Below are 112,395 nucleotides of genomic sequence, written 5' to 3' on the forward strand. Positions count from 1 at the left end.
GGAACGGGGCAGCGGTCATCGGCGAATCTCCGGGTTCGGCCGCGGGCCCGGGGTGGTGCGCGGCATCTTCAAGAAAGGCTATTGTTTGCCGATTGATGGCGTGCTGAAAAACGAGTAGTTTTGGAACGGTCATCAAATTATCTTTGAAGATCGATGGAACGCATGTGGCCCGGTACGCGCGCGCTGAGAACGTTCGATGCGGCGGCGCGGCACCTGAATTTCTCGCGGGCGGCCGACGAGGTCGGGCTGACGCCGGCGGCGGTCAGTCACCAGATCAAGGAAATCGAGGCGCAGCTCGGCATGGCGCTGTTCATCCGTACGAGCCGCAGCATCCGGCTGACGCCGGCGGGCGTCGTGCTGGCCGGTGCGGCCGCTGACGCGCTGGCGGGCCTGCAGCGCGCGACCGCACGGGCGCGGCGCGCCGCGCGGGAGCAGACGGAGCTGCGCGTGTCGGTCGGCGCGCGCTTTGCGACGCACTGGCTGCTGCCGCGCCTGCCGCGTTTCAGGGCCGCGCATCCGTCGTTCGAACTGACGTTCGACATCACCGACCGGTTGCGCGATTTCGATGACGACGACGTGGATGTCGCGATCCGCTTCGGCACCGGGCATTACCGCGACGCGTGCGCGCAGCGCCTGTTCGGTACGTCGGTCGTCGCGGTCTGCAGCCCGGCGCTGCTGTCGGCCGGGCCGCTGCTGCGCAAGCCGCGCGATTTGCTGCGCCACACGCTTTGCCACGTAGACTGCGAAGTCGATGGCGTGATCTGGCCGCGCTGGTCGGCATGGATGGCAGCGGCCGGCGTCGACGGTTTCGACGACAGCCGGTGTGTCGCGTTTCCGGATTCGAGCCACGTCGTACAGGCCGTGACGGACGGTGCGGCCGTTGGTCTCGCGGAGCCGCACATGATCGCGCGCGATCTCGCGGACGGGCGTCTCGTGCGGCTGTTCGACGTGAGCGTCGCGGTGTCGCCCGACGTCGCGTATACACTTCGTGTATCCGGAACGCACGCAGGACGATCCGCGCATCGTCGCGTTACGCGACTGGCTCGCGGACGAAGTGGCCATGGTGTGTGCGTAGCGCCATCATCGCGCGTGCTATCGTGCCCGCATCGCCACCGCACGACGTCCTGTTCCGGACGTGTTCCTCCGATGAGCCAACCTGAAAACGATCTCGCAATCCTGCTGCGCACGATGCAACCCGAACTGCATCCCGGCGCATTCGCGTTCGTATCGCTGTCGACCGATGCAAACGTATCGTTATCCGAAACGATTGCGACGTTCCGCGAAGCGGAAGGATTGACGGTCGTGGTCGGCGAGGAGGCAGCCGCGCGTCACGGCTGGCCCGTGCTGTTCCGCGCCGCGTGGATCACGCTGACCGTGCATTCCGACCTTGCGGCCGTTGGCCTCACGGCGGCGTTCGCGCGGGCGCTTGGCGCGGCCGGCATCAGTTGCAACGTGATGGCCGCTGCGTATCATGACCACATCTTCGTGCCGTTCGATGACGGCCCGCGCGCGCTCGATGCACTCGTCGCGCTGCAGCGCGACGCGATGCACGGCTAGCGCACGGCGCATTCGGAACAGGCAAAAAAACGGGCCCGTCACCGGGCCCGCGAACGGAGAGGATTGCGCCGGCAACCGGCGCACGGCGGCTTACTTGACCGCGCCACCCTCGAACCAGGCGGCGAGCTTCGTGCGCTCGTCGTCGGTCATGTGCGTGACGTTGCCGATCGGCATCGCCTTCAGGCGCACGGCCTGTTCGTAGATGCGCTGCGCGTTCTTCGACACTTCGTCCGGCGTGTCGAACATCACGCCCGCGGGTGCGCTGCCCATCAGCGTCGGCTTCGACGAGTGGCACTCGACGCAGCGCTGCTGCAGGATCGGCATGATGTCGTTGATCACGATCTTCGGCGCGTTCGCGGCTTGCGCTTCCGGTGCCACCGGCTTCGGCATCGTCCACACCAGCGCGCCCGACAGCAGCGCGACGCCGCCGATCGGCAGGTACCACAGTTGCTTGCCGCGGTGACGCATCACGAAGAACTGGCGAATCAGCGCGCCGGCCAGCATGATCAGCACGAGCACGACCCAGTTGAACTTGTTCGTGTACGTCATCGCATAGTGGTTCGACAGCATCGCGAACACGACGGGCAGCGTGAAATACGTGTTGTGCACCGAGCGCTGCTTGCCGCGCTTGCCGTAGATCGGGTTCGGCTCTTCGCCCTTGAGCATCTTGTCGACCATCTTGCGCTGGCCGGGGATGATCACGAAGAACACGTTCGCCGACATGATCGTCGCGAGCATCGCGCCGACGATCAGGTAGGCGGCACGGCCCGCGAAGATGTGGCACGCGAGGTACGCTGCGACGACGACGTAGAGGCCGACGCAAATGCCGAGCACGCGGTCGTTGGTGCCGAGGATGCGGCACAGCGAGTCGTAGACGATCCAGCCCGCTGCGAGGAAGCCGAGCGCGGACGCGACGGCGACCACCGGGCCCATGTCGAGCACGCTCTTGTCGATCAGGTACGTGTTCGGCGCGAGCAGGTACAGCACGAAGAACAGCGAGAAACCCGACAGCCAGGTCGTGTACGACGGCCACTTCGACCAGTGCAGGTCATCCGGCATTTCCGGCGGGGCGACCGTGTACTTCTGCATGTTGTAGAAACCGCCGCCGTGGACGTGCCATAGTTCGCCGAACACACCGCGCTTGCGCTGGTTCGGGTCGGTCGGCGGTTTCAGGCTGTTGTCGAGCGCGACGAAATAGAACGACTCGCCGATCCACGCAATGGCGACGATGACGTGCAGCCATCGCAGCGCGAGGTTCAGCCAGTCGGTGATGAAGCCTTCCATGAAACTCCTCCGGACTCAGATCGTTTGTCTTTGATACAGGCGCTGATGCGTCGGGCGCCGGTGCGATGTCAGCTGCCGCGATAGGTGCTGTACGACCACGGCGACACGAGCAGCGGCACGTGGTAGTGCGAGCCGGTGTCGGCGATGCCGAAGCGCAGCACGACGCGGTCGACGAAACGGGGTTCGGGCACCTTCACGCCGAGCGACGCGAAGTAGTCGCCGGCATGGAACACGAGTTCGTATTCGCCGGCGGCGAGCGCGGCCCCTTCGAGCAGGGGTTCGTCGCAGCGACCGTCGCTATTGGTCAGTACGGTCTTGATCGCGCGGCGCGATTCGCCGTCCAGCGCGTAGAGGTCCACCTTGAGTGCAGCGCCGGGACGACCGTGCGCCGTATCGAGTACGTGGGTAGTGAGCTTTCCCATTCGTGTGTCCTTGAGTGAATGCGAGGTTCGGCGGCGACTCGATCCATTGACTGTGCGGCGGATCGAGGCTCCACGTCACGTGGCTACATACCCGTCGGCGAGGTGAAGCGAGCGCCGTGCAGGCATTGTAAAAAGGTTCCCCGAGCAAATACGGGCGCGATATCAAAGATAATGCGCCGCGCATGAGCGGCTGTCGACGGCACGCCGGATACGGCTTTCAGCCTGCATTTCGGGCGTCCGGCGGAGCCCCGCGCCGCGTACCATATCGAAACCGTGAAGTGCGGTATTCCGGATCGCGCATTGTGTGCCGCGCGCACTTGGGCGATCCTCCCGCCGTGCGCGTCGGCCTGTGGCCGGCGCGTACCCCGAAGACGGCGAGCACGCCGGGTAACCGGGCCAGGGCGTTCGAACGGACGCAGGCACCGGGGCGTGCCGCGATCAGCGTTCGAACGGCTTTGTGACCGTCCCCAGGACAGCCCCTGGGGGCAGACCGACGCGGAGAACGCATGAACCTCGAGCAGCACGCCGGCGCACGCGCGCCGAACACCTCCCCATCCCGCCCGAAAACCCTGCTGGTCAAGCACGCCGACGTGCTCGTGACCATGGACGACACGCGCCGCGAGCTGCGCGACGCGGGGCTCTACATCGAAGACAACCGGATCGTCGCGGTCGGCCCGACCGCCGAGCTGCCCGACACGGCCGACGAAGTGCTCGACCTGCGCGGCCACCTCGTGATCCCGGGGCTCGTGAACACGCACCACCACATGTACCAGAGCCTCACGCGCGCGGTACCGGCCGCGCAGAACGCCGAACTGTTCGGCTGGCTCACGAACCTGTACCGGATCTGGGCGCACCTGACGCCCGAGATGATCGAGGTGTCGACGCTCACCGCGATGGCCGAGCTGCTGCAGTCGGGCTGCACGACGTCGAGCGACCACCTGTACATCTACCCCAACGGCAGCCGGCTCGACGACAGCATCGGCGCGGCGCAGCGGATCGGCATGCGCTTTCACGCGAGCCGCGGCGCGATGAGCGTCGGCCAGCGCGACGGCGGACTGCCGCCCGATTCCGTCGTCGAGCGCGAACCCGACATCCTGCGCGACACGCAGCGCCTGATCGAGTGCTATCACGACGAAGGCCGCTACGCGATGTTGCGCGTGGTGGTCGCGCCGTGCTCGCCGTTCTCGGTCAGCCGCGAGCTGATGCGCGACGCCGCCGTGCTCGCGCGCGAGTACGGCGTGTCGCTGCATACGCACCTGGCGGAGAACGTCAACGACATCGCGTACAGCCGCGAGAAGTTCGGGATGACGCCCGCCGAATATGCGGAAGATCTCGGCTGGGTCGGCCACGACGTATGGCATGCGCACTGCGTGCAGCTCGACGATGCGGGCATCGGCCTGTTCGCGCGTACCGGCACGGGCGTTGCGCACTGTCCGTGTTCGAACATGCGGCTCGCGTCGGGTATCGCGCCGGTGAAGAAGATGCGTCTCGCGGGCGTGCCGGTCGGCCTCGGCGTCGACGGCTCCGCGTCGAACGACGGCGCGCAGATGGTCGCGGAAGTGCGGCAGGCGCTGCTGCTGCAGCGGGTCGGTTTCGGGCCCGATGCGATGACCGCGCGCGAAGCGCTCGAGATCGCGACGCTCGGCGGCGCGAAGGTGCTGAACCGCGACGATATCGGCGCGCTGAAGCCCGGCATGGCCGCGGACTTCGCCGCGTTCGACCTGCGTCAGCCGCTGTTCGCGGGCGCGCTGCACGATCCGGTTGCGGCGCTCGTGTTCTGCGCGCCGTCGCAGACGGCATACACGGTGGTGAACGGGAAGGTGGTGGTGCGGGAAGGGCGGCTGGCGACGCTCGATCTGCCGCCCGTCATCGAGCGCCATAACACGCTCGCGCAGGCGCTCGTCGAGGCATCGCGCTGAACGAAGGCTGAAGCGATGCGGCGGCCGCCTTGCCGGGCGTGCTGCCGGCCCGCCGTCGCGCCGCGCCGCGACGGCGCGGGCGGCGTGTGCCGTTACGCCTCGATCAGCGTGCGGGTCGCTTCGGCGACGAGGCTGCGCAGCCAGCGCACTTCGTCGGAGTAGTGGCAGCGCTCGTGCCACAACTGGTAGTACTGCATCGGCGGGAAGTCGAGCGGTGCCGGCACGACCGACAGCGGCAGGAATTTCGCGTAATGATCGGCGAACAGGCGCGTAGTCGTGAAGATCAGGTCGGACTTCACGAGCACGTACGGTGCGAGGTTGAAGTACGGCAGCGTGACGACCACGTGGCGCTTGAGCCGTTCGCGCGCGAGATGCACGTCGATCGCGCCGCGCTGGCCGACCGAGTACGGCGTCGGCGCGAGATGCGGCGCGTTCAGGTACTGGTCGAGCGTGAGCCCGCCGCGCTTCGCGAACGGGTGCGTGTTGCTCATCAGGCAGACGATTTCGTCGACGAACAGGTTCGACAGGTGCAGTTGCTCGGGCGGTTCGGGCCAGTTGCCGACGACGATGTCGAGCTTGCCGTCTTCCAGTGCGAGTTCGTAGTCGAACGCGGGGCCGAGCGAGTGGAACTCGAGCGTCGCGTTCGGCGCGGCCTGGCGGAAGCGCTCGACGACGGTCGGCACGAACAGCACGTTCAGGTAGTCGGGGCAACCGATCCGGTAGCAGCGGATCGACGTGGCCGGGTCGAAGTTGTGCTGCTGGAACTTGATGCGCTCGATTTCACGCAGTGCGTTCTGCACGGGCTCGAGCAGGCGCAGCCCGTATTCGGTCGGCACCATGCCGGATTTGCCGCGCACCAGCAGCGGGTCGCCGGTGATGTCGCGCAGGCGCCGCAGCGCGGCGCTGATCGCCGGTTGCGACTGGTTCAGTTTGACGGCCGCGCGCGTGACGCTGCGCTCCATCAACAAGGTGTGCAAGACGCGCAAGAGGTACGTGTCGATCGCCTCGCGTTGCTGACTCATGATTTCTCCGGGTTATATGTCTGGGCTGATCGAGGGGTACTGTGGGTATATCGTTTTTAATATGAACGAAAGTCAGCGTCAAGAGATGGATACCCGCAGGCACCCGCCGGCCGGGCGTGGACAAGGGGCCTGAACGGGGCGGAATGCGGGGCGCGCGGCGCCGCACGGATGCGCATGGCGCGTATCCGGATCGCGGCGCGGCGTGTGATGCGGCGTGCGCGTCAGTCGTCGATGCGCATGCCGACCTTCAGCGTGACCTGCCAGTGAACGACCTGGTCGCCTTCGATGTGGCCGCGCGTTTCGGTCACCTGGAACCAGTGGAGGTTGTGCAGCGTTTTGCCTGCCTTCGAGATCGCGTTGCGGATGGCGTCGTCGCTCGATTGCCGCGACGAACCGGTCAGCTCGATCATCTTGTACACGTGGTCGCTCATGATGCGCTCCCTGGGATATCGATCTATATCGCCGGCGCAAGCCGCGGTCCCGAAGCGGTGCCGCGCGTGCCCGGCTTCTTGAGTGATAGGTATGATGGGCGGCAAGTGCAACCCATATCGGAGACGAGGAACATCGTGGAAGTCGGATTTTGCGGACCGGGATTGATGGGCGCGCCGATGATTCGGCATTTGCTGGCGGCCGGGCACCGGGTCAGCGTGTGGAATCGCTCGCGCGACAAGGCCGAGGCGCTCGTGAAGGACGGCGCGCAGGTGGTCGGCACGCCGCGCGAACTCGCTGAACGCGTCGATACGGTATTCGTGTGCGTGCTCGACGGGCGTGCGGTCGGCGACGTCGTGTTCGGCGAGCACCGGCTGCTTTCCGGCGACGCGGCTTCGCGCCGCCTGCAGCGCATCGTCGATCATTCGAGCATTCCGCCTGCCGCGACGCGCGACTACGCGGCGCGTGCGGCCGCGCTCGGTGTCGGCTGGGTCGATGCGCCGGTGTCGGGCGGCGTGCCGGGCGCGCAGGCCGGCACGCTCGCGGTGATGGCGGGCGGCCGCATGGCCGATCTCGAGGCGGTGCGGCCGCTGATCGGCACGTACGCGTCGCGCATCACGCACATGGGCGACGCGGGTGCGGGCCAGACGGCGAAGCTGTGCAACCAGGCGATCGTCACCGCGACGGTGACCGCGATCGCCGAGGCGGTCGGTCTGGCGCAGGCGAGCGGCATCGACGCCGCGCGGCTGGCCGAGGCGCTGGCCGGCGGCTGGGCCGATTCGGTGCTGCTGCAGACGTTCGTGCCGCGCATGACGTCGAGCGGTCACGCGCCGATCGGCGCGCTGAGCACGTTCCAGAAGGACGTGGATGCGATCGCCGACGCGGCGCGCGACACGGGCGCGGTGATGCCCGTGTCGGCCACCGTGCAGCAGGTGCTGCGGCTCGGCGCCGCGCAGGGGCTCGCCGGCGCCGATTTCGCCGCGTTCATCGACATCGTGCGGCCCGGCAACGGGCGCCAGCAGGCGGTGTGACGAGCAAGCGGGGCGCGTGAATGGCAGATGGGCCGCCCGGAGGCGGCCCATCGAATGACTGGCGGTTCAGCCGAGGGAGCGTGGTGTCGTGTCGCCGGCGTTCTGGCGACCGAGCCCGCCGCGCAGGCTCGCTTTCGTGCCTGCACCAAACTCGGGCAGGATGCGCGCGCGCGCCCGGCTCGCGAATACCAGGAAGCCGAAGCCGTTCGCTTCGTACCAGTACCCGCCGTTTTCGAGGCCGTCCAGCGGCTGCTCGAGCGCGTTGGCGATCGATTCGATGCAGCGCTTGCGCAGCTCGGCGATTGCCGGATAGGGCGGCTGTGCGCCGCGCACGCTGCACAGGAGCACGTCGAGACCGGGCAGCACATGCGCGTACAGGACGGGTTCGTCCTGCGCACGGGCGCGGGCAATCTTGGTGTCGAGCTGGGCGAAAGGTTTCGAGTGGCGCAAGACCGCAAGGAATGACTCCTGGCCATCCTGTTGGGCACGCCGACGTTTTTTCGGGAAGGACATAAACACTCGCCTCAAAAACAATTGCAAGAAATGCGGCACTTTCATGCGACCCACTCCCGGCTATGTACGCCGCATGTCGATCCTTTATAGCACACGAAAATGCTGCATTCGTGCAGTACGACGATCAATGTCTCCCGTCGACCTGCTCGCCTTGATCGACACAGCCAGCGTCTTGGCGCCCGTACTGTCGTTTAGTCTCCATCATAGACCTGCTTTCCCCGCGCGTGCATTCGCGCGTCACAAAAAAGTGAGACAGGCCGCATGCGGCGGTGCACGGTGCGCGCAATAAAAAGGCCCGCACGGGGCGGGCCTGGCAAGCGGGGCGCTCGGCGCTCAGCGCTGCTTGAGCGAATCGCGGATCTCGCGCAGCAGCACGGTGTCTTCCGGCGTCACGGCCGGCGCGGCTTCGTCCGGCTTGCGCAGCTTGTTGATGAATTTCACCATCAGGAAAATGATGAACGCGAGGATAACGAAATTGATCGCCACGGTGATGAACGAGCCGTAGCCGAACGCGGCGACACCGGCGGCCTGCAGGTCCTTGAACGAATCGGGATTACCCTTGAACGTCGGGGGGATGGTGCCGAGCAGAACGAACTTGTTCGAGAAATCCAGACCGCCCGTCAGCACGCCGATGACCGGCATGATGAGGTCTTTCACGACCGAGTCGACGATCTTCGAGAACGCGCCGCCGATGATCACGCCGACGGCGAGATCCATCACGTTGCCCTTGACGGCGAACTCCTTGAATTCCTTGATGATGCTCATGAGCGGCTTTCTCCTTCCTGATTGGGGCGAGGGGGGCGTGCCGCGACGCGCAGGATTGCAATGCGTCGAATGAGGGTCGGTGGCACGCCGATGGCCGCATGATAGCGAACGCTCCCCATTGCCGGTAGTCCATCTTGAAATGATTGACAAATCCGCGCGTCGGCGCGGCCGGTCATGCAGGGGAGCGTGGCGTTGCGGCGCGTCGACGGGAACGTCGACGCGCCGCGCAAGGTCAGGTGTTGTCGTCCGTCCAGCCGTCGTCGTTGCTGCCGAGATCGACGTTGCCGCTGCCGCCGTCGCTCCAGTTCGACGCGTCGCCGCGGCCGAGGTCGAAGCCCGGGTCGGCATCCTGCCGGCGGCGCTCGCCGTCGACGATCACGTCGCGTTCGACCACGCGCTCGCGGCCGCCCGACATCGCCTCGCCGAGCAGCACGCCGGTCAGCAGCCCGCCCATCCCGCCGCCGAAACCGCCGCCGCCTTGCTGGATCACGACAGGCGGCTGCTGTTGCGGGTAGGGCTGCTGCGGATACGGCTGGCCCTGCGCGCCCGTCATGCGATCGGCTTCCTGCGCGTACACGGAGCCGCTGCCGTTCGCCGGTGCCGCGGGTTGCGCGGCCGGATCGGGGCGGCCTTCGACGCGTGCCTTCACGCTCGCATGACGCTGTTCGAGTTCGTCGACCTGATACGGCGGCACCGGATTCTTGCCGTTCGACAGTGTCTCGACGAGCGTGCGCGCGTCGGTCTCGATTGCGTCGAGTTCGCCCGTGAGCGCCGCGGCGCCGGGCGCCGTCGACAGCTTCGCGTCGAGTTTCAGCGGACGGATGTCGTTCAGCACGTCGGTCGTCCGCTTGAGCTGCGTGCGGCGCTCGTCGTCGGCGCGGCTGTTGTCGGCCGTGCGCGCACGCCGCAGCGTCCAGCGCAGCACCAGTGCGATTACCGCGACGATCAGCCCGAGGCCGATCCACATGCCGGTCGACGGGCCGTGTTTTTCGGCCGGCGCGACGGCGGGCGCGAGCGACGACTGCAGCGTGCCGGCCTGCGTGGCCGACGGCGCGTTGCCGCTCACGCGCGTGGCGTCGGCGCGAATGCGCGACTCCGTCTGCGCGAAGCGCGACGCGTCGGTGAAGCGCAGTTGCGGATCGAGCGATTTCGCTCGCTGCAGTTGCGCGAGCGCGTCGGACGCGCGGCCCTCGCGGTCCAGCACCTGCGCATACAGGTAGTGCGCGTGCGCGTTGTTCGGATGGGCGTCGATGACTTGCGACAACTGCGTGTCGGCACGTTGCCAGTCGCGCTGGGCGATCGACTGCTCGACCTGCTGCAGCGACGGTACCGCAAACGCGGCGGACGACAGCAACATCAGCGAGAGGCCGAGTGCGGCGAGAGATTTCTTCATGGTCGAACCGGGCGCAGGCGCCCGTCTCCTGACGATCGGTTCGCGCCGCGGGCCCGGGTGGGCCGCGGCGCGGTTGCCCGCGTTTGCCGTTACTGCGCGGGCGTGTCGAGCTGCTTCTTCAGCGCGGCGAGGCGATCCTCGACCGACGGGCCCTTGTTCAGTGCGGCGAGCTTGTCGTCGAGCGCCTTGCCGCTCGACGTGTCGGCCGAATTGAGGCGCGCGTCCGAGCGTGCGTTCTGCAGCGCGACCTTGTCCTCGAGCTTCTGGAAATCCTCGGACAGGTTCTTGCCGCCGATGCCGCCCAGCGCGCTGGCCGCGACATCCTTCGCCTGCGCGATTTCCTGCTTGGCCTGCAGGATGTTCGAGCGCGCGTTCAGGTCGTTGCGGCGCTGGCGCATGTCGGCGATCTGCCCCTTCAGTTTGTCGACCGACGGTTCGAGCGTCGTCAGCTCGGCCGCGAGCGCGTCGCGCTCGGCTTCCGCGTTCGACTGCGCGGCCAGTGCCTCGCGTGCGAGCGCTTCGTCGCCGGACTGCAGCGCGCGCTTCGCGCCGTCTTCGTACTTCTTCACCTTGTCGTCGGCCGCATCGCGCTTGCTGCGCTGGGTCGCGACCTGTGCCTCGATCTCGATCAGCGAATTCTCGGCACGGCCGATGCTGTCGTCGAGCTCCCGCACGATCTGCCGTGCGTCGCGCGACGGATCCTGTACCGAATCGGCCGCATCGTTCAGCAGGCCTTTGATCGTGCGCGAAACAGAGTCGAAAAGCGACATGAAATCCTCCGTGGTTGAAAGGCGCCGCGTGACCGCGGCAGTGCCCGCCGCGGGCCGGTTGCGACCCGCGTGAGCCGGCGGATATTACACCACCGGTTCACTTAAATACGGCTTAAACGCGCGAGTTCAAGCGGCTTGCGTATCAGGATGCCAAACCTTTCGCGATTGAAAGAAAATCGGCCGCGCGCACCATATTGCGTGTCCATGATAGGCCGACGATGCCGACAATACGTTTCGCAAATCACGGGATTGCGGGAATTTTTACAAAAAATCGCGAAGGCACCCGGTCGATTTCATTAAAATGCGCTGTCACGTCGCGGGAACGGATTGCCGCGCGACGGGGTCTGTCGACGTGACAGTCGCATCTCGATGCGCCCGCTCTGATTCATCCGCCTGCATTTCCGCATGCGTCCGAGGGTGCCACGTACGCCCGCCATTCCGACATGCCAATTATCAAACGACCGCCTTCTCCTTCCGACAGGAACGAACCCCACTACACGCTGCGCCGTTCGCCGTCCGGAGCCTATTACCCCGATGACGACGATCGCGACCATCGCAACGACGACCGCCGCGCACAGCGCAGCGGCGGCGGGGGCCGCCGCTCGTTCGGCTCGCGCGTCGCGCTGTGGTTCGCCGGCCTGTTCGTCACGCTGGCGATCGTCGGCGCGCTGATCGTCGGCTACGCGCTGGTCGTGATGGCGCCACAACTGCCGTCGCTCGATGCGCTGACCAACTACCAGCCGAAGGTGCCGCTGCGCGTGTTCACGGCCGATCACGTGCTGATCGGCGAGTTCGGCGAGGAGCGCCGCAGCCTCGTGCGCTTCCAGGACATTCCCGACGTGATGAAGAAGGCCGTGCTCGCGATCGAGGACTACCGCTTCTACGAGCACGGCGGCGTCGACTTCGTCGGCATCCTGCGGGCGGGCGTCGCCGACCTGATGCACGGCGGCGCGCGCCAGGGCGCGAGCACGATCACGATGCAGGTCGCGCGCAACTTCTTCCTGTCGAGCGAGAAGACCTACACGCGCAAGATCTACGAGATGCTGCTCGCGTACAAGATCGAGAAGGCCCTGACGAAGGACCAGATCCTCGAGCTGTACATGAACCAGATCTATCTCGGCCAGCGCTCGTACGGCTTCGCGGCCGCCGCGCGCGTGTACTTCGGCAAGGACCTGAAGGACATCACGCTCGCGGAAGCGGCGATGCTCGCGGGGCTGCCGAAGGCGCCGTCCGCGTATAACCCGGTCGTGAATCCGAAGCGCGCGAAGGTGCGCCAGGAATACATCCTGAAGCGGATGCTCGAGGTCGGCTACATCACGCAGCCGCAGTACGACGCAGCCGTGAAGGAAGAGCTCCACGTGCGCACGCCGGGCAACCAGTACGCGGTGCACGGCGAATACGTCGCCGAGATGGTGCGGCAGATGATGTACCAGCAGTACAAGGACGAAACCTACACGCGCGGGCTGACCGTCACGACGACGATCAACTCGGCCGACCAGGAGGCCGCGTACCAGGCCGTGCGTCGCGGCATTCTCGACTACGAGCGCCGCCACGGCTATCGCGGGCCGGAAGCGTCGATCAAGCTGCCCGCGGCCGGCGACGACCGCGACGAGGCGATCGACGACGCGCTCGCCGATCACCCGGACAACGGAGACCTGCAGTCGGCGGTCGTGCTGTCGGCCGCGCCGAGCGCGGTCGAGGTGCAGTTCGTCGGCGGCGCGACGACGACGATCGGCCCGGCCGGGCTGCGCTTCGTGTCGGCCGCGCTCGGGCCCCGTGCGAACGACGCGCTGCGCATCAAGCCGGGCTCGATCGTGCGCGTGCTGAAGGACGGCAAGACGGGCTGGCAGGTCGTGCAACTGCCGCAGGTCGAAGGCGCGCTCGTCGCGATCGCACCGCAGGACGGCGCGATCCGCTCGCTGGTCGGCGGCTTCGACTTCAACAAGAGCAAGTTCAACCACGTGACGCAGGCATGGCGGCAGCCGGGCTCGTCGTTCAAGCCGTTCATCTACTCGGCCTCGCTCGACAAGGGCATGGGGCCGGCGACGATGATCAACGACGCGCCGCTGTACTTCCCGCCGAGCGTGCCGGGCGGCACCGCGTGGGAGCCGAAGGACGACGACCAGCCGGACGGTCCGATGACGATGCGCACCGGCCTGCAGCGTTCGAAGAACCTCGTGTCGATCCGGATCCTCGCATCGATCGGCACGCAGTATGCGCAGCAGTACGTGACGCAGCGCTTCGGCTTCGATCCCGCGAAGACGCCGCCGTACCTGCCGATGGCGCTCGGCGCGGGTCTCGTGACGCCGCTGCAGCTCGCGACCGGCTATGCGGTATTCGCGAACGGCGGCTACAAGGTCGATCCGTACCTGATCGCCGAAGTCGACGACGCGCGCGGCCAGCCGCTGCAGAAGTCGCAGGCCGTGATCGCGGGCAGCACGGCGCCGCGCACGATCGAAGGCCGCAACGCGTACGTGATGAACAGCCTGCTGCATTCGGTCGCGACGGCCGGCACGGGCGCGGGCACCAACGCGCTGGGCCGCAGCGACCTGCAGGGCAAGACGGGTACGACGAACGACGCGAAGGACGGCTGGTTCGCCGGCTACCAGCAGTCGCTCGTCGCGGTCGCGTGGATGGGCTTCGACCAGCCGAAGAGCCTCGGCAGCCGCGAATTCGGCGCGCAGCTCGCATTGCCGATCTGGGTGAACTACATGCGCACCGCGCTGAACGGCGTGCCCGAGCAACAGATGCCGATGCCGGACGGCCTGACCTCGATCGACGGCGAGCTGTTCTACGCCGATCGCACGCCGGGCAACGGCTTCGTCGCGAACGTCGACATCAACCCGGCCGAGAATGCGATCAGCGCGAACGACGCACTCGGTTCGGCCGGTGCGGCAGGGCTCGCGCCGCCGCCCGTCACGGCGCAGGAGAAGCAGCAGATCATGGACATGTTCGAGAACAAGTAAGCGGTACGCCGCTGTTCCGGCATGCGACGGGCGCCTTCGGGCGCCCGTTTTGTTTGCGCGCGGCCGGCAACGGGAGAAGCGGAATCAGAACGACGCGCAGGCCGGCACGAGCGTGATGCCGACCGACTCCTGATGGAATCGCTTCGCGTACGTTTGCCGGATCGCGGCGAGCCGCGCGCGCGTGTCGGGTGTATCGTCGGCGATGATCCGGATGACGAAGCTGTTTTCGTGTGTGATCCCGCCGGTTGCGCGGTCGCGCCACTGGCCGTGCGTGTCCCAGTACGTGAGGCCGTCGGGGAACGGTGGCGTGACCGTGTCGGCGAGGAACGCGGCGCGTTCCGCGTCGGTGACGGGGCCGCGCCCCGCGATGTCGCGCCCGAACAGCAGGTCGGCCTGCAGCATGCGGCTTTCTCCCGGCTGCGTACAGGCCGGCTGCGCGTCGACGACGGGCGAGGGCGACACCGCGCAACCGGCCAGCAGCGCGATTGCCACGGCGGCGATCACCGGCCGCGCGCGGTGCCGCCACGTCTCGGCCGGTGCCGGCAGCGGCCGCATCTGCCCAATTCGCGTCGATCGACCTTCGCGCGCGCAAAACGCTGCGCGCTCAACCACTTGCGTGCTTGTCCGGCGGGTTATCAACAGGGCTGTCAACATAATCTGGGGATAACCCTAGGTTGGTTCGCCGGCGGCCGGCGCGCGGTCAGTGCTGCAGTTTCGCGTGCGCGAGATGCATGCCGAGCGTGCCGGGGTCGGTGTTCGTGCCCGACAGCAGCACGCCGACGCGCTTGCCCTGCAGCGTTTCGCGCAGCGGGCCGAGCAGCGCGGCGAGTGCGGCCGCGCATGCCGGTTCGACCGACAGCTTCAGGTGCGAGAACAGGAACAGCATCGCGGCGCGCAGCGCGCCGTCGGACACGGTGACGATGCGGTCGACGTGGCGCCGGCACAGCTGGTAGCTGTATTCCTCGGTATGCGGCGCCATCAGCGAATCGGCGATCGTCTGCATCGCGCTCATCTTGATCGTGTGATTCGCCGCGAAGCTGCGGCTCATCGCGTCGGCGCCTTCCGGCTCGACGCCGTACACGTGCACGCGCGGATTCGCGAGCCGCAGCGCGGTTGCCATGCCTGCCGCGAGCCCGCCGCCGCCGATCGGCACGATCACCGCGTCGAGGTCGGGCGTCTGCGTCGCCCATTCGTAGCCGAGCGTCGCGGTGCCGAGGATCGTGTGATAGCCGTTGAACGGATGGATAAAGAAGCGGCCTTCCTCGGCCTCGATCCGCCGCACGAGGTCGAACGCCTGCGATGGGCTGCCCGCGAGCACGACTTCCGCGCGGTACTGCTTGCATTGCGCGATGCGTGTCGGGCTCGCGGTATGGAACATCACGACCTTCGCACTGCTGCCGAGCCGCATCGCCGCATACGCGACGGCCGCCGCATGATTGCCGGCCGATACGCAGGTGACGCCGGCGTTCTTGCGCGCCTCGTCGAGCGCGAGCAGGTGCGTGAATGCGCCACGCGCCTTGAAGCTGCCGCTCACCTGCAGCAGTTCGAACTTGAAGTTGACGTGCGTGCCTTCGAGGGACGGCAGGTCGACGCGTTCGAACACGGGCGTGCGCGCGACCCAGGGCGACAGCGCGAAATGCTGCGCGGCGATTTCGTCGAGCGTCGGAATCGGCTCGCCGTCGATCGTCGTATGGGTATTGCCCTGTTGTTCGGTCGGCATGACGTGGCGGGTGGCGGAGTGGGCCGGCCCGCACACGCGGGCCGGCGTGGCGGGGGGCAGTCAGTGCGCGTCGACCGACATGCTGCGGATAAACTTGCGCAGGAATTGCTCGCAGCCGGCGAGCTGCGCAAGCTCGACATATTCGTTCGGCTTGTGCGCCTGCTCGATGTTGCCGGGCCCGCACACGACGCTCGGGATGCCCGCGCGTTCGAACAGGCCGGCTTCGGTGCCGTACGCGACCTTGCGCTTGTCCTGGTCGGCCGTCAGCGCACGCACGAGCTGCGTGATCGCGGCCTGTTCGGTTGCGTCGAGCCCGGGCGCCGCGGCGATCTTCGAGAACTCGATCGCGGCATTCGGATGCTCGCGAAGCATCTGCGGCAGTAGCGTTTCCTGCGCATACGCTTCGATGCGCGTGAAAATCTGCTCGGGATCGAGCGTCGGCAGGTTGCGGAACTCGAAGTCGAAGCGGCATTCGGCCGGCACCGTGTTGATCGCGTTGCCGCCCTGGATCGTGCTCGTCTGCGCGGTCGTGAACGGCACGTCGTACAGTTCGTCGAACGGGCCTTCGGCGCGGAAGCGGTCGGCGATGTCGCGGATATGGCAGATGAGGCGCGCCGCGTACTCGATCGCGTTGAGCCCCTTCGGCGTCAGCGACGAATGCGCCGCGTGGCCGCGCACGCAGCAGCGGTACGCGTTGATGCCCTTGTGCGCGATGATCGGCCGCATGCTGGTCGGCTCGCCGACGATGCAGCCGGACGGTTGCACGCCGCGCTTGACGAGGTCGGCGATCATCAGCGGCGCGCCCGCGCAGCCGATCTCCTCGTCGTACGACAGCGCGAAATGGATCGGCTTCGCGAGCTTCGTCGCCTGCATCTCGGGCAACAGCGCGAGCGCCGTGCCGATGAAGCCCTTCATGTCGCAGGTGCCGCGGCCGTACAGGCGGCCGTCGCGGATCTCGGGTGCGAACGGGTTGCTGTCCCATTGCTGGCCGTCGACCGGCACGACGTCGGTATGCCCGGACAGCACGATGCCGCCGTTCGTCGAGCCGTCGTGCGCGGGCACGGTCGCGAACAGGTTCGCCCAGCCTTCGCGCGGATCGTGCGTGATCGTCGATGCAATGCCTTTCGCGGCGAGCGCGTCGCGTACCGTTTCGATCAGGCCGAGATTCGGCACGCGGCTCGTCGTGTCCATCGACACCAGTTGCTTGACCCAGGGCAGGCCGACGAGCGAGGCGTCGCCTTGGGTTGCGGCGGACGGCGCCGTCGCGTCGAGAGTGGACATGGCAAAACTCCGTCTGATGAATGGGAAAATCATACTCAAAAACGCGTCGGCCCGCCTGCGCCGGGCGCGATGCAGTGCAGCATCGCCGCGCCCGTCAGCGCGCCGCGGCCGCCGCTCCCTGCTTCGGGCCGAGCGCGCGCAGCGTTTCCTTGATCGTCGACACGCGTATCGCGAGATCGGGCGAGCGCGTTTCGATGCGCAGCTTGTCCTGGCCCGCGAGCCTGATGTGCCGGTGTTTCTGCACCATCTCGATGATCCGCATCGGATCGATCGGCGGATTCGGCTCGAACTGCAGCCCGATCGCGACCTCGCTCGCATCGATCTTCACGATGCCGAGCGGCTTCGCGGCGATGCGCAGCCGGTGCGTCTCGACGAGCGCGTGCGCCTGCGGCGGCAGCTTGCCAAAACGATCGATCAGTTCCTCCTGGATGCCGTCGATCGCGTCGCCGTGCTCGCAGTTCGCGAGCCGCTTGTACAGCGACAGCCGTTCCTGCACGTCCACGCAGTAGTCGGCCGGCAGGATCGCGGGCGCGTGCAGGTTGATTTCCGTCGTCGCGGCGAGCGGCGCGGTGAGGTCGGGCTCCTTGCCGTTCTTCAGCGCCTTCACCGCGTCGTTCAGCATGTCCGTATAAAGCTGGAAGCCGATCTCGTGGATCTCGCCCGACTGCTTGTCGCCGAGCACTTCGCCGGTGCCGCGGATCTCGAGGTCGTGCATCGCGAGATAGAAGCCCGAGCCGAGCTCCTCCATCTGCTGGATCGCTTCCAGCCGGCGCTGTGCCTGCTTGGTCAGCGCCTGCGGATCGTGGACCAGCAGGTACGCGTAGGCCTGGTGATGCGAGCGGCCGACGCGGCCGCGCAACTGGTGGAGCTGCGCGAGGCCGAACTTGTCCGAGCGGTGCATGATGATCGTGTTCGCGCTCGGCACGTCGATGCCGGTCTCGATGATGGTCGTACACAGCAGCACGTTCGCGCGCTGCGCGACGAAATCGCGCATCACGCGTTCGAGCTCGCGCTCGTGCATCTGGCCGTGCGCGATCACGATGCGCGCCTCGGGCACGAGTTCCTCGAGCATCGCCTTGCGGTTCTCGATCGTCTCGACCTCGTTGTGCAGGAAATACACCTGGCCGCCGCGCTTCAGCTCGCGCAGCATCGCCTCGCGAATCACGCTTTCTTCCTCGCGGCGCACGAAGGTCTTGATCGCGAGCCGCTTCTGCGGCGCGGTCGCGATCACCGAGAAATCGCGCAGCCCTTCGAGCGCCATCCCGAGCGTACGCGGGATCGGCGTCGCGGTGAGCGTCAGCACGTCGACTTCCGCGCGCAGCGCCTTCAGCGCCTCCTTCTGGCGCACGCCGAAGCGGTGTTCCTCGTCGATGATCACGAGGCCGAGGCGCTTGAACTGCACGTCTGACGACAGCAGCTTGTGCGTGCCGATCACGATGTCGACGGTGCCTTCGTTGATCTGCGCGATCGCCGCATTCACTTCCTTCGCGGTCTTGAAGCGCGACAGCTCGACGATCCGCACCGGCCAGTCCGCGAAGCGGTCGGCGAAGGTCTGCGTGTGCTGCTCCGCGAGCAGCGTGGTCGGCGACAGCAGCGCGACCTGCTTGCCGCCCAGCACCGCGATGAACGCGGCGCGCAGCGCGACCTCGGTCTTGCCGAATCCGACGTCGCCGCACACGAGGCGGTCCATCGGCTTGCCGCTCGTCATGTCGCCGATCACGGCCGCGATCGCCGCGGCCTGGTCGGGGGTTTCCTCGAAGCCGAAGCTTTCCGCGAATTTCACGTAGTCGCGCGGGTCGAGCGCGAACGCGTGGCCTTCGCGGGCCGCGCGGCGCGCGTACAGGTTCAGCAGCTCGGCGGCCGTGTCGCGGATCTGCTGCGCCGCCTTGCGCTTCGCGCGCTCCCACTGGCCGGAGCCGAGCGCGTGCAGCGGCGCGCTGTCGGGATCGGCGCCGCTGTAGCGCGAGATCACGTGCAATTGCGCGACGGGCACGTAGAGCTTGCTGTCGCCCGAGTACTCGAGATGCAGGAATTCGGTCTCGCCTTCGCCGAGATCCATCGACACGAGGCCCATGTAGCGGCCGATGCCGTGCTGCGCGTGAACGACCGGGTCGCCGACCTTCAGCTCCGACAGGTCGCGCACCATCGCGTCGACGTTGCTGGCCTGTTCCTGCCGGCGGCGGCCCGCGCGGCGGCCGAGCGCGCCGTACAGCTCGGTCTCGGTGACGATCGCATAGCCTTCGCCCGGCACCGCGAAGCCGCTCGACAGCGGCGCGACGCCGAGCGCGAAGCGTTCGTCGCTCGCGAGCCAGCCCGCGAAGTGGTCGTTCGACGCGGGGCGCAGGTGATGCTCGGCGAGCAGTTGCAGGATCGTCTCGCGGCGGCCGGCCGATTCGACGGTCAGCAGCACGCGCTTGCCCGACGATTCGACGAACGTACGCAGCGATACGAGCGGATCGTCGGAATGGCGGTCGACGGTGAGTTCGGGCAGCGCCGTCGCCCAGCCGCCGGCCGGTTGCGCGGGCAGCACGACGCGTGCGAACGGCTTCGCGAACGCGAAGAAATCCTCGTCGGTCAGGAACAGGCGCTGCGGCTCGAGGATCGGCCGCTCGCGATCGTGCGACAGGAACGCGTGGCGCTGCTTCGTATCGGCCGTGAAGCGGCGGATCGATGCTTCGAGATCGCCCGTGAACACGAGGTGCGCGTCCTGCGGCAGGTAGTGGAACAGCGTGGCCGTCTCGTCGAAGAACAGCGGCAGGTAATACTCGATGCCGGCCGACGGCACGCCGTTGCCGATGTCCTTGTAGATCGGCGCGCGGCTCGGGTCGCCTTCGAAGGTCTCGCGCCAGCGGCTGCGGAAAGCCGTGCGCGCGGCTTCGTCGAACGGAAACTCGCGGCCGGGCAGCAGCCGCACGTCGCGCACCGGGTAGAGGCTGCGCTGCGTGTCGGGGTCGAACGCGCGGATCGAGTCGACCTGGTCGTCGAACAAGTCGATCCGGTACGGCAGCGGCGAGCCCATCGGGTACAGGTCGATCAGCGAGCCGCGCACGCAGTATTCGCCGGGGCGCACGACCTGGCTCACATGCTCGTAGCCGGCCAGCGTGAGCTGCGCCTTCAGCTTCGCCTCGTCGAGCCGTTCGCCCTGCGCGAACGCGAACGTGTACGCGGCCATGAACGACGCGGGCGGCATCCGGTACAGCGCGGTGGTCGCGGGCACGAGCAGGATGTCGCAGCGGCCTTCGCCGAGATCGTGCAGCGTCGCGAGCCGCTCGGACACGAGATCCTGGTGCGGCGAGAACGTGTCGTACGGCAGCGTTTCCCAGTCCGGCAGCAGGCGCGCGCGCGCGTCGGGCGAGAAATAGGGAATTTCCTGCGAGAGCCGCTGGGCGTCGACCGCGTTCGCACAGATCACCGCGAGGAGCGGCACGTCCTGGCGGTTGTCGGCAAGATAACGGGCGATGGCGAGCGCGTCGGCGGAACCGTGTGCGCCGTCGAAGGCGAAACGCTGGCCGCTTTTGACGCGGGCAACGGGCGAGGCGGACGGGGTGGAAGCGTTATCTGGCATTGGGGCGGCAGGGGTGGCGTGCACGGGCGCATCGCGGTGCGCCGGTCGAGACGAAAGACCTATTATAAAATCCGCTTCTCGATTTCATCTTTCCGGCGTTTCCTTTCGTGACTCCCCGACTTTTCGCCCTGATTCCCTGTGCCGGCACGGGCAGCCGTTCCGGCTCGGCCGTGCCGAAGCAATATCGCACGCTGGCCGGCCGCGCGCTCCTGCATTACACGCTCGCCGCGTTCGACGCGTGCAGCGAATTCGCGCAGACGCTCGTCGTCCTCGCGCCCGACGATTCCCATTTCGATGCGCGCCGCTTCGCGGGCCTGCGCTTCGCGGTGCGCCGCTGCGGCGGCGGCTCGCGGCAGGCGTCGGTGCTGAACGGGCTGCTCGAGCTGGCCGAATTCGGCGCGACCGACCACGACTGGGTGCTGGTGCACGACGCCGCGCGCCCGGGCATCACGCCGGAGCTGATCCGCACGCTGGTCGCGACGCTGAAGGACGACCCGGTCGGCGGCATCGTCGCGCTGCCGGTGGCCGATACGCTCAAGCGCGTGCCGGCCGGCGGCGATGCGATCGCGCGCACCGAGTCGCGCGACGCGCTGTGGCAGGCGCAGACGCCGCAGATGTTCCGCATCGGCATGCTGCGCGAGGCAATCCTGCGCGCGCAGCGCGAAGGGCACGACCTGACCGACGAAGCGAGCGCGATCGAATGGGCCGGCCATACGCCGCGCGTCGTGCAGGGCAGCCTGCGCAACTTCAAGGTCACGTACCCGGAAGATTTCGCGCTTGCGGAAGCGATCCTCGCGCGCCCCGCGAACGCTTCCTGACTTTCACCCCATCTCAATCGGAACACGCATGGATTTCAGAATCGGACAAGGCTACGACGTGCACCAGCTCGTCCCGGGGCGCCCCCTCATCATCGGCGGCGTGACGATTCCGTACGAACGCGGCCTGCTCGGCCACTCGGACGCGGACGTGCTGCTGCACGCGATCACCGACGCGCTGTTCGGCGCGGCGGCGCTCGGCGACATCGGCCGTCATTTCTCCGACACCGACGCGGCGTTCAAGGGCGCGGACAGCCGCGTGCTGCTGCGCGAGTGCGTTGCCCGCGTGCAGGCGGCCGGCTTCACGATCCAGAACGTCGACAGCACCGTGATCGCGCAGGCGCCGAAGCTCGCGCCGCATATCGACGGGATGCGCGCGAACATCGCGGCCGATCTCGGGCTGCCGCTCGATCGCGTGAACGTGAAGGCGAAGACCAACGAGAAGCTCGGCTATCTCGGCCGTGGCGAGGGCATCGAGGCGCAGGCCGCCGCGCTGCTGGTCAGGCAGGGCGGCTGACGCGCGGCGGTGGCGGCGCGCGGTTCGCTCCGCGCGCTGTGCTGCGGAAATGAAAAATGCCACGCATCAGCGTGGCATTTTCGTTTGAAGCGACGGCCGTTCCGGCATGGCTGCCGGTCGCGCGGCGCAACCGCCTGGCAGCCAGTTACTCGCCTTCGGCGGCGATCACCTGCGCGGCGGCATTGATCACCGACGCGATGCGGCCGACGTCGCGCAGTTGCGTGACGGTCATCCCTTGCTCGTCCTTCAGCAGCGCATAGTGCGACTTCACGCAGAAGTGGCACTTGCCGACGATCGACGCGGCGAGCGCGTACATCTCGAACTTGCGCTTGTCGACGCCGCCGTGCGTCGCATAGGCGCCCATCCGCAGTTCGGCGCGCTGCGTCTTCAGGTCGGCGTCGTCGGCCATCTCGACATACGGATACCAGGTGTTGTTCATCCCCATCAGCGCGGCCGCCGTCAGCACGGCGTTCGTTTCTTCGGGCGACAGCACGCCGGCTTCGCGGATCGTCTTCACGAGCACCGTGCTCTTTGCCGCGATTGCCGCCGCCAGCGCGACGCCGACCGCGTCGTTGCCTTCGAGCGACGAGCGCGAGATCGTGCCGTCGAGATTCAGGCGAATGTCCTTCGCGTAGTCGGGGATGCGCGCCTTAATCGAGTCGATGAATTCCATTGATATCTCCTATGGGTTGGCCGTTAAAAAAGCCCGCAGGCAGCAAGTGCGCTGCGGGCTTCGTGCATCGATGCGCTTACAGCGTTGCGCCGCCGACCGCACGGTTGCACGGGCACAGTTCGTCCGTTTGCAGGCCGTCCAGAATACGCAGGACTTCTGCCGGGCTGCGGCCGACGTTCAGGTTGTTCACCGAAACGTGCTGGATCGTGTTGTCCGGATCGACGATGAACGTTGCACGCAGGGCCACGCCGGCTTCCTTGTCGCGCACGCCGAGCTGGTCGATCAGCTCGCCTTTGACGTCGCCGAACGAGTAGTGGTTCAGCTTGTCCAGGTCCTTGTGCTCACGGCGCCATGCGAGCTTGACGAATTCGTTGTCCGAGCTGCCGCCCAGCAGGATGGCGTCGCGCTCTTCGAACTGCTTCGTGAGCTTCGCGAACTCGACGATTTCCGTCGGGCACACGAACGTGAAATCCTTCGGATAGAAGTAGATGATCTTCCACTTGCCCGGGAACGACGCTTCGGTGATGGTTTCGAACGCCGACTGGCCGTTTTCCTCGTGATTGTTGAAGCCCGGCTTCGCGGCTACGACGGTGAAAGCTTCGAGTTTATCGCCCACGGTTTTCATGCGGATACTCCTGTATGAGTTGGGAAGAAGACAGAGTCAAGCTACCTCGGTGCTGCAACGATGGTGTGACAGCATGGGGAAGACTGTAACACTATTAGTAAAGTACTTCAATAGATTTTGGCTAACGATCGCCATAGTTTTTTTCAACTGGATCGATAGTGTGAAGCGCAGGAAGCGTGCGCGAGCGCGTCACGCGGTCGCACGCGCCTTGCCGGCGCCGGGAAATTCGAGCGTGACTTCGAGACCCGCGTCGGGGATGCGGTTGCGCAGGCGCAGCGCGCCGCGATAGCGGCCGACGAGCCGCAGCACGATCGCCATCCCGAGGCCCGTGCCGTCCGCCTTGGTGCGCGCGGTGTCGACGCGATAGAACGGCCGCATCACGAGCGGCAACTGATCCTCGGGGATGCCGGGGCCTTCGTCGCTCACCGACAGCTCGACGCGCGCGTGCGACACGCGTGTCTCGAGCGTGATGCGCGAGATGCCGTCCTGCTTGCTCTGGCCGTACTTGCGCGCGTTCTCGACGAGGTTGCCGATCACGCGGCGCATGTCGGTCTCGTCGGCTTCGATGACCGCGCTCGGCGCGAGCCGCGTGCGGATCTCGACGCCGTCCTCGCTCGATACGCGCGCGGCGACTTCCTGCGCGATCGACGACAGGTCGACGGGTTCGGGCTTGCGTTGCGACGGGCGCGCGTAGTCGATGAAGGCTGCGATGATGCGGTCCATCTGCTCGATGTCGTCGACCATCGCATCCTTGGTCGCCTGGTCGGACGGGCTCATCTCGGTTTCGAGGCGCAGCCGCGCGAGCGGCGTGCGCAGGTCGTGCGAGATGCCCGCGAGCATCAGCGCGCGGTCGGCCTCGAGCTGTTCGAGGTCGCGCACCATCTGGTTGAAGCTGCGGTTGGTCTCGGCCGCGACGCCCATCCCGCGCTCGGGCAGCAACTCGGGTGTCTGGCCCGAGCCGATCTGGCGCGCGGCGAGCGCGAGCCGCGAGAACGGCCGGTTCACGAGGCTCGTGATGAACGCGGAGCCGAACAGCGACAGCGCGAGCGCGAACAGCCCCCAGCCGGCCCACTGCAGGCCGGTGACGTTGTCGAGCTGGTCGCGGTCGAGCGCGACCCAGTAATCGTCGTCGTCGATCTTGAAGCTGATCCACACGCCGGGAATGTCGTTGACCGACTGCGCGATCACGGTATCGTCGCCGAGGCGGCTGCGGATGTCGTGCTCGATCAGTCGGTTCAGCGATTCGTCGGGCTGCAGCTTGAACTTGTCGGTTTTCTCGCGCGGGTAAACGCGCACGCCCTCGTTGCTCTCGAGATCCTGCAGCAGCGCGCGCCGCAGATCGGGATCGGAATAGAGCAGGGCAGTGCGCGTGAGCTTCACGACCGCGACGAGCTGCAGCGCGACGCGCTGCGCACGCGGCTCGCGTTCGATCACGCGAAAGCTCTGGAACCACGCGGCGAGACTGACCGAGATCAGCAGCGCGATCAGCAGGAAGGTGCGCCAGAACAGCCCGCCGAACGCGAGCTGCAGGAGGCGCCGGTCGATACGCATGGGACGGGCCGTGGGCGGGCGAAACCGGAAAAGAAAAAGGTCAGGCGGCGCCGTCCGGGATGAACACGTAGCCGAGGCCCCAGACGGTCTGGATGAAACGCGGGCTGCCCGGATCCGGTTCGATCAGCTTGCGCAGGCGCGAGATCTGCACGTCGAGGCTGCGGTCGAACACTTCGTATTCACGGCCGCGCGCGAGCTCCATCAGCTTCTCGCGCGACAGCGGCTGGCGCGGATGGCGGGCGAACACCTTCAGCACCGAGAATTCGCCGGTCGTCAGCGGAATTTCCTGGCCGGACTTCGTCAGCGTGCGCGTCGCGAGGTTCAGCGAGAACTCGCCGAACTCGAACACCTCGGTGGTTTCCGACGGCGCGCCCGGCAGTTCGGCCGGCGCCTGACGACGCAGCACCGCATGAATGCGCGCGACGAGTTCGCGCGGGTTGAACGGCTTCGGCAGGTAATCGTCGGCGCCCATCTCGAGGCCGACGATGCGATCGACGTCCTCGCCCTTTGCGGTGAGCATGATGATCGGCGTGCGGTCGTTGCTGCCGCGCAGGCGGCGGCAGATCGACAGGCCGTCTTCGCCCGGCAGCATCAGGTCGAGCACGAGCAGGTCGAAACGCTCGCGTACCCAGAGCTTGTTCATCGCGGTCGCGTTTTCCGCGACATATACGTTGAAGCCCTGCTCGCCGAGATAGCGGCGCAGCAGATCGCGCAAGCGCGGGTCGTCGTCGACGACGAGAATCTTCGAGGGGTTTTTCGTTTCCATGATCGGCATCTTATCGCGAATGGGAATTGGCGCACGGCCGCGTATTTTCGTGCGTTACAGTCGGTTACAAAATTTACCCGTAGTGTCGCGCCGAGTAAAGGCAGGCTATAGAGATTCCTTTACTCGAAGCCGAAATTCGGTAGATACTCCCCTGCACTCCATCTTTCATCTTTGCACACCCGAATTCCGCAGGGTTTTTCAAGTACCAGAGGTAGCCGGTTGCCGCGTGACGAAGGGAACAAATCGACCAAAGAAGCGAGGACGGTCATGCGATCTGCCCGGATTGCACTGATGCTGACGATCGCGCTTGCCGGTCCATATGCGTCGAGCTTCTCGTATGCGCAGCGCCCCGAGCAGGGCGTACCGTCGCGCAAGCTGCCGCGCGGCAAAGCGCCGCAGCCCGACCGTGCCGCCGAGACGGTCCGTTCCGCCGTGCCTCCCGATCTCGAACAGCACCGCCGCGACGGGCACATGACGCCCGAGGAGCGCCACCTTCTGCGCCAGCACATCGAAGACGCCGTTCGCGAGTTGTACAAGCGCTGAAGCGCGCCGTCTTCACCCTGCGCGGAACACGCCGCGCGGAAAAAATTCGTAGCACTTTTTCCGTCAACTTTCGCCTGCCGATTGCCGTTGTACCGGCATCCGCACCGCCGGTGCGTTCCCGGAGTCCATGACGATGAAAGCGAACGCTGCCGCACCGGCGCCGTCGCCGGCCATGCAGTCGGCGCTCGACGCCGACGATGCGCAGTTTTTCCTGAGCCGCACCGGTTTCTCTCCCGCGCCCGCCGAAGTCGCGCGCGTCGTCGGCATGACGCGCGCGCAGGTCGTGGCCGACGCGCTCGGCAATGTTCGCCGCGAACCCGTTACGGCTTGGCCCGACTGGATCGCCGAATTGCCGCCGACGCGCGCGCAGCGCCAGGCGCTGACCGCCGACATGCGCCGCGACGAGCAGCGCGAGCGCAATAGCCGCTACGATGCGTTGCGCGCGGCGTGGGTCAACGAGATGGTCGTGACGCCGTCGCCGCTGACCGAGCGCATGACGCTGTTCTGGCACGGGCACTTCACGTCGGGACAGGACAAGGTGCCTTATCCGCAAACGATGGCCGCGCAGAACGCGCTGTTTCGCCGCGAGGCGCTCGGCAACTTCGGCACGCTGCTGCATGCGGTCGCGAAGGACCCGGCGATGCTGCAGTATCTCGACGGCGCGAGCAATCGCAAGGGGCGCCCGAACGAGAATTTCGCGCGCGAGGTGATGGAGCTGTTCACGCTCGGTGAAGGGCACTACACGCAGTACGACGTGACGGAAGCCGCGCGCGCGATGACGGGCTGGACGGTCGATCCCGATACGCTGCGCTTCGAGGTGCGGCCGGATTTGCACGATGCGGGCGACAAGACGATTCTCGGCGAAACGGGGCCGTTCGACGGCGACGGCTTTGCCGACATCCTGCTGAAGCGGCCCGGTACCGCGCGCTTCATCGTCGGCAAGCTGTGGCGCGAGTTCGTGTCCGATACACCCGACGCGGGCGCGCTCGATCTCGTGGCCGAGCGGTTTCGCGCGAGCGGCTACGACATCCGCGCGGCGCTCGCCGCGCTGTGGTCGACCGACGCGTTCTGGGATCCACGCAACCGCGGCGTGCTTGTCAAGTCGCCGGCCGAGTTCGTCGTCGGGTCGGTGCGGCTGTTCGACGTCGCGTACGGCGATCCGCAGATGCTCGCAAACACCGTGCGCACGCTCGGGCAGAACCTGTTCTATCCGCCGAACGTGAAGGGCTGGCCGGGCGGCGCGTTGTGGATCAACAGCACCACGCTGCTCGCGCGCAAGCAGTTCGTCGAGCAACTGTTCCGCGCGACGGAGACGGCCGGCATGCGGCCGCCGGCGCATCCGATGGCGCCGTCGCCGAATGCGCGGGCGCACGCGATGCCGGTGGCCGACACGGCGTCCGCCGCCGGCATGCGCGGCGCGCCGGCCAAGCCCGCGCGCGGCGGCCTGCGTTTCGACCTCGAGCGCTGGCTTGCGCAATATCGCGCGCGGCCGCAGGCGATCGCGGGATTGTCGACCGAGCTTCAGCTCCAGCACGCGGTGCTGCCCGTGTCGCCGGTCGCGGCGATCGACACGGATTCGACCGGTAGCGCGTATCTCGAGGCGCTGCTGATGGATCCGGCCTATCAATTGAAATGATGCAAACGACGACGAATCGGAGCGCCGCTGTGGCAAAGGTGCCGGGCGGCGGACCAAAGGATGCACGATGAACCGACGTGATTTTCTGACACTGACGGGTGCCGCGGCCGCGGCGGGCGTGTCGATGTGGCAGTCGCCCGCGCTGGCGGCATCGGTGACGCCGGCCGGCTATGCGAACGTGCTGATCCTCGTCGAGCTGAAGGGCGGCAATGACGGCCTCAATACGGTGGTGCCGTATGCGGACCCGCTGTACTACCAGTTCCGGCGCAGCATCGGCATCAAGCGCGAGCAGGTGCTGCAGCTCGACGCGCACACCGGGCTGCACCCGTCGCTCGCGCCGCTGATGCCGCTGTGGCGCGACGGGCAGGTCGCGGTCGTGCAGGGCGTCGGCTATCCGCAGCCGAACCTGTCGCATTTCCGCTCGATCGAGATCTGGGATACCGCGTCGCGCTCGGACCAGTACCTGCACGAAGGCTGGCTCACGCGCACGTTCGCGCAGGCACCGGTGCCGCCCGGTTTCGCGGCGGACGGCGTCGTGCTCGGCAGCGCCGAGATGGGGCCACTTGCGAACGGCGCGCGCGCGATTGCGCTCGTCAATCCCGCGCAGTTCATCCGTGCGGCCCGGCTCGCCGAGCCGTCGTCGCTGCGCGAGCAGAACCCGGCACTTGCGCACATCATCGATGTCGAGAACGATATCGTGAAGGCCGCCGACCGGCTGCGCCCGCGCGGCGGGATGCGCGAATTCAGGACGGCGTTTCCGGCCGGCGCGTTCGGCACGTCGGTCAAGACCGCGATGCAGGTGCTGGCCGCGTGCGAAGCGTCCGGGCCCGGTGCGCAGGATGGCGTCGCGGTGCTGCGCCTGACGCTCAACGGCTTCGACACGCACCAGAACCAGCCGGGGCAGCAGGCCGCGTTGCTCAAGCAGTTTGCGGAAGGGATGAGCGCGATGCGCGGTGCGCTGATCGAACTCGGGCGCTGGAACCAGACGCTCGTGATGACATATGCGGAATTCGGGCGGCGCGTGCGCGAGAACCAGAGCAACGGTACCGATCACGGTACGGCCGCGCCGCATTTCGTGATGGGCGGTCGCGTGGCCGGCGGGCTGTACGGCGCGCCGCCGGCGCTCGGGCGGCTCGACGGCAACGGCAACTTGCCGGTCGCGGTCGATTTCCGCCAGCTCTACGCGACCGTGCTCGGGCCGTGGTGGGGGCTCGATGCGACGCGCGTGCTGCAGCAGCGCTTCGACACGCTGCCGCTGTTGAAGGCGTGATGCGCCGGATTCAGCGCCGGCGTGCGGCGCGCCACGCGATCCACAGCTTGCGGATCGGCGTCAGCGCGATGCGCTGGTGCAGCACCTGGTAGCCGTCGCGCTCGATTTCGTCGAGCAGCGCGCCGCCCAATGCGATCTGAGCGCGCAGCGTGCGCTGCGCGCGGCGTTCGGATGCGGGGATCGCTGCATCGACGGCCGCGAGCGCTTCGCGCGCGCGCGCCGTCTGGAATTGCAGCAACTCGGTGAAGGCCGGGCTGTAGCGGCGGTTCAGCAGATCGGCCGCGGTCACGTTGTAGCGCTGCAGTTCGTCGATCGGCAGGTAGATGCGGCCGTGGCGCGCGTCGTTGCCGAGTTCCTGCACGAATTGTGCGAGCATCAGCGCGCGGCCGGCGTCCGCGGCCCACGGCTGCGGGTCGGCCGGGTTCGCGGCGCTGGCGCGTGCGACCAGCGACGCGAAGGTGCCGCCGACCTGCGCGATATAGCGCTGCAGGTTCGCGAAATCAAGGTAGCGCGCCTGTTCGAGGTCCATTCCGTAACCGTTGACGAGCGTGCGTAATGTGTCTGCCTCGGCGGCGATCTCCGGATGATGCTGCGCGAGCGCCTTCGTGACGGGGTGCGACGGCTGTCCGGCGGCCAGCGCCGCGAGCTCCTTGTGCCACCACGCGAGCTTCGTGTGTCCGACGGTCGGGTCGCTGGTTTCCTTGACGGTTTCCTCGAGTTCGCGGCGCAGCGCGAACAGCGCCGTCAGGCGCGGCTGCGTGGCGAGGGGCGCCTGACGCAACGCGTAGTAGACGCTGGAGCCCGCGGGGGCGGCCTTTTGCTGACAGTAGTCGTCGAAGTTCACGGGCGGAATCGGGTGGGGGCGGGTTCGGGGGACGCGCGGCGGCGCGGTGCCGAAACGTCGAGCGCGGCATTCTAGCACCGCTGCACGGCAGGTGCCGGCAGGGCGAGACAAGGCCGCACGGATCGGGTAGAATCTCGCGCTCGCCTGTTCGGGCGTGCCGGTTTTCAGGCCGGCTTGAAGTCCCGGGCGCGTGGAGAACGCATCTTGCGTGCCGCGCGGTCAGGCGACAGAAAATGCGCGTGAGTGGCGAAATTGGTAGACGCACCAGGTTTAGGTCCTGACGCCCGCAAGGGTGTGCCGGTTCGAGTCCGGCCTCACGCACCACATATACTCCCAAGCATTTCCATGTTTGGCCAAAAAGCCCCGTCAGTCAAGCACTTACGGGGCTTTTTGTTACCAGTGTTGCCCATCACTTCCCATTGACACCCACGGAATCGGGGGGCATCGTAGGGGGCAGTTTTCCTGTTCTGGGGCATCGAAATGCCCCCATGCTCAAATGCCCCTTACCGATGTCGCCATCCGTGCGGCCAAGCCTCGCGAAAAGTCCTACAAGCTGGCCGACGGCCAGGGCATGTACCTCGAGGTCATGCCGAGCGGGTCGAAGTACTGGCGATTGAAGTATCGCATCGACGGCAAGGAGAAGCGGATGGCCCTCGGGGTCTATCCGGCCGTGCCCCTGCTGGCAGCTCGGAAGGCTCGCGACGAGATCAAGGAACAGCTCCGCGGTGGTCTGGATCCTTCGCACGAAAAGAAGCGTGTGAAGCTGCAGCGCAGTCTCGATCGCGCGAACTCGTTCGAGCCCATTGCTCGGGAGTGGCACGAGCAGCGGAAGGGGGCGTGGAGCGAACGCCACGCGGACCGGATCATAAAGCTGCTCGAGCGCGAGTTATTTCCGGTGCTTGGTGCGCGACCGATCGCCGGTATCTCGGCGCCGGAACTGCTCGAAGTCATCCGCAAGATCGAGGCGCGTGACGCGATTGAGTTGGCGCACAAGGCGATCCGGACAACGAGTCACATCTTTCGATATGCCATTGCCACCGGCCGGGCGGAGCGTGACCCTGCACCCGATCTGCGCGGCGCGTTGAAGACCCGTACCGTCGTTCACATGAGGCGCGTCAGTGAGGCTGAGCTTCCGGAGCTCGTGCAGAAGATCAATGCATACGAAGGCGACTACCAGACGCGGCTGGCGCTGCAATTCATGGCACTGACGTTCGTCCGAACGAGCGAGCTTCGATTCGCAGAATGGACCGAGATCGACGAAAAGAAGAAAGAGTGGCGGATCCCGCCCGAGAAAATGAAGATGCGCTCGCCGCACATCGTGCCGTTGTCGAAGCAGGCGCTCGAGGTGGTGGCGAAGCTGCGCGAACTGAACGGCCATAGCCAGTTCCTGTTCCCGAGCCGATCGAGTTCCAAGAAGCCGATCAGCGAGAACACGATCCTGTACGCCTTGTACCGGATGGGCTACCACTCACGGATGACCGGGCACGGCTTCCGCGGCCTCGCGTCGACTATCCTGAACGAGCACAATTTCAACCGGGACTGGATAGAGCGCCAGCTTGCGCATAGCGAGCGGGACGGCGTCCGGGCGGCGTACAATCACGCCGAATACCTGCCCGAACGCCGGAAGATGATGCAATGGTGGGGCGACTATCTGCAGTCAAACCTGTGAGATTTGCGGCGCAGTGTCCAGAAAATTTACGGTCAGTGAGGGGAAGCGGGGCGGAGATGTAATAGGGTTTACACCTAGATATCGCACATTATGCCTCGTGTAACTTGACAAGTAATAAAAGACAAGAACTGACCAATGGTTACTGTGGATACCCTCCGGGGATGGCGAATCGTAATCTATTCAAACGACCATCGACCAGCGCATGTCCATGTCAACGGGCCTGGAAAGTCGGCCGTTTTTCTCCTGAACTGTCCGGGCGGACCCGTCAGCCTTAGGGAATGTAAAGGTTTTTCGTCCAAAGAACTTCAGGACATTGAGGATCATCTAAACAAGCATGTCGCTGAGTATTGCGCGAAATGGGGAGAAATCCATGACAATCACTGAAGACGATGTGCGCGCCGCGGAAGAGCGCATGGAGGCTCGGCTCAAGGATTCACCTGCAGCCACGGAAGCCCACTTCGACGGCAAAAACGTGATCGTCAAGCTGTCAAACGGCAAGGAATTTAACTTCAACCCTGCGAAAGTTCAGGGTCTAGAGCGGGCCAGCGCACGGGAACTGAAGTACATCGAATTGTCCCCATTCGGGGATGGGCTCTACTTTCCGGAGTTGGACGTGGATCTCTATGTTCCTGCACTTCTCAAAGGAATTTTCGGCTCAAAGGCATGGATGAAGGCCCATCACTGATCGTTCTATCGAGCTGCTCCGTTAAGCCCCGCCTCCGCGCGGGGCTTTTCACATCTGAAGGCCTGCGCGATGATGACGCTGTTTCGTGACCCGGAGCGTCCCATGCCTGCCATCAAACTGCGCATCCCCCGTGAAGACGTTTTCGACTTCCGCGACGATTTCACCGCCTGGTCGGCCTCGGTTGGTGCCGATCCACGTCTAGACCCAGGTTTCGAGCCATACGTGACGACCAACATGTCGTCTCCAACCCTGTACGTTGCCGAACTGGACGAATCGTTTTTCGAGCAATATCCGCAGTGGCGTCAGTTCGTGGAGCATTGACTGCGCGGCCGGCCCCCGAGCCACGGATGGTTAGGCGGATGACGTCGAATGTCGAAGCGGCGCGTGCGATGCTGCAGCTTTACCCCGCGGATGAGATGGCGGCCGTACTCGCGCCGAACTGATACAGTTTGTGGACCGTTTGATTGCGACGAGTTGAGGCAATGGAGAACGACGTTCGGTTGGCTGCAACGGCTATCTCAAGATGGGCAGTTACAAAGCCGATCATCCGGCGAGTGTTCATCTTTGGCAGCCGTGTACGCGACGATTTTCGCGAGGACAGCGACCTCGACGTCGCTATCGAGATCGACGGCGTAAATGGCAATGCATTGGCGACTTGGATGTTCGATACGAAGACGTGGCATGCCGAGATTTCGGGACTTGCGTCGTTCGAGATCGATCTGGAGTTTTTTGACGGCGACGAGACGCCAACTATCAAGGCCGCGATCGAGAGATCCAGCGTTCTTATCTACACGCGCGCGGACATAGCTTGATGCATTGACGAAGGGTCATGGGATAGACACCGATGGGTATCCTCACGAAAGAAGAACTGGTCGAATTGACGGGCGGGCTGAAGCAGGGTGCCGCCCAGATCCGCTGGATCGAGCGCGCCCTCGGCATCAAGGCGCCTCGGCGCATCGACGGAACGCCGATGATCACGTGGGAACAGATCAACAATGTGCTAAATCCCGATCGGCCAGAGCGTAGCCGTGGGATCAACTGGACGAAGTAGCTATAGATTTCTTCTACCTGCCACGAAGCAGGCATGCCCACGTGGAGGCAAAAGAACGATGTGCATAGAAGGATTGGTCGATGCAGACGCTTGAGCGCGGCGAGCTTTATGACCTTGTGTGGCAGATGCCGATGATCGAACTTGGCAAGAGATACGGAGTATCGCGCGACGCGATCCGATGGGCATGCATTCAGCTGAATGTGCCTTTGCCTCCCCAAGGGTACTGGGGCGCCCTGGCGGCCGGCAAGGTGATGGAGCGCACCGCGTTGCAGCCGCTGCAGCCCGATCAAGCAACATTTCTAAACGTCGCTGCACTGGTCGAGAGAGACGCGCCGCATCCCCGGCAGCATATACGTCGGTCGGCACCCAAGCCTCCGTTAGTGGAGAGAATATTTGGTGTTAAACCATCACAACCGGAAGTCCCTCCGGTGGTCGTCCCGGCCGGCTACAAGTGGCATCCATCGATTCAGCCGATAAAAAAGCAACTGGAGGCGAGAGCGTCAGGGGTGCGAGCTGCAAAGAGCCGCTACGATTGGGAGCAGGCGCATCCCGGCAAGAGCTATCCGTACCGAGACGACTCTCATACAAGCTGGGAATACTTTGTTGCGAGCGGGAAAATATTAGATACGTCTCACGGCAAGCAAGTGATGCGGGTTTCGCTGAACACATATGAGCGCGGACTGATGCTCCTGAACGACACTGTATTGGCAGCGATCGACGCAGGATTCTCCGTGAAGAAGGGCGATGGAAAGACTCCCATTTGTCTAGATCGAGGTGGGGCTTCCGTGAGCCTGAGATTGATCGAGCGAATCAAAGTCCGTACTCGAGATAGCAAAGATCGTTCGTTGAATAAAGTTGTTCAGGAACGCTACACGGTTCCTTCTGGTCGACTCGATCTCATTGTTGAGCAGGAAGGACTTGGCGAGACTGTCGTCCGAGAAGACGATTTCGCTGAATCTGCGACAGGCATGGCCAAGATCATGCAGGCGCTGGAGAAGCGGCATGCACGTTCTATAGCGCAGGTCGCTCAGTGGGCACAAGATAGGCAGCGCCGCAACGAGGAAGAACTGCTCCGTCTGCAGAAGGAGAAGCAAAGACTTGCTGAGCAAAAGCTAGCTGAAGCAGAAAGGGTAAGGAGAGACGAATTGGTGCGCGAGGCCCAATCATGGCAACAATCCGACGTGCTACGTCTGTATCTTGCTGAACTGGATCGCCGAATGTTGGCTGGTGGCGTGCCGGCGAAAGGCTATCAAGACTGGCGTCAATGGGCAGAAGAGATCGCACGTGATCTCGATGCGGCAGCGTTGCGCGTTAAGCTGCCACGGGGGTGAACGAACTTCGTGATGTGCACCTCAGGGGCCGGGCTGGTTTACAAATTTCTGCTTGACGACGAAACCAACGGGACATAATCTTCAACTGCGCTTGAGACAACAAGCGACGGGTTTGGCGACCTGATTTCACAAAGGCGGACGACGACCGCCAGATGGCGGTATTTTTTCGTCTGCACACTACACGTGCGTCCAGTTCAACGGGCGGGCAGTGGTGGGGATACCTTCGGGTATGCCGGGTTCCTTTGTGTCCGGTTCGCCAACCTTGCTATCTGCCTGCCCACCCTCATTTGGCGATGAGGGCGCAGGTTCTTTGATCACAAAGGACCCGCCATGTCTACCGTCAAGCCTGCTCAAACTCCCCAAGACAACAACAGGGGGCACGCTGTTATCGACGCATCGATCGATGAAGTCGAACTCAACAACCTGTCCGAGAAGTTCGACCTTTTCACTCCCGAAGGCGCGGAGTTGATCACCGGCGTCAGTGCATCGATTCACCTCAACCAGTGCTACAAGTCGTTCCAGGCGATCGACGCGATCACGCGTATCTTGATCGCCGACGGCGTGGCGCATGACTGCGATCGGCCGGTTCTAACCGGATATCTGAGCGGAGGTTTGCTCATTGCGGCGAGCATGCTTTCCGAAGTCGCCGTCAGCAATCTCGAGGAACTTGCGGGTTCGGTCAACAAGCGACTGAATGGGGTGAATCATGTCTAATCGAGTGGCGGCCGCCGCGGGCGTCATCGAGTTCTTCATGGGCCGGACAGACTTCAAAGCGCTCGACAAAGTTGACTTGCTCTTCCTCACATGTGCCGGCGAACAGGCAGTAACGGAGGCGACCAATCTAAGTCGCATTGTGACCGGCCTTGGCTGCCTCATCTCGGAGGACCAGACTCGTGACGGCGCTCAGTCCGGAGCGCTGTGGGACGACGACCTTCCCTCGGTGCTCTGGAATATTGCCAACCAGATCGATGCGATCGGGCAACTGACGTTCGTTGCCAGCGAGGCGGATTACGAACTGCGTCGCCGTGCCGAGGAAGGTGCGAAGGAGGTCGGTCATGGCTAAGCGCTACTTGCCTCCAGGGTACCGGGTAGGCGCTGAGACGTTAGTTGCCAAGCTTCGGGAGTGGAGGGCAGATCCGGAGCACAATTACCCACTTCAGACTGCCGCGAAGATTCGCGAGGCCGTCACGAGCCTGGATGGCGCCGAGCGGGCCGGATTCGAAGATTCTCTGGCACTGCTTTTCCACATGTACGCGTTTGAGGGATGCGGGCCGCTCTTCGAGAGCTGGGACCCGATCCCCGAACTGGAGGATCCGGATTACTTGCCGACGGATTGACGTTCTGCGTTGCAACATGCCGCGCCGAATCGGTGCGGCATAATCTAATTAACCGCGCCTAGCTCGACGGGGCGAAAGCAGGGATCCCTTACCCTGTTGGCACGGTCCCTTTTAAGGATTTGCGTGCGGGAACGCAATGGAAAAGAAATCCGAACTGCAATTGGCTCAATTGCCTAAATCGTTCCAGGTGGAAAAATACGATGAGTGCGCGAGTTTTAATGCGCAAGATTGGTACAGCAATCTTATGCATCGAGCGTTGCGCAAAAGCATGGCTTCGCATGGAGAATACTATGCCAATGAGTTGAAGGGAGGGGCCGATCGCGTGTTGGAGAGGCCAATTTTTCCTCGGATGAAAATTTCGGAAGGTGATGGGTTTTCGAAGAATGTATTTAAATCTCAGATTCTAGATCAGACCGCATACGATTACCTTACAGGTGAATGGATTTTAAGAATATATGATAGCGGGGATTCATCGTATCGAGATGCATTGACAACTATGGATGAAGAAGTTCATGGTGAATCTAATTTTGGTGAGAAAGCAAGTAAAGCATATGAAAAGCTGGACGTCCCCGCGTGGAAAATGCTCACAGATCTAGGCTTTGATATATCTGGTGAGGTTCTGGTTAGCGTTGATTTGTACGCTTCTGAAGAAAAGTTGATTGAAGATTTTAGAGCGTGGCTTCGTACTACCCGAGAGAAGCTCGGTGTTCCGAATATAAAGAGAAAGTTTACTGAGGCTGATTTTGAGCGGTGGCATCAAAATAAGATATTAGGCTATCTGGATCTGACGTTTTGGGCTCATATTAATGGTTATAGATTGACAAATGAGATGATCGGCTCGGCGTTATTCCCAGACGAGTACAGCGTCAGCCTGTCAGAGCGGGTGCGTAAGGTTGTGGCGCCACTTGCGCTTTCTGCATCTAGTTCAGCGTACATCGAAGCATTGCTGTCTCAAGCGCTGAACGAAGCGGAATGAAAACAGAGTGGATTTTGCACCGGAATGACATAATCAAAATTTTTGTTCCGGAAAGGATTTGAGGATTTTTCGTCCCTTTCTTACTGAGATTCACGAAACTAACATAGCTCATCGCCCAAATCTACCAACGGTGAGCGAAAGTGAAGAAGACAGCAGCGCCAGCCGAATCAGGCAAGCCGACCGAGCCGATCCTTCCGCGGGTCGGCCTCTCCAAGTGGGCGCAGATCGCGCCCTTTATTCCGATGTGCCGCGAGTCGTGGCGGAAGCTTGGGCTCGCCGGTAAGGCACCCCAGCCGATCCGGATGAGCCGCACGCACTCCTGCTACAGCAACGCCGAAGTACATCGCTGGCTGGCGGATCCGCTCAGCTACGTCGTGGCGCCGCAGGAAGATCGGGAGGCGGCGTGAAGTTAGCGACGAGCCATCGGGTTTTCGGTCCGGAGAGTCGTGATGGGCGGAAGATCCCCGGTCAGAAAACGTTCCTTGCAGACGCGACATTCATATCCGGTGAAGCTTCCCATGTACAAGTGGGGCTGCAGAGTGGATCGAAGTCCTTTCCCGTCGAAGCATGGCTGACAGAAGATGTTGAGCGGCTGAGATCGAGCTGGCGATCCTTCAGCACCAGGAACGCCGTCATCCTCGATTTGATACGCACGCAGTCCACGGCCGATGTCGACCAGAACGAGCTTTCCCCGATCCTCGATGAGCTTTTCCAGTTCGCGGACCTTCTTCTCAGCCTCGAAATATTTCTGCTGTTCCCGGAACAGCTCGCCCTGCAGCATGAAGAGACTGTCCTGAGCCTTAAGAATCTGATCGTTGAGTTGGGTGACGGTTGCCGCAAGCTCGTTGAAATCTCGCAGACCGATCGCCGCTTTGCCGAGTTCCTTCGCGGCTGTAATCGACATTACAGCTGCATTCAGAAGCGAAACGTCCATGGGAATCCCCCGGATAGTGGTCTATGTGGTTGTCGCGATCACGATTCTACTGCCGGTGCGGATTCCCACCTGAAAGACGGGGGATCGACGTGATGCTGCACACGAACATTGCCGACAAGTTCCTGATCGTAGCGGCAGTCTCCTTGATCGAAAAGTTCAAGAACACCACGCAGTTGATCGGTTTCTCAGGACGGGTTGAGGTGGTTTCCGGTACGACGACTACAAGGCTTTCGTCCACCTCCAGCAAAGTGTTGGCGGTCTTGGTTGGCGGGCTTGGAGCGGTGCAGTGGGGTCTCTTAAACCGACATCTCCGCTCGGGGTCGCCGGTCGAAGAGAAGATAATTGACCGTGGACAGTGGCTAGGCTTGATTCGGACCACTATCACTCACTGCGGCTGGCGATGCTCCCTTGCACCGAAAATGCAAGGGAAACCGAGTTAGCCTATATACATCGACCGCCAATCGATGGACAGAGAGGGAAGCCCCGCTTGGGGAGAGTTGAGGTAAGCCGAACCCTCCGGCAAACCGAACCGGCTTGGCCGCCGGCAGCTTTCCCCAAGCGGGGTTTTTGTTTTGTCTAATTCGCACTGCTTAGGAAGTGGTGGGAAAGGATGGCAGGTATGAGACGCGTTAAAGATGATCGGTCAGTTGTTGATGACGAGGCGCGAGAGAAGCGTATCGCCGAACTCGGGCGCTTGATCGAAGCGTCGTGTGATCCGGACACGCGTCGACAGCGCTGGCTCGAGATGCAGGCCGAGATCTCTGCAAGGAGTTCTGCCCAGATTGCTCGGATGGAGCGCGCGCGGGGGCTGAGCCAATGAAAACGCTTCTCAAGCGCACCTTGCTGTGGGCATACGGCGCGGGCCTCTTGTCGCTGCAAACCACGCAGCGCGTCTATGACTTCTTCCGTCTGTCGAGGCACTGATGGCTGCCACCGATTACCTGCTCGATCTCGGGCATCCCGTTGCGTACTACCCGGGCCTTGTGAAGCACCTCGGCAGCGTCAACGCCGTCCTTTTCTTCAGCCAGATTTTCTATTGGCAGGACAAGGCCGCGTCCGAGCTCGGCGTGTACAAGACCGTCGAGGAAATCGAGACTGAGACGGGCATGACTTATCGGGAGCAGGCCACGGCCCGGAAGCAACTGGTCGAGCGTGGCGTGCTGATCGAGACGAACAAGCGGCTCGAACATCGCGTCTACTACCGAATCGACTTGGTTCGTTTGAACGAGATGCTGGAATCCGCGAACTGCGGAAAGCGCATTTCGGGGGAGGCTGATTCCGCAGTCCGCGGGGCAGCGAAAGCGCAAGTCGTTAATAAGACAAAGACTACTACAGAGACTACATCAAAGAGTACGGCTGACACGTCAGCCAAGCGCGATGTCGTTGACGAAAAGTTCGATGAAGCATGGCGGCAGTATCCGAAGCGTGAAGGCTCGAATTCGAAGCAGGCTGCGCAGCGGGCATGGAATGCTCGGATCCGTGAAGGCATCGATCCGGATGTGCTGGCCGCTGCGGTTGTGGGCTACGCAGCGGCGATGAAGGCTGCAGGGAACATCGGCACGCCGTACGTCAAGCAGGCGTCGACGTTCTTCGGTCGTGATCGGCATTTCGAGGAGTACGCAAAGCCGAGTGCAAAGGGGGATCTCTTCGACGGCGGCGCGGTTCCGTGGTGGAAGGCCGCGGGCTTCACGTACCAGTGGCAGGCCACCAATGCCGGTTGCAGCGAGCGATCTGCGCACCTCTGGGCGAACGGCGTCCGGACGGGGGTGCCCGCATGAACGCGCGCGAACTCGCCGAGCTGCTGGCGGAGAACGCGCAAACGATCGCCGAGTACCTGCTGCCGAACGGCCGCAAGTCGGGCAAGGAATGGAAAACCGGTAGCACGGCCGGCGAGAAAGGCCAGAGCCTGTCGGTATGCCTTGGCGGCGCGAAGCGGGGCGTATGGAAGGATTTCGCCAGTGGCGAGGCAGGCGATCTGCTCGATCTCTGGTGCGCGTGCCGGTCGCTGTCCGTAGCAGACGCAATGCGCGAGGCAAAGCAGTTCCTCGGCGTGCGGGACGACATGCCGAAGCGGCTGGCTCCGACGTACCAACGTCCGGCACGGCCAAAGGCGACGAGGCCGACGAGCCTGCTGGACGAATGGTTCAACGGCCGCAGGATCACGCCTGAAACCGTAAAGGCGTTTCAGATCGCCGAGCAGACCAACGGGCCGAAGACGCACATCGTCTTCCCGTACCTCCGCGGCGGCGAACTGATCAACGCCAAGTACCGGAACATCGCGGACAAGAAGGACATGCGGCAGGAGGCCGGCGCCGAGCCGTGCCTGTTCGGCTGGAACCTGATCGACCCCGGCGTGCGCGTGATCGCGATCGCAGAAGGGGAGATCGACGCCATGACGCTGCACCAGGTCGGGATTCCCGCGCTGTCCGTGAACGCCGGTGCCGGCAATCACCAGTGGATCGACAGCGATTGGGAGCGCCTGGAGCGTTTCAGCGAAATCCTGCTCTGCTTCGACAACGACGAGGCCGGCCGCAAAGGGGCGCACGAGGTCGCGAACCGCCTCGGTATCGAGCGCTGCCGTGTCGTGTTCTTCGGCGAGTCGAATGACGCGAACGACTACCTGCTTGCCGGCGCTACGCCTGAAGATTTCCGCCGCTGCTGCGATCAGGCGTCGGGCTTCGATCCGGACGAGCTCAAGTCGATCGAGCGCTTCTGGTCGAACGTCAAGTCGATGTTCTATCCGGCGTACGAGGACGAGAACTGGCCTTATCTATCGTTCTGCGGTCGCAACGAACTCTGGTTCGAGTTCCGTCCCGGCGAGGTGACGGTCTGGACGGGTATCAACGGCCATGGCAAGTCATTGCTGCTCGGGCAGGTGCTGATCGGCTTGATGTGCCAGGGGGAGCGCTCGTGTGTGTTCTCTGGCGAGATGAAGCCGGAGATGCAGGGCAAGCGGATCGCAAAGCAACTGGGGGGCCTGGATCGACCGTCACCCGATTACCTCGATCATATGGGGACGTGGCTGCGCGACCGGATGTGGGTGTTCGATCTCGTTGGGGTCGCGGCAATCGAGCGTTTGGTGACGGTCTTCACGTACGGGTTCAAGCGCTACGGGATCCGCCACTTCGTGATCGACAGCCTGATGATGACCGATGTCCCGGAGGACGGTCACGGTGCGATGACGGCGCAGAAGGAGGCTATGCGGATGCTCGCCAACTTCGCGCGCCAATACAACGTCCACGTGCACCTGGTCGCTCACCCGCGCAAGGGGCAGGACGAAAGGCGTAGTCCCGGGAAGATGGATGTCGGCGGCAGCGGAAAGATCACGGATGCCGCGGACAACGTGTTTTCGGTGTGGTCGGCGCAGAAGGATCAGGATGACCAAAGTGTCGACGAACCGGACGCATTCCTCACGCTTCTGAAGGCACGAAACGGAGAAACGCAGCGCCGGTCGCTCGCGCTGTTCTTCAACCGCGACTGCATGCAGTTCGGGCCGAGCGAGAGTCGCCGGCCGTTCGTGTACCTGCCGTTCAGTCAGGCCGGGACGACGGAGGTCGCGTGAAGCAGATTGAACGTGACGGTTCCCCGCAGCGCCAGATCTGCGCTCTGCTCGAGCGCGTGGGCGCCATGACGATCAACGAGTTGGCCGAGGCCCGTGGGATTCATCCGCGCGCTACTGCGCGTCAACTCGACGCGTTATCCGAGTCGGGATTCGTTCGAGCGTCTGGAACACCGAAGCGATATACGCGTACCGCCAAGCCGATCCCTGCCGTCGTGCCTCTGACGCCGAAGGCCGCACGCATTGCTGAGCGCCGGCGGCGCGATGAGGTGGCAGTTTCGGCGCCGTTCCGGATCCCGGAGCCGACGGAACTCGACCGAGTGATGTTGTCCTGGACAGGAGCGCTCGCGTGATCTCGCTGCGCAACCTGTCCAATCCGGATCTGGTCGGACATCGCATCTGCGGCCTGCTGGAGCAGCAGGGGATGCTTACCCAGGCGAGTCTCGGTTTGCAGATCGGTGTGCCCCGCGGGACGATCTCGAAATACCTCACGGCGTTGACCGATGAAGGCTATACGTACATCGCCAACTCCATCTCCTACTCCAAATCGAGCGGACCAAAGGGTATCAGGCGCGGCGTAATCCTGCTCTACGCCAGGACGAACAAACCGCTGCCGACCATTCGCGAAAATCGCGACGAGGTTACTCCGGCCGAATTGCACCGGATCATGTGCGGGATCGTCCAGCGCGGGAAACAGCTTTAACGTGGTCGCGTCTCCTTCACTACGGTGATTCGCCCGGCACGTCCGGGCATTCTTTTCTGGAATGCGCCTCGAATCCTCCATCTGTCCGCAATGCAAGCGCCTCTGGCGACTGAACATCGTCGCCATGCTGCGTGAAGCCAAAGGGAAGAGATGGGTGTGCCGCGTCTGCCAGATCGCCAACGAAGCAGATGCCGCAAATAGGCAGCGCGGGATAGAAGAAACGCCAGACGGGGGCCCATTAGCCCAGGCCCGAACAACTGGTGTCGCGCCAGCTCGATAAACGTGGCTGAATGGCGGAGAAGCACCGCCAGGACCGACCGGAATGGCTGAACGCACCAAGGCGCAGCAGGTCGACCAAGCCGGATATACCCGCCGCGGCCTAGCAACGCTTCAAAAAAAGCGGGTGGGAGGTTGCGCCCTTTCCATCGGTCCGGAGCTGAACATGATCGCGTACGCCATCTTCACATCTGACGGCACACTGCTTGCCACAATCTCGACGCCGACTCCGCCGACGCTCGAGCAGATAGCGGACTACTGCGCGGAAATCAACGGATTCGCCGATCGCGACGAATGGATGTACGAGGCACGCATTGGTGAGATCACCTACGCGCCCGTCCATTGATTGGTGCTTCAGATCGACCAACCGAGCTTATCCGCGAGAGAACGGTATGCATTCGCGAGCGCTGCGGCGGCTTCACGATCTACGAACGGCTTCGGGTCACATAGCACCCCAGTCTGGAATCCACCCGATGCCCGCTGTTGCGATCGCTGAACTGCGGCGCGGTACTGCTCACCAATGAGGGCTTCAAGGTCATCGCGGATCGACGAGTTGCGCTTCGCCAGTTCAATGAAGATCGTCTCCAGCGCAGTCAGTCGCGCTTCGGTTTCATGGTCCACGGTCTGCTCCATGTGAGGACGACCCACTGATCGCCAAGCGCTACGGTAGCAGGTTTCGGATGTCGAGAGACTGAGCGAAGACATTCCCTCGCGTGCGCGCACATACGCGCGAGAAAAGGCTCAGGCAGGGATGACGGAAGAGGACGAAAGGTGGCGCAAGAAGGTGTCCTGCGAGCCTCAAAAATACCCGTTTCCTGCCTCGGCCCAATCCATTCATTTTCCTTTCTGTCACATTAGAAAGCTTTCATGCTGCATCGCATTCGTCGTGATCGTCGCATCGTCCGACCGATTTGATGGCCTAACTCATTGATTATATTGAATTGGTGCGATGCATCTAAACTTGACATAATGGGTGCTATCAGTCGAAACAGGGTATTATCATGGTCTAATGAGATCGATTCTCATCTATTCCTTACTAAATCCTAACTCTGGGACCACCCTGGGGCCTCCGGACCGGGGTGACGAAATTTTGCGGACCCTCTCCCCAATCCGCTCGCGGGAAAAACATTGATGATCGCCTCTGACCAAGGATTCGGAGGTGAGAGATGGGCAACGGTTACGTGAAGTCGGTCAGCACTGATCCGATAGCGATTAATTTTCCATTCGGGGCGACACTGGGTCGCGCGTCGGGTCATACGCGCGTCGCGATGTATGGATTCAACGGCGCTCCTGCGGCGGGGGCAGATGTCTGGGTAGGGCAAGGGGCATATCCGTTCCAGACGACGGCGCAAGCGCTGGAGATCATCTCGTCGTCTGCGAATGACGCTGCGGCCGGCACCGGTGCCCGCACGGTGACAGTGCAGGGGCTGGACGCGAACTTCAACGCGATCCAGGAAACGGTCACGCTCAACGGAACGAGCGCCGTCGCGCTCGTCAACAGCTACCTTCGCGTGAACAGCGTCCAGGTGGCGACGGCTGGAAGCGGCAATACGAACGCCGGCACGCTCACGCTTCGGCTGGCTGGCGCTGGCGTATCGCAAGCGGTGATGACCGCTGGTATCGGGTATGCGAAGCAGGCGATCTATACGGTTCCGACTGGCTTCACGCTGATCGTGACGGATCTGTTCTTCGCGGTCGGTGGGGTTGCAACGACGGTCAACGTGACGTTCAGTTTTACGCGCATCTCGCCGGCGGGGCTGATCACCACGACCAACGAATACCCGACGATCCCGTTCACCCCGACCCAACGCCAAGTTGCGACCGGCACGATGATCGCATCGCAAACGGCGCTCACCACGCGCATTACTGGCATCACCAGTACGCCGCCCTCCGCATATGCCGGGTTCGAAGGAATCCTCGTGGCGAACCAGTACCTGCAATGAGACTGACCAACGGTGCGTTGCTGAAGGCGATCTCGGATGATCGGGCGCTCGGCTCGGCAATGCTGTTCCCGCATCGTCATCCGCAGGCGTCGCCTGCGTTTCACGTAGAAGTCATGGACCTCTGGCGATGTGCGGACGAGTGGGTGCTGATCGAGGCGTTTCGGGAAGGGGCGAAGTCGACGCTGTCCGAGGAACACCTGCTGATCGAAGCGTGCTTCGGCAACTTCGGTTACTGCCTGATCATCGGTGAGACGTACACGAAGGCTTGCCAGCGTCTCGAGGCGATCAAGTTCGAGGCGACCCGCAATACGAAGCTACAGGGACTCTTCGGTCGTTTGAAGGAGTCGGGGCGCGTCTGGAACGAGCACCAGATGGAGCTTTCGAACGGCGTGCTGCTCGAGGCTCACGGATGGGAAGAAGAGTTCCGCGGCTTCAAGTGGCGTGACATCCGTCCCGACCGAGCGTATCTCGACGACATCGAGAACAAGGAGCGGGTCAAGGATAAGTCGGCGGTCGATGCTTCGATGCGGAAGTTGTACCTCGAGTTGATCCCGGCGATGGACAAGGTCAAGGGCAAGATCCGGGTCACCGGGACGCCGTTGGCCGAGGACTGCATGATCACCCGGCTTCGTGACAACCCGGACTGGATGAGCCGACGCTATCCGATCTGCAAAGGCGACATCGACGACCCCGCTGCGGAAGCGATGTGGCCGGAGCGCTATCCGATGGACTGGGTTCGTCGGAAGCGCGACGAGATGGAGCGGGCTGGGCAACTGCGCGGCTTCATGCAGGAATACATGCTCCTGGCGATCGGCAGCCAGGACAAGCCGTTCGAAAGTGATCACATCCGGGAGTGCGCGGTGGACCCGGCGCCGTGGCTGCCGAAAGTCGTGATCACCGATCCCGCACGGACCACCGACCTGAAGAAGAGCGACCGCACCGGTCGCGTGGTGCTCAGTCGCCTCGGCACGAAGATTTTCGTGCATGCCAGTTCGGGCGAGTTCTGGAAGCCCGACGAGGTGATCGCCGACGCGTTCACGAGCTCGGCGCGCTACGGCAATGCGACAGTGGCGATCGAGAAGAACTCGCTCGATGAATGGCTGCTGCAGCCGATGCGCGCCGAAATGCTTCGCCGCGGCGTGACGTTGGCGCTTCGCCCGCTGTCCGCGCCACAGGACCGAGACAAAACGCAGTTCATCATGGGCATGCAGCCCTTTTTCGAGGCTGGCGACATCGTGCTGGTCGGCGGCCAGGGCGCGCACCCGAAACTCGTCGCCGAGATCCTGAATTTCCCCAGCGGCAAGCGCGACATTCTGAACGCGCTCGCGTACTTCCAGCGCGTCTTTTCGGGGGTGCCCGTGTACGAAGACTTCGGGCAGTGGAACCTCGTCGCCGAGTACGAGCCGAGTCAGCAGCATCCGCTCGCGCTCACGTTCAACGCGACGGGCACGGAAACCACCGCGGCACTCGTCTGCATCGAAGGACAGCGCATCGTAGTCGTTGCGGACTGGATCTCCCCCGTTCCGCCGAAGGAGGCGGTGCCTGACATCGCGCAGCTCGTACGTGCCGCATTCCCGCGCGCACGCGTGACGGCATGGCTGCCGGCCGATGTGCTCGACCAGGCCGACCGCATGCCGATCGTGCCGGCGCTGCGCGCGGCGGGGCTATACCCGATGCGCGGCGCGTACGTGAATGTCGCGCGCGGTGCGCTGTCACCGCTGATCCGCACCGAGGCCAAGGGACGGCGTCTGTTCCAGGTCGATCAGGAGGGTGCGAAGCACTCGCTCAATGCGATGGCCGGTGGCTACAACTATCCGGTCGATCGCGCGGGAAACCGGAATACGCTCCCCGAAACCAGTCCGCACCGTACCCTCGTCGAGGGCCTCGAGGCGGCCGTGTACGTGATCTGCTCGCAGCAAGCGGACGTCCTGCCGGAAGGCGTGAACATGGGCGTTAATCCGCAAGGCGTGAGCTACCTGACCACCTTGCCGCGGAGATGACCATGGCAGTCGATCGCAAAATCACACCCAAGGCGCCGTCGCAGCGCCCGTCGGATTTCTACAAGGGCAAGCAGCAAGGCGGCGCGTACGGCAAGCCGGAGAAGGTCGGCGAGCGTATGCAGGGTGGCCCGATGCGCGAAAAGATGTCGAAGTCGGGGCTGTGATCGTGAAGAAGCCCCGCGAATACCAGGGCACGCGCTCCGAGTCGCGCCCGGTCGGAGATTTCTTCGGCAAGAGTGCGAAGAAGCCGAACGACGACGACCGCCCGAAGCGCACGCCGAAGGACCGCAACACGGGCAGCTCGGCCGCGCGGCGGCTCGCCGGCAAGGTCATCGGCTGATCTCTCCATGGTGCGCCCGAAAAAGCCGAAGAAGCAGGACGACAAGCCCGCGGTCGAAACACTGGACGCGCGGGCGCTTGACGCTGAAAAGACGGGCGAAGACATCGAGAACTGGGCCGACCAGCCTGACTCCGACGCCTACACCGAAGCCGCGAAGCTGTACCCGAAGATCGCGAAGTGCTACCAGAACAAGCAGGAGCAGATGGACCGCTGCGAAGAGTACTGGTCCATCTACAACGCTCAGCCGGACGAGAATCAGCAGTATTCCGGCAACTCCCAGTGCTACATCCCCGCAGTGCGCAACGCCGTCAACGCGCGTGTGAAGCGAACGATCGCGCAGCTCTTCCCCGTCAACCACAAGCACGTCGGCGCGACCGGCCCGGACGGGAATATCCCGTTCGCGCAGATCAGCCTGCTCGAGCATTACATCCGCTCCGCGATGGTCAAGGACGTTGTGCGCGCCGACTTGATAGCCGGCGATGTGACGGGGCAGTGGAACCTCTACGTCGACTGGTCGCGCACGCAACGTCGGATCACCGAGCTGATCAAGAAGCCGCCGATCCTCGAGGACCATGAACTCGGTGGGGAGGTCGAAGACCTCGCCGCGAATGACGACGACTGGGATTGGGAAAAGGAAGAGAAGGAGGTCACGACCGAAGGCCCGGACATCGTGCAGTTCGCGACCGAGGACCTGGCCGTCTATCCGCCGACCTGCAACGACATCGAGAAGGCTACCGCGACGGCGATCCGGCTGCGCCTGACGATCGACGCCGTGGAACGGTTCGTGGACGAGGGGGTTTTCGTCGGCGTCGAAGCGAAAGAGCTGATCGACAATCTAGCGAAGCCGGACGGCGGACGCGAGAAGTACGTACCGCCGAAGAAGCGCACCGGTGACGCCGGCATCCGCACGGAAGGCACGTTCAAGTACGCGCTGATTTACGAGGTCCACACCAACCTGGATCTGGGCAACGGCAAGGAGCCGTGCTTCGTGTATTTCGCCGGGCAGGACGTGATCCTCGGGATCATCCGGAACCCGTTCTGGTCGGGCAAGCGGCCGATCATCTCGGCGCCGATCGAGCGCATCACGGGTTCGTTCTTCGGCATCTCGAAGATCGAACCGGTCAAGTTCCTGCAGTGGAACCTGAACGACTACTGGAACATGGGGCAGGATTCGGCGCAGTACAGCCTGCTGCCGATCACCATGGTCGACCCGCTGTCCAATCCGAACTACCAATCGATGGTGGTGGGGCTTGCCGCGGTATGGCTGACGGACCCGAACAAAACGAAATTCGCGAACTTCCCGGCCATCTACAAGGACGCGATGATGCTCTGCCAGGGCATCAAGCAGGAAATCAACGAGTCGATGGACGTCAACGACGCCATGCTCGGGAAAGCGCCGGTGGGGCGCAAGAATCAGGCGCAGATGGCGGCGCAGATGCAGTCGCAGGAGTCGAACATCATCGACAACGCGAAGCGGTACGAGGAAGTGATCCTCAATCCGCTGCTCGAATGGATGTTCGAACTCGATCGTCAGTTCCGCACCGAAGAGCTCACTGTGGAAGTGCTCGGCGAAGTCGGCGCGCGCGCGAACCTGCAGACGATCCCGCCGCAGGCATTCGGCGAGCGCTATTTCTTCCGCTGGTGTGGCACATCGTACCAACAGAACCTGCAGCGCATGCAGCAGATGATCTCGTGGATGAACGTCCTGCGCGGCATCCCGCCGCAGCAGCTCGACGGCCGACGCCTGAATATCGGCCCGATCCTCGAGTACGGCACAGAGCAGATCTTCGGGCCCGAGGTCGCACCGCGCATCCTCATCGATGAGCGGAACCTGTTCCATCTCGAGCCCGAGGACGAGAACCTGATGATGCACAACGGTCTGCCGGCCGAGATTCACCAGGCGGACGACGATCGTGCGCACATCGCCTCGCACCTGCAGGCCGCGCAGCTCACGGGCGACGCGGCAGGCCTGTTCCGCGCGCACATTCAGCAGCATCAGCAGGCCATGCAGGCCAAGCTCCAGGCGCAGATGGCACCGAAGCAGCCGCAAGGGCAACCGGGCGTGCCCGGCGGCGCGGGGTCAGGTGTCGCGGGTACACCGCGTGCCGGCGCGCAGCCGGGGCAGCCACGGCCGCAGGGCCCGGCCGGGATGATTCACCCAGACCAACTCGCTTCTCCTACCTCCATGCCGAGAGGGTGATATGGCCGATCAATTTCAGATTGCGCAGTCGATCCTGCAAATTCTCGGTGGGATGGCGGATCCCGCATCGTTGAAGCAGGCGATCATCAGTGTCGCGAATCAGACGCAGAGTGCACTCAACACTCTGTCGACGCAGCCTCAGGCACCAGGTGGCCCCGCGGGCGGAGATTTATCGGGCAACTATCCGAATCCGACGATTGCGAAAATCTCCAATGCGCTGACGTCATACGGTGGCCTTTCGCTCGTTGCCGAGGGTGTCCCTGTCCAAATCGCATCTGCCGTTCAGTTGACGCAGGCGGCAAACATTTCGTCGACGACTCTTTACACGGTTCCCGCCAACGGCGCCGGATGGTACCGAGTGTCAGCTCAGGCCGTCGTAACGCAGGCGGCAACGACATCTTCGACGCTTCCCAACGTCGGCGTCACATGGACCGATAACGATTCGGGAGTGGCGCTGTCTGCTACCACGATGACGTCGACGAACACGGCCAATGCGCCGGGTGCGTTCGGACTTGGCTCACAGATGATGTACGTCAAGGCAGGTACGACCATTCAGTACCAGACGAGCAACTACGCATCGTCCGGCGCCACACCGATGCAATACGCCGCTCGCGTTCGTCTCGAGTATCTCGGGTGATATATGAAACGCTTCGTCGCCCGATGCACGCCGTGGGGAACCATTCAGACCGGCATCTTCTTTCGATCGCTGACGGAGATCGAGAAGGATGCCGTGATTGCACACGAGCGCGCACACCTGATTCGACATGATCCGTGGCGACGCCTCTGGTGGCTGATGACGCTGCAACTCGTTCTTCGCCCCGAGTGGGTCTTCGCACGCGTGCGTGAGCAAGAACTGGAGGCGGATCAGTACGTGAAAGAGCAGGGCCTAGCCGCAGGCATGCGTATGTTCTTGCGCCGGCACCCGCATCCCGGCAGCGCGCTGCATCCGAGCTCACAGGAAAGGCTGGAGGCGCTCCATGTCTGATGCATTTCACATCACCCCCTATCAGGTCAGGGCGGAAGGCAAGGACGTTCCCCCGAACGAGATCCAGGCCGCGATCAATTCGCTCGCGAATCAGACGACGGGCGCGCTGAACACACTTGGTAACGGAGCGGGTCCAGTCTTCTCCGCGCTCATGACTGCATGGTTCCTCAGCTTGCCGACGTCGCCGGGCCCGGTCGGAACTCTTTGGAATGACGGCGGAACTCTTGCATTGGTGTTGCCATGAAGAAACTGCTTTTCGCAATTTTCGTTCTGTTGTGGTTGGAAACTGCGGTGCTCGCTCAGAGCTACCCGTCGCCGACATACAAAAATGTGACGCTGCAAAATGCGCTGGCTGTTACATCGGGTGGAACGGGAACCACCACGGCTACCGGTACCGGGTCGGTCGTGCTTTCCACGTCCCCGACAATTTCCAGCGCGACATTGCCGAACGTTTCCATTACCAGTGGTAATAGCGTCTTCACAAACTCTTCGATCGGCGGAACATTCAGTATCACGAACGGATCAGATGTAATTAACGCGAATAACAATGCGAATAATGTTCTGGTATTTAGCGGCACTGGCTCGAGCACCGCGAAATTCATCTCGACGTTGTCGAAGGGCGGCTTTATCCCATCGTCTGATACGAACGTAAGTGACGGGATCGCATTTCGGTCTGATTTCATCAATACGGCAGTATTCCAAGGGATGAACCCAAGCGGGACCGCCGGATATGATACGAACCTCACGTTGTATCGGCCGGCCAGCACGAACAATGCATTCCTTGGCGTAACGATGTCTCCCACCCCGGGAGCGGAGCAACATCTGTGGATGGGCACGGATTATGTAAATAACCGATACACATTCACGGAAACGATCACCGGAACGGGCACGTATCTGCCGATCACGTTCCTCAACGGTCAGGCTCAGGCTTTCCAGATTGGCACCGGTACGACGCCGACCACAACCTTTTCCGGTGGTGGGGTCGTCCTGAATGGTACCGAAGGCAATCAGATTACGTGGACTCTCGGCGGCCAAACTTGGTCGTGGAATATGGCGTCGGGTGGGAATTTTTACATTCACGATGGCACGAACAATAAGTTTCCGCTGACGGTTGTTCCGAACTCGACGGCTTCCTTGCAAATCGGGCCTGGCACGTCGACATTCACAGGGAGCATTACCCCATCTTCTACCGCGGGCATCGTCGGCACCACGACGAACGACAACGCCAATGCTGGGAGCGTGGGTGAATACCAGAGCGTCACAGGAAGTTCCACGGGCCTGACGAGCGGCAGTTACGTTGACCTCGCGACTCTTTCCCTGACGGCCGGCGATTGGGATACGGAATGCACGGTTTCATTCGTGCCGAATGCCTCGACCACAGTGTCAGCGCTCGTGGCTGGCGTCAATACCGTTGCAAATACTAACCCGATGGCCGTGGGCAACGGCACCACTCTCGTCTCGATTTTCACCACTGGTTCAGGGCAGCTCATCGCGACGCCCGTTGTCCGAGAAAGCTTGTCGTCTACTACGACTATCCGTTGTGGTGGTCAATCAAACTTCGGCACAAGCACGATGAACGCTATTGGCTTTCTTAGGGCCCGGAGGATTCGATGATGTTTGAGAAGTCGGGAAACCGCTATACAAATCTCGGAACCCTGATCAGGAGATCATCGTGCGCAAAACCATCCTGGCCCGTCTGATTGGCCTCATCTTCCCGGCTATCGGCCCCGGTCAGAACCCGAACGTGCCGATGAATGGTGCGTTGCCCGATCAGATCGGTTTGAATGCCTCGATTCTCGGCATCAACCCGTTGCAGGAAGCGATCTATAACGCGGACGCGGCGACAGCATCGAAGACACTTTCGGCAACCGAAATCAGTGGCGCCGCGCAGTGCTTTCTCGCCTTCACCGGAACTTTCGGCGCCGGCGGTGCGATCACGCTGCCGACGGTCGCCAATCTGATTGCCGCGCTCCCCGCCGTAGTGCAAGCCAATCCGGTGGGTATGACCTGGCAACTGCGGATCATCAACGTTGCTACTACGCAGACATTGACTGTGACGACGAATACCGGGTGGACGCTGGCCGGCACGATGACCATCGCCACGACGGTCTTCCGTGACTTCGTGGTCACCATCACCAGCGCGACAACGGCCAGCATCCAGGCTGTTGGTGCGGGCAACGCATAAGGACGGGCATGAACAAGCTCCTGAAGCGACTTCTCGGTTTTCTGTTTCCCGGCGTTGATGATGGCGATCCGTCGGATCTTGGTTCTGACGCTGGGGGCGACGACGCTGGCGCTGGTGATGCTGGCGGCGGCGATCCTGGCGCTGACGCTTCCGCTGGTGATGCTCAGGATGACGATTTCGACTTCGATTTCGTCGAGCCGGCGACGCCCACGCGTCGCTCGACGTCCGATGCGGATCGTCTGGCCGCGCTCGAGGCGGAAGTAGAGCGGCGCGGCCGGCTGGTCGACGCTGCACGCACCTCCGCGCCGCCTGCTCCGGATCGAGATTTCGAAACCGAAGAAGCGCGTCTGCGCGATCCGAATACGACGGACATAGAGCGCTGGCAGATCCAGTCGAACCGCACGTTACGTCAAAGCCAACAGGCTGCGCAAGCGGCGCTGTTCCAGGCGCAGGATCTGCGCGATCAAACGCTGTTCGAAGCGAAGATCGCGGCCGACCCACATCGCGCGCGGTATCGCGAACGCGTCGAAGCTGCGGTGCTGGAAGAGCGCCGGCAAGGTCGCAACGCCTCGCGTGAGGCCGTCTACTACTACATGCTCGGCAAGGACATCGCGGACGGCAAGTTGAAGCCAAAGGCAAAAGCGAAATCGGCCGCCGCCGATGTACCGCGCGGCAAGACGCCGGGCGTGCGCTCGACGGTTCCGGCCGGCCGAGGGCAAACCGAACACCAGAAGCGCGCCGCGCGTCTGGCTGACGTGAACATCTGACCAGCACGAGGACACCATGCTGACGAAAATTCTGGCCCTCCTGACGGGCTTCATGTTCCCCGGGGTGACGAACCAGTCGTCGAGTTTTACGGCTGACGTTGAAGCGTACATCCAGGAAGAGGTCGAGCCGCTCGCGCGCCGCCAACTGGTTGCGTACCAGTTCGGCAAGCCGCTCAAGCTCGACACGAATCGCGGCACGACATACACCGCGTCGCGCTACCAGCGCTTGCCGCTGCCGTACGCGCCGCTGCAGGAAGGCGTCGCGCCTCCGGGTGAGGCGATGACGCTGCAACAGGTCAGTGCGACCGCGCAGCAGTGGGGCGACCGCGTCATCATCACCGACGTGGCGAACCTCACGATCAAGCATCCGCTGTTTCAGCAAGCTTGCGAGCTGGTGTCGCTGCAGATGCCGGAAACGCTTGAGCGCAACACGCTCAATACGCTGCTGTCCGCGCCGCAGGTGAACTACGCCGGAGGCGCCGCAAACCGCGCCGCCCTGACGGCGTCCAACGTGATGTCGCCGCACGAGTCGAACCGCCTGTTCGCGTCGATGGCCGCCTACGGCGTGCCGCGCTTCAACGGCGACGAGCGCGAAGACATGATGATCGAGGCGGGCTCATACCGCGATCCGTCTCAGACGCCGCGCGTCAAGCAGCACTACGTCGCGCTGATCAGCCCGTTCTCGGCGCAGGACATGCGCGAGAACTCGTCGGTTCAGCAAGCCTGGGCGTACAGCGACGTGAACCGGCTCTACAACAACGAGCTGGGCGATTTCGGCGGCATCCGTTTCTGCGAAACGAACATGATGCCGTACTGGACGGGCGCTGCCGCGATCAACGGCACCGCGTCGACGTCCGGCGGTCAGCTAGCGACCGGCACGTATTACGTGCAGGTCACCGCCGCGCCGGCGCTCACGTCGGTCGAGCAGACGATCTACCAGGTGTCGTCGTCGATTAGCGTGACGGGCCCGACCGGCTCGATCTCGGTGACGCTGCCGTCGTTCCCGAACTACGTGTTCAACGTCTACATCGGCACGACCGCGAACCCGGCGAACCTCGCCACCGCGATCGGCAACGGCGTGCCAGTGACCGGCGTGCTCGCTGGTCAGGCGACGCAGCTGCAGCCGAACCAGACGGTGACGCTGACGGGCATCGGCGTGACGCAGACGCCGCCGGCAGCGCCGGCGAACGGCGTGTCGGTGTTCCCGGTGCTCTTCATCGGCAACCACAGCTATGGCCAGGTGCTGCTCGAGAATCCCGAGTTCCACTACCTGACCGGGGCCGACAAGTCGGATCCGCTGAACCAAACCCGGGTCGTGTCGTGGAAGGTGTTCTACGGCTCGATTCTGCTCAACACGGCCTTCCTGGCTCGCGTCGAATGCGGCTCCGCATTCGCGCCGGGCTACCAGGGCGGTACCGTGACCACCCCGTAAGGAGTAACTGATGGCCGCACGTAACTCGCAGGAGCCGGCAAAACCGGCTCCCGAGTCGGCTGATGCCGACGAATTTCTTGGCGGCGCCGGTCCGGTGTCGAAAGCCGCAGCCGAAGCGCCGCTCGACGAAAGCCGCGAAGCGCTGCTGGAGCGCATCAAGGCGCTCGAAGCAGAAAACGCCAAGCTCGGCGCGGAGAAGGATATCGCCGAGGAAGAGTCGGCACGCCTGTCCGCGCAAGCGCAGTCGGCTCTGCTGACGTCGGGCGTCGTCGAGCGTTTCGCCGGCAAGGCCGAGGACGGCAAGACGGATCTCTGGTGGTATCGCATCGATCTCGCGCCGTGCGGCGGTGAGCACCTGAAGATCAACGGCACGCCGTACCTGCATGGTCACACGTACAAGTTCGACACGGACACCCTGCGCTCGATCAAGGAAATGGTTGCGCGCACCTGGGTGCACGAGAACGACATCAACGGGCACGCGTTCAACCCGTACCGGCAGGCGCAGAACAAGGTGCTCGGAGGCGGCCCCGTGCCGACCTGGGCACGATCGTAATCCCCCACCCCGAAAGGAAGACCATGTCGCAAGCCTCTCAGGAAGTTACGGCTGCAACGGTGATCGGCAACTTCACGATCACCCTCCCGGCGCCGAATCAGGCGCAGCTCTCGGCCAGCGGATATCTGGTCGAGGGCGAATCGAAGGATTCCCTCGACAGCCGCATGGACCTGGCGCGCGAAGCGCTTCAGCGTCAGCAACGCATGCTCGAGATTCCGGTCCTCGAAGCCCATATCGAGCAGTGGGAAAAGGCGCGTGACGACGTCGCGCGCGCATACGCGGATCTGCTCGAACGCCACAACGCGAAGACCGCCGGCAAGGCGGGTTCGAAAGCATTGTCGAGCCAAGAGCAGGCGAACCTGAAGAACGCACCGCAGCAACTGAAGGGCATCGAGGCCGAACTCTCGAAGGCGCGCCAGAAGATCGCGGACGCGCGCGCGGGAGCGTGAAATGGCCTACCTCCAGGCCCAACAGATCGTCGCGCGCGCATGCGCGATTGCGAAAGCGCCGGGATGGCTTTCGCAAGGCGGAATCTATCTGAACATGGTCCTGGAGGACCTTTGGCTGCATCGTGACCTGAAGATCAACCGGGTCGTTGAATTCGTGACAGTGCAGGCGAACAATTACGGCCCGTTCACGCTGCCGCTGAACTATCTGCGCACGTACGACCTGTTCTTCCAACAGAACAACCTGCCGTATTTCCTGCATCCGATTTCGCCGGAAGAGTGGGACCAGGAGTTCAAGGACCCCTCGATCGCGAACTACCCGTACGAGTTCATGACCCTGCTGTACGACGAAACCACAGCGCAGACTAACAACTCGGCGGGACAGCTTTTCATCTATCCGCAGTCGTCCGGGCAGATCGTCCTGACGCATCGATACATGGTGAAGCAGCCGGACATCACGACGCCCGAGTCGTCGGCTGTCATCCCGTGGTTTCCGGACCAGAACTACTTAATCAAGGCTACGGCCGCGGAGCTGATGAGCGAGACGGACGATGCCCGTCAGGACTCGTTCCGCGCGCAATGTGAAGCGATGCTGCGCACGCACCTCATCATGGAGGGCGACGAGCAGCAGGTCGTCAAGTCGGTGCGGCTCGATCCGCGGCGCTTCCACACGAATCGCACGCTGAAGCCGACGAAGATCACGGACTAGGGCCATGGCTATCCGCAACGCGAAGCCGGTCCGCTTCACGCCGAAGGGCCTCTGCGATGCATTCGACGCGACGGACGCCTTCGCCGGTGCATGCCAGCTTCTGACCAACCTCGTTTTCGACCAAGGCAATCCGGAGCTCATCGTCGCGCGTCCGGGCGTAGGCGCCGCGGCCACGACGTTCAGTGGTTTCACCACACCGACGTTCGTTTCTGTGCATACGGTCGTCGGGAACGTGGCATACGGCATGGTGTCGACGGCGCGCACCGCGGGATTCGACGAACCGTTCGCATTCAACCTGCTGACGAGCTCGTTCATCACGATCAGCGGGGTGACGTCGGCGAATGTACCGGCCTCGCCGGCTACGAGCGGGGCGTGGACACCCCCGACAATGGCGATCGTGGGTACGAAGATCTTGATCACGCACCCGGGCTTCAGCGGCACGGGATCGAACTTCTTCGGCGTGATCGACATTTCGACGCCTTCCGCGCCGGCCTGGTCATCGTCGAACCTCGCGACGAACCCTCTTACCGCCGTGCCGACTTCGGTCGCAAACTTCAACAACCGCGCCTACTTCGCAGTCGGCAACGTGCTGAATTTCAGCGATCCGCTCGCTCCGCTCACGCGGACGAATGCGTCGCAGGCTGTGACCGTAGGGGATACGACACCGATCACTGTGCAGTCGGGATTGCCGATCCAGACGACGACTGCCGGCGTGATCGGTGCGTTGGTGGTCTTCAAAGCGGGGCAGGTCTGGCAAGTCACCGGCGACCCGGCAACGAATAACCTCGCGCTGAACTACATTTCTCTGACGACGGGATGCGTGTCACCGCGCAGCGTCGTGCAGGGCCCGTTCGGCATCGTATTCGCCGGTATCGATGCGCCGTACGTTCTGAACTTCCTGGGCACGCTGGTACCGCTATCTAGCCGGCCCGGAATGGATTTCCCGGCGGACTTGCAGGTACCGTTCCAGAACGCGACCCAGCCTTCGCGTATCAGTGCAGCATTCGCCGGCAACACGTATAGAACCTGCGTACCGACGCTGATCCAGGGTCAGCAGCAGACGAACGATTACTGGTATGACATCCGGCGCAAGCGCTGGAACGGGCCGCATACGTTCATCTATGACTGCGCGTCGCAGTACGGAGAATCGTTCGTACTTTCCAGCGCGTCGCAAGGGGCGGCGCTCTTCGTGAGCACGACGATCCCCACTTCGAACTCGTTGTACCTGGACGCCGGAGCGTCGTTCGTCTGCCATCTGCAATCTTCGAACTTCCCGAAGACAGGGCATATGCAGCAAGTGCAGGTCGTGGAATCGACGATCGAACTGTCATCGACCGGCGCCGCAACACAGTTCGGTCTGACCGCTCTGGACGATCAGCAATCGACACTCGCGAGCACGTTTGCGATGACGCCCTCGTCCGGAGGGCAATGGGGATCGTTCCTATGGGGATCCGGGAACTGGTCGTCGAACGCCAGCATTCCGCACGTCTATACGATCCCGTGGCCGACCGCGCTCGTATTCCAGAAGATGTCGATCGACGTTCGAGCCACCCCGGTGAACGCCATCAAAATCGGAACCTTCTTCGCCCGGTATCAGGATGCCGGATACACCAATCGAGGCTGAACCATGACCACCATTATCGGCACGTTGCCGAGCACGTTGCAGAACGGTACGACCGCAGATGCGTCGCAGGTCATGACGATCCTGAATTTCATCGTCAATCAGGTCAACGCCAACGCCCAGGCCGCCGGGAGCTATGCGCAGCTGAGTGGCGCCGCGTTCACCGGGCCGATTTCCGTGAGCGTGACGGGTTCCTCATTCACCGGGCGAAACCTTTTCAACATCAACGGTGCGGGCCAAGGGGAAGTCGGCCTACAAAATACGACCGGCAGTTATTTCTATATGCGCGGTCGATCGGCATCCGGCGGCATGGAGTGGGTCAACAATGCCTATTCGGCAGTCGTCGCCTTCATGGATGACGGCGGCAATTTCACGGCGACAGGACTCACCGCATCTTCCGATCGGCGTCTGAAATCGCATGTCAAGCGCATTCGAAGCGCCACCGAGGTGGTATTGGCGTGGGTCGGGGTCACGTTTCAACGGAAGGGCGACAAGACCAAACGGCGGCATGCCGGCTTCGTCGCCGACGACATGATGGAGAGCGCGCCCGAACTCATCTTCGAAGACGAAAGGGGCTTCAAGAGCATCGCCTACGGCAATGCATCTGCTTACCTCGCCGTTGCCTTTCAGGAACTGGAGGCGCGCGTGCGCAAGCTGGAGTCGAAGAAATGACGCTACCTGCTTCGTTTCCGCTATCCATGTCGCAGATTGCTGCGGAATTGGGTCGCACATTGCCGCTCTCGCTTCTTGATTCGTGGGTGGTCGCGCTCGCCGGGAAGAGCGGGGCTCCGGTTAGCTTCTCCGATCTGCTAGGTCAGACGGGAACGGCGACCGGTAACGCGACTGGCACGTCTGGGGGCGGAGGCATCATCGCGCCGTTTTCATCGCCATGGTTCAGAGGGCAGATCTCGCAGCTCGGGGCAACGACTGGAGGCGCACCGGGGTTGACGGTATCCATCTCATTCAGCAGCGCACCGAACTGGAATGGAAACATCCTGTTGAAGAACATCACGACCAACGCGTCAATCGTTCTGGGAAAACAGAACTCGACGTCGTGGCAGGTGAATAGCAATCCGGGAAATATCGTGCGCGCCGGCGTTACGGACAACTTCACGATCATGCCATCGGCCTAGTCGTGGCGGGAAACGGCTATATCGTATTCGCAAACTAAATCGGGGAAACCATGGGAAACCGGACTCTTACCGAAGACGACGTCAAGGCGATTGCCGAGCAGATTGAAAGTGGCATCACCCAACGCTTTCAGCTCAACGTCGGCCGTGGAATTCTCGGGCTAGCGTGGCGCGTTTTCATGTACGCCCTGGTCGCTGTTGCCGCGTATGGCGCGGGCGGTGGACTCAAGAAATTCTTCTAGGAGGTTGTCATGCTCGAAGCGATCAAATCCGTCATCGAAGCCAAGTTCCAGGCGCTCGCAAACGATGGCCGTGCCTTCGTCGACAAGGTCGAGGAAATCGTCGGCCTCGGCAATGCTGCCAAGGAGCTTACCGATCTCGAGGGGCACATCGCGGCTATCGTCAACGATACCGAGGCGCCCGCCGAGCAGAAGGTCGAACAGATCCTGCGTGCGGTCGGGAAGCTCTGAAATGAGCAGCTTCGACGACGCCTTCGAAGCCCTGATGGGCAATGAAGGCGGGTACTCGAACAATCCAGCCGACCCGGGAGGCGAGACGATGTGGGGCGTTACGGCCCGCGTCGCGCGCGCGAACGGGTATGGCGGCGACATGCGCTCGATGCCGCAGGCAACCGCTCGGCTGATCGCGAAGCGGGTCTACTGGGATCCGTACTACTGCGATCAGTTCGACCCGCGCGTGGCGTTCCAGGTGTTCGACGCGGCGTACAACGGCGGGCTGCCGGTGACATGGCTGCAGGAAGCGGCCGGGCTGAAGCCCGACGGTCGGATCGGTCCGGTGACGATCGCTGCGGTGAACGCTACGGATCCGGTGCGGCTCGTCGCACGGTTCCTCGCATACCGGCTGAAATACCTCGCCGATCTGCACAGCTGGCCGTCGTTCAGCCACGGATGGGCGAACCGCATCGCCAACAACCTTTTGAAGGGAGCCGCGTGATGGGATTCCTCGATCCGATTTCCGCAGTCTCAGATGTCGTCGGGAAGATCATCGATCGCGTCTGGCCGGACCCGGCGCAGGCCGCTGCGGCGAAGTTGCAGCTGCTCCAGCTTCAGCAAACGGGTGAGCTCGCGCAGATCACCGGCCAGATGCAGATCAACCAGGCCGAGGCGCAGAGCACCGACCCGCTGCAGCACTGGCGCGGCGGGATGGGCTGGGTGTGCGTGGCCGGCTACGCCTGGAATTTCGTGCTGCGCCCGGCGATGAGTGATATTTCTGCGCTTTTCGGACATCACATCGTCCTTACGGAAATGGATCTCACGCAGCTCGCGACGATCACGATCGGGATGCTCGGCCTCGGCGGCATGCACGTCTATCAGCAGGTCAAAGGCAAATGAACAACCTCGTCCGGATCGGCGCCGGCATCGATACCGCGCCACTGCTTCTTGCGATCGCCCGGCAACCTGGCCTGTGGGATCGCCATACCGCTCGCACTGCGGCGGAGGGTAGCCCGCACGCGGACGTTTCAGATATCTGGCTGCGCTACAACGACGAGAAGCCGTACAAGGCAGCGGGCGACTACACCGGATTCAACGATGCTCACGATGCGATCTTCTATCCGGAGTGGTACGCACTGCCGCAGGTGCGCCCGATCGTGTTCGGCCTGATGGCGCGCGTCGAGGGCACACGCCTTGGCGGCATTCTCATTACGAAGCTGCCGGCCGGGAAACGTATCCTGCCGCACGCGGACGACAGTTGGCACGTGAAGCACTACAACACGAAGCTGTACGTTCCGCTTCAGACGAATCCGAAGTGCATTAACCGCGTCGAGAATGACGTGGTCGTAATGGCGCCGGGAGATGTCTGGTACTTCGACAACACGAAGGAACATGAGGTGGTCAACGATGGCGACGACGATCGGATCACGCTGATCGTGTCGATCCGGTGCGAGAAATGAGCATCAAACATCACTTCACGGCCGGCGGCGTGTACGCGCGCGAGCAGACGCTGTGCGCGGGCGAGGACGTGCAGAAGCATGTGCACGACTACGACCACCTGAGCTATCTCGCGCACGGCACGGCGATGCTCGATGTCGACGGCGAGCTGCAGGTACTGCACGGGCCGTGCATGCTCGAAGTGAAGGCGGGGCGCGCGCATCGCATCACTGCGCTGACGGATCTGACGTGGCTCTGCATTCACGCCGAAAGCGTGGCGGATCCCGAAACCTTGATGAAGGGGTGAGCCATGCCATTTGCTGCAGTCGCCGGAGGTTTGGCCGCGGGCGTGGGTGGGTCGCTCGTGTCAGGGTTGCTTTCGCCCGGGACGTCCGGAGGTAGCGGCGGCGGGGGTGGGGGGAGCTACTACGTGCCGACTGGTCTGGGCAATGCCGATACGACGTGGCAGGGCTTGCTGTCGGGCATGAACAGCATGTACGGGAACACCAACCTGACTCCGTACGCGCAAGCCTCGCTTGGGCGGGGGATGGCCGCGAACGATATGTACGGAGGTGCGTATCAGAACGCGTCGAATGTTGCGGGAGGGCAGTACACGAGCCTGGGTAATCGGCTGATTGGACAGGCGGATCAGAATTTCGGCATCCAGAACTCTCTGATCGGCGCCGGCCAGAGCGTCTACAACATGGGACTGGACCCGCAGAGCGCGCTCTACGATCGCACGCTGAACCAGCTCACGCAGCAAACCGGCGCGACGAACTCGATGTACGGGCTTGGCTCGTCGGCGGCGGGCGCCGGCGTGCAGAACCAAGCGCTGTCGAATTTCAACATCGACTGGCAGAACAACCAACTATCGCGCGCGCTTCAGGGTCTGCAGGGGTACACCGGCGCGGCCAATACGGCCGGTCGTTACGGCGAGCTCGGAACGTCTCAGGCAGAGGCTGCGCCGGGCTATACGCTGCTTGGTGGCTCGACGCCGTACAACGTCGGGCAGTCGGTCGCCGGCACGCCGGGCTCGCTGGCGAACACGTACGGATCGTTCATGAACCAGAACGTGTACGGCCCGGCTGAAGGGATCATGGGGTCGATCATTCCGTACATGAACTACGGCCAAGGTGCGCAATCCGTGCCATTCCAGAGCCAGGCGGCCGGTGCGGGCGCAGCTGGAAGTCTCGTATCGCAGGGGCTCTCGGGGCTATTCGGCAACCAACAGGTGCAGAACGGCATTTCGAACTATTTCAACCCGGCGTCTGGTTCATTCAGCGGCGGTGACTTCACCGGAGCGTTCAATTCGAGCCCGTACTACTCGGGTGGCGGAAACTCGTACGGTTTCACGATGGGGTAAGCCATGGCCGGACTTGCAGGGCTTCCGTACTTCCTTCAATACCAGCAGCAGGCGCAAGAAGACGCCATGCGGCGTCAGTATGCCCAGTTGCAGCTCGCCGAGTTCCAGCAGAAGCAGCAGGAGCGGGATCGCCAACAGGCCGCGCTGACGGCTGCGGGCAACGCATTGCCGCAGTTGCTCGCGGGGCAACCCGCGCAGATGCCGCCTCCACCGCAGGCGCCGAATCCGGGTCAGCCGTCCATGTCGGCGCAGCCGCAGATGGCAGGTGCTGCACCTGGCCAGATGCAGCCGCTTCCCCCTGGAATGCCTGCAGGGATGGCGGGCGGTACGGGCGCGCCCGGCAAACCGCCACTGCCCCCGTTCCAGCCGATGCCGTCGACCGGCTCGCCGGCGCAAGCCGCGCCTGTTCAGATTCCTGCGCCCCCGGCCGCAGCGGCGCCCGCGCAGCAATCGGGCGGCCCACTGACGCTCGACAATGCGATCAAGGTGCTGAAGGACCAGGGCCTGTCCGGCGCTGACCTGATGGCCGGCCTGCAGCAGCTCACGCCGATCCTTGATTCGCAGGCGAAGCAGCAAGCCGCGCAGATCCAGCAACAGTTCACGCGTCAGCTGCAACTCGCGCAGTTGCAGGAGCGGTACGACTCGCTGCACCAGCGTGCCGAGGACAATGCGCTGAACCGAGAAGACCGACGGCAGGCGCGTTCCGAGTCGAATGCTCTACGTGCTGAATCGATTGCGCTTCGCAAACAGACGATTGCGCTAGGGAGTGGAGATGACGCGAAGTTCTCGCCCGAAGACCTGAAGTTTTTGGCTGAACAGGCGCGCGCCGGCGACACGTCGGTGTACCAGAACCTGGGCCGTGGTGCGCAGGGCGCGAAGAACATCATCGCGCTGCGTCGCGAGGTCATGCGTCAGGAGCGCGAGGCAGGGGGCACTGGCGCGGACATCGCAGCCGCGAACGCCGGATTCCAGGGAGAGAAAGCAGCCGCGCGTACCGGGGCCACGAAGGCGGCGAACGTCGGCATGGCCGTGGCGGAAGCACAGAAGACATTCCCGCTCGTTCGCCAGGCGTCCGCCGCGCTGCCGCGCACGGAATTCCCCGGCGTGAACAAGGCTCTTCAGGCCGCTCAAACTGGCACGGGCGATCCGCGCGTGGTGGCATTGGGCACGGCTCTGAACACGTCGATCAACGCCTACGCGCGCGCGATCAGCCCGAGCGGCACGCCGACAGTATCGGACAAGGAGCATGCACGAGAACTTCTCTCGACCGCCAGCACGGATGCGCAGCTGAACGCGGTGCTGAACGTCATGGAGAAGGAAATGTCCGCTGCACGGCAGGCACCGGCCGAAGTGCAGGCGCAGCAAAAAGCCCGTATTTCCGGGCGCGGCGAGGGTGCGCCGGCGGTCGGCACGACGGAAGGAGGATACCGATTCAAGGGCGGTGATCCGTCGAAGCAAAGCAACTGGGAGAAGATGTAATGGCCGGCCCGTGGGAAAAATACGCGCAGGATACTGCTGCGTCCGCTACAGGTCCATGGGACAAGTACGCCGGAATGGCACCGACCGTCAAGGCAGCTACCGGGCTCGAAAAATTGCCGCCTGATAGCCCGGCAATGGGCTTGACGCCGCAGCATGCCGACAGCATTGCCGATCGGCTGCTCGGTCTGGGCAAGAGCGCTGTCGGGCTCGGTGAGGCCGGACTGTCGGCAGCAACCGGCGTTCTGGCCGCGCCTGTGGGAGCCGCATACGGCATCGGCAAGACGCTCACGAGCGGCAAGTACGGCACGCAGCAGGGCATCGAGGAAGGCGACCGGGCTGGCGCTGCGCTGGCCGGCAAGCTGACGTATCAGCCGCGCACCGAGGCCGGGCGCGCCGACATCGAGGCGCTCGGCAATTCGGGGCTGATGCACGCACTGCAAGGCATGCCGGTCGAATCGCCGATGATCGCGCGAATCCCGGAAGTGCCGCGCGGCGTGCTCGCAACCGGCGAAGGGGCGACAGGGGCTGCGCGCGCCGGCGCGGCCGCCGTTGGACGTGGTGCCGTACGGGGCGCTGCCCGCGCGTTGCCGGAAGTCGATCCGGAGACGCTGCGGCTCGCGCGCGAGGCCCACGAGATGGGTTTCCGCTTCCGGCCGGACCAGATGTATGAGAACAAATTCGGGCGAATCGCCGGGCAGCTCTCATCGGACGTACCGTTTTCCGGTGAGACATCGGGCGCGAACCAGCGCGTGTTCAACCAGCGCTTGATCAGTGCGATCGGCGGTGAAGGCGACAAGCTGACGCGTTCGGTGTACGCCAATGCCATGAAGAAGGCGGGGAGCGAAATCGACGCGATCACGGCTGCGCATAGCATCCCCGTCGACAGCGCGTTCTTGAATCGCCTGCAGCGCGCGAAGGGCAACCAGCTGCCGGAAGTGCAGGGCGTCGTGCAGGGCTACATCGACGATCTGGAGGCGCTGGCCGGCCCCCGTCAGAAACTCGCCGGTGGTGGGGAGACGTCCGCCGCACGCCAGCTCGACGGAGCAAAGCTCCGGCCGTTCTTGACGAAGCTGAAGACGAATATCCGCAACACGTCGAACGGTGATCTACGGCATGCGCTGAGCGACCTGCAGGGCGAAATCGAAGACACGTTCCTGCCGCAGTTGTCCGCCGACGAAGCTGCACGCTACGCGACCGCGCGCCGGCAGTACGCGATCGGGAAGACGATCGAGCCGCTCGTGGCGAAGTCGCCAGGCGGGAACATCAGCCCGAAGGCGCTGATGGGCGCGGCCACGTCGAACGCATACGGCAAGCGCGCGATGGCGATGGGTCAGGGCGGCGAACTGGGCAAGTTGGCGGACATCGGCTCGCTGTTCCTGCGCGAGCCGGGCACATCGAACACCGCGGAGCGCGGCATCGTGGCGGGTTTGCTTGGCGGTGCAGGTTTCGGTGTGAATCCGGCCGCGGCCGCGGTGCCCTGGGCGGCGGCCAACCTGTACAACCGCGCCGGACCCGCCATCACCGAACAACTCCTTCAGCGACCGCCCACCCCATGAGAATTCTCGCGATCGACGTTGGTTCGAACTGCCTCGACTGGCTGATGCGGTGCCAGGAGTGGGGGCACCAGGTCCTCTGGTACGACAAGCCGCGCCCGGATGGCACCGACCGGCACGCCGGTGAGGGTTTCGTGCCGAAGATCCGCGATTACGACGAGCTGCGGCGGAAGTGGCTCGGCTGGGCCGACCTGATCTACACGCCCGACAATGTCAGTTACCTCGAGATGCTTGAGCCGTACCGTCGGATCGGCTACCCGATCTACGGCTGCAACCTGGCGGCCGTCGAGTGGGAACTGGATCGCGAGGCCGGGCAGAAGGTGATGGAAGAGTGCGGGATGCGGATCATCCCAGGCAAGACGTTTCACGACTACGACACCGCGATTGCGTACGTGAAGAAGGAGGGCAAGGCATTCGTGTCTAAGCCGTCCGGCGACGGCGAGCGCGCAATGTCGTACGTTGCCGACAACGCGGCCGACATGGTGTACATGCTTGGACGCTGGAAGAAGATCGACAAGTACCGGTCGGCCGCGCGCAAGGACGGCTTCATCCTGCAGGAGAAGATCAGCGGCATCGAGATGGCCGTGGGCGGTTTCTTCGGGCCGGACGGCTGGTCAGGCGGCTGGGTCGAGAACTGGGAAAACAAGAAGCTGATGAACGGCGACCTGGGCGTGAACACCGGCGAGATGGGCACCACGGTGCGCGTCGTCCGTCAGTCAAAGCTCGCCGACGAGGTGCTGAAGCCGGCCACCGAGCATCTGAAGCGCATCGGATACGTCGGCTATGTCGACGTGAACTGCATGATCCCGACCGACGGGAAGGGACCGTATCCGCTCGAGTGGACGATGCGCGATGGCTGGCCAATCCGTCACAACCTGACCGCGCTGATCGAGGGTGATCCGGCGCAGTGGATGGTCGACAAGATCCAGGGCCGAGACACACTGAAGATCCGCATGGATGAGATCTGTATCTCGGTCCTGATGGCGTTGCCCGACTTTCCGTATTCGAAGATCACGAACAAGGAACTGTGCGGCATCCCGATCTATGGCGCCGAAGACATGGAGCATCTGCACTTCTCCGAGGTCATGATGGGCAACGCGCCGCGCGAGGTGAACGGCAAGGTCGTCGACCTGCCGGGCCCGGTAACGGCCGGAGACTATGTGCTGATCGCAACGGGCACGGGCGAGACGATCACCGGTGCTCGCCGTTCGGTCTACAGCGCGATCAAGAAGGTGAAGATCCCGAACAGCCCGTTCTACCGCACCGACATCGGGGTCGGCCGGCTGAAGAAGCAGTTGCCCGAGCTGCAGCAGATGGGTTACGCGAAAGGGCTCTCGTACTAGGAGGACGTCATGCCGATGAAGTCGAAAGCGCAGAACCGCGCAATGCACGCTGCGGCCGAGGGCGGGTCGAAGATCGGTATCCCGAAGAAAGTCGGGAAGGAGTTCGTGCGCACGGAGCACGGCAAGTCCACGAAGGGGCTGCCGGAACGGAAGCGGAGCAAGAAGTGAGGCGAGCCATGCGCGCCGGACTGATCTCCGAGGACTCGATCAAGACAGCCTTGACCGAATCCAAGGGGGACATTTTTCTCGCTGCGTCGACACTCGATTGCACTCCGCATGAGCTGGATTGTTACATCCGCGCGTCGGCAGAGCTCCAAGGATTCGCTTCCGCAATCGAGAAGGTCAAGGTGGATCCCGCCTATTCAAGGATGAGCAGCGAGCAGTTCGAGGCGCGCATAGCCGATCTGTCGCGAGCCTACAAGGTCGTCGGGTTGGAAGAACTCCACGGCCTGGCGACTATGGATCCAAAGGACAGCGCTGCGATGGCGAAGGTCAAATTGCAGGCGGCGATCGCGCTTCGCGGTGGCGAACAGCGAGCAGTGGGCGATCGTGAGATCGATCTGGCTCTGTCGGAACTGAACCAGCTATATCACCAGAATGCACCGCGCATCAAAGAGATCCGCCAGACCGTCGTCAAGCTTGAAGATGGTCGGGAAGCGACTCAACAAGTGATCGAACTTCAGCCAGATCCGCAATAGCGGCGTCGCGCTTTCGCTTGAGCAGATCCCAATCGGGGTCATTGCTTCGGTAGACCTGCCACTTCGTCAAGGAGATGTGTCCGAGGCGCGCCATCTCCTTGATGGCGGCTTTGTGACCTCCTTCCCGGATCACTTTCTTGAGCTCCGTGCGTCCGTTTCCGAGCCAGTCCCAAGCGGGCCTCAATCCAAGTGCGTCAGGAGCCAACCGCGGGCGCATTTCCCATTCCTCGACCGGCTTAAGGCTCTTGCGCATGTAGGTGACGCGCTGTCGAGGGATGCCGGTTTTCGACTCGATCTGCTCATCCGTCAACCGCTGTCCTCGGCATGCGGTCCAAATCGCGCGTAGATCGTCGGTGCGCGGCGTGCGGAGGTCGATGCATTCCTCGTGTACGCGCCAGGTGTGCGGGACTGGGATCACGGTGTACTCGGACGTATTCGCGTAAGAGCGTGTCAGCCTGCTCATGGTCATTGGGCATTCCACGAATACGAGCACGTCTGCCGGTCCGGCACGATCCGAATACGTGTAGCGATCGAGCAACACGCCACCGTTGTCACGCCATCTCGCTAATTGCCCGTCGCTCGCGCGATCCCACCACGCCCACACGTAGACGGGGAGATCGGCGATCGACGCGCTCTTGAAGAATACCGGCTTGATTGTCGTGTATCCGCGGTTCACCAGCACATGGGTGAATCCGGCGAAGGCCTTCCGGATCGAGGCAGCGGTGTCGGTCGTGGAATAGAGCTGCATTCCGGTCTGCTACTTGCGCCCGACTGCCTGCGATGCCGGACAGGGCGCTTCAGGTGCTTCGCATGGACGCAATACCGGGCCAATTTGGCCGCCTGCCGTCGCATTGCGTGCTACCAGAGGCCCTGGATCGTCTCCACCCCCGCACGCGGCACAAGCGAGCAGAATTGCAACTGCCAACGAAACACGAAATGCTCCACCGAAGTTCTTTGCCATGACGATCTCCTTGCGCGATGATCAAAGTTGGTCAGTTCGTTGTTTGGTTACAACGACAAACTGACAGCTTCTTCGCAAGGGGGCATATGTGGGGGCATTTCGAAAAGACGAACTCGGCGAAAGCCAATAGATACTGGGTGAGGCGGTTTAATGTGAATCCGGCCTCAGCACCAGAAGTCGGACGCGCACCCGTCAGGGGTGCCGTTCCCGAAAAAGCGCTGCCGGTCGGCTGACCGCAGCGCTTTTTCGTTTCTGCCCGTTCCTTCTCCGGCGTGCAGGCCCGTATGAGCGCACATGGAAATTCGGCCGCGTGTAATATCGGCACCAATATTCCAATACACCGCACATCACCCGAGGGGGCGCCGATGAAGAACACCGCACGCATGTCGATTTCCGTTCTGGCGCTGATGTTGGCCGCGCCGGCATTTGCCAATACGCCTGCCGACAACGTTGCATGGAGCGCCAAGCCCGTACAGACGGTTGCATCGTCGTCGGCGTGCTCCGCCTATTCGGGGCGAGTGATGTCGAGCGGCGAACAGATATCGACGGAAACCGCGCTGAAAGCGCTTGGTACATCGCTGGCCGGTGTCGCGCTGGGCCTCGTCGCTGGCGGATATCAGGGCGCAGCCCCCAATCCGTGCCCGCGCCCCGGCCTGTGACCGGCTCGCAAGCGAACACTGAGGATCACCGCTTCACCTGAAACAAGTTCCATACGAGGCGCCGCGCGTCGCCCGACCGCGGCGCTTTGTCGTTTCTGGCGCGCCTACTCCCAGAAACTCCGGATCGCGACCGCCACGATCACCGGCACCGAGAACACCAGCGGGATCGCGAAATACTGCGCTTCGCGATCGACGATCCAGCTATAGATCACCCACGCCGCGCCGATCGCGAACGTGATGAGGCCGACCGCCACGGCGGCGATGTTCAGCGCCAGCTTCGAAGGCTGGCGGCGCGTTTTGGCATTGTCGTTGTTATCGCGCGGAGACGATTTCATCGGAAGAGTGCGGCCTCGGGCCGGAACGGGGGTAAAAGCACAGGAAACCCCATCCGCACGGATCGCGCAAGGGCCGCCGCATGCCGGCCCCGTCACGTTGGTTCCCGCGTGTTACAACCCGAACGACGCGGCCAGTTCATCCAGCAGCTCGCGCTGGAACGCGACGAACCGCTCGCCCGGCTGCTGCGCGATCGCGAGGTCGAGCATCGGATCGGCGACGTCGGTGCGAATGCCGGCCAGTTCCTCCACGATCGCGAGTCCGCAGAACGGCACGTACGCTTCCGAATAGCCGCCTTCGTGAACGATCACGAGCCGCCCGCCGCAATGGCGCCGTGCGGCATCCTTTACCGCGCGCGTCATGAACCGGTAGCTGTCGGTATGCAGTTGCATGCGCGCGAGCGGATCGACCGCGCTCGCGTCGAGGCCGCTCGCAACGACGATCAGCTCGGGCCGGAATCGCTCCAGCGCCGGCAGCACGATCCGCTCGAATGCATGGCGATACGCATCGTCGCCGCTGCCCGCAAGCAGCGGCACGTTCAGGTTCGCGCCGACACCAGCGCCTTCGCCGCGATCGTCCGCGCCGCTGTAGCCGGGTGGGAAGCAGCGGTCCTGGTGCAGCGAGATCGTCAGCGTGTCCGGATCGTCGTAGTAGATCGACTGCGTGCCGTTGCCGTGATGCACGTCCCAGTCGATCACGGCGACGCGCTCGATGCCGTGTTTCGCGCGGGCGGCCTCGATCGCGATCGGGATGTTCGCGAGCATGCAGAAGCCCATCGGGCGGTCGCGCAGGCAGTGATGGCCGGGCGGCCGCGACAGCGAGAACGCATTGGCCGCGCGCTCGCCGACGACCGTGTCGATCGCCGCGATCGCGAGGCCGGCCGACAGCGCGGCGATCTCGTAGCTGCCCTTGCCGAACGGCGCGAGATCGCCGAGGTCGCCGCCGTTCGCGTCGCTGAGTGCACGAAACGCGTCGAGATAGTGCGCCGGATGAATGCGCAGCAGGTCGGCGGTCGAGGCCGGTTCGGCGCCGCGCAGGTCGAGTTGCGCGGCAAGGCCGGACGCCTGCACGAGCGACAGGATGCGGCGCTTCGAATCGGGCGATTCCGCGTAGCCCGCACTCGACGGCGGCTGGACCCAGCCGCCGACCGGGAAGAACAGCGCGTGCGTGCCGCCGGTGTGCCAGAAAGTGCGTTCGTCGGTGAAGAAGGCAGTGCGATTCATGGATGTGCGTGACCTGTCACGGTTGGGAGGAAACGGAAGGGCGCGTGCGACGATCGATATGGCGCAGCGCGGCGAACGAAACGATCGCGACGGCCGTCGCGGCCGCGAACAACGCGCGCATCGTGCCGCCGGCGTCGAGCATCAGCCCGGCGAGCAGCGGGCCGGCCGCGAGACCGGCGCCGATCACGAAATTGAGCGTCGCGACGAGGCGGCCCGACGTGTCGATCTGCGCGACGGTCGCGAGGATGAACGGCAGCACGAAGGTCCACGCGAACTTGAACGCGAAGATCGCCGCGCTGTAGCCGCCGGCGTGCCGCATCGCCGCGAGCGCGACGAGCGAGGCCGCGAGCAGCGCGTAGCCCGCAGCCAGCATCGCGCGTCGCGCGAGCCGGCCGCCGGCGCACGACGCGAGCGCTGCGCCGGCGATGCCCATCACGCTCGCGATCGCCAGCACGTTGCCGGTCGACTGCGGACCGAGCCCGGCTTCGCCCGCCGCGCGGCTCGCGAAGGTCCACACGCTGCCGATCGCGAGATAGAACGTCAGCACCGCGCCGATTGCGACCACGACGAAGCTTCGAGGCGTATGCGCCGCAGCGTCATGCGCGGTTTGCGCAAGCGCCATCCGCGTGCCGAGCGACGCCGGAAAGCCGCGCGACAGCGGTGCCGCGAGCAGCGCGAGCGCGGCGAGCGCGACGTACAGCGCGCGCAGCCCGAACGCGGCGAACACATGCGGCAGCACGAACAGGCCGATCGCGCCCGCGATCAACTGGCCGACGACCCACAGGCCGTACACGCGATCGCTGTTCCTGCTGGTCGCCGCACTCGTCATGCAGAGCACCATCAGCGAGCCGCCGCCGAGTGCGGTGACGGCGCGCAGCGCGAGCAGTGCGGCGAAGCCCGGCATCCAGAGCGCGGTCAGCAGGTTGCCCGCGCCGAACAGCGCGATCGCGCAGGCGGCGACGCGGCGCGCGTCGACACGGCCGAGCCACAGGTACGACGGCACGGTCGCAAGACTGAATGCGCCGAGTTCGACGAAGAAGTAAGTGCCGATCTGCGACGCAGAGAGCCCGAGTTGCGTCGCGAGCTGGCCGGCGACGGCCGGTGCGACGAGCAGCAGCAGCGGCGTGATGGCCGCGAACACGACGAGCGCGACGAGCGTCGAGCGCGCGAACGTCGACGCGCGGCCGTCGGGCGAGAGTGCGGCATCCGGAGACAGGGTTTTCATGGCGGAATCTCGTCAGGGGGAATCAGAACAGGTGGTACATGCCGACCATCGCGCCGAACTGCGACGCGCCGGCGAGCGGCGTCGGGTCGTATTCGTAGACGGTCTGCGAACTCTGGCCGCTGTTGCGCGCGTAGCCGAGGTTCACGTACGCGACGGTGCGTTTCGACAGCGCGTACGTGGTGCTCGCGATGAACAGCGTCGGATGGCCGATCGCCGGCGTGCGCGAGTCGGTGTGGTAGACGCCCGCGTTCAGGCCGATCCCGTTCGGGCTCAGGTAGCGCGCGCCGCCCCAGACGATCGTGCGCGCCGCGTCGAGATCGCCTGTCAGGCGCTCGACACCGGCGTAGACGGTGAGCGGCAGTGTCGCGAACGCATAGCGCGCGGCGAGCGTGCCGAGTTCGCGGCGGCGCGCCGACGTGTCGTCGGCCGCCGACACGTCGCCGTGCGCCTGATGCAGCACCGCGCTGACCGACAGGCCGTTGCTCGTGTACTGGCCGCCGAGTTCGAGCACGCGTCCGGCGCGCGTATTGCCGGCGACGCCGGCCGTCGCGGCGAGCGCCTCGACATCGAAGCCGGCGAACGTCGGCGACTGGTACTTGACCGAGTGATCGATGAAGTTCGCGTTCATCGGCACGATCACGCCCTGGCCGCTGTACGACGCGTACCAGAGCGGGTCGTAGAACAGCGTCTTGTCGAACAGCACGCTGAACTGCCGGCCGAGCGTGACGGTGCCGACGGGCCCCGCGATGCCTACGTATGCGCCGCGAAAGAACGCGTAGCCGGGTGCGGTCGCGGTGCCGTCGTTGAGGTTGAGGCCCTGTTCGAGCTTGAACAGCGCACGCCAGCCGCCGCCGAGATCCTCGTTGCCCTTCAGCCCGACCTGCGAAGGCAGGATGCCGTAGTTCTGCAACTGCACGGCCGAGTGGCGCCCGTCGGCGTGCGTCAGGTATTGCACGCCGGCGTCGAGCGCGCCGTACAGCGCGAGGGTCGACTGCGCGTGCGCGGCGGGGCTGCACGCGGCGAGCGTCGCGGCGGCCGCGGCCGTGCGGATGAAGCGGGATTTCGTCACGTGGGGTTCTCCATACCGTCCTGCATCGGTTTGTCGTTGGTGTGATCGCGACGCAGTGTCCGCAGCGGGAAAACCTTCGAACAGTCGTACAGATGAACGGTGCGGAAAACCCGCGGTGCGCGGCATGGGCTCGGTGCGATGCCGCGGCGCGGCGTGCTGCGGAGCAGCAACGTGCCGCGCACCGTTCAAATGGATGGGGTTGCCGCCGGTTCCGGCACCGTGGCCCGCCAAAAAAGCCGCTCGCTATAATCGGCGGTCTGCGTTGCGCGCATCAGCGGCCCGATCGGGCAGGGGAGCGGAAGGTGAGGATCACGACGGATACCGGGCAGGATCTCGAAGCGCTGCGTGACGTGCCGGCCGCCATCGTGCTCGACGAATTCGCGTGGCCGCCGCTGCCTTCGCGTCGCGCCGATTTCGACGGCGTCGCGCGCTGCGACGCGTCGCAGCGCGAACTCGGGCTGATGCTGCTCGACCTGTATGCGGTCGCCGCGCAGTCCGGCATCGGCGAATTCGAATACCGCTTCTTTTCGCTGCTGCAGGCGCTCGTTCCGTTCGATGCCGCATGGACCGGCGTCGCGACGCACGCGTCCACCGGCCCCGTCATGCACAACAGCTTCCTGTACCGCCTGCCGCACGCGTTTTTCAGCGACTGGAAGCGCGTGCGCGACTGCGACCCGCTCGCGCACCGCACGCTGCGCGGCGCGCACGGACGCGCGGTGCGGCTGTCGGTCGTCGAGCCGGGGCTCGATGCGCGGTTTCGCGACTGGTGCGTGAAGTACGGGCTCGCGCAACTGATGTGCGTGTGCACGCTCGATCGCCGCTTCGGCCTGACGACGTTCATGTCGATCTACCGCCAGGGCCTGAATCGCCCGTTCAGCGACGACGATGCGCGTCGTTTCGAGGAAGTGATTCCGCATCTCGCGGCTGCGCTCACGATCAATCGTGCCGCGCAGCTCACGCGCGAACGTGGCGATACGGTTGCACCGGCCGCACGCGCGCTGTGCGACAACTTCGGTGTGCTCCATCACGCCGATCATGGCTTCGACGACGTGCTGCGCGCCGAATGGCCCGCATGGGCCGGCGCGCGCGTGCCGGCGCCGCTCGTCGCGCACCTGCGACGCCAGTCAGGCCAGCCGTTCGTCGGCGACGCGCTGCGCATCCAGTGCGTGCCCGTCGCGGGGCTGTTCCAGATCGAAGCGCGGCCGCGCTCGCTGCTCGACCGGTTGAGCCCGCGCGAGCTGGCCGCGATCCGTTATTACGGCGCCGGCCGTTCACACAAGGAAGTCGCGCAACAGATGGCGATTTCGCCGACGACCGTGCGTCACTACCTGCGCTGCGCGTACCGCAAGCTCGGCATGCACGACAAGAGCCAGATCGCGGGCGTGCTCGGCGCGACGGGCGGCGCGGCCGACGACGAACCGGTGGAAGCGGGCGGCGCGCCGCGCTGAAGCGCGCGAACGCGGGCGTGTGGCACGCTGCCGCGCGAATGGTTGTGCCCGCAACCATTGAGCGTTATGCTCGTCAGCTCCCAGGAGACGGAATTCCATCATGAAAGACACGAATTCAGGGTCGGTGCGCGCGGCGGTGGTCGGTGTCGGCGCGATCGGCGGATTGCTCGCGGCCGCGCTGTCGCGGGCCGGCATGACCGTGAGCGCGTACGCGCGCGGCGCCACGCTCGACGCGCTGAACGCGTACGGTGTGCGCGTGATCGACGAGACGGGCGTCACCTCGTCGGTGCCGGTGCGCGCGAGCGACGATGCATCCGCACTCGGCGTGCAGGACTACGTGGTGATCGCGTTGAAGGCGCAGGCGCTGCCGGCGCTGGCCGCGCACCTTGCGCCGCTGGTCGGGCCGGGCACCGTGATCGTCGCGGCGATGAACGGGCTGCCGTGGTGGTTCACGTACGGGCTCGAAGGGCCGATCGACGGCGTGCCGCTCGACGCGGTCGATCCGGCCGGCGCGGTGTCGGCGGCGCTGCCGCCGGCGCAGGCGATCGGCTGCGTCGTGCACCTGTCGTCGAGTACCGACGCACCGGGCGTCGTGCGTCGCGGGCGCGGCAACCGGCTGATCGTCGGCGCGCCCGATCCGCGGCTCGACGCGGCCACGGCGCGGTTCGCCGCGGCGCTCGCGGCGGGCGGTTTCGACGTCGAGTCGACGCCCGCGATCCGGACCGAGATCTGGACGAAGCTGTGGGGCAACATGAACATGAATCCGCTGAGTGCGCTGACGGGGTCGACGGCCGAGCAGTTGCTCGACGATCCGTTCACGCAGGAACTCGCGCTGCGGATGATGGAGGAGGCTGCCGCGATCGGCGCGAAACTCGGCCTGTTCACCGGAATGAGCGGGCCCGAGCGGATCGCGGTCACACGCAAGCTCGGCGCGTTCAGGACGTCGATGCTGCAGGATTTCGAAGCGGGGCGGTCGCTCGAGATCGGGCCGATCCTCGGCGTGTTTCCGGAGCTCGGGCGCAAGCTCGACGTGCCGACCCCGTATTGCAACGCGGTGCTCGGGCTGCTGCGGCAGCGCGCGGCGAACAGCGGGCTGTAACGCGTGCGTGGCTGCCGGATTCGCGGTCGCAGGTAAGGCGGTAAAGCGCGATCCTTGCGGGGTGCCGCCGCCCGATGCAAAACGGGCCGCCCGGGTCGCCGGTTACGCGACCCGGGCGGCCTGTCGAATTCGTCGGATCAATGCTGGCAGCAGGGCTCGACCGTCTGGCGATGCCGAGCCCGTCACGCGGCTCAGTCGTCCCGCTCGGTTGCGTGCGCGACGACCTTGTCGAGCAGCCGCTCGAACGTCTGGCGTTCGTTGTCGGACAGGCACGCGAGCAAGCCGTCGTTCCACTTGCGCACGATCGGCATGATCTTGCGATGCAGTGCGCGGCCGTCGGCGGTCAGCGCGATCAGCACGATCCGGCCATCCTCGTCGCTCGCGCTGCGCTTGAGCAGCCCCTGGCGCAGCAGCGCTTCGGCCGCGCGGCTCGCCTGGCTCTTGTCGAGATTGGTGTGGCGCGCGAGATCCATGATCGAGAACGGGCCGAACGCGCCGACGGCGGCGATCACGCGCGCCTCGGGCAGCGAGATGTCGAGCTTGTGCCGGTACACCTCGCCGATCCCGCGGTCGGATCGCTTCGTGAGCGCGTGGAGGCGATAGGTCAGAAACTGATCGAGCCCGGCTTGACGGCCTTTCATGTCGAATCCTGAAGAAAAAGGGCGGGCCCGATTGTTCCTGTATCGCGCGCTCGGGTCAACGGGTCAGTGTGCGCCGTATTTCAGGCGCGTCAATTGCTCCGCTTCGTTCGCGAGCAGGTTCGCCGCGTCGCGGATCGCGACGTCGAGCGTGATCGGCCCGGGAGTCGGCGAGAAGCAGCCGGAAAAATGTTCGGACAGGCGCGGCAGCGCGGCCGGGTCGACCGCGCCGGACAGCAGCGACGCGGGCACGCCGGCAGCCTGCGCGTGCCGGCATGCGATGAACGGCGCCTTGCCGTGCAGCGTCTGCACGTCGGAGCGGCCTTCGCCGGTGATCAGCCAGTCGGCGCCGGCGAGCGCCGCGTCGAGCCCGACCTGCCGCGCGACCACTTCCGCGCCGGCTTCGAACTGCGCGCCGAGCACGTGCAGCGCGAAACCGAGGCCGCCCGCGGCGCCGGCGCCGGGCAGGTCGCGGGCACGACCGACGGAAGTCCCCGTGGGATGCCGGTCGAGCGCGGCTTCGAGCAGGTCGGCGAAATGGCCGAGCGCGGCATCGAGGGTCGCAACCTGCCCGGGCGTCACGCCCTTTTGCGGGCCGAATACGGCGGTTGCGCCGTGCGGGCCCGTCAGTGGGTTGTCGACGTCGGACATGCCGACGAATTCTGTTTCCTTCAGGCGTGGGTCGAGCCCCGACGCGTCGATGCGCGCGATGGCGGCGAGCCGCGACGGCACGGGTTCGACCGGCTGGCCGCCCGAGTCGAAGCACTGCAGGCCGAGACCCGCGAGCAGCCCGGCGCCCGCGTCGTTGGTGCTGCTGCCGCCGAGCGCGACGAAGAAGCGGCGCACGCCGTCGTCGAGCAGCGTGCGGATCGCCTCGCCCATCCCGCGCGTGCTGCGCGCGTCGACCGGCACGCTCATGCCGACCGGGTCCGTAATGCCGACGACCTCGGCCGTCTCGACGATCGCGGTGTGCGCGTCGATCACGCCGACCGCCGCGTCGCGTGCCGCGAGCGACGCGCCGGCCACCCGCAGCGAGCGTCGCGTGCCGCCGCCCGCCAGCATCGCGTCGAGCGTGCCTTCGCCGCCGTCGGCCATCGGGCAGCAGCGCACGACGGCGTCGGGTCGCGCGCGGCGGATGCCGGTGGCGATCGCGTCCGCGACCTGCTCGGCGGAAAGCGAGCCTTTGAACGAATCGGGCGCGATGACGACGACAGGCGCGGACGGGTGTTGCGGCATGGTGTCTCCGGAAGGCGGATTGGTGTGAAGAAAGGTGGGGGGCCGCGCCGGCGGCGCACCCTCAATCGGAGCTTACAGGATGGCGGGCCCGCGGTGGATACGGCGTCCGGCATAGCGGCGATCCGCGCGTATTGCGGTGCACGGGGCTGCCGACATGGCGGGGACATATGCGTGTCGCGCCGAACTGGCGGTGCGAGGAAAATTGTTTGCTAGAATAGTCGATTCTTCCGGCCAAAGCCGTGCTCCGAGCCGCTTGCGCTAGCCATCCGGCGCGTGCAGGGATGGCGTGGCGCTCCGGCGCGGCGTGTGAACGTGACCCTCACTTCACGCCGCAGGCAGGCACGGCAAGGAAAACCCGATTCGCTCGAATAATTTTAGGACGATTGAAGCCATGGCTAACGTTGTTGAGAACCTCGGCAAGCTTGAACGCCGCGTGACGATTTCCCTGCCGAAAGACACGGTGCAGAAGGAAATCGACGCCCGTATCCAGAAACTCGCGAAGAACGTGCGCATGCCGGGTTTCCGCCCGGGCAAGGTGCCGCTGAAGATGGTCGCGCAGCAGTACTCGGGTCAGGTCGAGGCGGAAGTGCTGAGCGACAAGATCGGCCAGGAATTCTTCACGATCAGCCGCGCGGAAAACCTGCGCGTCGCCGGCCAGCCGAACTTCGCGCCGAAGCAGGAGCAGGCAGAAGATGCGTACGCGTTCGACGCGACGTTCGAGGTCTACCCGGAAGTGAAGATCGGCGATCTGGCGACGGCTGAAGTCGAGCGCTCGACCACGTCGATCGGCGATGCCGAAATCGACCGCACGCTGGACATCCTGCGCAAGCAGCGCGTGCACTTCCACGCACGCGGCGAAGCCGGCGAGCATGGCGACGGCGGCGCGGACACCGCAGCCAAGAACGGCGACCGCGTGACGGTCGACTTCATCGGCAAGATCGACGACGTCGCGTTCCAGGGCGGCACGGCCGAAGACTTCCCGTTCGTGCTCGGCGAAGGCCGCATGCTGCCGGAATTCGAAACCGCGGCGCTGGGCCTGAAGGCCGGCGAAGCGCGCACGTTCGACCTGAAGTTCCCGGACGACTACCACGGTGCCGACGTCGCGGGCAAGACCGCGCAATTCACGGTCACGATGAAGAAGATCGAATGGCCGCACCTGCCGGAAATCGACGGCGAATTCGCGAAGTCGCTCGGTATCGAAGACGGCGACCTCACGAAGATGCGCGGCGAGATCAAGGAAAACCTCGAGCGCGAGGCAAAGCGCCGCACGCAGTCGATCGTCAAGAACCAGGTGATGGACGCGCTGCTGAAGATTTCCGAACTCGACGTGCCGAAGGCGCTGATCGAGCAGGACCAGCAACGCCTCGTCGAAATGGCTCGCCAGGATCTGGCGCAGCGCGGCGTGCCGAACGCGAAGGACGCACCGATCCCGGCCGAGATGTTCGCCGAGCAGGCCGAGCGTCGCGTGAAGCTGGGCCTCGTGCTGGCCGAGCTCGTGAAGTCGAACAGCCTCGAAGCGAAGCCGGAACAGATCCGCGCGGAAGTCGACGAGTTCGCGAAGAGCTACGAAGACCCGAAGGAAGTGGTCCGCTGGTATTATTCCAACCAGCAGCGCCTCGCCGAGATGGAAGCGTTCGTCGTTGAAAGCAACGTCGTCGATTTCGTGCTGGGCAAGGCGAAGGTGACGGACAAGGAAGTGAGCTTCGAGGCACTCGCGAGCGCATCGGCGCAAGCGTAAGTGTCGCTCTAGCGGCGTGCCGGCTGTCGGAGCGACGGCCCGCACGCCGTTTTTACGTCAAGCGCACGGTTGCCATTAATATGGCGATTGAGCGGGCGGCTTCCCTCCGTTCAATTTTCCATTCGAACAAGGTTCATTGAATGATCACTCGCGCTGAATTGCTGGACATGCTCGCTTCGAACGCGCCGCAGGGTTTCGAGGCGCAAGCGCTGGGGCTGGTGCCGATCGTCGTCGAAACGAGCGGTCGCGGCGAGCGTTCGTACGATATCTACTCGCGTCTCCTGAAGGAGCGCCTGGTGTTCATGGTCGGCGAAGTGAACGACCAGACCGCCAACCTCGTGGTCGCGCAATTGCTGTTCCTCGAGAGCGAGAATCCCGACAAGGACATCAGCCTGTACATCAACAGCCCGGGCGGCTCGGTGTCGGCCGGCATGGCGATCTACGACACGATGCAGTTCATCAAGCCGGACGTGTCGACGCTGTGCATGGGGCTCGCGGCCAGCATGGGCGCGTTCCTGCTCGCGTCGGGTGCGAAGGGCAAGCGCTTCGCGCTGCCGAACTCGCGCGTGATGATTCACCAGCCGCTCGGCGGCGCACGCGGCCAGGCATCCGACATCGAGATCCAGGCGCGCGAAATCCTCTACCTGAAGGAGCGGCTGAACCAGTTGCTCGCGCAGCATACGGGCCAGGACGTCGAGCGCATCGCGCGCGACACCGACCGTGATAACTTCATGTCGAGCGAGGACGCGAAGGCGTACGGGCTGATCGATCAGGTGCTGCTGAAGCGCCCGTGAGCTTAAGTGGGGTGCCGCCCCGATTCGCGCGGCGCTCCTGCGATATCCCGAACGCCCTGAGCATCTGCGGCAAGCGCATCCAGCCGGCTCCGGTCGCGCCCTAGGCGCGGCGCTCGGAGCATTCGGCGTATCATGTCATTTACCTGTCCGGAGGCTCTACATTCATGGCGGACAAAAAAGGTTCGAACAGCGAGAAGCTGTTGTATTGCTCGTTTTGCGGGAAGAGCCAGCATGAGGTGAAAAAACTCATCGCGGGCCCGTCGGTATTCATCTGCGATGAATGTATCGACCTCTGCAACGAGATCATTCGCGACGAGGCGGCTGCCGCCGGCGTCGAGGCCAGCCTGTCCCGGTCGGATCTGCCGAGCCCGCAGGAAATTCGCGACATCCTCGATCAGTACGTGATCGGGCAGGAGCGCGCGAAGAAGATCCTCGCGGTGGCCGTGTACAACCACTACAAGCGCCTGAAGCATCTCGACAAGAAGGACGACGTCGAGCTGTCGAAGAGCAACATCCTGCTGATCGGCCCGACGGGCTCCGGCAAGACGCTGCTCGCGCAGACGCTCGCGCGGTTGCTGAACGTGCCGTTCGTGATCGCCGATGCGACGACGCTGACCGAAGCCGGCTACGTCGGCGAGGACGTCGAGAACATCATCCAGAAGCTGTTGCAGAACTGCAACTACGAGGTTGACAAGGCCCAGCGCGGGATCGTCTACATCGACGAAATCGACAAGATCAGCCGCAAGTCGGACAACCCGTCGATCACGCGCGACGTGTCGGGCGAAGGCGTCCAGCAGGCGCTGCTGAAGCTCGTCGAGGGCACGATGGCGTCGGTGCCGCCGCAGGGCGGCCGCAAGCACCCGAACCAGGATTTCATCCAGGTCGACACGACCAACATCCTGTTCATCTGCGGCGGCGCGTTCGACGGTCTCGAAAAGGTGATCACCGATCGTACCGAGAAAACCGGCATCGGCTTCGGCGCGACGGTCAAGAGCAAGCAGGAACGCGACGCGGGCGAAGTGTTGCGCGAAACGGAGCCGGAAGACCTGATCAAATTCGGTTTGATCCCCGAATTGATCGGCCGCCTGCCGGTGGTCGCGACGCTCGGCAAGCTCGATGAAGCCGCGCTGATGAAGATCCTGGTCGAGCCGAAGAACGCGCTCGTCAAGCAGTATCACAAGCTGTTCGCGATGGAGCGCGTCGAGCTGGAGATCCGGCCGGGCGCACTGCAGGCAGTCGCCCGCAAGGCGATCCGCCGCAAGACCGGCGCGCGCGGTTTGCGTTCGATCATCGAACAGGCGTTGCTCGACGTGATGTACGAGTTGCCGACGATGAAAGGGGTCAGCAAGGTCATCATCGACGAGAACGTCATCGATGGGGACGGCAAGCCTTTGCTGATCTACGAGGACACGCCGAAGGTGGCGGGTTCGAACTGACCGGCTGGCCGACGATGTTCTGCGAAAAAGGCCGTTCATGAGTCCGTGGGCGGCTTTTTTTCGTTTATCTTGTGGGTAACTCTGACTCGACACGCGGTGGTTACTTTCTTACCGAATATTTCCCGCACTTGAAGGCTTGCAATTCGTTGTGGCGGCCTCAATTACCGAACAATTGATTCCACTCATGGGGAAATGAAATGTCAGGCACCCAACTTCTCCCGCCGGAACGCATCACGCTCCCGCTGCTGCCGCTGCGGGATGTTGTCGTTTTCCCGCACATGGTGATTCCGCTCTTCGTGGGCCGGCCGAAATCGATCAAGGCCCTCGAAGCAGCGATGGAAGGCGGCAAGCACATCATGCTCGTCGCCCAGAAAACCGCGGCCAAGGACGAACCGACCGAAAAGGACATGTACGAGGTCGGTTGTATTGCCAACATCCTGCAGATGCTGAAGCTGCCGGACGGCACCGTGAAGGTGCTCGTCGAGGGCCTGCAGCGCGCGAAGGCGTTGTCGATCGAAGAACAGGAGACGCAGTTCTCCTGCGAAGTGATGCCGCTCGAGCCGGATCATGCCGACAGCGCTGAAACGGAAGCGCTGCGCCGCGCGATCGTGTCGCAGTTCGACCAGTACGTGAAGCTGAACAAGAAGATCCCGCCGGAGATTCTCACGTCGCTGTCGGGCATCGACGAAGCAGGGCGCCTCGCCGACATGATCGCCGAGCGTCTGCCGCTGAAACTCGACCAGAAGCAGCACATCCTCGAGATGTTCCCGGTCATCGAGCGCCTCGAGCACCTGCTCGCGCAGCTCGAAGCCGAGATCGACATCCTGCAGGTCGAAAAGCGCATCCGCGGGCGCGTGAAGCGCCAGATGGAAAAGAGCCAGCGCGAGTACTACCTGAACGAGCAGGTCAAGGCGATCCAGAAGGAACTGGGCGAAGGCGAGGAGGGTGCCGATCTCGAGGAGCTCGAGAAGCGCATCAACGCCGCGCGCATGCCGAAGGAAGCCAAGAAGAAGGCCGATGCCGAGCTGAAGAAGCTGAAGCTGATGTCGCCGATGTCGGCGGAAGCGACCGTCGTGCGCAACTACATCGACACGCTGATCGGGCTGCCGTGGCGCAAGAAGAGCAAGGTCAACAACGACCTGTCGAACGCCGAGCAGGTGCTCGACGAGGATCACTTCGGCCTCGAGAAGGTCAAGGAACGCATCCTCGAGTACCTCGCGGTGCAACAGCGCGTCGACAAGGTCAAGGCGCCGATCCTGTGCCTCGTCGGGCCCCCGGGCGTCGGCAAGACCTCGCTCGGCCAGTCGATCGCCCGCGCGACGAACCGCAAGTTCGTCCGGATGGCGCTCGGCGGCGTGCGTGACGAAGCCGAGATCCGCGGCCACCGCCGTACGTATATCGGTTCGATGCCGGGCAAGATCCTGCAGAGCCTCACGAAGGTCGGCGTGCGCAATCCGCTCTTCCTGCTCGACGAAGTCGACAAGATGGGCATGGATTTCCGCGGCGATCCGTCGTCGGCGCTGCTCGAAGTGCTCGATCCGGAACAGAATCACACGTTCGCCGACCACTACATCGAGGTCGACTTCGACCTGTCGGACGTGATGTTCGTCGCGACGTCGAACTCGCTGAACATCCCGCCGCCGCTGCTCGACCGGATGGAAGTGATCCGTCTGTCGGGCTACACGGAAGACGAGAAGGTCAGCATCGCGCAGCGTTACCTGCTGCCGAAGCAGAAGAAGAACAACGGGCTGAAGGAAGGCGAGATCGAAGTCACCGAACAGGCGATCCGCGACATCATCCGCTACTACACGCGCGAAGCCGGTGTGCGTTCGCTCGAGCGGGAAGTGTCGAAGATCTGCCGCAAGGTCGTGAAGATGCTGCTGCTGAAGAAGGCATCGGGCGCGATCAAGGTCGATGGCGAGAACCTCGATACGTTCCTCGGCGTGCGCAAGTACGACTTCGGCCTCGCGGCGAAGGAAAACCAGGTCGGTCAGGTGACGGGCCTCGCGTGGACGGAAGTCGGCGGCGACCTGCTGACGATCGAAGCCGCGGTGATGCCGGGCAAGGGCAACGTGATCCGCACGGGTTCGCTCGGCGACGTGATGAAGGAGTCGGTCGAGGCTGCGCGTTCGGTCGTGCGTTCGCGTTCGCGCCGTCTGGGCATCAAGGACGAAGCGTTCGAGAAGCAGGACATCCACATCCACGTGCCGGAAGGCGCGACGCCGAAGGACGGTCCGTCCGCGGGCGGTGCGATGACGACCGCGCTGGTGTCGGTGCTGACGGGTATCCCCGTGCGTGCCGATGTCGCGATGACGGGCGAAATCACGTTGCGTGGCGAAGTGTTGCCGATCGGCGGGCTGAAGGAAAAGCTGCTGGCTGCGCATCGCGGCGGCATCAAGCTCGTGCTGATCCCGGAAGAGAACGTGAAGGATCTCGCCGAAATTCCGGACAACGTGAAGAACGCGATCGAGATCGTGCCGGTCCGCTGGATCGACAAGGTGCTGGAGCTCGCGCTCGAGCGTTCGCCGACTCCGCTGCCGCCGGAAGAAGAAGCGAAGGCAGCGGCGCCGGTCGGCGAGGCGGCGAAGGATGCCGGCTCGACGGAAGTCGTCAAGCACTGACGTACCTGAACGCCGTCCTGACGGTTGTTCACGAAACCCGCGGCGTGTCCGCGGGTTTTTTTATGCGTGCCGGAATCGAGTGCGGGCGTGGCAGAAAAAAATTCGCGTCCGGGCTTGGCAAAATGATCGGGGATGAATTAAACTTGCGGGCTCGCTGGTTGTTGATGCGGAAACGCAGATCGCAGCCAGAACGAATCGGGAACGGGTGCTTAGCTCAGCTGGTAGAGCGGCGCCCTTACAAGGCGTAGGTCGGGGGTTCGAACCCCTCAGCACCCACCAGTTTCCTGATTCAGCCAGACCAAGGAGCGGTAGTTCAGTCGGTTAGAATACCGGCCTGTCACGCCGGGGGTCGCGGGTTCGAGTCCCGTCCGCTCCGCCAGAAAATGAAAAAGCCCGCCTCGTGCGGGCTTTTTCATTTGCATTTCCGGTTGCGCCCGCTGGCGGGCGCGTGACTGCGGAGTGGAGGAAGCCGCCTGCGCGGCTTCCGGGCGGGACTCGAAGGGTTGCGCTTGCTCGCAGCACACCTGCTTTTCTCCCGTCCCACCCCGTATGTTGTAATATCGGTCGTTTTGTCCAATTTTCCCGTCACGCATGCTCGATTTCTTCCGTAATCACCAGCGCCTGATGATGGCGCTCCTGCTCCTGATCGTGTTGCCGGGGCTGGGTTTCGTCGGGATCCAAGGCTTCCGCGGTTTCTTCGACGATAGTGCGAACGCCGCGGCGGTCAACGGGCACAAGATCACGCGGGCCGAATTCGACGGCGCGTTCCGCCAGCAGATCGACCAGGCGCGTCAGGCGCTCGGCGGGCAGTTCGACATCAAGATGTTCGATACGCCCGAGCATCGCAAGCAGGTGCTCGACGGCCTGATCCAGCAACGCGTGCTGGCCGACGAGACGCAGCGTCTGCACCTGACCGCGTCCGACAACGCCGTGCGCGATGCACTGATGAGCGACCCGATGATCGCGTCGCTGAAGAAGCCCGACGGTTCGATCGACGTCGAGCGCTACGCGCAACTGCTGTCGTTCCAGGGGATGACGCCCGAGCAGTACCAGGAGCGCGTGCGCTACAGCCTCTCGCTGCAGCAGATTCCGGCCAGCATCGTGTCGAGCGCGTTCACGCCGAAGAGCCTTGCGCAACGCCTGTCCGAACTCGCCGCGCAGCAGCGTGAAGTGCAGGCGCTGGTGCTGAAGACGAGCGACTACGCATCGAAGGTCCAGCCGACCGACGCGCAACTCGCCGCGTACTATGACGCGCACAAGCAGAGCCTCGCGACGCCTGAGACCGCGACGATCCAGTACCTCGTCTATTCGCCGGCCGCGGCGGCCGCAAGCGCGCAGCCGACCGATGCGGACATCAAGAAGTTCTACGACGACAACCCGACGCACTTCCGCACCGAAGCGCAGGTTCGCGTGAGCCACATCTTCATCGCCGCGGCGAGCAGCGCAAGCGCGGCCGACAAGGCGGCAGCGAAGACGAAGGCCGAGCAACTGCTCGCCGACGTGAAGGCGCATCCGGACCAGTTCGCGCAGATCGCGCAGAAGAGCTCGCAGGACGCGCCGTCGGCCGCGAAGGGCGGCGACCTCGGCTTCATCACGCGCGGCTCGACGGCGGGCGGCAAGGCGTTCGACGATGCCGCGTTCGCACTCAAGCAGGGCGACGTGAGCGGTGTCGTGCAGTCGGAGCTCGGCTTCCACATCCTGAAGGCGACCGAAGTGAAGCCGGAGGCCGTCAAGCCGTTCGCGGAAGTGAAGGACCGGATCGCGGTGGACCTGAAGCAGCAGTACGCATCGAAGGCGTTCACGGACAACGCGGAAGGCTTCACGTCGACCGTCTACGAAAAGGCGAAGACGCTGCAGCCGGCCGCCGACAAGTACAAGCTGACGATCCAGACGGCCACCGTCACGCCGACGCCGAATCCGCAACTGCCGCCGACGAGCCCGCTGAACAATCCAAAGTTCCTGGCCGCCGTGTTCGCGAACGATTCGGTGAAGAACCAGAACAACACGCAGGCGATCGACGTCGGCAACAACACGCTGATCTCGGCGCGCGTGACCGACTACAAGCCGGCTGCGGTGCCCGCGCTCGACGCGGTCAAGGACGGCGTGCGCCAGAAGGTCGTCGCCGAGCAGGCCGCGGCACTCGCGCAGAAGGACGGTGCAGCGAAGCTTGCCGAGTTGCGGAAGTCGAAGTCGGCCGACGGATTCACGGCAGCGCAGAAGGTGTCGCGCACGCAGTCGCAGGGCCTGGCGCCGGCTGCGCTGAGCGCCGTCTACAAGGTCGATGCGAAGACGCTGCCGGCTTACGTCGGGGTCGATCTCGGCGCGGACGGCTACGCGATCTATCGCGTGAACGCGGTGATCCCTGGTACGGCGGTTGATCCGCAGCAGCTGGCGGCCGCGCAGCAGCAGATGGCGCAGGTCGACGCGCAAAGCGAAGGCGAAGCGTATCTTGCCGCGCTGCGCGATCGCTCGAAGGTGAAGCTGTACGGGACGACGACCAGCCAGTCGCAGGACGGCGGCAACTGAGCATCGTTTCGCCCGCAACAACAAAAAGCCCCGCTTCGAGCGGGGCTTTTTGTTTTCCGGCGGGGCGATACGTCGTCAGCCGCGCGGCTTGCCGAGCAGCGGCTTCAATGCCGGCCAGACGTTGTCGAGCAGAATGCCCTGCGCCTGCTGCGCGGGATGCATCTGGTCGGCCTGGAACATCTCGGGCTTGTTCTCGATGCCGGCCAGCAGGAACGGCACGAGCGGCACGCCGAGATCCTTCGACAGCCGTGTATAGACGGCGTGGAACTTCTGCGTGTAATCGGGCCCGTAATTGGGCGGCACGTACATGCCGACCAGCACGACCTTCGCCTGTGCGCGCCGCGCGCCGGCGATGATGTCGCGCAGGTTCTGCTCGGTCGTCGCGAGCGGCACGCCGCGCAGCGCATCGTTCGAACCGAGTTCGACGACGACGATCGAAGGCTTGAGCCGCTGCAGCACCGCGGGCAGCCGCGCGCGGCCGCCGCTCGTGGTGTCGCCGCTGACGCTGGCGTTCGCGACGCTATAATCGATTCGCTCGGTCGTGAGCCGCTGCCGCAGCAACGCAACCCAGCCCGTGTCGCGCGGCAGCCCGTATTCGGCCGACAGGCTGTCGCCGAGCACGACGATCACCGGCTGGCCCGATGTCGGGGCCGGCGCCGTCACGGCGCGTGCAGGCGCGGTTGCGGCCAGCAGGGTGCCCAGCAGCGCGGCGAGCGCCGCGCGTCTTTTCCAGCGAAATGTCGTGTCCATGTTCAAGATTACCGATCCGATCATCGAAGTCCATGACGTGTGCAAGCGGGTCGCCGACGCAACGGGCGAGCTGACGATACTCGACGGCATCACACTCGCCGTGCGGCCGGGCAGCAGCCTCGCGATCGTCGGCGCGTCGGGTTCGGGCAAGTCGACGCTGCTCGGCCTGCTTGCGGGGTTGGACAGCGCGACGAGCGGCACGGTTCGCCTGCTCGGCCGCGCGCTCGACCAGCTCGACGAGGACGAGCGCGCCGCGCTGCGCAACGGTGCAGTCGGGTTCGTGTTCCAGTCGTTCCAGTTGATGCCGCACCTGACGGCGCTCGAAAACGTGATGCTGCCGCTCGAACTGCAGGGCGGCATCAGCGCGCGCGATGCGGCCAACCGCGCACGGGCGCTGCTCGTGCAGGTCGGTCTCGGCGAACGCACCGCGCATTATCCGAAGCTGCTGTCGGGCGGCGAGCAGCAGCGTGTCGCGCTTGCGCGTGCATTCGTCACGCACCCGGCGATCCTGTTTGCCGACGAGCCGACCGGCAGCCTCGACGCGGCGACGGGGCACGCGGTCATCGACCTGATGTTCGAACTGAACCGCACGCACGGCGCAACGCTCGTGCTCGTCACGCACGATGCCGAACTCGCGCGCCGCTGCGCGACGACCGTGACGCTCGACACCGGACGCATCGTCGAGCCGCACGCGGCGCAACGCGGCGCCTGAATTCTTCTGCCAGCCGCACCGGGCGTACTGCGCGGCTGGCGTGCGCATGACGCCGTCGCGTCAGCGCTTGAGCGCCGCGCGGGCGCATTCGATCAGCGCCGTGGTCGACGAGTCGTGCTTCGCGGGCTCGACCGACTCGGCCGACAGGTCGGCTTCCACGACCTTGCCGAGAATCTTGCCGAGTTCGACGCCCCACTGGTCGAACGGATTGATGTCCCACACCGTCGCCTGCACGAGCACCTTGTGCTCGTAAAGCGCGATCAGCGCGCCGAGCGTGCGCGGCGTCAGCGCATCGACGAGCAGTGTCGTCGTCGGGCGGTTGCCAGGGAACGTCAGGTGCGGCGCGAGCGCTTCCTTGCCGGGCCCGGCGACCTTGCGTGCTTCTTCGAGCGTGCGGCCGAGCATCAGTGCCTCGCTCTGCGCGAAGCAGTTCGCGAGCAGCTTCGGATGATGGCTCGCGAGCGGATGCTCGGGCGTCAGCACCGCGATGAAGTCGATCGGCACGATCGTCGGCCCCTGGTGCAGCATCTGGAAGAACGCATGCTGGCCGTTGGTACCCGGCTCGCCCCACGTGACGGCCGACGTCGGGTAATCGACGAAGGTGCCGTCCAGGCGCGCGGATTTGCCGTTGCTCTCCATTTCGAGCTGCTGCAGGTACGACGGCAGGTAGTGCAGCGCTTCCGAATACGGCGCGACGAGATAGCTCTGCGAGCCGAAGAAATTCCGGTACCAGATGCCGATCAGGCCGAGCAGCACCGGCAGGTTGCGCTCGAGCGGCGCTGCGCGGAAATGGCGGTCCATGTCGTTCGCGCCGGCCAGCAGTTCGTCGAACTGCTCGGGGCCGATCGCGATCATGATCGACAGGCCGACCGCCGACCACAGCGAATAGCGGCCGCCGACCCAGTCCCACATTTCGAACACGTTGTCCGCGGCGATGCCGAACTTCACGACTTCGGCCGGGTTCGCCGACACGCCGACAAAGTGCTTCGCGAGCGCGTCCTCGGGGCAGCCGCGCGCGACGAACCAGTCGCGCAGCGAGCGTGCGTTCGTCATCGTTTCGAGGGTCGTGAAGGTCTTCGACACGATGATCGCGAGCGTTTCCTCGGGATCGACCTGTTCGAGCACGCGCGCGAGATCAGCGCCGTCGACGTTCGACACGAAGTGGGTCGAGATTTCAGGTGTTGCGACGTGATGCAGCGCATGCACGACCATCTTCGGCCCGAGATCGGAGCCGCCGATGCCGATGTTGATCACGTGGCGGATGCGTTTGCCGGTGTAGCCCGTCCACGTGCCGCTGCGCACGGCGCGCGCGAAGGTCGCCATCTTCGCGCGCTCGGCGCTCACCTGCGCGTGGAACGGCGCTTGCGGGTCGGTCGCGCGCAGCGCGGTGTGCAACGCGGCGCGGCCTTCGGTCGGGTTGACGATCTCGCCCGCGAACATCGCGTCGCGGCGCGCTTCGACGCCTGCGTCGCGCGCGAGCTGCACGAGCAGGCGCAGCGTTTCGTCATTGATGCGGTTCTTCGAGAGATCGGCCGCGAGACCGCCGCCCGCGATCGTGAAGCGTTCGGCGCGGGTCGGCGCGCGGTCGTTTTCCGGCGCGAACCAGTCGCGCAGCCGGGCGTGGCGGATCTGTTCGAAGTGGGATTGAAGGGCAGTCCAGGCGGGGAGCGAATTCAGCGTCATGGCGGTTCGAGTGAAGCGTGAATCGGGAGGAATGCCGCGCCGGCTCATCGGGATCGGAGGGCCGGCGGACGAGAGGGCCCGCCGTGCGGCGGGGCAGTCAGTATAGCGGCGTTATGTGTCGGCGCGCGGCGACGGATAAAAAAGGCGATTGATCAGCGTGCGCACCATCGGTGCGAGTTCGCCGGCCGTGAGCCCGGCCGGGCCGGTACCGTGCGCGGTCAGCGTGTCGGCCGCGAGGCCGTGCAGGTAGACGCCCGCGAGCGCCGCTTCGTACGGGCCGACGCGCTGCGCGAGCAACGCGCCGATCAGGCCGCCGAGTACGTCGCCGGTGCCGCCGGTGGCGAGCGCCGCGTTGCCGGTCGGGTTGATCGTCACGCGGCCGTCGGGTGCCGCAATGACCGTACCCGAGCCTTTCAGCACGACGATGGCCGCATGGCGCGCGGCGAGCGCCTGCGCGGCTGCGACGCGATCGAGCTGCACCGTCGCCGTGTCGCTGCCGAGCAGCCGCGCGGCCTCGAGCGGATGCGGGGTCAGCACGCACGGATTGCCGCGCGCGCCGCGCGAGGCGACGGCGGCCGCGAGGTCCGCGTGCGTCGCGACGAGGTTCAGCGCGTCGGCATCGAGCAGTGTCACGGCGTCGTGCGCGAGCACGTCGCGCACGAGCGTTGCCGCGGCCTCGCGCGTGCCGAGGCCGCAGCCGGCCGCGATCGCGGTCATCGCGCCGAGGTCGAGGCCGTCGGCCGGATGCAACATCAGTTCGGGGAACGGCGGGTCGTACGGCGGCGCGCCGGCGCCGAGGAAGCCGACGTGCACCTTGCCGGCGCCCGCGAACAGCGCGGCACGCGCGGCCAGGATCGGCGCACCGCACATGCCCGTGTCGCCGCCGAGCACCGCGAGGCTGCCGAACGTACCCTTATGGGACGCAAATGCGCGCGCGGGCAGGGCCGCAGCGAATCGCGCGGGCGCGTTCAGCACGATGGCCGGTGCGGCGGGCGGCGCGACGTCGAGCGATGCGACGGCGATCTCGCCGGCGAGGTCGCGGCCGTCGCCCGTGTAGAGGCCCGGCTTCGCGCCGATGAAGGTGAGCGTATGCGTGGCCGCGACGGCGACGCCCGCGCCGACGATCCGGCCCGTATCGCTGTCGAGCCCGCTCGGCACGTCAAGCGCGAGTACGCGGCCGCCGCTGTGCGCATGCGCGGCAATGCGCGTGGCCTGCTCGGCGAACGCGCCGTCGAGCGCGCGGCGGAGACCGATGCCGAACAGCCCGTCGACGACCCATGCGTAACCGTCGAGCGATGCGGGCGGCGTTGCCGACAGCGGTACGCCGGCCGCGCGCGCGAGGCCGAGCGCCCATAACGCGTCGTCCGGCTTGACCGGCACCGGCATCCACGCCTGCGTCGCGACGCCGAGCTGCTGGAGCTGCGCGGCGGCCACCAGCGCGTCGCCGCCGTTGTTGCCGGGGCCGACCGCGAACCACACGGGGCGGTCGTCGCCGGCGACGCGCTCGGACAGCCAGCGCGCGGCGGCGGCACCTGCGCGGCCCATCAGCGTGTGCGGCGGCAGCGCCGCGGCGGCGTCGGCTTCCGCCGCGCGCAGGTCGGCGACGCGCAGCAGCGCGATCGGATCGGAGTCGGGAAGCGGGCGGGTAACGGTCATCGCGGGATCGTGGCGGCTGGCAAGGATGCCGCCCCGGGACGGGCCCGCGGCGGTCAGGTCGTGAAGCGCTCGGCGCGCAGCGCGGCGAGCGTGTCGGGGGGCCAGTCCTGCACGTCGCCGCCCAGGTAGTCGGTCACCACTTTAGCAGACCCGCACGCGAGCCCCCAGCCGGTCGGGCCGTGCCCGAAATTGACGAACACGCGCGGATGCGGGGTCGGACCCACGACGGGCAGGCCGTCCGGCGACAGCAGTTGCGTGCCTTGCCACGACAGCGCGGCCGAGATCCGGGCGGCACCGGGGACCCAATCGTGGACGGCCTGGCCGAGCAGCGCGAGCGCGGCCTCGGACAGCGGCTCGGCGAGCGGCTTCGCGGTGTCGGGCAGGCTCTGCAGCACGGCGCCGCCGCCGATGCGCAGCCGCTGGTGGGTGCGCGTGATCGAGATCCGCTTGATCGAATCGACGACGCTCAGGTGCGGCGCGTGCTCTTCGTAGGCGACCGGCGCGGTGAGCGTGTGGACCCGCACCGGATGCAGCGGCAGGTGCCAGCCGAGCCGTTCGAGCAGCGACAGGCTGCCGGCGCCGGCGGCGACCACGATCGCGTCGGCGGAAATCACGTCGACTTCGCGCGCATTCGCCGCGTTCCGGTTGCCGGACGGGACGAGTTCGACCGCGGCGCGGCCGGTGTCGACGCGGATCGCGGCAACGTCCGCGCCGAAGCGGAACTGCACGCCGTGCTCGTCGAGCGTCTGCTTGACCAGTTTCGCGAACAGCGGGCAGTTCCCGGTGCGCTCGGTCTCGAGCAGCACGCCGCCGGCGAAGCCGGGCTCGGCCGGCACCGACGGTTCGAGCGCCGCGCATTCGTCGGCGCTCAGCGTGCGGTACGGCTGGTCGAGCGTGCGCAGCAGGTCGAGCGCGGGCTGCATCGCTTCCCAGTCGCGCGGATCGCGCACGACGTGCAGGATGCCGGGCTTCTGTTCGAATTCGAGTTCTAGGCGTGTTTCGATGTCGGCGAGCGTGTCGCGCGATGCGTCGATCAGCGGGCGCAGCCGCGCGTACTGCGCGGCGAACGCGTCGGGCTCGCGCAGCGTGCCGAGCTGCTTGACGAAGCGGCGCACGCCGCCGTTGAAGCCCGGCTTGTAGACGATCCCGCTGTCACGCGGCTGGCGCATGAAGGTCGGGCCGAACCAGACGTCGAGCGGGCTCGGCAGCAGTGCGCCGCCGTCGCCGTAGGTCGCGCCCTGCGCGACGGTCGCGTGGCGTTCGACCACGCACACGTGGTGGCCGGCCGCGCGCAACTGGTAGGCGGTGGCGACGCCGCTGATTCCGCCGCCGATGACGATGACATCCATGGATTGCTTCGATGACGGGCGGCGCGCACGCCGCCCGGTGAGAATTCGCTGAGGGCCCGGGCCCGGTGAACCCGGAATGATAGCGCCAAAATCGCGCCAACCGGCGTCGGGCGAGCGCGTGCCGTGCGGCCGCGCGACGGCCGCCGGCTGCCGCGCCCGCGCGGGCCGGCCCGGCGGGCGGCCGTGTACGGCGCGCGCCGCGGCACCGTTGCGGTGCATGCGGACTACCGATCGGCCGGTTTTGGGCGCCCGACTTCCGGGTATAATTGCGGCCTTCCTTTCGCCCCACGTCGCCACCTCGCGCGACTCATCGACGTCAGTCCAGCCCATGGCTCACTTCTCGTGTTTTCCCGGCGCTTCGGCCCTCTCCGATTTCCGTCAAACCCGTCTGCTCGACACGCTCAGGCAAATCGACGCCAACATCGTCGCGGTGCGCGGCCAGTTCCTGCACTTCGTCAATGCGGCCGAGCCGCTGTCGGCCGACGACAGCGCGCGCATCGACGCGCTGATGCACTACGGCGCGCCGTTCGAGCCGGCGGCCGAGAAGGGGGCGTCCGAGACCTTCGTCGTGCTGCCGCGCTTCGGCACGGTCTCGCCGTGGGCGAGCAAGGCGACCGACATCGCGCAGCACTGCGGCCTCACGCAGGTGCGCCGTATCGAGCGCGGCGTCGAATTCACGGTTACGCTGAAGTCGGGCCTGCTCGGCGGCAAGAAGGCGCTGTCCGACGACGCGCGTGCGGCCGTCGCCGCTGCGCTGCATGACCGGATGACCGAAAGCGTGGTCGCCGCGCGCGACGACGCGAAGCACCTGTTCGACGAACTGCCGGCCAAGCCGCTCGCGAGCGTCGACGTGCTGGGCGTCGGCCGCGGCGCGCTCGAGCGCGCGAACGGCGAACTGGGCCTCGCGCTCGCCGACGACGAGATCGACTACCTGGTCGACGCGTTCCGCAAGCTCGAACGCAACCCGACCGACGTCGAACTGATGATGTTCGCGCAGGCGAACAGCGAGCACTGCCGCCACAAGATCTTCAACGCGCAGTGGACGATCGACGGCGAAGCGCAGGACATGTCGCTGTTCGCGATGATCCGCAACACCGAGAAGCTGAACCCGCAGGGCACGATCGTCGCGTATTCGGACAACTCGTCGATCATGGTCGGCGCCGAGGCCGAGCGCTGGTTCCCGCGCAACGCGGGCGCGGCCGGCGAGCCGGGTGAACGTTATGGCCGCCACACCGAACTCACGCACACGCTGATGAAGGTCGAGACGCACAACCACCCGACGGCGATCTCGCCGTTCCCGGGTGCGGCGACCGGCGCGGGCGGCGAGATCCGCGACGAAGGCGCGACGGGCCGCGGCGCGCGTCCGAAGGCCGGCCTCACGGGCTTCACCGTGTCGAACCTCGACCTGCCTGATGCACGCCGGTCGTGGGAAAACGCGCGCGACGCGGCGCAGCCGGTCGGCGAGCGCAATCCGAATGACGCGCACGGCCCGTACGGCCGCCCGGACCGCATCGCGTCGCCGCTGCAGATCATGATCGACGGCCCGCTCGGCGGCGCCGCGTTCAACAACGAATTCGGCCGCCCGAACCTCGGCGGCTACTTCCGCGTGTACGAGCAGAACGTCGGCGGTCAGGTGCGCGGTTATCACAAGCCGATCATGATCGCGGGCGGCCTCGGCAACATCGCGGATCAACATACGCACAAGCACGACGTGCCGGCCGGCTCGCTGCTAATCCAGATCGGCGGCCCCGGCATGCGGATCGGCATGGGCGGCGGCGCGGCGAGTTCGATGGCGACCGGCGCGAACACGGCCGAGCTCGATTTCGACTCGGTGCAGCGCGGCAACCCCGAAATCGAGCGTCGTGCGCAGGAAGTGATCAACGGCTGCTGGCAGCTCGGCGCGGAAAACCCGATCCTGAGCATCCACGACGTCGGCGCGGGCGGCCTGTCGAACGCGTTCCCCGAGATCGTCGACGGCGCGGGCAAGGGCGCACGCTTCGAACTGCGCAAGGTCGCGCTCGAGGAATCGGGCCTGTCGCCGCGCGAGATCTGGTCGAACGAGGCGCAGGAGCGCTACGTGCTCGCGATCGCGCCGGCCGACCTGCCGCGCTTCGAGGCGATCTGCGCACGTGAGCGCTGCCCGTTCGCGGTGGTTGGTGTCGCAACCGACGAGCGCCAGTTGCAGCTCGTCGACGCCGAAGCGGCGGGTGCCGACGAATATCCGGTCGACATGCCGATGGAAGTGCTGCTCGGCAAGCCGCCGCGCATGCACCGCGACGTCGCGCGCGTGGCGACCGAGCGCGCGCCGGTCGACGTGACGGGCATCGCGCTGTCGGAAGTGGCGGTCGACGTGCTGAAGCACCCGACGGTCGGCAGCAAGTCGTTCCTGATCACGATCGGCGACCGTTCGGTCGGCGGCACGTCGGTGCGCGACCAGATGGTCGGCCCGTGGCAGGTGCCGGTGGCCGACTGCGCGGTCACCGCGCTCGACTATGCGGGCTTCAAGGGCGAGGCGATGACGATGGCCGAGCGCACCCCGCTCGCGGTGATCGACGCGCCCGCATCGGGCCGCATGGCCGTCGGCGAAGCGATCACGAACATCGCGAGCGCGCCGATCGCGTCGCTCGACAAGCTGAAGCTGTCGGCGAACTGGATGGCCGCATGCGGCACGGCCGGCGAGGACGCCGCGCTGTTCGACACGGTCAAGGCGATCGGCATGGAGCTGTGCCCGGCGCTCGGGATCGGCATCCCGGTCGGCAAGGACTCGCTGTCGATGAAGACGAAGTGGGACGAGCAGGGTGTCGCAAAGGAAGTGGTCTCGCCGGTGTCGCTGATCATTTCCGCGTTCGCGCCGGTCGAGGACGTGCGCCGCCACCTGACGCCGCAACTGCGCCGCGTCGCCGACGCGGGCGACAGCGTGCTGATCGCGATCGATCTCGGCCGCGGCAAGAACCGGATGGGCGGCAGCATCTTCGCGCAGGTCACGCAGCAGGTCGGCGACACGACACCGGACGTCGACGATGCGCAAGACCTGAAGCGCTTCTTCAACGCGATCCAGTCGCTCAACGCGCAGGACAAGCTGCTCGCGTACCACGACCGCTCGGACGGCGGCTTGTGGGCGACGGTGTGCGAAATGGCGTTCGCGGGCCGCGCGGGCGTGTCGCTGAACGTCGACATGCTGACGCTCGACGAGAACCACGAATCCGACTACGGCGACGCGAAGGACTGGGCGAAGCAGACGAGCGGTCGCCGCGACGATCGCACGCTGCGCGCGCTGTTCTCCGAGGAGCTCGGCGCCGTCGTGCAGGTGCGCACGGCCGATCGCGACGCGGTGCTCGGCGCGCTGCGCGAGTTCGGCCTGTCGACGTGCTCGCACGTGATCGGCTCGGTCAACGACCGTGACGTGATCGAGGTGTACCGCGACGCGAAGAAGATCTTCGACGCGCCGCGCACCGAACTCCATCGTGCATGGGGCGAAGTGAGCTGGCGCATCGCGCGCCTGCGCGACAACCCCGCATGCGCGGATGCCGAATACGACGCGCTGCTCGACGCGGCCGATCCGGGCATCTCGCCGGTGCTGAGCTTCGATCCGGCCGACGACATCGCCGCGCCGTTCATCGCGACCGGCGCGCGGCCGCGCGTCGTAATCCTGCGCGAGCAGGGCGTGAACTCGCATCTGGAAACGGCCTACGCGTTCGACCGTGCGGGCTTCGATGCGCATGACGTGCACATGAGCGACCTGCTCGCGGGTCGCGCGACGCTCGCCGATTTCGCGGGGGCGGTTGCGTGCGGCGGCTTCTCGTACGGCGACGTGCTCGGTGCGGGCGAAGGCTGGGCGAAGACGATCCGTTTCAACGCGAACCTCGCCGACATGTTCGCGGCGTTCTTTGCGCGTCCGGATACGTTCGCGCTCGGCATCTGCAACGGCTGCCAGATGTTGTCCAGCATCTCGTCGATGATTCCGGGTGCGGAAGCATGGCCGAAGTTCACGCGCAACAAATCCGAGCAGTTCGAGGCGCGCTTCTCGTTCGTGGAAGTGGAGAAGTCGCCGTCGATCTTCTTCGCCGGGATGGAAGGCTCGCGGATTCCGGTCGCGGTCGCGCACGGCGAAGGCTACGCGGACTTCTCGCAGCAGGGCGACATCGACCGCGTTGCAGTCGCGATGCGTTTCGTCGACCACCGCGGCGAAGCGACCGAGCGCTATCCGTTCAACCCGAACGGCTCGCCGGCCGGCATCACGTCGGTCACGACGGCCGACGGCCGCTTCTCGGTGCTGATGCCGCACATGGAGCGCGTGCACCGTACGGTCGCGATGAGCTGGCACCCGGAAGGCTGGGGTGAAGCGAGCCCGTGGATGCGCGTGTTCCGCAACGCGCGCCGCTGGATCGGCTGATCCGGATGATGTTCGACCCGAATGCGCCGGTCGAGGTCGTCACGCTGCGCGACGAGCGCGCGAGCGAGGCCGACGCGATCGGCCGCGTGATCGTCGCGGCGTTCGCGAGCGAGCCGCAGGGCGGACAGTTCGAGCGGCAGATCGTCGACGCGCTGCGCGCGGACGGCGCGCTGAGCGTGTCGCTCGTCGCGGAGCGCGACGGGCGCATCATCGGCCACGTCGCGTTCTCGCCGGTCGCGATCGGCGGCGAACCGTCGGATCGACAGCAGTGGTACGGGCTTGCGCCGCTCGCGGTGCGGCCCGACTGCCAGCGGCAGAGCATCGGCGCGGGGCTCGTGCGCACGGGGCTCGACGCGTTGCGTCGGCTCGGCGCGCGTGGCTGCGTCGTGCTCGGCGATCCCGCGTACTACGCGCGCTTCGGGTTCGAACCGTCCGGCGCCATCGTGTTTCCGGACGTACCGCCCGAGTATTTCCTCGCGCTGTCGTTCGACGAATCGGCGCCGCGACCGTCGGGCGACGTTCGCTATCGCGACGTGTTCTATCCCGCGTAGCGAACGCTGCGATGCGGGCGGGTATCGTCAAGTACAGCAATGGCCGCTCTTCGGAGCGGCTTTTTTATTGCACGTGGACTGACGGCCGGAACCTCGCGATGCGCGCGCTGCAGGCGCACCAATTGAAAAAGCCGCTCCGAAGAGCGGCTTTTCGATGCACGGGCGACGGGCGCGCCGGCGTTACTGGATCTTCGCCTGCTGGCGCAGGCCTTCCTCGAACGCCTGCAGCTTCTGCTGCACGAGCTGTTGCGCGATCTGCGCCTTCACCTGGTCGAACGGCGGCGGTGCGATGTCGCGGATGTCGTCGACGCGGATGATGTGCCAGCCGAACTGCGTCTTCACCGGCGCGTCGGTCATCTGGCCTTTCTGCAGTTTCTGCGCGGCTGCCGCGAATTCCGGCACGTACGCCTTCGGGTCGGACCAGTCGAGATCGCCGCCGTTCTTGCCCGAACCCGGATCCTTCGAGTATTGCTTCGCGAGATCCTCGAACTTCGCGCCGGCCTTGATCTTCGCGATCAGGTCCTTCGCCTGCTGCTCGTTGTCGACGAGGATGTGGTGCAGGTGATATTCGCGGTTGCCGCCGGCACCCTTGACGAGCTCGTCGTAGCGCGCCTTCACTTCGGCGTCGGTCGGCTGGTTCTTCTTCAGGAAGCTCTCGATCATCGAACGCAGCACGACGGTCTGCTGCGCGACGGCGACCTGCGCCTTCACGTCCGGACGGTTCGGGATGCCTTCGCGGATCGCTTCCTGCATCAGGATCTCGCGGTTCACGAGTTCCTGGCGCACGGCCTGCTGCAGTTGCGGGCTGTCGGTCTGGCCTTGCTGGACCAGCTGCGCGACCATCGCGTCGGCGCGCGACTTCGGAATCGGCGTGCCGTTGACGACGGCGATGTTCTGGGCGAATGCCGGCGCCGCTGCGAAAGCAGCCGCCGCGACCCACAGGCGGGGGGATTTCAGGATCATCGGGAATTCCTAATGAGACTAGATAGAAGATTCGTTGAATTCTTCGGGCGTGTAAGCCACGATCGCGAGCGCGTGAATGCCGCGCTGCATCGCATCAGCGAGCGCATCATACACCAGCCGGTGCCGTGCGACGCGCGGCTTGCCCGCGAAGGCGGCCGACACGATCGTGACCGTGTAGTGGCCGCCGGAGGCCGCGCCGGCGTGGCCCGCGTGCTGCGCGCTGTCGTCGCGCACGGCGAGCGACACGGGCGCGAGCGACGCGGTGAGGCGCGCTTCGATCAGCGCGATGCGTTCGTCGGGCGACGCGTGGAGAAAGGCGTCCGTCATGTCATTCGTCCTTCAGGTACTTCGTGAGCCACAGGCTCTGCAGGATGATGAACACGACCATTGCGCCGGTCGTGCCGAACAGCTTGAAGTTCACCCATTGCGATTCGGTGAAGTTGTGCACCACATACAGGTTCGCGACGCCGAGCACCGCGAAGAACAGCGCCCACGCGACGTTCAGCTTGTCCCACACCGGGTGCGGCAGCGTGAGCTGCTTGCCCATCATCTTCTCGATCAGGTTGTTGCCGAACGCATAGCGCGCGGCAAGCAGCCCGACCGCAAACAGCCAGTACAGCACAGTCGGTTTCCATTGAATGAATTTCTCGTCATGCAGGACGAGGGTGGCGCCACCGAAGACGACGATCACGCCGAGGCTGACCCACAGCATCGTGTCGACCTTCCGGTGCCGGAAGGCGACCCACGCGACCTGGGCCAGCGTCGCGACGATCGCGACGGCGGTGGCGGTGAAGATGCCCCAGACCTTGAAGGCGACAAAAAACAGGATGATCGGAAACAGATCGAACAGGAATTTCATGGCGCTCGCAGCTGCGTGAAAGGCCGCTTGCGCGGCCTTTCACCGTTGTAGGGACCCGCCGGGCACCGCCGTCGCGGATCGGGGGCGGCCAGCCCGGGAGCAGGCCGCCCGGCGAGGATCACCTCGCCGATCCGCCCGGCGCCGCTCATTCGTTTTCGGGTCGGGATTCGAAGTTTAACGCAGCCGAATTGATGCAGTACCGCAAACCGGTCTGATCGCGCGGGCCGTCCTCGAAGACGTGGCCGAGATGCGCGCCGCAATGGTTGCAGCGGACCTCGACGCGCACCATGCCGTGCGAGTAGTCGACTTTTTCGTCGATCACCTCGCCGTCGAGCGGCTTGAAGTAGCTGGGCCAGCCGCAGCCCGAGTGGAATTTGGAGCCGGATTCGAACAGCGGCGTGCTGCACACGACGCACTTGTAGATGCCGGCGTCCTCGGTGTCGGTGTATTCGCCGGTGAATGCGCGCTCGGTCGCCGCATGCTGCGTGACCTCGTACTGCATCGGCGTGAGCCGGCGGCGCAGCTCGGCGTCGTCCTTCTGGTACGGGAAGGTCTTGTCGTCGGAATCGTGGGACATGTGGGGTTCTCCTGATCGGTCGGTCGATACGCGCGGGTTGGGGGCTTCAGGACGAGCAGCTCACTTCGAGCGACCCGGCCCAGTCCGGCGGCAACGCCGCGTACGCTTCATGCTCCGGTTGTTCGTCGAACGGCCGGCGCAGGACCTGCGCGAGCCGCTCGACTTCCGAAAAATCCTTTTCCTTCGCGCGCCGGATCGCGACTTCGGCCAGATGGTTGCGAAGCACGTATTTCGGGTTCACGCGGTTCATCGCGACCGCACGTGCCGCGTCGTCGCGCGTTTCCTCGGACAGCCGTGCACGGTAGAGGTTCGCCCATGCATCGAACGCGTCGCGGTCGATGAACAGGTCGCGCGCGGGCGCGTCGCGGCTTGCGTCGTGCTTCGACAGTTGCGCGAGCCGGCGGAACGTCAGCGTGAAATCCGCGTGGCTCGCATGCATCGTCTCGAGCAGCTTGTTGGCGAGTTCGGCATCGTTCTCGCGTTCGAGCTCGAGGCCGAGCTTCGCACGCATCGCGCGTTCGAGCGCGGGGCCGAAGCGTTCCGGAAATTTCGCGAGCACGGCCTGCGCGTCATCCACCGCGCGCTCGGCGCGCGCATCGTCATCGGCGATGCCGTGCTGCAGCCCGATCAGCGGCAGCAGCGCCTGCGCGAGGCAATAGCAGTTCCAGTGCGCGATGCGCGGCTGCATCCGGTACGCGTAGCGGCCGCTGTTATCGGAGTGGTTGCAGATGTGGTTCGCGTCGAACGCGTCGACGAAGCCGAACGGGCCGTAGTCGATCGTCACGCCGAGGATCGACATGTTGTCGGTGTTCATCACGCCGTGGCAGAAGCCGACGGCCTGCCACTGCGCGACGAGGTCGGCCGTGCGCAGCGTCGCGGCTTCGAGCAGCGCGAGGTAGGGATCGTCCGCGTCGCGGCAATCCGGATAGAAACGGTCGATCGTGTGGTCGGCGAGCTGGCGCAGCAGGTCGGGGCGATCGTTCGAGAAGAAGTGCTCGAAGTGGCCGAAGCGCACGAAGCTTTCCGACACGCGCGTGACGACGGCCGACGTCTCGATCTCCTCGCGGACCACCGGCTGGTCGGAACCGATCACCGTCAGCGCGCGCGTGGTCGGGATGCCGAGGTGATGCATCGCTTCCGAGCACAGGAACTCGCGGATCGACGAGCGCAGCACCGCGCGGCCGTCGCCCATCCGCGAGTACGGCGTGCGGCCGCTGCCTTTCAGTTGCAGCTCGTAGCGGCGGCCGTCCGTGCCGGTGCGCTCGCCGATCGTCAGCGCGCGGCCGTCGCCGAGCTGGCCGGCCCACACGCCGAACTGGTGGCCGGAATACACCGATGCGTACGGCATCGCGTTGGCGGGCCAGTCGCGCGTCGGATTGCCGGCGAACAGCTCGGCGAACCCGGGCTGCGCGGCAATCGATGGCGGCAGGTCGAGCAGTTGCGCGACTTCGTCGGAAAAGCCGACGACGTACGGTGCGGCAAGCGGCGCGGCCGGCAGCCGCGTATGAAACGCGTCGCCAAGTGTGACGAACGCGCCTTCGGCGGGCGCGCCGAGCGTGGCGGCGAGATCGGGGAAGGTGTCAGCCGCATCGGCTGCGCTTCGGGAAAACGACATGTTGAGCGCCTCTGGGTAAGCCGATATTGTAAGGCGGCGCCGCGCCGCCCGCATGGTGGCCCGCGCACCGCGCGCCACGCCCGTCCGGGCCGCTGACGGGCGCCCGCCGGTCTCGTGTCAACGCATGCGTGTTCCTTATGGAAACAGCCCCCGGGCTGGTCACCGATTCGCGTCCTTCAGGGAGAACAAGACGATGGGTAAGCCGTTGCTGGGCCAGATGATGGACATGCCGTTGCTGGTGTCCTCGCTGATCGCGCATGCCGCGCGTCACGCGGGTGACACCGAGATCGTGTCGAAGCGCATCGAGGGCGATGTGCATCGCTACACGTATCGCGACTGCGAACGCCGCGCGAAGCAGCTCGCGCAGGCGCTCGCGCGGCTCGGCGTCGAAGCCGGCGACCGCGTCGGCACGCTGGCGTGGAACGGCTACCGGCATCTGGAGGCGTACTACGGGATCGGCGGGATGGGTTCCGTGTGCCACACGATCAACCCGCGCCTGTTCCCCGAGCAGATCGCGTACATCGTCAATCACGCGGAAGACCGCTACGTCCTGTTCGACATCAATTTCGCGCCGCTGGTCGACGCGATCGCGCCGCAATGCCCGCACGTGAAGGGCTGGATTGCGATGACGGACGCCGCGCACCTGCCGTCCTGCGCGACGCCGCTGCTCTGCTACGAAACGCTCGTCGAAGCGGAGGACGGCCGCTACGACTGGCCGCGCGTCGACGAGCAGCAGGCGTCGGGGCTCTGCTACACGTCGGGCACGACCGGCAATCCGAAGGGCGTGCTGTATTCGCACCGCTCGACGGTGCTGCACGCGTACGGCGCCGCGCTGCCCGACGCGATGAACCTGTCCGCGATGGACGCCGTGCTGCCCGTCGTGCCGATGTTCCACGTCAACGCGTGGGGCTTGCCGTATGCGGTGCCGCTCACCGGCGGCAAGCTCGTGCTGCCCGGCAAGGATCTCGACGGCAAATCGCTGTACGAGCTGATGGAGGCCGAGCGCGTGACGTTCTCCGCGGGCGTGCCGACCGTGTGGCTCGGCTTGCTCAACTACATGCGCGAGGCCGGCGTGCGTTTCTCGACGCTGAACCGCACGGTGATCGGCGGTTCAGCGTGCCCGCCCGCGATGCTGCGCACGTTCGAGGACGAATACGGCGTGCGCGTGATTCATGCATGGGGGATGACCGAATTGTCGCCACTCGGCACGCTCGCCAAGCTCAACTGGGCGCAGTCGCAGCGGCCGCTCGACGCGCAGCGCCGGCTGCTCGAGAAGCAGGGGCGCGTGATCTGCGGCGTCGACATGCGCATCGTCGGCGAGGACGGCCATGAGCTGCCGTGGGACGGCGTCGCGTTCGGCGAACTGCAGGTGCGCGGGCCGTGGGTGATCGATCACTACTTTCGCGGCGACACGTCGCCGCTGTCGGACGGCTGGTTCCCGACCGGCGACGTCGCGACGATCGACCCCGACGGCTTCCTGCAGATCACCGACCGCAGCAAGGACGTGATCAAGTCGGGCGGCGAGTGGATCAGCTCGATCGACATCGAGAACGTCGCGATCGCGCACCCGGGTGTTGCCGAGGCCGCGTGCATCGCATGCGCGCACCCGAAATGGACCGAGCGCCCGCTGCTCGTCGTGGTGCCCCGCGAAGGCGCGAACCTGAGCCGCGACACGCTGCTCGCGTTCTATGAGGGCAAGGTCGCGAAATGGTGGATTCCCGACGACGTCGTGTTCGTCGAATCGCTGCCGCACACCGCGACCGGCAAGCTGCAGAAGCTGAAGCTGCGCGAGACGTTTCGCGATTACGTGTTGCCGACGGCGGTGTGCGAGCCATAAGGAGCCGTAAGGCCAAGCGCGGGCCGGAGACAGGCCGCGATCCGGTCGCCCGATCCGTCCCCGGGTCGGGATAAAAATTCAAATTGAACGACCGTGCTTTTTCGTTGTATGCTGCCTCCGTTCGATCCGGACATGCGGCTGTTCGACCGCGCACAATGAAGCGCAGCCACCCCGGCGCGCGATGCATGGAGGCAGGCAGATGGCAGTGGATTACTCGACTCGCGACGGCGTGGCCGTCCTTACGCTCAACAATCCGCCCGTCAACGGGCTCGGCCTGTCGACCCGCCAGGGCGTCATGGACGCGCTCGATCGCGCCGCGCAGGATCCGTCGGTCGCGGCCATCGTGCTGACCGGCGCGGGCCGCGCATTCTCGGGCGGCGCCGACATCACCGAATTCAACACGCCGAAGGCGCTGCAGGAGCCGACGCTGCACACCGTGATCCGCGCGGTGGAGGCGAGCGCGAAGCCCGTCGTCGCGGCGCTGCACAGCGTCGTGATGGGCGGCGGCCTCGAACTCGCGCTCGGCGCGCACTACCGCGTTGCGGCACCCGGCGCGCAGGTCGCACTGCCCGAAGTGAAGCTCGGCCTGCTGCCGGGCGCGGGCGGCACGCAGCGCCTGCCGCGCGCGGTGGGGCTCGAAACCGCGCTGAACATGATCGTGTCGGGCGCGCCGGTGCCGTCGGAGCAACTCGCGAAGAGCGGGCTGTTCGACGAAATGGCCGACGGCGACCTGCTCGACGCGGCCGTCGCGTTCGCGCGCAAGGTCGGTGCTCAAAAGGGGCCGCATCCGCGCGTGCGCGATCGCAAGATCGTCCACGAGAACGCCGCGGGCTTCATCCAGTTCGCACGCAATTCCGCGCGGGCCGCCGCACCGAACTTCCCCGCGCCGCACAAGTGCATCGACGCGATCGAGGCCGGCGTGCTGAACGGCTTCGACAAGGGCAGCGTTGCCGAGCGCGAGGGTTTCGTCGCGCTGATGATGACGCCGGAAAGCCGTGCGCTGCGTCATGCGTTCTTCGGCGAGCGTGCGGCGAGCAAGATTCCCGACGTGCCGGCCGATACGTCGTTGCGCGAGATTCGTCGCGTCGGCGTGATCGGCGCGGGCACGATGGGCGGCGGGATCGCGATGAACTTCGTCAACGCGGGCCTGCCCGTCACGCTGCTCGAGACCAGGCAGGAAGCGCTCGAGCGCGGCGTCGCGACGATCCGCAAGAACTACGACGCGCAGGTGAAGAAGGGCAAGCTCACGCAGGAGAAGCTCGACGCACGCATGGCGCTGATCGCGCCGACGCTGTCCTACGACGACTTGAAGGATGCCGATCTGATCGTCGAGGCCGTGTTCGAGGAACTCGGTGTGAAGGAGCAGGTGTTCAGGAAGCTCGACGAAGTCGCGAAACCGGGCGCGATCCTCGCGTCGAACACGTCGACGCTCGACGTCGACAAGATCGCGGCGTTCACGAAGCGTCCGCAGGACGTCGTCGGTATGCACTTCTTCAGCCCGGCGAACGTGATGAAGCTGCTCGAGGTCGTGCGCGGCGCGCAGACCGCGAAGGACGTGCTCGCGACCGTGATGGCGGTGGCGAAGAAGATCCGCAAGACGGCGGTCGTGTCGGGCGTGTGCGACGGCTTCATCGGCAACCGGATGATCGAGCAGTACATCCGCCAGGCGCTCTTCATGCTCGAGGAAGGCGCGCTGCCTTCGCAGGTCGATCGCGCGATCGAGAAGTTCGGTTTCGCGATGGGGCCGTTCCGGATGAGCGACCTCGCCGGCAACGACATCGGCTGGGCGATCCGCAAGCGCCGCTACGTCGAGCAGCCCGATCTGCAGTATTCGAAGATCGCCGACCGTCTGTGCGAGCAGGGCCGCTTCGGCCAGAAGACGGGCGCGGGCTGGTACGACTACGTGCCGGGCGAGCGCAAGGCGAAGCCGTCGTCGCTGGTCGACGAGATGGTCGTCGCGTATTCGCAGGAGCGTGGCGTCGAGCGGCGCAAGATCGGCGATGACGAGATCGTCGAGCGGCTCGTGTTCGCGCTCGTCAACGAAGGCGCGAAGATCCTCGAAGAGAAGATCGCATCGAAGGCATCCGACATCGACATGGTCTACCTGACCGGCTATGGCTTCCCGCTGTGGCGCGGCGGCCCGATGCTGTACGCGGACGTGGTCGGCCTCTACAACGTCGAGCGCGCGATTCGCCGCTATGCGGCCGCGCCGAACGGCGACGCCTGGCAGCTCGCGCCGTCGATCGTGGAGCTGGCAAAGGCCGGCCGCGGGTTCAACGGCTGACGATATCGCACGACGGCGCGCCCGATTCCTCCAGGAGAAACGCAATGAAACGCACCGACGACGTACTGCTCGTGATCGACGTGCAATACGACTTCATGCCGGGCGGCGCGCTCGCGGTGCCGGACGGCGACGCGGTCGTGCCGGTGATCAACGCGCTCGCGCGACGCTTCGACCAGGTCGTGCTGACACAGGACTGGCACCCGCGCGAGCACGTGTCGTTCGCGGCGAACCATCCGGGGCGCGAGCCGTTCTCGACGCTCGCACTGCCGTACGGCGAGCAGGTGCTGTGGCCCGTGCACTGCGTGCAGGACACCGACGGCGCGGCGCTGCATCGCGACCTCGACATCCCGCACGCGCGGCTCGTGATCCGCAAGGGCGGCGACGCACAGGTCGACAGCTATTCCGCGTTCGTCGAAGCCGATCGGACGACGCGCACGGGGCTCGCGGGCTATTTGCGCGAGCTCGGCGCGAAGCGCGTGTGGTGCTGCGGGCTCGCGACCGACTATTGCGTCGCGTGGTCGGCGCTCGATGCGCGTGCGGCCGGTTTCGAAGCCGCGGTGATCGACGATGCGTGCCGCGCGATCGACCTGAACGGGTCGCTCGCGCACGCATGGCAGCAGATGCAGGCAGCGGGCGTCGCACATGTGATGTCCGCGGGCGCGCGCCCGACGGCGTAGCGCATTCCCCATCCGATTTAGGGTCTGTTTACATATGGAACGCACATGCGAATGCCCGAAATCGCTCGTCCCCCAAGGGGACTTCCTTCGGGGCGTATGGCAAGAAGTGAGGAGCGCCGTTTGGCCGAGCCAAACAAGCGACGAGCGACGCCGCCATACGGGTGATTTCGGGCATTCCCGTGACATGAATTTTCTAATTTGGGGTTGCCACGAGAACGGCCGCTCGCCGCGTTGCGCTCCTTGCGAATACGTCAGTATTCGCGGCGTCGCGCGCCTCGCGAGCGGCCGTTCTCGTGGCAACGCATGCGCGTTCCATATGTAAACAGACCCTAACATGAAGCAGGACCGAAGGAGACTCGCATGACCGAAGCCGTAATCGTATCGACCGCACGCACGCCGCTGGCGAAATCCTGGCGCGGCGGATTCAACATGACGCACGGCGCGACGCTCGGCGGCCACGTGGTCGCGGCCGCGCTCGAACGCGCGAAGCTCGACCCCGCGCGCGTCGAGGACGTGATCATGGGCTGCGCGAACCCCGAAGGCGCGACCGGCGCGAACATCGCGCGGCAGATCGTGCTGCGCGCGGGGCTGCCCGTGACCGTGCCCGGGATGACGGTAAATCGTTTCTGCTCGTCCGGACTGCAGACCATTGCGCTGGCCGCGCAGCGGATCATCGCGGGCGAAGGCGACGTGTATGTCGCGGGCGGTGTCGAATCGATCTCGTGCGTGCAGAACGAGATGAACCGGCACATGGTCCAGGAGGGCTGGCTCGTCGAGCACAAGCCCGAGATCTACTGGAACATGCTGCAGACGGCCGAGAACGTCGCGAAGCGCTACGGGATCTCGAAGGAGCGGCAGGACGAGTACGGCGTGCAGTCGCAACTGCGGGCCGCGGCCGCCCAGGAAGCCGGGCGCTTTCGCGACGAGATCGTGCCGATCACCGTGCTCGCGGGCATCGCCGACAAGGCGACGGGCCGCCTGTTCACGAAGGAAGTGACCGTATCGGCCGACGAAGGCATCCGTCCCGACACGACGCTCGAAGGCGTGTCGAAGATCCGTTCGGCCGTGCCGGGCGGCGTGATCACCGCCGGCAACGCGAGCCAGTTCTCGGACGGTGCGTCGGCGTGCGTCGTGATGAGCGCCGATGCCGCGCAGCGCGAAGGGCTGCAGCCGCTGGGCGTGTTCCGCGGCTTCGCCGTGGCCGGCTGCGAGCCGGACGAGATGGGCATCGGCCCCGTGTTCGCGGTGCCCAAGCTGCTGAAGCAGGCGGGGCTGAAGGTCGATGACATCGGCTTGTGGGAACTGAACGAAGCGTTCGCGGTGCAGGTGCTGTACTGCCGCGACACGCTCGGGATTCCCGAGGATCGACTGAACGTGAACGGCGGCGCGATCGCGGTCGGCCATCCGTACGGCGTGTCGGGCGCGCGCCTGACGGGCCATGCGCTGATCGAAGGCAAGCGGCGCGGCGTGAAGTACGTGGTCGTCACGATGTGCATCGGCGGCGGCCAGGGCGCGGCCGGGTTGTTCGAAGTCATCTGATCTTTGGCCGATGGCGGCCGCGGTTTCGCTTTGGCGAGGCTCGCGGCCGCGACGCGAATCGGCGCGGCCGTGCCGCTATTCGAAACAATCGGGAAGCAAAAGGCGTGCTTCGGGTAATGCCGTTTCCCCTTACTTGTCAAACGAATTGCCCCACCTATACTTGCTCTGACATTTGCCTTTCGGCACGATGGGCAGGATCGTGCAACGCACGATCCGTGCCGCGAAGGTTCGAACCAACGCAGCAGACCGACCGGGGACCGAATGAGTACGACCTATGCAGCCGGGGAACCGCCGCGCGTCGTCAGCGCGGCCGCGAGGCTCTACGCGAAATGCCTGCTGATCGGATTCGCGTTGCTGCCTGCCTATCTGATTGCCTATCTGTGGTTCTTCAGCGACCCGCGCGTCGTGTTCGAGAGCCACGCGTTCCATGAAATCGCGATTGCGGCGGCGACCCTCGAGGGCGCGTTCGTCACCTACGTGACGTGGGTGTGCTACCGGTCGTCCGGCGAGCCGCTGCTGCGCTGGCTGACGCTCGGCTTTCTCGGCTTCGCGATGATCTATGCGCTGCACGGCGTCTTCACCGGGATGGCGCACCACAATATCTGGCTGTTCCTGCTGTACGGGCCCGCGTCGCGGCTCGTGATGTCGATTCTGCTGCTCACTGGCCTGATGTCGTATTCGCGTCCGCCCGATCACATCGAGAAGCGCACGAGCGCGCGGACGTGGCTGCCGTGGATCATGTTCTTCGTGATCGTCAACGTCGCGGTGGCGTACATCGCGTATTCGCCGGTCGCGGGCGCGCTGGGCACGCGGCTGTCGATGGAGGGCGGCGCGCTCGTGTTCTCGCTGCTGAACGTCGGCGTGCTGCTCGCGCGGCGGATCCGCTCGCCGCTGATGGTGATCTACGGCGTGTCGATCATGGCGTTCGCGCTGTCGTCGGTTGCTTTCATTCTCGGCAAGCCGTGGAATCACATGTGGTGGCTCGCGCATGCGATTTTCGCGGGCGGGTTCTTCCTGCTGAGCTACGGCGTCGTGCAGGCGCTGCAGACGACGCGCTCGTTCTCGGCGATCTACCGCCAGGAAGACCTGATGAGCCGGCTGTCGGAATCGATGGCGCGCACCGAGAGCGCGCTGCAGGAACTGCGGCGCACGAACCAGAAGCTCGAGTACATGGCCGCGACGGATCCGATGACGGGCGCATCGAACCGCCGGCAGTTCATCGCGCAGGTCGAGCGCGAGATGGTGCGGGCCGAGCGCGACGGCACGCCGTTTTGCCTGCTCGCGCTCGATCTCGACAATTTCAAGAACATCAACGATGCGTACGGGCACCAGATCGGCGACGAGGTGCTGCGCGGCGTCGTCCGCCAGTGCCTCGAGGCGATTCGCCCGGCGGGCGGGCTCGCGCGGGTCGGCGGCGAAGAGTTCATGGCGCTGCTGCCAGAGATGCCGCTCGAGGGCGCGCGGATGACGGCCGAGCGCGTGCGCTCGTCGATCGCGAGTTCGCCGTTCGGGCTGGACTTCAAGCGCGTGCAGGTGACGGTCAGCGTCGGCGTCGCGCAATACGGGGTCGACGGCAGTACGGTCGATGCGTTGCTGCGCGTGGTCGACGAGCGGCTGTACCAGGCGAAGCGGGAAGGGCGGAACCGGGTTGTGTCGCGGTGATGCGGGTTCTCGAGCGGCACGCCGGCGCCGTTGAGCGAGTGCGGTGCGTTCGGCAGCGCGGTTGTGCGGAAGCGACGAGCGATGTAGTACCGACCGAAGCCCTGGAGGCGGAAACACCTCCGGGGCTTCTGCATGCTCGGTTTGCGCGCGATGGGCGATGCGCTAGCGCGATGCCAAGGCCGCTGCGTTTTTCGGCTGCATCTCCTGCATCCGCTGCGACGCCTGCCACCAGTACTTGCCCGCGCGCTGCTGCGGATCGCGGATCGCGAGATATGTCGTACTCCAGAGCTGCGCCGCGTTGGCTTCGGTCGCGTCCGCGCTGCGCGTGCCGAACGCATCGGTCTGGAACTGGCCGTTCACGTAGGACCACGTCCACATCTCCGATGTACGCATGTCGCGTCCGTTCGAGATCACCTGCCAGATCGTCTGACGCGCCTGCGTGAGCAGCGCGCGCGTCGCGGCGGACAGGTCCTGGCGCGCGAGCTGGCGATCGAGCCCGGCCACCCACATCGCCTGCTGCCACGACCAGATCACCGTGCCGTGATACGCGGAGCTCGTGAACTTCGGCCACAGCGACGGGTTCGCATACGCGGGGTTCGCGATCAGCATCCCGGCATCGGTCACGAGCCCGGCCGGGAACGGCCGCGTGACGTCGGTGACGATCCGCTGGAGCGCGTCGTCCGGCGGCGTGCCGAACAGCAGCGCGAAGCCGCCGTCGGAATTCATCACCGGAATCGGGTTGCCCTGCTGATCGAGCGACAGCGCGTAGAACGACAGCGGTGCGCCCGGCGCGGCGCCGGCCGGCACGCCGGCGGACGGTGCATAGGCCGACACGTCGGTGGCCGCCTGCACGGCCGGCACGCTGACCTGGAACAGCGGCGGCGCCTGCGTTTCCCATGTGGCGGCTTCGTTCGCCGTGTTGGTGAGCGTCGCGCGCTGTGCGGCATCCAGGTACGGATCGAGCAGGCCGCGCGCGAGGAACGCGTTCGCCGCGCGCAACGCGGCCGGCACGAGCACCGCATTTACGTCGTACGGGTACACGCCGCCGCCGAGCCCGTCGGTACTGTCGCGCCAGTTGCCGACGATCTCGCCGGGCCTCAGGTGGATCAGGTTCGCGACCGACGGCTGTTGCGCGAACGGCTGTGCGGTGGTCGCGACGTGCAGCAGGTTGACGACCAGGCGGCTGCCGTTGGTCTGCCCGTCGCTGCCGCGCTGCGCGAGATACGCTGCCGCGCGGGCCTGGCCGCGCGTATCGTCGATCAGCCACGCGGCCGCGATCGGCGCGAGCAGGTAGTCGCTGTCGATCATCTTGTAGTCGTAGGTCGGCGTCGGGTCGTTCGGCCGCCCGTTCTTCTGGTTGTCGACCAGCGCGAATTCGCCGATGCCTTCCTCGTGCGCGACCTTGCCGTCGGCCGACAGGCGGCTCAGTACCGACGACAACCCGGCCTCGATCGCCGCGGGTTCGAGCACCGGCATCAGCATGCGGACCGAGATCAGCGTATCGCGGCCGAAGTACGTGTCGTACTGCCACGAGCCGGCCAGCAGCTTGTCGTGGAAGCTCAGGAATTCGAGCACGTTCTGGCTGACCGGATCGGGGTTCACGGACGGTGCGAGCAGATCGGCGCGCGTGATCGGCGACAGCGGGGTCTCGCCCGACAGCGCATCGACATGCAACTTCAGCGTGTGCGAGCCCGCCGGTGCGCGCAGCACGAGCTTGCCGCCCGCTGCCGGCGCGATGCTGCCGCCGTCGCGCAGCGTGATGCGCAGCGCATAACCGGGTGCACCGTCGATCCGGTCGCGCTGCCATTGCGCGGCGCTGCCCTGGATCGTCGGCGCCGTGACGATCTGCTGCGGAATCGTTGCGCCGCCGTTGAAGTCGCGCAGGAAGCGCACGTTGCTGAGCACGCCCTGGCGGATCGTCAGCGTGTCGGTGTCCACCGACACGTCGGCGCCGATGCCGTACAGCGGGCGGCCGTGCGTGTCGGGGGCCGACAGCGCGGACGGCGGCGTGTCGAGGCTCCAGTTCACCGGCTGCGCGGTGTCGTCGAACCATAGCCCCGTGCCGCTGTTGCCGGCGGGGAAGACCACGAGCAGGCGCGGTTTCGTCGACGAGCGCGCCAGCAGGTGCGCGGCGACCTTGTCCTGCCGGTAGAACGCATTGATCTGGCCGCCGGTGTCCATGCGGAACGACAGCGCGGCGTTGTGCGACGGCGTGCCGCTCGACTGGACATCGTCGTCGTTGCATGCGGCGAGCAGGCCGGCGCAGACGAACCCGAGACACAGCGACTTCGCAAGGCGATGCATGTTGATGTCCCTCCTGGTGACTGGCGATTTTTATCGGAATGGTCGAATGAACGGATCTTCTGTCCGTTTCGTTCAGTGCTGCGGACATTCGGGCTAATACCCGAAATCAATCGGGATGCGGTGCTTCTGAAATCGGCGAATGACTGATCAGTGCCGAAAAATCAAGTGGCAGAGCGTGTTGCCCCGGTGCGGCGTGGGGAAAGTCTCTGGGATGGCCTTCGCACGGGCGAATGGCGATTCGGTCGCGGCGAGAGAAAATAAAATGTAAGCCGTCGTAGGGGATTCTAAATTTTCGGGAAAGTTGAAGTCAATAATGTTTTATAGATTTTCCGATACTCGATTGAAAAGACGATCGCAATTATTACCCGGGTCGGTAAAATATGCGATTTAATGAAGTTGGATAATGGATCTGCGATATCCGGTGGCGAAATAATTGGCAATGACGTTTCAATCCGGCGATTGATGTCGGACAGGAATTGAATCGTCGCGTTCGTGCCAGCCGTTGTCGGGCAATGCCGGAATGCGCGGAAACGGAGCGCGCGAAGCCCGAGCAATCCGCGTTCCTGCAATTCAACGGAAAACGTACTCCGTTGCCGGCTTCGAAGCGCGATCCGGATAACCGGCCCCGTGGTCGGTCGCCGCATGATCGGCCCCGGTTCGGGCCGCGAACCGAGCGATCGTTCCATCGGAGGCGTCAAGTTTGGTAGGCTTGGTGCCTGTCGCCGTTTGCGCGGATTGCGCCGTCGAGAGTCTACGCGGTGAACAAGTGCGTATCGTCGCCGGAAAGGTTGGACGATAGCCGATTCGATACGCGCTTTTTTCCCGGTTGCCCGCGATCGCGTGCAAGCGAAGCAGACAGACGAGTGGCCGGGCGTCGCCCGGCCGGCCGCGATGCGAGCCGCGCCCGCATCGTGAACCCTAACGAACAGGAGCAACCGAAGTGA

General features: G+C 65.0%; 112 protein-coding genes, 3 tRNA genes and 1 pseudogene (2 of these 116 running past the window's edge). 78 read left to right on the top strand and 38 right to left on the bottom strand.

Going from position 1 to position 112,395, the window contains the following annotated elements; translation table 11 throughout:
* Positions 1-19, bottom strand: the beginning of a protein-coding gene (locus JYG32_RS02910) for an aminotransferase class IV family protein (protein WP_213264582.1). 797 nt of this gene lie to the left of the window's left edge; the window shows 19 of its 816 coding nt (coding positions 1-19); its start codon is at positions 17-19; the stop codon falls past the left edge of the window.
* 134 nt (positions 20-153) lie between these two features.
* On the opposite strand from JYG32_RS02910, the pseudogene JYG32_RS02915 reads away from it, so the two are divergent.
* A pseudogene (locus JYG32_RS02915) lies at positions 154-1,075 on the top strand (LysR substrate-binding domain-containing protein).
* A gap of 71 nt (positions 1,076-1,146) precedes the next feature.
* Positions 1,147-1,557 (top strand): ACT domain-containing protein, encoded by a 411-nt coding sequence (locus JYG32_RS02920; protein WP_213264583.1) that lies wholly within the window; start codon positions 1,147-1,149, stop codon positions 1,555-1,557.
* Between the two features lie 90 nt (positions 1,558-1,647).
* Here JYG32_RS02920 and JYG32_RS02925 read toward each other — a convergent pair whose 3' ends face one another.
* Together JYG32_RS02925 and uraH are read right to left on the bottom strand one after the other, a co-directional pair.
* Positions 1,648-2,841 (bottom strand): urate hydroxylase PuuD, encoded by a 1,194-nt coding sequence (locus JYG32_RS02925; RefSeq protein WP_174382098.1) that lies wholly within the window; start codon positions 2,839-2,841, stop codon positions 1,648-1,650.
* A gap of 68 nt (positions 2,842-2,909) precedes the next feature.
* Positions 2,910-3,263 (bottom strand): hydroxyisourate hydrolase, encoded by a 354-nt coding sequence (gene uraH / locus JYG32_RS02930; RefSeq protein ID WP_047900958.1) that lies wholly within the window; start codon positions 3,261-3,263, stop codon positions 2,910-2,912.
* Between the two features lie 506 nt (positions 3,264-3,769).
* Between uraH and JYG32_RS02935 the strand changes: the two genes are divergently transcribed.
* Complete coding sequence (locus JYG32_RS02935; protein WP_213264584.1) at positions 3,770-5,182, top strand: 8-oxoguanine deaminase; 1,413 nt, start codon at positions 3,770-3,772, stop codon at positions 5,180-5,182.
* Positions 5,183-5,274: 92 nt separating this feature from the next.
* On the opposite strand, the gene JYG32_RS02940 is transcribed toward JYG32_RS02935, so the two are convergent.
* Together JYG32_RS02940 and JYG32_RS02945 are read right to left on the bottom strand one after the other, a co-directional pair.
* Positions 5,275-6,204, bottom strand: a complete 930-nt coding sequence (locus JYG32_RS02940) for a LysR substrate-binding domain-containing protein (protein WP_006762467.1) — start codon at positions 6,202-6,204, stop codon at positions 5,275-5,277.
* A 221-nt stretch (positions 6,205-6,425) separates the two neighbouring features.
* Positions 6,426-6,635, bottom strand: a complete 210-nt coding sequence (locus JYG32_RS02945) for a dodecin (RefSeq protein ID WP_006493215.1) — start codon at positions 6,633-6,635, stop codon at positions 6,426-6,428.
* 135 nt (positions 6,636-6,770) lie between these two features.
* Here JYG32_RS02945 and JYG32_RS02950 point away from each other — a divergent pair, with 135 nt between their 5' ends.
* On the top strand, positions 6,771-7,664 hold the full coding sequence (locus tag JYG32_RS02950; RefSeq protein ID WP_213264585.1) for an NAD(P)-dependent oxidoreductase: 894 nt from the start codon (positions 6,771-6,773) through the stop codon (positions 7,662-7,664).
* Positions 7,665-7,730: 66 nt separating this feature from the next.
* Here the strand turns inward: JYG32_RS02950 and JYG32_RS02955 are convergent, their stop codons facing one another.
* The 4 genes from JYG32_RS02955 to JYG32_RS02970 all read right to left on the bottom strand — a co-directional run bounded on the left by JYG32_RS02955 (position 7,731) and on the right by JYG32_RS02970 (position 11,105).
* Positions 7,731-8,177, bottom strand: coding sequence for a hypothetical protein (locus tag JYG32_RS02955; RefSeq protein ID WP_027784713.1), 447 nt, complete (start codon positions 8,175-8,177; stop codon positions 7,731-7,733).
* Positions 8,178-8,510: 333 nt separating this feature from the next.
* Positions 8,511-8,942 (bottom strand): large conductance mechanosensitive channel protein MscL, encoded by a 432-nt coding sequence (gene mscL, locus JYG32_RS02960; RefSeq protein WP_174382102.1) that lies wholly within the window; start codon positions 8,940-8,942, stop codon positions 8,511-8,513.
* 232 nt (positions 8,943-9,174) lie between these two features.
* Positions 9,175-10,335, bottom strand: coding sequence for a tetratricopeptide repeat protein (locus tag JYG32_RS02965; RefSeq protein WP_213264586.1), 1,161 nt, complete (start codon positions 10,333-10,335; stop codon positions 9,175-9,177).
* A gap of 89 nt (positions 10,336-10,424) precedes the next feature.
* Complete coding sequence (locus JYG32_RS02970) at positions 10,425-11,105, bottom strand: PspA/IM30 family protein (protein WP_059233905.1); 681 nt, start codon at positions 11,103-11,105, stop codon at positions 10,425-10,427.
* Between the two features lie 443 nt (positions 11,106-11,548).
* On the opposite strand from JYG32_RS02970, the gene JYG32_RS02975 reads away from it, so the two are divergent.
* A complete protein-coding gene (locus tag JYG32_RS02975) occupies positions 11,549-14,071 on the top strand; it encodes a penicillin-binding protein 1A (protein WP_213264587.1) in 2,523 nt (840 codons plus the stop codon).
* An 84-nt stretch (positions 14,072-14,155) separates the two neighbouring features.
* Here JYG32_RS02975 and JYG32_RS02980 read toward each other — a convergent pair whose 3' ends face one another.
* From JYG32_RS02980 to mfd, 4 genes are all read right to left on the bottom strand, one after another.
* A complete protein-coding gene (locus tag JYG32_RS02980) occupies positions 14,156-14,626 on the bottom strand; it encodes a DUF3574 domain-containing protein (RefSeq protein ID WP_249744573.1) in 471 nt (156 codons plus the stop codon).
* A gap of 145 nt (positions 14,627-14,771) precedes the next feature.
* Positions 14,772-15,791, bottom strand: a complete 1,020-nt coding sequence (locus tag JYG32_RS02985) for a threonine/serine dehydratase (protein WP_213264589.1) — start codon at positions 15,789-15,791, stop codon at positions 14,772-14,774.
* A gap of 60 nt (positions 15,792-15,851) precedes the next feature.
* Positions 15,852-17,072: an acetylornithine deacetylase gene (argE, locus tag JYG32_RS02990; RefSeq protein WP_174382108.1), complete on the bottom strand. Its 1,221-nt coding sequence runs from the start codon at positions 17,070-17,072 to the stop codon at positions 15,852-15,854.
* Between the two features lie 94 nt (positions 17,073-17,166).
* Entirely contained in the window at positions 17,167-20,637 is a 3,471-nt protein-coding gene (mfd, locus tag JYG32_RS02995; RefSeq protein ID WP_213264590.1) for a transcription-repair coupling factor, read from the bottom strand.
* A 107-nt stretch (positions 20,638-20,744) separates the two neighbouring features.
* Between mfd and ispD the strand changes: the two genes are divergently transcribed.
* Together ispD and ispF are read left to right on the top strand one after the other, a co-directional pair.
* Positions 20,745-21,455: a 2-C-methyl-D-erythritol 4-phosphate cytidylyltransferase gene (gene ispD / locus JYG32_RS03000; RefSeq protein ID WP_034201609.1), complete on the top strand. Its 711-nt coding sequence runs from the start codon at positions 20,745-20,747 to the stop codon at positions 21,453-21,455.
* Between the two features lie 28 nt (positions 21,456-21,483).
* Positions 21,484-21,969 (top strand): 2-C-methyl-D-erythritol 2,4-cyclodiphosphate synthase, encoded by a 486-nt coding sequence (gene ispF / locus JYG32_RS03005; protein ID WP_034181174.1) that lies wholly within the window; start codon positions 21,484-21,486, stop codon positions 21,967-21,969.
* A 145-nt stretch (positions 21,970-22,114) separates the two neighbouring features.
* Here the strand turns inward: ispF and JYG32_RS03010 are convergent, their stop codons facing one another.
* The 4 genes from JYG32_RS03010 to ompR form a co-directional block, all read right to left on the bottom strand.
* On the bottom strand, positions 22,115-22,642 hold the full coding sequence (locus JYG32_RS03010; RefSeq protein ID WP_174382110.1) for a carboxymuconolactone decarboxylase family protein: 528 nt from the start codon (positions 22,640-22,642) through the stop codon (positions 22,115-22,117).
* Between the two features lie 76 nt (positions 22,643-22,718).
* Positions 22,719-23,267, bottom strand: a complete 549-nt coding sequence (locus tag JYG32_RS03015; protein WP_174382111.1) for a peroxiredoxin — start codon at positions 23,265-23,267, stop codon at positions 22,719-22,721.
* A gap of 189 nt (positions 23,268-23,456) precedes the next feature.
* On the bottom strand, positions 23,457-24,818 hold the full coding sequence (locus tag JYG32_RS03020; RefSeq protein WP_174382112.1) for an ATP-binding protein: 1,362 nt from the start codon (positions 24,816-24,818) through the stop codon (positions 23,457-23,459).
* A gap of 40 nt (positions 24,819-24,858) precedes the next feature.
* On the bottom strand, positions 24,859-25,593 hold the full coding sequence (ompR, locus tag JYG32_RS03025; RefSeq protein ID WP_006478565.1) for an osmolarity response regulator transcription factor OmpR: 735 nt from the start codon (positions 25,591-25,593) through the stop codon (positions 24,859-24,861).
* A gap of 258 nt (positions 25,594-25,851) precedes the next feature.
* Between ompR and JYG32_RS03030 the strand changes: the two genes are divergently transcribed.
* The 3 genes from JYG32_RS03030 to JYG32_RS03040 all read left to right on the top strand — a co-directional run bounded on the left by JYG32_RS03030 (position 25,852) and on the right by JYG32_RS03040 (position 29,033).
* On the top strand, positions 25,852-26,127 hold the full coding sequence (locus JYG32_RS03030) for a hypothetical protein (protein WP_174382113.1): 276 nt from the start codon (positions 25,852-25,854) through the stop codon (positions 26,125-26,127).
* 133 nt (positions 26,128-26,260) lie between these two features.
* Positions 26,261-27,763, top strand: coding sequence for a DUF1800 domain-containing protein (locus JYG32_RS03035; protein ID WP_213264591.1), 1,503 nt, complete (start codon positions 26,261-26,263; stop codon positions 27,761-27,763).
* Between the two features lie 67 nt (positions 27,764-27,830).
* Positions 27,831-29,033 (top strand): DUF1501 domain-containing protein, encoded by a 1,203-nt coding sequence (locus tag JYG32_RS03040; protein ID WP_213264592.1) that lies wholly within the window; start codon positions 27,831-27,833, stop codon positions 29,031-29,033.
* Between the two features lie 10 nt (positions 29,034-29,043).
* Here the strand turns inward: JYG32_RS03040 and hpnD are convergent, their stop codons facing one another.
* Positions 29,044-29,877, bottom strand: coding sequence for a presqualene diphosphate synthase HpnD (hpnD, locus tag JYG32_RS03045; protein ID WP_213264593.1), 834 nt, complete (start codon positions 29,875-29,877; stop codon positions 29,044-29,046).
* 237 nt (positions 29,878-30,114) lie between these two features.
* Between hpnD and JYG32_RS03050 the strand changes: the two genes are divergently transcribed.
* From JYG32_RS03050 to JYG32_RS38805, 13 genes are all read left to right on the top strand, one after another.
* A tRNA-Leu gene (locus JYG32_RS03050) sits at positions 30,115-30,201 on the top strand.
* 172 nt (positions 30,202-30,373) lie between these two features.
* The gene (locus JYG32_RS03055; RefSeq protein WP_213264594.1) at positions 30,374-31,546 is read left to right on the top strand and encodes a tyrosine-type recombinase/integrase; all 1,173 of its coding nucleotides are present in this window, start codon (positions 30,374-30,376) and stop codon (positions 31,544-31,546) included.
* Between the two features lie 135 nt (positions 31,547-31,681).
* Positions 31,682-31,930, top strand: a complete 249-nt coding sequence (locus JYG32_RS39660) for a DUF4160 domain-containing protein (RefSeq protein WP_213264595.1) — start codon at positions 31,682-31,684, stop codon at positions 31,928-31,930.
* Positions 31,917-32,231, top strand: a complete 315-nt coding sequence (locus JYG32_RS03065; protein ID WP_213264596.1) for a DUF2442 domain-containing protein — start codon at positions 31,917-31,919, stop codon at positions 32,229-32,231. The genes JYG32_RS39660 and JYG32_RS03065 overlap by 14 nt, the downstream gene beginning before the upstream one ends.
* Positions 32,232-32,333: 102 nt before the next feature.
* Positions 32,334-32,552: a hypothetical protein gene (locus tag JYG32_RS03070; protein WP_213264597.1), complete on the top strand. Its 219-nt coding sequence runs from the start codon at positions 32,334-32,336 to the stop codon at positions 32,550-32,552.
* Between the two features lie 161 nt (positions 32,553-32,713).
* Positions 32,714-33,043, top strand: a complete 330-nt coding sequence (locus tag JYG32_RS03075) for a nucleotidyltransferase family protein (RefSeq protein ID WP_213264598.1) — start codon at positions 32,714-32,716, stop codon at positions 33,041-33,043.
* A 32-nt stretch (positions 33,044-33,075) separates the two neighbouring features.
* A complete protein-coding gene (locus JYG32_RS03080; RefSeq protein WP_213264599.1) occupies positions 33,076-33,282 on the top strand; it encodes a DUF4224 domain-containing protein in 207 nt (68 codons plus the stop codon).
* Positions 33,283-33,362: 80 nt separating this feature from the next.
* Positions 33,363-34,613, top strand: coding sequence for a hypothetical protein (locus tag JYG32_RS03085; protein WP_213264600.1), 1,251 nt, complete (start codon positions 33,363-33,365; stop codon positions 34,611-34,613).
* Between the two features lie 330 nt (positions 34,614-34,943).
* Positions 34,944-35,327, top strand: a complete 384-nt coding sequence (locus JYG32_RS03090; protein ID WP_213264601.1) for a hypothetical protein — start codon at positions 34,944-34,946, stop codon at positions 35,325-35,327.
* Positions 35,320-35,676 carry a hypothetical protein gene (locus JYG32_RS03095; RefSeq protein ID WP_213264602.1) on the top strand — a complete coding sequence of 119 codons (357 nt, stop codon included), beginning with the start codon at positions 35,320-35,322 and terminating at the stop codon, positions 35,674-35,676. Before JYG32_RS03090 ends, JYG32_RS03095 begins: the two co-directional genes overlap by 8 nt.
* Positions 35,669-35,950 (top strand): hypothetical protein, encoded by a 282-nt coding sequence (locus JYG32_RS03100; RefSeq protein WP_213264603.1) that lies wholly within the window; start codon positions 35,669-35,671, stop codon positions 35,948-35,950. Before JYG32_RS03095 ends, JYG32_RS03100 begins: the two co-directional genes overlap by 8 nt.
* 136 nt (positions 35,951-36,086) lie before the next feature.
* Positions 36,087-36,926 (top strand): DUF6387 family protein, encoded by an 840-nt coding sequence (locus JYG32_RS03105; protein WP_213264604.1) that lies wholly within the window; start codon positions 36,087-36,089, stop codon positions 36,924-36,926.
* Positions 36,927-37,066: 140 nt separating this feature from the next.
* Complete coding sequence (locus tag JYG32_RS38805; protein ID WP_249744574.1) at positions 37,067-37,333, top strand: transcriptional regulator; 267 nt, start codon at positions 37,067-37,069, stop codon at positions 37,331-37,333.
* 2 nt (positions 37,334-37,335) lie between these two features.
* On the opposite strand, the gene JYG32_RS03115 is transcribed toward JYG32_RS38805, so the two are convergent.
* Complete coding sequence (locus JYG32_RS03115) at positions 37,336-37,860, bottom strand: hypothetical protein (RefSeq protein WP_213264605.1); 525 nt, start codon at positions 37,858-37,860, stop codon at positions 37,336-37,338.
* Positions 37,861-38,479: 619 nt separating this feature from the next.
* On the opposite strand from JYG32_RS03115, the gene JYG32_RS03120 reads away from it, so the two are divergent.
* From JYG32_RS03120 to JYG32_RS03145, 6 genes are all read left to right on the top strand, one after another.
* Entirely contained in the window at positions 38,480-38,680 is a 201-nt protein-coding gene (locus tag JYG32_RS03120) for a hypothetical protein (protein WP_213264606.1), read from the top strand.
* A 103-nt stretch (positions 38,681-38,783) separates the two neighbouring features.
* Entirely contained in the window at positions 38,784-39,638 is an 855-nt protein-coding gene (locus JYG32_RS03125) for a hypothetical protein (RefSeq protein WP_213264607.1), read from the top strand.
* A complete protein-coding gene (locus JYG32_RS03130; protein ID WP_213264608.1) occupies positions 39,635-41,422 on the top strand; it encodes a toprim domain-containing protein in 1,788 nt (595 codons plus the stop codon). The genes JYG32_RS03125 and JYG32_RS03130 overlap by 4 nt, the downstream gene beginning before the upstream one ends.
* Positions 41,419-41,772 carry a hypothetical protein gene (locus JYG32_RS03135; protein ID WP_213264609.1) on the top strand — a complete coding sequence of 118 codons (354 nt, stop codon included), beginning with the start codon at positions 41,419-41,421 and terminating at the stop codon, positions 41,770-41,772. The genes JYG32_RS03130 and JYG32_RS03135 overlap by 4 nt, the downstream gene beginning before the upstream one ends.
* Positions 41,769-42,122, top strand: coding sequence for a hypothetical protein (locus tag JYG32_RS03140; RefSeq protein ID WP_213264610.1), 354 nt, complete (start codon positions 41,769-41,771; stop codon positions 42,120-42,122). Before JYG32_RS03135 ends, JYG32_RS03140 begins: the two co-directional genes overlap by 4 nt.
* Before the next feature lie 322 nt (positions 42,123-42,444).
* A complete protein-coding gene (locus tag JYG32_RS03145) occupies positions 42,445-42,744 on the top strand; it encodes a hypothetical protein (RefSeq protein WP_213264611.1) in 300 nt (99 codons plus the stop codon).
* Positions 42,745-42,752: 8 nt separating this feature from the next.
* Here JYG32_RS03145 and JYG32_RS03150 read toward each other — a convergent pair whose 3' ends face one another.
* Entirely contained in the window at positions 42,753-43,019 is a 267-nt protein-coding gene (locus JYG32_RS03150; RefSeq protein WP_213264612.1) for a hypothetical protein, read from the bottom strand.
* 545 nt (positions 43,020-43,564) lie between these two features.
* Between JYG32_RS03150 and JYG32_RS03155 the strand changes: the two genes are divergently transcribed.
* From JYG32_RS03155 to JYG32_RS03300, 30 genes are all read left to right on the top strand, one after another.
* A complete protein-coding gene (locus JYG32_RS03155; protein ID WP_213264613.1) occupies positions 43,565-44,341 on the top strand; it encodes a hypothetical protein in 777 nt (258 codons plus the stop codon).
* Complete coding sequence (locus JYG32_RS03160; protein ID WP_213264614.1) at positions 44,338-46,341, top strand: hypothetical protein; 2,004 nt, start codon at positions 44,338-44,340, stop codon at positions 46,339-46,341. Before JYG32_RS03155 ends, JYG32_RS03160 begins: the two co-directional genes overlap by 4 nt.
* Positions 46,342-46,343: 2 nt before the next feature.
* Positions 46,344-46,505: a hypothetical protein gene (locus tag JYG32_RS03165; protein ID WP_213264615.1), complete on the top strand. Its 162-nt coding sequence runs from the start codon at positions 46,344-46,346 to the stop codon at positions 46,503-46,505.
* Positions 46,506-46,507: 2 nt separating this feature from the next.
* Entirely contained in the window at positions 46,508-46,681 is a 174-nt protein-coding gene (locus JYG32_RS03170; RefSeq protein WP_175692948.1) for a hypothetical protein, read from the top strand.
* A 202-nt stretch (positions 46,682-46,883) separates the two neighbouring features.
* On the top strand, positions 46,884-48,881 hold the full coding sequence (locus tag JYG32_RS03175; protein WP_249744616.1) for a hypothetical protein: 1,998 nt from the start codon (positions 46,884-46,886) through the stop codon (positions 48,879-48,881).
* 1 nt (position 48,882) lies between these two features.
* Positions 48,883-49,518, top strand: coding sequence for a hypothetical protein (locus JYG32_RS03180; protein ID WP_213264616.1), 636 nt, complete (start codon positions 48,883-48,885; stop codon positions 49,516-49,518).
* A 3-nt stretch (positions 49,519-49,521) separates the two neighbouring features.
* Complete coding sequence (locus JYG32_RS03185; protein ID WP_213264617.1) at positions 49,522-49,866, top strand: M48 family metalloprotease; 345 nt, start codon at positions 49,522-49,524, stop codon at positions 49,864-49,866.
* On the top strand, positions 49,859-50,110 hold the full coding sequence (locus tag JYG32_RS03190; RefSeq protein WP_213264618.1) for a hypothetical protein: 252 nt from the start codon (positions 49,859-49,861) through the stop codon (positions 50,108-50,110). Before JYG32_RS03185 ends, JYG32_RS03190 begins: the two co-directional genes overlap by 8 nt.
* Complete coding sequence (locus JYG32_RS03195; protein WP_213264619.1) at positions 50,107-51,480, top strand: hypothetical protein; 1,374 nt, start codon at positions 50,107-50,109, stop codon at positions 51,478-51,480. Before JYG32_RS03190 ends, JYG32_RS03195 begins: the two co-directional genes overlap by 4 nt.
* Before the next feature lie 58 nt (positions 51,481-51,538).
* A complete protein-coding gene (locus tag JYG32_RS03200; RefSeq protein ID WP_213264620.1) occupies positions 51,539-52,051 on the top strand; it encodes a hypothetical protein in 513 nt (170 codons plus the stop codon).
* An 8-nt stretch (positions 52,052-52,059) separates the two neighbouring features.
* A complete protein-coding gene (locus tag JYG32_RS03205; protein ID WP_213264621.1) occupies positions 52,060-52,818 on the top strand; it encodes a hypothetical protein in 759 nt (252 codons plus the stop codon).
* A 16-nt stretch (positions 52,819-52,834) separates the two neighbouring features.
* Entirely contained in the window at positions 52,835-54,250 is a 1,416-nt protein-coding gene (locus tag JYG32_RS03210; protein ID WP_213264622.1) for a N4-gp56 family major capsid protein, read from the top strand.
* Positions 54,251-54,260: 10 nt separating this feature from the next.
* The gene (locus JYG32_RS03215) at positions 54,261-54,803 is read left to right on the top strand and encodes a hypothetical protein (RefSeq protein WP_213264623.1); all 543 of its coding nucleotides are present in this window, start codon (positions 54,261-54,263) and stop codon (positions 54,801-54,803) included.
* A gap of 23 nt (positions 54,804-54,826) precedes the next feature.
* A complete protein-coding gene (locus tag JYG32_RS03220; protein ID WP_213264624.1) occupies positions 54,827-55,252 on the top strand; it encodes a hypothetical protein in 426 nt (141 codons plus the stop codon).
* A gap of 1 nt (position 55,253) precedes the next feature.
* Complete coding sequence (locus JYG32_RS03225) at positions 55,254-55,958, top strand: hypothetical protein (RefSeq protein WP_213264625.1); 705 nt, start codon at positions 55,254-55,256, stop codon at positions 55,956-55,958.
* A gap of 4 nt (positions 55,959-55,962) precedes the next feature.
* On the top strand, positions 55,963-57,582 hold the full coding sequence (locus JYG32_RS03230; RefSeq protein ID WP_213264626.1) for a hypothetical protein: 1,620 nt from the start codon (positions 55,963-55,965) through the stop codon (positions 57,580-57,582).
* Between the two features lie 3 nt (positions 57,583-57,585).
* A complete protein-coding gene (locus JYG32_RS03235) occupies positions 57,586-58,251 on the top strand; it encodes a tail fiber domain-containing protein (RefSeq protein WP_213264627.1) in 666 nt (221 codons plus the stop codon).
* Positions 58,248-58,712 (top strand): hypothetical protein, encoded by a 465-nt coding sequence (locus JYG32_RS03240; RefSeq protein ID WP_213264628.1) that lies wholly within the window; start codon positions 58,248-58,250, stop codon positions 58,710-58,712. The genes JYG32_RS03235 and JYG32_RS03240 overlap by 4 nt, the downstream gene beginning before the upstream one ends.
* Positions 58,713-58,762: 50 nt before the next feature.
* Positions 58,763-58,951, top strand: a complete 189-nt coding sequence (locus JYG32_RS03245; RefSeq protein WP_059549433.1) for a hypothetical protein — start codon at positions 58,763-58,765, stop codon at positions 58,949-58,951.
* Between the two features lie 9 nt (positions 58,952-58,960).
* A complete protein-coding gene (locus JYG32_RS03250; protein WP_213264629.1) occupies positions 58,961-59,179 on the top strand; it encodes a hypothetical protein in 219 nt (72 codons plus the stop codon).
* A 1-nt stretch (position 59,180) separates the two neighbouring features.
* Positions 59,181-59,663, top strand: a complete 483-nt coding sequence (locus tag JYG32_RS03255) for a glycoside hydrolase family 108 protein (protein ID WP_213264630.1) — start codon at positions 59,181-59,183, stop codon at positions 59,661-59,663.
* Positions 59,663-60,061: a 3TM-type holin gene (locus tag JYG32_RS03260; protein ID WP_213264631.1), complete on the top strand. Its 399-nt coding sequence runs from the start codon at positions 59,663-59,665 to the stop codon at positions 60,059-60,061. Before JYG32_RS03255 ends, JYG32_RS03260 begins: the two co-directional genes overlap by 1 nt.
* Positions 60,058-60,621 (top strand): aspartyl/asparaginyl beta-hydroxylase domain-containing protein, encoded by a 564-nt coding sequence (locus tag JYG32_RS03265; RefSeq protein ID WP_213264632.1) that lies wholly within the window; start codon positions 60,058-60,060, stop codon positions 60,619-60,621. Before JYG32_RS03260 ends, JYG32_RS03265 begins: the two co-directional genes overlap by 4 nt.
* A complete protein-coding gene (locus JYG32_RS03270; protein WP_213264633.1) occupies positions 60,618-60,905 on the top strand; it encodes a cupin domain-containing protein in 288 nt (95 codons plus the stop codon). The genes JYG32_RS03265 and JYG32_RS03270 overlap by 4 nt, the downstream gene beginning before the upstream one ends.
* A 123-nt stretch (positions 60,906-61,028) precedes the next feature.
* Positions 61,029-61,961: a hypothetical protein gene (locus tag JYG32_RS03275; RefSeq protein WP_213264634.1), complete on the top strand. Its 933-nt coding sequence runs from the start codon at positions 61,029-61,031 to the stop codon at positions 61,959-61,961.
* 3 nt (positions 61,962-61,964) lie between these two features.
* Positions 61,965-63,440: a hypothetical protein gene (locus JYG32_RS03280; protein WP_213264635.1), complete on the top strand. Its 1,476-nt coding sequence runs from the start codon at positions 61,965-61,967 to the stop codon at positions 63,438-63,440.
* Between the two features lie 74 nt (positions 63,441-63,514).
* A complete protein-coding gene (locus tag JYG32_RS03285; RefSeq protein ID WP_213264636.1) occupies positions 63,515-64,996 on the top strand; it encodes a hypothetical protein in 1,482 nt (493 codons plus the stop codon).
* Complete coding sequence (locus JYG32_RS03290; RefSeq protein WP_213264637.1) at positions 64,993-66,336, top strand: hypothetical protein; 1,344 nt, start codon at positions 64,993-64,995, stop codon at positions 66,334-66,336. Before JYG32_RS03285 ends, JYG32_RS03290 begins: the two co-directional genes overlap by 4 nt.
* Before the next feature lie 9 nt (positions 66,337-66,345).
* On the top strand, positions 66,346-66,504 hold the full coding sequence (locus JYG32_RS03295) for a hypothetical protein (RefSeq protein ID WP_213264638.1): 159 nt from the start codon (positions 66,346-66,348) through the stop codon (positions 66,502-66,504).
* Between the two features lie 8 nt (positions 66,505-66,512).
* Positions 66,513-67,034, top strand: coding sequence for a hypothetical protein (locus tag JYG32_RS03300; RefSeq protein ID WP_213264639.1), 522 nt, complete (start codon positions 66,513-66,515; stop codon positions 67,032-67,034).
* Here the strand turns inward: JYG32_RS03300 and JYG32_RS03305 are convergent.
* Positions 66,970-67,782, bottom strand: coding sequence for a hypothetical protein (locus JYG32_RS03305; protein WP_213264640.1), 813 nt, complete (start codon positions 67,780-67,782; stop codon positions 66,970-66,972). The two genes, JYG32_RS03300 and JYG32_RS03305, sit on opposite strands and share 65 nt — an antisense overlap.
* Before the next feature lie 578 nt (positions 67,783-68,360).
* Between JYG32_RS03305 and JYG32_RS03310 the strand changes: the two genes are divergently transcribed.
* Positions 68,361-68,654 (top strand): hypothetical protein, encoded by a 294-nt coding sequence (locus JYG32_RS03310; protein ID WP_174382117.1) that lies wholly within the window; start codon positions 68,361-68,363, stop codon positions 68,652-68,654.
* Positions 68,655-68,758: 104 nt separating this feature from the next.
* On the opposite strand, the gene JYG32_RS03315 is transcribed toward JYG32_RS03310, so the two are convergent.
* The 4 genes from JYG32_RS03315 to JYG32_RS03330 all read right to left on the bottom strand — a co-directional run bounded on the left by JYG32_RS03315 (position 68,759) and on the right by JYG32_RS03330 (position 72,504).
* Positions 68,759-68,989, bottom strand: a complete 231-nt coding sequence (locus tag JYG32_RS03315; RefSeq protein WP_111016799.1) for a hypothetical protein — start codon at positions 68,987-68,989, stop codon at positions 68,759-68,761.
* Between the two features lie 111 nt (positions 68,990-69,100).
* The gene (locus JYG32_RS03320) at positions 69,101-70,210 is read right to left on the bottom strand and encodes a class II histone deacetylase (RefSeq protein ID WP_213264641.1); all 1,110 of its coding nucleotides are present in this window, start codon (positions 70,208-70,210) and stop codon (positions 69,101-69,103) included.
* 16 nt (positions 70,211-70,226) lie between these two features.
* Positions 70,227-71,435 (bottom strand): MFS transporter, encoded by a 1,209-nt coding sequence (locus JYG32_RS03325; protein WP_213264642.1) that lies wholly within the window; start codon positions 71,433-71,435, stop codon positions 70,227-70,229.
* 22 nt (positions 71,436-71,457) lie between these two features.
* Entirely contained in the window at positions 71,458-72,504 is a 1,047-nt protein-coding gene (locus tag JYG32_RS03330) for a porin (RefSeq protein ID WP_213264643.1), read from the bottom strand.
* Between the two features lie 302 nt (positions 72,505-72,806).
* Between JYG32_RS03330 and JYG32_RS03335 the strand changes: the two genes are divergently transcribed.
* Together JYG32_RS03335 and JYG32_RS03340 are read left to right on the top strand one after the other, a co-directional pair.
* A complete protein-coding gene (locus JYG32_RS03335; protein ID WP_213264644.1) occupies positions 72,807-73,952 on the top strand; it encodes a helix-turn-helix transcriptional regulator in 1,146 nt (381 codons plus the stop codon).
* Between the two features lie 100 nt (positions 73,953-74,052).
* A complete protein-coding gene (locus JYG32_RS03340; protein WP_213264645.1) occupies positions 74,053-75,051 on the top strand; it encodes a 2-dehydropantoate 2-reductase in 999 nt (332 codons plus the stop codon).
* Positions 75,052-75,242: 191 nt separating this feature from the next.
* On the opposite strand, the gene JYG32_RS03345 is transcribed toward JYG32_RS03340, so the two are convergent.
* Positions 75,243-75,692 carry a MarR family winged helix-turn-helix transcriptional regulator gene (locus JYG32_RS03345; protein ID WP_174384290.1) on the bottom strand — a complete coding sequence of 150 codons (450 nt, stop codon included), beginning with the start codon at positions 75,690-75,692 and terminating at the stop codon, positions 75,243-75,245.
* Positions 75,693-75,755: 63 nt separating this feature from the next.
* Positions 75,756-76,925, bottom strand: a complete 1,170-nt coding sequence (locus JYG32_RS03350) for a glycerate kinase (RefSeq protein WP_213264646.1) — start codon at positions 76,923-76,925, stop codon at positions 75,756-75,758.
* 391 nt (positions 76,926-77,316) lie between these two features.
* Here JYG32_RS03350 and tig point away from each other — a divergent pair, with 391 nt between their 5' ends.
* The 7 genes from tig to JYG32_RS03385 all read left to right on the top strand — a co-directional run bounded on the left by tig (position 77,317) and on the right by JYG32_RS03385 (position 86,040).
* Complete coding sequence (tig, locus tag JYG32_RS03355; RefSeq protein WP_213264647.1) at positions 77,317-78,663, top strand: trigger factor; 1,347 nt, start codon at positions 77,317-77,319, stop codon at positions 78,661-78,663.
* 140 nt (positions 78,664-78,803) lie between these two features.
* Positions 78,804-79,457 carry an ATP-dependent Clp endopeptidase proteolytic subunit ClpP gene (gene clpP / locus JYG32_RS03360; protein ID WP_010092137.1) on the top strand — a complete coding sequence of 218 codons (654 nt, stop codon included), beginning with the start codon at positions 78,804-78,806 and terminating at the stop codon, positions 79,455-79,457.
* 164 nt (positions 79,458-79,621) lie between these two features.
* Complete coding sequence (gene clpX / locus JYG32_RS03365; RefSeq protein ID WP_006489345.1) at positions 79,622-80,893, top strand: ATP-dependent Clp protease ATP-binding subunit ClpX; 1,272 nt, start codon at positions 79,622-79,624, stop codon at positions 80,891-80,893.
* Between the two features lie 197 nt (positions 80,894-81,090).
* A complete protein-coding gene (lon, locus tag JYG32_RS03370; RefSeq protein WP_174383829.1) occupies positions 81,091-83,514 on the top strand; it encodes an endopeptidase La in 2,424 nt (807 codons plus the stop codon).
* Between the two features lie 203 nt (positions 83,515-83,717).
* Positions 83,718-83,793 (top strand) — tRNA-Val (locus tag JYG32_RS03375).
* Between the two features lie 23 nt (positions 83,794-83,816).
* A tRNA-Asp gene (locus tag JYG32_RS03380) sits at positions 83,817-83,893 on the top strand.
* A gap of 212 nt (positions 83,894-84,105) precedes the next feature.
* Complete coding sequence (locus JYG32_RS03385; protein WP_213264648.1) at positions 84,106-86,040, top strand: SurA N-terminal domain-containing protein; 1,935 nt, start codon at positions 84,106-84,108, stop codon at positions 86,038-86,040.
* A 75-nt stretch (positions 86,041-86,115) separates the two neighbouring features.
* Here JYG32_RS03385 and JYG32_RS03390 read toward each other — a convergent pair whose 3' ends face one another.
* Positions 86,116-86,790 carry an arylesterase gene (locus JYG32_RS03390; RefSeq protein ID WP_174383827.1) on the bottom strand — a complete coding sequence of 225 codons (675 nt, stop codon included), beginning with the start codon at positions 86,788-86,790 and terminating at the stop codon, positions 86,116-86,118.
* Here JYG32_RS03390 and JYG32_RS03395 point away from each other — a divergent pair.
* Entirely contained in the window at positions 86,789-87,502 is a 714-nt protein-coding gene (locus JYG32_RS03395; protein ID WP_174383826.1) for an ABC transporter ATP-binding protein, read from the top strand. The two genes, JYG32_RS03390 and JYG32_RS03395, sit on opposite strands and share 2 nt — an antisense overlap.
* Positions 87,503-87,562: 60 nt before the next feature.
* Here the strand turns inward: JYG32_RS03395 and pgi are convergent, their stop codons facing one another.
* From pgi to JYG32_RS03410, 3 genes are all read right to left on the bottom strand, one after another.
* Positions 87,563-89,185 (bottom strand): glucose-6-phosphate isomerase, encoded by a 1,623-nt coding sequence (gene pgi / locus JYG32_RS03400; protein ID WP_213264649.1) that lies wholly within the window; start codon positions 89,183-89,185, stop codon positions 87,563-87,565.
* A gap of 111 nt (positions 89,186-89,296) precedes the next feature.
* Entirely contained in the window at positions 89,297-90,841 is a 1,545-nt protein-coding gene (locus tag JYG32_RS03405; RefSeq protein WP_213264650.1) for an NAD(P)H-hydrate dehydratase, read from the bottom strand.
* A gap of 53 nt (positions 90,842-90,894) precedes the next feature.
* A complete protein-coding gene (locus tag JYG32_RS03410; protein ID WP_213264651.1) occupies positions 90,895-92,190 on the bottom strand; it encodes an FAD-dependent oxidoreductase in 1,296 nt (431 codons plus the stop codon).
* Positions 92,191-92,518: 328 nt separating this feature from the next.
* Between JYG32_RS03410 and purL the strand changes: the two genes are divergently transcribed.
* Entirely contained in the window at positions 92,519-96,583 is a 4,065-nt protein-coding gene (purL, locus tag JYG32_RS03415) for a phosphoribosylformylglycinamidine synthase (protein ID WP_213264652.1), read from the top strand.
* Between the two features lie 5 nt (positions 96,584-96,588).
* Positions 96,589-97,134 carry a GNAT family N-acetyltransferase gene (locus JYG32_RS03420; protein WP_174380887.1) on the top strand — a complete coding sequence of 182 codons (546 nt, stop codon included), beginning with the start codon at positions 96,589-96,591 and terminating at the stop codon, positions 97,132-97,134.
* A gap of 180 nt (positions 97,135-97,314) precedes the next feature.
* Here the strand turns inward: JYG32_RS03420 and JYG32_RS03425 are convergent, their stop codons facing one another.
* From JYG32_RS03425 to JYG32_RS03445, 5 genes are all read right to left on the bottom strand, one after another.
* On the bottom strand, positions 97,315-98,097 hold the full coding sequence (locus tag JYG32_RS03425; RefSeq protein ID WP_174380883.1) for a peptidylprolyl isomerase: 783 nt from the start codon (positions 98,095-98,097) through the stop codon (positions 97,315-97,317).
* A gap of 18 nt (positions 98,098-98,115) precedes the next feature.
* Complete coding sequence (locus tag JYG32_RS03430; protein WP_047900921.1) at positions 98,116-98,424, bottom strand: BolA family protein; 309 nt, start codon at positions 98,422-98,424, stop codon at positions 98,116-98,118.
* A gap of 1 nt (position 98,425) precedes the next feature.
* On the bottom strand, positions 98,426-98,956 hold the full coding sequence (locus tag JYG32_RS03435) for a septation protein A (RefSeq protein WP_034181202.1): 531 nt from the start codon (positions 98,954-98,956) through the stop codon (positions 98,426-98,428).
* Between the two features lie 145 nt (positions 98,957-99,101).
* On the bottom strand, positions 99,102-99,533 hold the full coding sequence (gene msrB, locus JYG32_RS03440) for a peptide-methionine (R)-S-oxide reductase MsrB (protein ID WP_096471129.1): 432 nt from the start codon (positions 99,531-99,533) through the stop codon (positions 99,102-99,104).
* Positions 99,534-99,579: 46 nt separating this feature from the next.
* Positions 99,580-101,148, bottom strand: coding sequence for a protein adenylyltransferase SelO (locus tag JYG32_RS03445; RefSeq protein WP_213264653.1), 1,569 nt, complete (start codon positions 101,146-101,148; stop codon positions 99,580-99,582).
* A gap of 193 nt (positions 101,149-101,341) precedes the next feature.
* On the opposite strand from JYG32_RS03445, the gene JYG32_RS03450 reads away from it, so the two are divergent.
* The 5 genes from JYG32_RS03450 (at position 101,342) to JYG32_RS03470 (ending at position 109,147) form a co-directional block, all read left to right on the top strand.
* Positions 101,342-102,985, top strand: coding sequence for a 3-(methylthio)propionyl-CoA ligase (locus JYG32_RS03450; RefSeq protein ID WP_174380881.1), 1,644 nt, complete (start codon positions 101,342-101,344; stop codon positions 102,983-102,985).
* Positions 102,986-103,184: 199 nt separating this feature from the next.
* On the top strand, positions 103,185-105,269 hold the full coding sequence (locus JYG32_RS03455) for a 3-hydroxyacyl-CoA dehydrogenase NAD-binding domain-containing protein (protein WP_213264654.1): 2,085 nt from the start codon (positions 103,185-103,187) through the stop codon (positions 105,267-105,269).
* Between the two features lie 44 nt (positions 105,270-105,313).
* Positions 105,314-105,946, top strand: coding sequence for a bifunctional nicotinamidase/pyrazinamidase (gene pncA / locus JYG32_RS03460; RefSeq protein ID WP_213264655.1), 633 nt, complete (start codon positions 105,314-105,316; stop codon positions 105,944-105,946).
* A gap of 360 nt (positions 105,947-106,306) precedes the next feature.
* Positions 106,307-107,485 (top strand): acetyl-CoA C-acyltransferase, encoded by a 1,179-nt coding sequence (locus JYG32_RS03465; RefSeq protein WP_213264656.1) that lies wholly within the window; start codon positions 106,307-106,309, stop codon positions 107,483-107,485.
* Positions 107,486-107,746: 261 nt separating this feature from the next.
* On the top strand, positions 107,747-109,147 hold the full coding sequence (locus JYG32_RS03470; RefSeq protein WP_174380877.1) for a GGDEF domain-containing protein: 1,401 nt from the start codon (positions 107,747-107,749) through the stop codon (positions 109,145-109,147).
* Between the two features lie 162 nt (positions 109,148-109,309).
* Here the strand turns inward: JYG32_RS03470 and JYG32_RS03475 are convergent, their stop codons facing one another.
* On the bottom strand, positions 109,310-111,451 hold the full coding sequence (locus JYG32_RS03475) for a hypothetical protein (RefSeq protein ID WP_213264657.1): 2,142 nt from the start codon (positions 111,449-111,451) through the stop codon (positions 109,310-109,312).
* Positions 111,452-111,735: 284 nt separating this feature from the next.
* Positions 111,736-112,137 carry a hypothetical protein gene (locus tag JYG32_RS03480; protein WP_213264658.1) on the bottom strand — a complete coding sequence of 134 codons (402 nt, stop codon included), beginning with the start codon at positions 112,135-112,137 and terminating at the stop codon, positions 111,736-111,738.
* Between the two features lie 254 nt (positions 112,138-112,391).
* On the opposite strand from JYG32_RS03480, the gene JYG32_RS03485 reads away from it, so the two are divergent.
* A protein-coding gene (locus tag JYG32_RS03485) for a Dabb family protein (protein WP_174380865.1) crosses the window boundary here: on the top strand, positions 112,392-112,395 show its 5' portion. It continues 311 nt past the right edge of the window; 4 of the gene's 315 nt are visible here — the first part of the coding sequence; its start codon is at positions 112,392-112,394; its stop codon lies off the right edge, out of view.

The sequence above is a fragment of the Burkholderia pyrrocinia genome, from assembly GCF_018417535.1.
Taxonomy (GTDB): domain Bacteria; phylum Pseudomonadota; class Gammaproteobacteria; order Burkholderiales; family Burkholderiaceae; genus Burkholderia; species Burkholderia pyrrocinia_E.

Coding starts and splice junctions, on each gene's coding strand:
- JYG32_RS03145 (WP_213264611.1), top strand. CDS start 42,445: ATGGCTGAACGCACCAAGGCGCAGCAGGTCGACCAAGCCGGATATACC.
- purL (WP_213264652.1), top strand. CDS start 92,519: ATGGCTCACTTCTCGTGTTTTCCCGGCGCTTCGGCCCTCTCCGATTTC.
- JYG32_RS03435 (WP_034181202.1), bottom strand. CDS start 98,956: ATGAAATTCCTGTTCGATCTGTTTCCGATCATCCTGTTTTTTGTCGCC.
- JYG32_RS39660 (WP_213264595.1), top strand. CDS start 31,682: ATGGTTACTGTGGATACCCTCCGGGGATGGCGAATCGTAATCTATTCA.
- JYG32_RS03215 (WP_213264623.1), top strand. CDS start 54,261: ATGGCCGCACGTAACTCGCAGGAGCCGGCAAAACCGGCTCCCGAGTCG.
- clpX (WP_006489345.1), top strand. CDS start 79,622: ATGGCGGACAAAAAAGGTTCGAACAGCGAGAAGCTGTTGTATTGCTCG.
- JYG32_RS03385 (WP_213264648.1), top strand. CDS start 84,106: ATGCTCGATTTCTTCCGTAATCACCAGCGCCTGATGATGGCGCTCCTG.
- JYG32_RS03300 (WP_213264639.1), top strand. CDS start 66,513: ATGCGCGCCGGACTGATCTCCGAGGACTCGATCAAGACAGCCTTGACC.
- JYG32_RS03075 (WP_213264598.1), top strand. CDS start 32,714: ATGGAGAACGACGTTCGGTTGGCTGCAACGGCTATCTCAAGATGGGCA.
- ompR (WP_006478565.1), bottom strand. CDS start 25,593: ATGCCGATCATGGAAACGAAAAACCCCTCGAAGATTCTCGTCGTCGAC.
- JYG32_RS03425 (WP_174380883.1), bottom strand. CDS start 98,097: ATGATCCTGAAATCCCCCCGCCTGTGGGTCGCGGCGGCTGCTTTCGCA.
- JYG32_RS03475 (WP_213264657.1), bottom strand. CDS start 111,451: ATGCATCGCCTTGCGAAGTCGCTGTGTCTCGGGTTCGTCTGCGCCGGC.
- JYG32_RS03325 (WP_213264642.1), bottom strand. CDS start 71,435: ATGAAAACCCTGTCTCCGGATGCCGCACTCTCGCCCGACGGCCGCGCG.
- tig (WP_213264647.1), top strand. CDS start 77,317: ATGGCTAACGTTGTTGAGAACCTCGGCAAGCTTGAACGCCGCGTGACG.
- JYG32_RS03270 (WP_213264633.1), top strand. CDS start 60,618: ATGAGCATCAAACATCACTTCACGGCCGGCGGCGTGTACGCGCGCGAG.
- JYG32_RS03205 (WP_213264621.1), top strand. CDS start 52,060: ATGAACAAGCTCCTGAAGCGACTTCTCGGTTTTCTGTTTCCCGGCGTT.
- JYG32_RS03255 (WP_213264630.1), top strand. CDS start 59,181: ATGAGCAGCTTCGACGACGCCTTCGAAGCCCTGATGGGCAATGAAGGC.
- JYG32_RS03015 (WP_174382111.1), bottom strand. CDS start 23,267: ATGAAAACCGTGGGCGATAAACTCGAAGCTTTCACCGTCGTAGCCGCG.
- JYG32_RS03320 (WP_213264641.1), bottom strand. CDS start 70,210: ATGAATCGCACTGCCTTCTTCACCGACGAACGCACTTTCTGGCACACC.
- JYG32_RS03310 (WP_174382117.1), top strand. CDS start 68,361: ATGAAGAACACCGCACGCATGTCGATTTCCGTTCTGGCGCTGATGTTG.
- JYG32_RS03115 (WP_213264605.1), bottom strand. CDS start 37,860: ATGGACGTTTCGCTTCTGAATGCAGCTGTAATGTCGATTACAGCCGCG.
- JYG32_RS03250 (WP_213264629.1), top strand. CDS start 58,961: ATGCTCGAAGCGATCAAATCCGTCATCGAAGCCAAGTTCCAGGCGCTC.
- msrB (WP_096471129.1), bottom strand. CDS start 99,533: ATGTCCCACGATTCCGACGACAAGACCTTCCCGTACCAGAAGGACGAC.
- clpP (WP_010092137.1), top strand. CDS start 78,804: ATGATCACTCGCGCTGAATTGCTGGACATGCTCGCTTCGAACGCGCCG.
- JYG32_RS03280 (WP_213264635.1), top strand. CDS start 61,965: ATGGCCGGACTTGCAGGGCTTCCGTACTTCCTTCAATACCAGCAGCAG.
- JYG32_RS03470 (WP_174380877.1), top strand. CDS start 107,747: ATGAGTACGACCTATGCAGCCGGGGAACCGCCGCGCGTCGTCAGCGCG.
- JYG32_RS03420 (WP_174380887.1), top strand. CDS start 96,589: ATGATGTTCGACCCGAATGCGCCGGTCGAGGTCGTCACGCTGCGCGAC.
- JYG32_RS03080 (WP_213264599.1), top strand. CDS start 33,076: ATGGGTATCCTCACGAAAGAAGAACTGGTCGAATTGACGGGCGGGCTG.
- JYG32_RS03120 (WP_213264606.1), top strand. CDS start 38,480: ATGAGACGCGTTAAAGATGATCGGTCAGTTGTTGATGACGAGGCGCGA.
- JYG32_RS03010 (WP_174382110.1), bottom strand. CDS start 22,642: ATGGAATTCATCGACTCGATTAAGGCGCGCATCCCCGACTACGCGAAG.
- ispF (WP_034181174.1), top strand. CDS start 21,484: ATGGATTTCAGAATCGGACAAGGCTACGACGTGCACCAGCTCGTCCCG.
- pncA (WP_213264655.1), top strand. CDS start 105,314: ATGAAACGCACCGACGACGTACTGCTCGTGATCGACGTGCAATACGAC.
- JYG32_RS03445 (WP_213264653.1), bottom strand. CDS start 101,148: ATGTCGTTTTCCCGAAGCGCAGCCGATGCGGCTGACACCTTCCCCGAT.
- JYG32_RS03105 (WP_213264604.1), top strand. CDS start 36,087: ATGGAAAAGAAATCCGAACTGCAATTGGCTCAATTGCCTAAATCGTTC.
- JYG32_RS03070 (WP_213264597.1), top strand. CDS start 32,334: ATGCCTGCCATCAAACTGCGCATCCCCCGTGAAGACGTTTTCGACTTC.
- JYG32_RS02925 (WP_174382098.1), bottom strand. CDS start 2,841: ATGGAAGGCTTCATCACCGACTGGCTGAACCTCGCGCTGCGATGGCTG.
- JYG32_RS03450 (WP_174380881.1), top strand. CDS start 101,342: ATGGGTAAGCCGTTGCTGGGCCAGATGATGGACATGCCGTTGCTGGTG.
- JYG32_RS03085 (WP_213264600.1), top strand. CDS start 33,363: ATGCAGACGCTTGAGCGCGGCGAGCTTTATGACCTTGTGTGGCAGATG.
- JYG32_RS03090 (WP_213264601.1), top strand. CDS start 34,944: ATGTCTACCGTCAAGCCTGCTCAAACTCCCCAAGACAACAACAGGGGG.
- JYG32_RS03055 (WP_213264594.1), top strand. CDS start 30,374: ATGCCCCTTACCGATGTCGCCATCCGTGCGGCCAAGCCTCGCGAAAAG.
- JYG32_RS03040 (WP_213264592.1), top strand. CDS start 27,831: ATGAACCGACGTGATTTTCTGACACTGACGGGTGCCGCGGCCGCGGCG.
- JYG32_RS03290 (WP_213264637.1), top strand. CDS start 64,993: ATGAGAATTCTCGCGATCGACGTTGGTTCGAACTGCCTCGACTGGCTG.
- JYG32_RS02935 (WP_213264584.1), top strand. CDS start 3,770: ATGAACCTCGAGCAGCACGCCGGCGCACGCGCGCCGAACACCTCCCCA.
- JYG32_RS03295 (WP_213264638.1), top strand. CDS start 66,346: ATGCCGATGAAGTCGAAAGCGCAGAACCGCGCAATGCACGCTGCGGCC.
- JYG32_RS02970 (WP_059233905.1), bottom strand. CDS start 11,105: ATGTCGCTTTTCGACTCTGTTTCGCGCACGATCAAAGGCCTGCTGAAC.
- JYG32_RS03305 (WP_213264640.1), bottom strand. CDS start 67,782: ATGCAGCTCTATTCCACGACCGACACCGCTGCCTCGATCCGGAAGGCC.
- JYG32_RS03155 (WP_213264613.1), top strand. CDS start 43,565: ATGGGCAACGGTTACGTGAAGTCGGTCAGCACTGATCCGATAGCGATT.
- JYG32_RS03265 (WP_213264632.1), top strand. CDS start 60,058: ATGAACAACCTCGTCCGGATCGGCGCCGGCATCGATACCGCGCCACTG.
- JYG32_RS03405 (WP_213264650.1), bottom strand. CDS start 90,841: ATGACCGTTACCCGCCCGCTTCCCGACTCCGATCCGATCGCGCTGCTG.
- JYG32_RS02985 (WP_213264589.1), bottom strand. CDS start 15,791: ATGCCGACCGAACAACAGGGCAATACCCATACGACGATCGACGGCGAG.
- JYG32_RS03225 (WP_213264625.1), top strand. CDS start 55,254: ATGGCCTACCTCCAGGCCCAACAGATCGTCGCGCGCGCATGCGCGATT.
- JYG32_RS03180 (WP_213264616.1), top strand. CDS start 48,883: ATGGCCGATCAATTTCAGATTGCGCAGTCGATCCTGCAAATTCTCGGT.
- JYG32_RS03345 (WP_174384290.1), bottom strand. CDS start 75,692: ATGAAAGGCCGTCAAGCCGGGCTCGATCAGTTTCTGACCTATCGCCTC.
- JYG32_RS03175 (WP_249744616.1), top strand. CDS start 46,884: ATGGACCGCTGCGAAGAGTACTGGTCCATCTACAACGCTCAGCCGGAC.
- JYG32_RS03430 (WP_047900921.1), bottom strand. CDS start 98,424: ATGACGGACGCCTTTCTCCACGCGTCGCCCGACGAACGCATCGCGCTG.
- JYG32_RS03220 (WP_213264624.1), top strand. CDS start 54,827: ATGTCGCAAGCCTCTCAGGAAGTTACGGCTGCAACGGTGATCGGCAAC.
- JYG32_RS02980 (WP_249744573.1), bottom strand. CDS start 14,626: ATGCGGCCGCTGCCGGCACCGGCCGAGACGTGGCGGCACCGCGCGCGG.
- JYG32_RS03190 (WP_213264618.1), top strand. CDS start 49,859: ATGTCTGATGCATTTCACATCACCCCCTATCAGGTCAGGGCGGAAGGC.
- JYG32_RS03395 (WP_174383826.1), top strand. CDS start 86,789: ATGTTCAAGATTACCGATCCGATCATCGAAGTCCATGACGTGTGCAAG.
- JYG32_RS02965 (WP_213264586.1), bottom strand. CDS start 10,335: ATGAAGAAATCTCTCGCCGCACTCGGCCTCTCGCTGATGTTGCTGTCG.
- JYG32_RS03230 (WP_213264626.1), top strand. CDS start 55,963: ATGGCTATCCGCAACGCGAAGCCGGTCCGCTTCACGCCGAAGGGCCTC.
- JYG32_RS02945 (WP_006493215.1), bottom strand. CDS start 6,635: ATGAGCGACCACGTGTACAAGATGATCGAGCTGACCGGTTCGTCGCGG.
- JYG32_RS02955 (WP_027784713.1), bottom strand. CDS start 8,177: ATGTCCTTCCCGAAAAAACGTCGGCGTGCCCAACAGGATGGCCAGGAG.
- JYG32_RS03235 (WP_213264627.1), top strand. CDS start 57,586: ATGACCACCATTATCGGCACGTTGCCGAGCACGTTGCAGAACGGTACG.
- pgi (WP_213264649.1), bottom strand. CDS start 89,185: ATGACGCTGAATTCGCTCCCCGCCTGGACTGCCCTTCAATCCCACTTC.
- JYG32_RS03240 (WP_213264628.1), top strand. CDS start 58,248: ATGACGCTACCTGCTTCGTTTCCGCTATCCATGTCGCAGATTGCTGCG.
- JYG32_RS03260 (WP_213264631.1), top strand. CDS start 59,663: ATGGGATTCCTCGATCCGATTTCCGCAGTCTCAGATGTCGTCGGGAAG.
- JYG32_RS03340 (WP_213264645.1), top strand. CDS start 74,053: ATGAAAGACACGAATTCAGGGTCGGTGCGCGCGGCGGTGGTCGGTGTC.
- JYG32_RS03030 (WP_174382113.1), top strand. CDS start 25,852: ATGCGATCTGCCCGGATTGCACTGATGCTGACGATCGCGCTTGCCGGT.
- JYG32_RS03210 (WP_213264622.1), top strand. CDS start 52,835: ATGCTGACGAAAATTCTGGCCCTCCTGACGGGCTTCATGTTCCCCGGG.
- argE (WP_174382108.1), bottom strand. CDS start 17,072: ATGTCCACTCTCGACGCGACGGCGCCGTCCGCCGCAACCCAAGGCGAC.
- mscL (WP_174382102.1), bottom strand. CDS start 8,942: ATGAGCATCATCAAGGAATTCAAGGAGTTCGCCGTCAAGGGCAACGTG.
- JYG32_RS02940 (WP_006762467.1), bottom strand. CDS start 6,204: ATGAGTCAGCAACGCGAGGCGATCGACACGTACCTCTTGCGCGTCTTG.
- JYG32_RS03480 (WP_213264658.1), bottom strand. CDS start 112,137: ATGGAACGATCGCTCGGTTCGCGGCCCGAACCGGGGCCGATCATGCGG.
- JYG32_RS03065 (WP_213264596.1), top strand. CDS start 31,917: ATGACAATCACTGAAGACGATGTGCGCGCCGCGGAAGAGCGCATGGAG.
- JYG32_RS03350 (WP_213264646.1), bottom strand. CDS start 76,925: ATGCCGCAACACCCGTCCGCGCCTGTCGTCGTCATCGCGCCCGATTCG.
- JYG32_RS03245 (WP_059549433.1), top strand. CDS start 58,763: ATGGGAAACCGGACTCTTACCGAAGACGACGTCAAGGCGATTGCCGAG.
- JYG32_RS03465 (WP_213264656.1), top strand. CDS start 106,307: ATGACCGAAGCCGTAATCGTATCGACCGCACGCACGCCGCTGGCGAAA.
- JYG32_RS03165 (WP_213264615.1), top strand. CDS start 46,344: ATGGCAGTCGATCGCAAAATCACACCCAAGGCGCCGTCGCAGCGCCCG.
- JYG32_RS03125 (WP_213264607.1), top strand. CDS start 38,784: ATGGCTGCCACCGATTACCTGCTCGATCTCGGGCATCCCGTTGCGTAC.
- lon (WP_174383829.1), top strand. CDS start 81,091: ATGTCAGGCACCCAACTTCTCCCGCCGGAACGCATCACGCTCCCGCTG.
- JYG32_RS03035 (WP_213264591.1), top strand. CDS start 26,261: ATGAAAGCGAACGCTGCCGCACCGGCGCCGTCGCCGGCCATGCAGTCG.
- JYG32_RS03020 (WP_174382112.1), bottom strand. CDS start 24,818: ATGCGTATCGACCGGCGCCTCCTGCAGCTCGCGTTCGGCGGGCTGTTC.
- JYG32_RS02920 (WP_213264583.1), top strand. CDS start 1,147: ATGAGCCAACCTGAAAACGATCTCGCAATCCTGCTGCGCACGATGCAA.
- JYG32_RS03195 (WP_213264619.1), top strand. CDS start 50,107: ATGAAGAAACTGCTTTTCGCAATTTTCGTTCTGTTGTGGTTGGAAACT.
- JYG32_RS03455 (WP_213264654.1), top strand. CDS start 103,185: ATGGCAGTGGATTACTCGACTCGCGACGGCGTGGCCGTCCTTACGCTC.
- JYG32_RS03390 (WP_174383827.1), bottom strand. CDS start 86,790: ATGGACACGACATTTCGCTGGAAAAGACGCGCGGCGCTCGCCGCGCTG.
- JYG32_RS02975 (WP_213264587.1), top strand. CDS start 11,549: ATGCCAATTATCAAACGACCGCCTTCTCCTTCCGACAGGAACGAACCC.
- mfd (WP_213264590.1), bottom strand. CDS start 20,637: ATGCCAGATAACGCTTCCACCCCGTCCGCCTCGCCCGTTGCCCGCGTC.
- uraH (WP_047900958.1), bottom strand. CDS start 3,263: ATGGGAAAGCTCACTACCCACGTACTCGATACGGCGCACGGTCGTCCC.
- JYG32_RS03130 (WP_213264608.1), top strand. CDS start 39,635: ATGAACGCGCGCGAACTCGCCGAGCTGCTGGCGGAGAACGCGCAAACG.
- JYG32_RS03285 (WP_213264636.1), top strand. CDS start 63,515: ATGGCACCGACCGTCAAGGCAGCTACCGGGCTCGAAAAATTGCCGCCT.
- JYG32_RS03315 (WP_111016799.1), bottom strand. CDS start 68,989: ATGAAATCGTCTCCGCGCGATAACAACGACAATGCCAAAACGCGCCGC.
- JYG32_RS03410 (WP_213264651.1), bottom strand. CDS start 92,190: ATGGATGTCATCGTCATCGGCGGCGGAATCAGCGGCGTCGCCACCGCC.
- JYG32_RS03160 (WP_213264614.1), top strand. CDS start 44,338: ATGAGACTGACCAACGGTGCGTTGCTGAAGGCGATCTCGGATGATCGG.
- JYG32_RS03095 (WP_213264602.1), top strand. CDS start 35,320: ATGTCTAATCGAGTGGCGGCCGCCGCGGGCGTCATCGAGTTCTTCATG.
- JYG32_RS03100 (WP_213264603.1), top strand. CDS start 35,669: ATGGCTAAGCGCTACTTGCCTCCAGGGTACCGGGTAGGCGCTGAGACG.
- JYG32_RS03185 (WP_213264617.1), top strand. CDS start 49,522: ATGAAACGCTTCGTCGCCCGATGCACGCCGTGGGGAACCATTCAGACC.